Genomic DNA, 115,343 nt, shown 5'->3' on the forward strand with positions numbered 1-115,343 from the left:
ATCCAGTCCGGGACGCTGCGTCTGGCTCCGCGGTTGGTGGCGCTGGACGACCTCGTCAGCGATGAGGTGGCGGCGTTGGAAGTGGTGGCCGGTGAGCGGGGGATCAGCTTGAGCGCGAGGATGGTCGAGCCGGTCGTGGTCAACGTGGACGACCGTGCTTTCACGCGGGTGTTCAACAATCTGCTGGGGAACGCGATCCGGTATGCCCCGGAGGGTTCGACGGTGACGGTGGACATCCGCGTGCTCGCCGGCTGGGCGGCCGTCTCGGTGAGCGATGAGTGCGGGGGGATCCCGGAAGGTGACCTGGCCTCGGTGTTTGACATGGGGTGGCGGGGGGAGGACCGGAGGACCCGCGGTAGCAGCGGCGGCGGTCTCGGCCTGGCCATCGTGCAGGGCCTCGTGCAGGCGCACAACGGGGACGTGTCGGTGCGCAACGTCCCGGGTGGCTGCTGCTTCGAGGTACGCCTCCCACTACCCGCCGCCTGAGTCGTCGCCGTCAGAAGCCGAAGTTCTGCGTCCACCACGGGCCGGTGGCGTCGATGTGCAGCCCCACGCCGATGAACCGGAAGTCAGCGTTCAGGATGTTCGCGCGGTGCGGGATGCTCTGCATCCAGGCGTGCACCACCGAGGCGGGCGATTCCTGGCCGGCGGCGATGTTCTCCCCGCCGGGATCTTCGAAACCCGCGGCCAGCATCCGTTCGAACGGCGACGGGCCGCGCGTCGCCTGGTGCGCGAAGAAGCCGCGTCGTGCCATGTCGGCGCTGTGCCAGCGCGCGGCGCTGCGCAACCGCTCGTCGATGTGCAACGGGCCGAGCCGCCGCTTCGCCCGCTCCACGTTCACCAGCCGCACGACCTTGTCCTCGGTCTGGGTCCGCACCAGACCTCGGCTGGAACCTAGAGCCATTGTCCTGAGCCTCCCGAACTCCACCGACCGGCACCAGCTTCGCCCGTGCGGCGGGTGGGGACGCGCCGGCCGGGGCGCGGAGTCGGCGAACGGGCAGGAGTTCGCGACTTTCGGGCAACATTCCGGTTGCACCGTTGACCCTCGAGCGACCCTTCGCTACAGCTCTGCGGAGAGCTGATCGCCCTTCGCGCCAACAGGTTCAGCGCGTCGCACCATCGTCGGCCGACGGCCTCGCTTCCAAGGTGAGGTCTCCTCGGAGCGGCGCTGTCCTCGGCGATGGCCGTCTTCATCCCAGCACTGCCCGGAAGCGTCGCCGTGTCGATCCCGGTCGCTGCTCGGTGATGTGCACGCGCACGAACTTCCTGCCCCGCACTCGCACCTGCACGGCGGTGCCGGGTTTCAGCGTGCGCAGGTGATCGGCGACGAGGAGACCTGTCCGGCCGGTGACCTGCGCATCGAGGTCGTGGGGCGGCAGGTCCAGCCGCAGTCGCAGGTCGCCGTGCTCCGCCACCGACATCCACGCCGGTCCGAGGCCTGCGGTGAGCGTTGGCGGGTGGATGGTCGCGCCGAGCAGGCGCGCGTGTTCGACGTGCCGGCAGATGGTGTCCCGGAGTGCGTCGATGCGGGCGGAGAGCCGCGGGTCACCGGCGGTGGCGGAGATCAACCCGAGTTCGAGGGCCAGTGCCGACAGGCCCGCCGCCGGTCCGTCGTGCAGCTCGCGTTCCAGCTCGTAGCGGTACTTGACGGTGCGGCGGCCGGGCGCGCGCAGCCAGCCGGGCAGCAGCCTGCACAGCCAGGTGGACTTGCGCCCGATTCCAGTCCTCATAACGGCATCATCCCGGCGGTGATCAGGAGAAGGAATGCTGACCCCGTAGTAACGGGGATATCCCTCATCTCCCGCCGCGGCCAGGCATGCAGCACCGGTTTCGAGTTCCAGCCCGCCACCGCGAGGCGCACTGAGCCGTCCACATCGGACTCCTCGCCGGTGTCGCAGCGGGACGCCCTGGCCCGCGGGATCGACCGCGGCGGTCTCTGTGCTTCCCCGTCCCGTTCAGTATTGACTGCCCTTGTTTGGTGTGACTAAATTCCGTTTACCCGACGGAAGGGGCAGGACCCGTGGTCGACAGCGCTCATCCGGCCGAACCGGCCGATGGCCCGAACCGGCTGGTGGGGGCGGCGATCAAGCGGATCCGCACCGAGCGCGGGCTGACGCTGCGGGACCTGGCGGAGCGCTGCGGGCTGTCGCCGGGCTTCCTCTCGCTGGTCGAGCGCGGCATCAACTCGATCTCGCTGACCTCGCTCTTCGCGCTCGCCGGCGCGCTGGAGGTGGACGCGGTCGAGCTGCTGGGCGCGGCCGGTCGCCGCAGCCGGCGCGAGTACTCGATCGCCCGGCACGACGACCCGGACGCCACGCGGGTGGTGATGGGCGAGCGGGAGCACCGCGTGCTGACCGCGGACCTGCCCGACCAGCGCATCGAGGCGATGATCACCGCGGTGCACCCGACCGCCGAGCCGTCACCGGTCACCCGGCACGACGGCGAGGAGTTCTGCCACGTGCTGCGCGGCGAGCTGACGTTCCTGCTGTCGGACGAGACCGCGGTGCTCGGCGCCGGCGACTCGATCCACTTCAAGTCCAGGATTCCGCACGCCATCCACAACTGCGGCTCCGAGATCGCGGAGGTGCTCTGGACGGTCGACCGCCCGCTGCTGCGGCGACCCGACGGCACGACTCGCTGACCGCGGTTTCTCCCGCCGGTACACGCCATCCATCGAAAGGCGGCCATGAGCGAGCAGACGGAGATCCCCACCAGCGACCGAGGTTTCTTCGGCCACCCCCGCGGCTTGGCCACGTTGTTCTTCCTGGAGATGTGGGAGCGGTTCTCCTACTACGGGATGTCCGCGATCCTGCTGTACTACCTGTACGACCAGACCTCCGACGGCGGGCTCGGGCTGGACAAGCCGACCTCGTCCGCGTTGGTGTCGATCTACGGTGCCCTGGTGTTCATGTCCGGCATCGTCGGCGGCTGGATGGCCGACCGGTTGCTGGGCATGCGCCGCGCGGTCCTGCTGGGCGGCCTGCTGATCATGTGCGGTCACCTGGCGCTGGCGGTGCCCGGCGGGTTGCCCGCGCTGCTGGTGTCGATGCTGCTGATCGTGGTCGGCACCGGGCTGTTGAAGCCGAACGCGTCCAGCATGGTGGGGGAGCTGTACTCGCCGGCGGACAACCGCCGCGACGCCGGGTTCTCCCTCTTCTACATGGGCATCAACCTGGGCGCTTTCATCGCGCCGTACCTCGTGGGCACGCTCGGGCAGCAGGTCGACTACCACCTCGGCTTCGGCCTCGCGGCCGTCGGGATGGCGGCGGGCCTGGTGGTGTACGTCCGGGGGCGGGCGCGGCTGGGCCAGGCCGGAGACGCACCGACGAATCCGCTCCTCGCCGGTGAGCGGCGCCAGGTGGCGTTGCGCGCGGCCGTGGGCGTCGCGGTGTTGGCGGTGGTGGTCGCGGTTCTCGGCGCCACCGGGTTCTTGACCGTCCAGGTGCTGATCAACGCCGTGTCGGTGCTCGCGGTGCTGTTGCCGGTGGCGTACTCGATCATGATGCTGCGCAGCCCGAAGACCGACGCCGTGGAGCGGTCCCGGTTGATCGCCTACATCCCGCTGTTCATCGGCGCGGTGTGCTACTGGGTGGTCAACGAGCAGTCCGGCTCGGTGCTCGCGCAGTTCGCCGACACGCGAACCGACCTGGAGATCTTCGGGTTCGCGGTGCCGTCCTCGTGGTTCCAGTCGCTGAACCCGATCGCCACGCTCGTGCTGGCCCCGACCTTCGCCTGGCTGTGGATCAGGCTGGGGGACCGGCAGCCCACCACGCCGCGCAAGTTCGCCACCGGACTGCTGCTCGGCGGGGCGTCGTTCGTGCTGATGGCCGGGCCCGGTCTGCTGGGCGGCGTGGACGCGCTCGCCAGCCCGTGGTGGCTCGTCGCGAGCTACTTCGTGGTGATCTGCGGGTCGATGTGCCTGTCGCCGGTGGGCCTTTCGGCCACCACCAAGCTCGCCCCGCGGGCGTTCCTGGCCCAGATGATGAGCCTGTGGTTCTTGGCCTCCGCCGCGGCGGCGGGCATCAACGCGCAGCTGGTGCAGCTCTACCGCGCGGAGACCGAGGTCGCTTACTTCGCCGGGGTCGGCGCGGCGGTGATGGCCGCCGGGGTCGTCATGCACCTGATCACGCCTTGGGTGCAGCGGCGCATGGGCGGTGTGCGATGAGGAGAAGTCGGTCGAACCGGGAGGAGCGGGAAATGCGGGTGGTGGTCGTCGGAAGCGGCATCGCCGGTGCGGCAGCCGGATACGAGCTGGCCCGGGCCGGGGTGGAGGTGGTCCTGGTGGACTCCCCGGCCCCGGGCCGCGCGACCTCGGCCGGTGCGGGCATCGTCTGCCCGTGGTCGTCCAAAGTGGATGATCCAGACTGGTACCGGATCTCGGTCGCCGGGGCGGAGCACTACCCGGAGCTGCTGTCGGCGTTGGCCGCCGACGGAGAGACCGAGCTCGGCTACCGGCGGGTCGGCTCGCTGCGGCTGATCTCCGAAGACGAATCGGACGAGGCGTTTCAGCGGGTGGCGGAGCGTGCCGCGGAGTCCCCGATGGCCGGCGAAGTGGAGTTGATCAGCGGTCGCCGGGCCCGCGAGCTGTTCCCGCCGCTCGAACACGACGGCAAGGCGATCCACATCCCCGGCGCAGCGCGCCTGGACGGCCGCTTGGTCCGCGACGCGATGCGCCGCGCCGCCACCCGGCGCGGCGCTCGGATCATCAACGGCACGGCCGCGATCGTCGCCGACAGCGCGGTCCGCGGGGTGCAGGTCGACGACGTGTTCATCGGGGCGGACGCCGTGATCGCGGCGGCCGGTGCTTGGTCGCCGCGGCTGCTCGGACCGATCGGCGTCCAGGTGCGGGTCACGCCGCAGCGCGGCCAGATCATGCACCTGCGGCTGCCGGGCGTGGAAACCGCGAACTGGCCGGTCGTGCTGCCGCAGTCGCGGCACTACATCCTGGCCTTCGACGACTCGCGGGTCGTGGTCGGCGCGACCCGTGAGGACGACGCGGGCTTCGACCACCGGGTGACCGCGGCCGGGATGGCGGAGGTACTCGGCGAGGCGCTGTCGGTGGCCCCCGGGCTGGCCGATGCGACGCACGTGGAGACCCGCATCGGGTTCCGTCCGATGGGGCCCGACATCCGGCCGCTGCTCGGCGCGGTTCCGCAGGTCGCCGGGCTGGTCGTGGTCAACGGCCTGGGAGCCTCGGGCCTGACGATCGGCCCGTACACGGGTTCGGTCGCGGCGCGGCTGGCCCGCCAGGTCGACCCGGGGATCGACCTGGCGCCGTACGACCCGCTGCGTTGAGGTTCCGGCCGGGCGCCGGGTCGGCCGACCCGGCGCCCGGTGCCTGACGCCGCCCTGGAGGAAGCGCAACAGGCATCGAGTCGACCTGCGGCCGGTGGTGACCTCGTTCCGCGCCACCGTCCTCCGCACGAGCGGCGCCGAATAGCCCGCAGCTGCGCGGAAAGGTCGCACGGGCGGGGAAGATCCGCCCGTGCGACCTGTGCGGATGGTCAGTTGAGGGTGTCGGGGTCCGGCCCGGTGCGCAGGCCGCGGTCGAGCGCGGCGATCGCGGTCATCTCGTCCTCGGACAGCGCGAAGTCGAAGACGTCGATGTTCTCGCGGATGCGGGACGGGGTGACGGACTTCGGGATCACGACGTTGCCCAGCTGCAGGTGCCAGCGGATGACGACCTGGGCGGGCGATTTGCCGTGCCGAGCGGCGATTTCGGTCAGCGTGCTCTCGCGGAGCATCGCGCCCTGAGCCAGGGGGCTCCAGGCCTCGGTGGCGATTCCGTGCTCGGCGTGCAGGGCGCGCAGCTCGCGCTGCTGGAGCCCGGGGTGCAGTTCGATCTGGTTCACCGCCGGGACGAGTGCACTGCTGTCGAGCAGGCGGCGCAGGTGCGCGGGCTGGAAGTTCGAGACACCGGCGGCGCGGACCCGCCCGTCCGCGACCAGCTTCTCGATGGCCTTCCAGGTCTCCGGGTACAGGTCGCGAGCCGGGGTGGGCCAGTGGATGAGGTACATGTCCACGTGGTCCAGCCCGAGCGCGTCCAGGCTGCGGTCGAACGCCTCGAGAGTCGTGTCGTAGCCCTGATCGGCGTTCCACAGCTTCGTGGTGATGAACAGTTCGTCGCGGGCGATTCCGGACTCGGCGATGGCGCGGCCGACCCCGGCCTCGTTCCCGTAGATCGTGGCGGTGTCGATGGAGCGGTAACCGGCCTGCAGGGCGGCCGCGACCGCGGCCGTGGTCTCCGCGTCCGGCACCTGGAAGACGCCGAAGCCGAGCTGCGGGATTTCGATGCCGTTGTTGAGGGTGGTGGTGGGAACCATGATGTGCGGAACTCCTTGTGGGTGTTGCGGATTTGCGTCCCCGTCAGGATCAGTGCTGGGCGGCCACCGGCTCGGGCGCCGCGATGGGACCGGTCGCCCGGCTGCGGCGATCGAGGAAAGCTGCGAGGAAGGACAGCAGCAGCGCCGTGCCGGCGAGCATCGCTCCGATCCAGTTGGACGAGGTGTAGCCGAATCCGGCGGCGATCACGACACCACCCAGCCAGGCGGCGAGGGCGTTGCCGAGGTTGAAGGCGCCGATGTTTGCTGCGGAGGCCAGGGTCGGGGCGGCGGATGCCTGGTCGAGGATCCACTTCTGCAGCGGGGGCACGGTGGCGAAGCCCAGGGCGCCGATGGTGGGCAGGGTGATCGCGGCGAGGACCTGGCTGTGCGCCGTCACGGTGAACAGCAGCAGGGCGACCGCGAGGGCGGCGAGCGTGACGAAGAGCATGGGCATCAGGGCCTTGTCGGCGAACTTGCCGCCCAGCAGGTTGCCCAGGAACATGCCGATGCCGAACAGCACGAGCAGCCAGGTCACGCCGCCCTCGGAGTAGCCCGCGACATCGGTCATCATCGGCGCGATGTAGGTGATCGCGGCGAACACGCCGCCGTATCCCAGGACGGTCATCGCCATCGCGAGCCAGACCTGCACGTTGCGGAACGCCGCGAACTCGGTGCGGATCCTCGCGGCCTCGGGCTTGCCCTGCTCCGGGACGAGCATGGCGACGCCGAGGAACCCGATCACGCCGAGCAGGGCGACGATGGCGAAGGTGACCCGCCAGCCGGCGGCCTGCCCGACGTAGGTGCCGCCGGGGACGCCGATGATGTTGGCGATGGTCAGCCCCATGAACATCAGCGAGATGGCCGAGGCCTTCTTCTCTGGGGCGACCAGGCTGGCGGCGACCACGGAACCGATGCCGAAGAACGCGCCGTGGGCGAACGAGGCGACGACCCGGCCGATGAGCATGACGCCGAAGGTCGGAGCGGCGGCGGAGAGCGCGTTGCCCACGATGAAGACGCCCATCAGGAACAGGAGCATCTTCTTGCGGGAGACCTTGGTGCCCAGGACGGTGAGGATCGGGGCGCCGATGACGACGCCGAGCGCGTAGCCGGACACCAGCCAGCCCGCGGCGGGAATGCTGACGTCGAACTCGCCGGCGACCTGCGGAAGCACACCCATGATCACGAATTCGGTGGTGCCGATTCCGAAGGCGCCGATGGCGAGGGCCAGAAGCGCGAGAGGCATGTGCACGGCCTTCCTTTATGACTGCGTCTGAACCTTACGAGCGTCGACAATAATTGCAGACGCGTACTAGTTCAATGTGCAGGCATTGTGATGCAGGAGATAGTTGCAGGCGCCTCATAAGGGTGCAAGCTTGGTGTTGCAGGTCAACCGACAGGAGGTGCTCGTGGGAATCGCCGACGATGCCGTCGAAGTGCGCGCCCACGGCTGGCGCACGCTTGCCGCGTTGCACGGGATGCTCGACGCCGCGCTGGAGAAGGCGCTCCAGGCCGAACACGGCCTGTCGGTCGTCGAGTACACGGTCCTCGACGCCCTCGGTCGCCAGGACGGCTGGCACATGCGCATGCAGCAGCTCGCCCGCGCCACGGCGCTCAGCGGCAGTGCGACGACACGACTGGTCAGTCGGCTGGAGGACCGCGAGCTGCTGACCCGCGTGCTCTGCAAGGAGGACCGACGGGGGATCTACACCGAGCTCACCGACGCGGGCCGAGCCCTGCTGGAGCAGGCGCGTCCGACCCACGACGCGGCGCTGGAAGCGGCACTCGCCGCGGCGGGGCGAACCCCGGAGCTCGCCCCGCTGGTCGAGGCACTGCACGGGCTGACACACCGCCCGCCGGCCCTGCAACGCTGATCAGCGCCGACGCACCGAACCTCGAATCTCGGCTCAGCGCTCGTTTCAGGCCGGTGCGTAGGCCCGTGTGCGTCGGCCCGTCCAGGGCGGAGGGCGTCGATTTCGCGCGAAATCGACGCTCCACGTGGGGGCATGGCGGCGATTTCGCGCGAAATCGCCCACCGACGTCGGGTGCCGGGGGCCTTGGGGACGAGCCGGGCGTTCTGAAACGGCCTCTCCGGCCGGTGCGTCCGGACGAGACCGGTCAGGGCAGGATCGAATCGACGTAGCCACCGTCCACGCGCACCGCGCCGCCTGTCGTGGCCGATGCGAGCGGTGAGGCCAGGTAGACGACCATGTTGGCGATCTCCTCGGGCTCGATGAGCCTCTGCAGGAGCGACTGCGGTCGGTTGGTGCGCATGAACTCGCGCTGCGCTTCCTCCCAGGGGAGGGCCCGGTCGACGAGCTGGTAGACGAAGTCCTCCACGCCGCCGGTGTGGGTCGGGCCGGCGATGACCGAGTTGACGGTGACCCCGGTGCCCGCGGCGGCCTTCGCGAATCCGCGGGAAGCGGCGAGCAACGCCGTCTTGCTCGTGCCGTAGTGGATCATCTCCTCGGGGATGACCACGGCGGAGTCGCTGGCGATGTTGAGCACGCGTCCCCAGCCGCGTTCCATCATCGCAGGCAGCAGCAGGCGGGTCAGCCGCGCCGATGCGAGGACGTTGACCTCGAAGTAGCGCCGCCAATCGTCATCGGTGATCTCGAGCGCCGGGATGGCGCCGAAGATTCCGAGGTTGTTGACCAGGATGTCGACGTCGCCCGCCAGGTCCACGACTCGGTTCGCACCGTCGTCGGTGGCGACATCGGCGACGGCCGGGCGCACGGCCGCGTCCGGGACCTCCTGCCGAATCTTGTCGACGGCGGCGGTGACGGTCTTCTCCGAACGGCCGTTGACGACGACATCGGCGCCCGCGCCGGCGAGGCCGCGTGCGATCGAGAAACCGATCCCCGCGGAGGAACCGGTGACGAGTGCGGTCTTCTCGCTGAGATCGATGCGCATTTTTCGCCTCTCTGGCCGGAAAAGTCGGCCGGTCGTCTCGTGGGGACGGTGATCGTGGCGCGTCGTGGAGGGGGCAAGCTGTTCGGGGATGCGGTACGAAGCGCCGGCATCAGCGCCCTCTGGCGCGGCGCCGGGACGTTCTTGGGATTCTCCCCCACGAGCCCCTCCGCCGCTGACGAACCTGGTGCTTCAGGACCCGGATGTCCGCAGTTTCAATTGAAACTGCGGACCACCGGAACGTAGATCACTGAACGTAGGTCACCGTTGTACCGGTCTGCGCAGTGCCCCGGTGGCCGGACGCGCGCCTGGGCACTGCGGGTTTTGCTACTGCTGGCCGGCGAAGCGGGCCGGTTGGAGGGTGGGGAGGTCCGTTTGGCCGATGAGCCGCTGGGGGCGGAAGTCCGCGAGGATCTCCGCGGTGTTCCCGGTGAGGAGTTCCTGCGCGGCGAGACGCCCGAGAAGGGGGCCGAGCGTGACGCCGCTGTGCGTGCACAGGGTGTAGATCCTGCCCCGGTCACCGAGGAACCCGGCGACGGTCAGGCCGTCGGCGGGCATGGCGCGCTGGCCGATGCGCAGGGACTCCAAGCGGGCGCCTTCGGTGCCGTCGAGCAGGTCGTTGAGGCGGCTGCACAACTGTCCGGCGTGGTAGCCGTCGAGCGCCGGTGGGTTGGCCGGGTCGGCGTCGACGTCGAGGTCGAGGCCTTGCACGATCAGGCGACCGCCGCCGTCCGGGCGGACGTTGAGCCGCGGCGTGGTGAGGACGCGGTCCAGCCTCGTGGGCAGGGGGTTGGTGTAGCCGAGCATCCCGACGGTCGCGGATCCCGCGGCGTCGGGATCGGCCACGGGGACGCGGTGGCCCGCCGACGTGGTGAGCGCCTCGGTCCAGCGGCCGACCGCGAGGACGACGGCGTCGGCCTCGGCGACGCCGTCGGCCAGCTCGATCCGCACCCCGTCGTCGGTCTCGGACAGGCCGGTCACCGTCTCGGGGCAGCGCAGGCGCGCGCCGTGGTCGCGTGCTTCTCCCCACAGCCGCGATACGAGCAGCGCCGGGAAGACGTGACCTTCGGTGGGGTAGTGGGCGATGTCCGCGACGTGGTCGGGGACGCGCAGGTCGGGCACGAGTTCGCGGGCCCGTTGCGGGGTGATCCATTCGACGGGGTAGCCGCGGTCGGCGAGTTCCGCGACCGAGGCGGCGAGCCGGTCCGCGCCGGTGGGGTCTTCGGCCCACTCGAGATTTCCGTTGCGCACCAGCCATGTCTGCGTGGTGTCGGAGGCGAGCGCGTCGTGTTCGGCGAGGCCGGCGACGTTGAGGTCGTGGTAGGAGCGCGGGTTCTTGCTGTGCGAGTTGGTCCAGGCGAACGACGTGCCCGACGTCCCGGCCAGCGCCGCGGACCGTTCGAACACGGTCACCTCGGCGCCCTGCAGAGTCAGCGATCGTGCGACGCTGGCGCCCAGCACGCCGAGGCCGACGACGGCGATCCTCTTACTCATCGTTCCCTCACAATCTCACTTCGAACGGTCGACGCGGGTGCGTCGGCCCTCTTGCTGGACGTCGCGGCGGCCATCAGCAGTAGCACCACGGCCGAAGTGGCGATGCCGTACACCGCGTAGGGCACGGTGGTGTCCAGCACCTGCGCGACACCGCAACCGACGATGCCCGCCACCATGCTCGCGATCGCGGTCGCCGGGGTGAGGTGGCGGCGGCGGTGCAGCACGTAGCCGAGGAAGATCGGCGCGGCCAGCGCCGCCGCAGAGTAGGCGTAGGTGGCCACGAGCCACGGCAGGGCTTGCGGGAACACGACCGCCAGCACGGCCGCGACGATCGACACCGCGATGGTCAGCAACCGCGACAGCGCGACGGTTCGGCGCTCGCTCGCCGCCTTGCCGGCGATGTTCTGGTAGACGTCGCGGGTCAGGTTGGCGGTGACCGACTGCAGGGCGGCGCCGCTGGTGGCGACGATCGTCGAGACGAGGAACGCCGCGAAGACGATGAGCATCCAGGACGGCAGCTGGGTGAGCAGCCAGCCGGCGGCGTCCTCCTGGGAGGCCAGGTTCGGGTTCATCGCGTGCACCGCGAGCCCGATGCAGCCGGCGTAGACGCCGCTGATGAGCATCGTCAGGCCCGAGAGCCCGAGGCCGCGACGCGCGTCGCTGATCCGCTTGGTCGCGAACACGCGCTGGTAGTAGAGCTGGTTGGTCTGCGTGCCCGGGATGATCGCGGCCGCCCACAGCCAGATCTGCTGCCAGCCCACGGCCGTGACGCCCTCGAAGCCCCACAGCCGCTGCGGCACGACCTGGGTGACGTGCGTCCAGCCGCCGGCCAGTTGGATGCCGTAGATCGCGACGACGAGCGCCATGGTGATCTTGAAGAGGCCGAACACGAAGTCGGCCCACGCCACCGAGGTCAGCCCGCCGGGCAGCACGAACGCCAGCGAAGCGACGGCGATGACCGCGACGAGCACGGGGAGCGGGATTCCGGTCAGCTGGCCGAAGAGCCGGGCGAAGGCGACGAACTGCGTCGCGATCCAGCCGAACGGGACCACGAGCGCGGCGACCGCGGCGATGGCGGTGAGCAGCCGGTTCTGGCCGAACAGGCGGGTGACGACGTCGGGCACGGTGGTGAACCGCTGCTCGCGCAGCCAGCGCGCGATCAGCATGAGCAGCAGGAAGCCGACCAGCACGCAGCCTTCGTAGATGAACACCGACCACCCGGAGCTGTAGCCGATCCCGACGTGGGCGATGAGCACGCCACCGCCCGAGGCGGCGGCGAACTGGGTGATGACGACGACGAACAGCGGCAGCGACTCGTTGGCCGCGAGCCAATCCTGGGACGTCTTCGCGCGGCGTCCGAAGTAGACGGACATGGCGGCGCCGGCGCCGATCACCAGCAGGCTGGTGAGGACGATCCCGGCCAGTTGTCCGGTCGAACCTGTGGGCATGGTGTGCCTCCAGTGATCACGCGTTGGTGAAGCGGCTGGGGTCGAGGTGGTCGATGTCGTGCGCGGTGCCGCCGGTCAGGACCAGGTCGGCGCCGATCTCGCCGAAGACCGGTGCGAGCTTGAAACCGTGGCCGGAGAAGCCGGTCATGACCGTGGCGTTGCGCAGGCCGGGCAGGGCGCCGAGCAGCGCGTGCTCGTCCGGGGTGAACCCCTCGGCGTAGGTGCCGATCCGGATCGGGTGCGGCACGACGCCGGGCAGCAGCCGGGCCGCAGCGGCCGACGCCGCGCGGGTGAACTCGGGGGAAGCGTTGCGGGGCAAGGAATCCGGGTCGCCCAGCACCGGGAACCCGAGGTGGTGCGGCACGGTCTTGATGGATGCGCCGTCCAGCGACGGGAAGCAGGAGAACCCGGCTTCGCGGTGCCGGCGGATGGTGATCGGCAACCGGTCCGGCAGGTGGGCGGCGTGGTCGCGGGCCGCCCACCAGCACGCGGTGATCAACCTGACCTCGACCGGAAGTCCTCGCAGCGGCTCCAGTCGCGACGCCCACGGGCCGGGGGCGAAGACGACGTGATCGGCGTCGAAGTCCTTGCCGTTGCTGGTGATTCGCCATCCACGTGCGGTCTTGGCGACCTTCCGGACGGGATGGTGGGGCAGCAGCGTCGCACCGGATGCCTCGGCGGCGTGCAGGGCCGCCTGCACCGCGAGCTCGGGGCGGAGGACGCCCGCGGCCGGATCGAACACCGCTACTTCGTCGTCGTCGACCGCGTGCTGGGGAAAGCGCTCCCGAGTCCGGTTCGCATCGAGGACCTCGTGGTCGAGCCCGTGCCCTTCGGCGCAGCGCCGGACGGCCTGGACGTCCGGGTGGTCGGCGCGACCGATCGTCAGCCCGCCGCACATCGTCAGCAGATCGGACCCGGTCGTGCGTTCCAGGTCGCGCCACAGGCCGCTGGACCGCTGCAGCAGCGGAACGTAGCCCGGTCCTTCCTTGTAGATGGTCCGGAAAATCCGCGATTCACCGGCGGATGCGCCGCGGTCGTGCCCCGGCGAGTGGGCGTCGAAGGTCAGTACCTCGGCCCCTCGACGGGTGAGCTGCCAGGCGGTCATCGCACCGATCACGCCGGTGCCGATGATCGCGATGCGCGAAGTTGCCAATGGTCACACTCCTTTGTGTCCCGATGACGATGTTCACGAGGGATGGGAGGTCCGTGAAAATGCGCACGGCGCATCGACCGGTCCACTGGGGATCGGCGGCTGAGGGGGATTCCTCGTTACTGGGGAATTGTTTGTTCGAGGAAGTACTCGACGAGGTCGGGTCGCATGATCCACCACGCCACTTCGGCGAGATCGCCGTCGGTCAGCCAGGTCATGCGCCGCAACCGGATCACGGCCTTGCCCTCGGGCAGCTGCAGCCGTTCCGCGGTCGCCTCGTCGAGGTTGATCGGGTCGATGTAGACGCGGGACTTCGCCGCGGGAACGCCGATGCGGGTGAAGTAGTCGTGCACGGTCAGGTGGACGAGGTCCTCGTCCTGCAGTCGTGGTGCCAGTGAGAACGGGATGACGGACAGCTCGACGGCGATCGGGTTGTCGTCGACGTCGAACTTCAGCCGTCGCAGCTGGTGCACCGGCACGTCGTCGGCCACGCCGGGCAGTTCGACGTCGGCGTCCCCGGCCGGGAGCACCGTGATCGAGTCCACCGCGTGCCGCCCCGGGATCTCCGGGCCCTGCAGCACCGGGTTGGCGATGCGCAGCAGGTTCTCCTGCCGTGCACTCGATGCGACGAACGTTCCCCGGCGGCGGTGGCGCTCCACCAAGCCCGCCTGCGCCAGCTCGGTCAGCACTCGCTGCGCGGTCGCGCGGCCGATCGAGTGCTCCCGCTGGAGCTCGGACTCGGTCGGTAGCCGGCTTCCAGGCGGAAGCGCGCCGGAGCGGATCTGCCGCTCCAGCTCGTTGCGGATCCGCAAGTACGCCGGGACTGCCATGGGACGAGAATCTAGCGGGCGACCAATTGACCGGTCAATACTGGATTTGCACGGTCAATACCGCCGCGGGTGCGGGTGCCCGATATGAGCTGCCTTACAGGCGCGCGGGGATATTTGGATTTTGAGATTCCAGTTATCTAGGGTCGTGCTTGTGCGGCTGACCAAACGAACCGATCTCGCGCTGCGGATAGCGATGCGCCTCGCGGTCCTGGACGACGAAGTCGCGCCGACCACGCGCGAGGTCGCGGACCAGGTCGCCGTTCCCTACAGCCATGCCGCGAAGGTCGTCACGCTGCTGCAGCGCCTCGGTGTCGTCGAGGCTCGCCGGGGTCGCGGCGGCGGGCTCGCTCTGACCCAGTCGGGGCGCACCGGATCTCTCGGCCGACTCGTCCGCGAGCTCGAAGGCGTGGGCGATGTGGTGGGCTGCGAGGACGATCCGCCCTGTCCGCTGCGGTCGGCATGCCGACTGCGCACGGCGCTGCGCAACGCTCAGGAAGCCTTCTTCGCCGCGCTCGACCCGATCACCATCGAGGACCTGGTGGCCGCCCCCACCGGACCGATCCTGCTGAGCCTGTCGTCGAGGCCGCCGGCGAGCTGACTCCGGAAATCGCCACGCCTGGCGATCCGGTGCGGCCAAAAATACGAATATTGGATACCAGTTTGGAGTTGGCCGATGTTGTCCGAGAAATCGATCGAAGCGGTGCGTGCCACCCTGCCGGCGGTGCGCAGCGCCATGGGCCAGATCGCGTCGGTGTTCTACGACAAGCTCTTCACCGCCCACCCCGAGTTGCTGCGCGACCTGTTCAACCGGGGCAACCAGGCGAGCGGCGAGCAGCAACAGGCCCTGGCGGGATCGATCGCGGCGTTCGCCTCGGCGCTCCTGGAAAATCCCGGTACTCCGCCCGAGACGATGCTGAGCCGCATCGCGCACAAGCACGCGTCCCTGGGGATCACGCCCGACCAGTACGCGATCGTGCACACCAACCTGTTCGCCGCCATCGCCGAGGTGTTGGGCGAGGCCGTCACGGACGAAGTCGCCGCGGCGTGGAACGAGGTCTACTGGTCGATGGCGGACGCGCTCATCGCGATCGAAACCCGCCTGTACGCCGAGGCGGGCACTCCCGACGGCGAGGTCTGGCGCGACTACTGCGTCGTGGGCCGCCTGCCCGGCAACGACGTCGTCACCTTCCTCGCCCGCCCGGTCGACGGCTCCCCGCCTCCCGCGTCGCGACCCGGCCAGTACGTGTCCGTGCAGGTCGAACTGCCGGACGGGGCGCGCCAGATCCGCCAGTACAGCCTTTCCGGCGCGCCCGCCGACGCGTTGCAGTTCACGGTGAAGAAGGTCGTCGGCCGACCGGACGGCGAGGTCTCCAACCACCTGCACGAGCGCGTCGCCGAAGGCGACGTCCTGCGGATCGGGGCGCCCTTCGGCGATGTCACGCTCGGCGACGGCGACGGCCCGGTCCTGCTCGCCTCGGCCGGCATCGGCTGCACGCCGATGATCGGCATGCTCAACCACCTGGCGGGCACCGGCTCGCCGCGCCGGGTCATCGCCGTGCACGCCGACCGCGCCCAAGGCACCCACGCATTCCGCGCCGATCTCGAGCAACTCGTCGCGAAGCTGCCCAACGCCACCGCCCACGTCTGGTACGAGGACCCCGGAAGCCCTTGGCCCGCCGACCGCACGGGACTGGTCGACCTGACCGCGATCGGCATCCCGGAGGGCATCACGGCCTACCTGTGCGGTCCGCTGCCGTTCCTGCGCGCGGTCCGCACCCAGCTCCGCGAACTCGGCGTCCCGGCGACCGACATCCACTACGAGGTCTTCGGCCCCGACCTCTGGCTCGGCCAGGACTGACGGGACCCGGACCGGACCGCCTGCATCGCTGAACCACGTCCCGACCACCAGGGGCTCGCGGGATGCGTCATTCGCATATCAGGCAAGCAGTTCGCGCGCGTCCGTCCACATGCGAGTGACGATTTCTCCTGCCGGTGCCGTGGTGGCCAGGGCCGCGCTCTGGCCGGCCCAGTGGTTGACCCGGTCGAGCCCGGCCGCACCGCCTCGGCGCCACTGACCCAACAGCCGCCGCTGGACGGGATATGGGGCGGGCAAAGGAGCTTCGTCGCTGGTCCACGCCGTCACGAACGGCGTCGGCGCCGCCCGTCCGAGCCGGCCGGTGTACGCGCGGGTGGTGACCGTCCGCTCCGGCGACAGCCCGTCCATTGAGGCCGACCAGCCGTCGTCGATGCCCGCCTCGGGGGAGCGCAGCAACGCGGTCCCCACCTGGACCGCGCTCGCGCCGAGGGCCAGCGCGGCGGCCACGCCACGTCCGTCCGCGATTCCGCCAGCGGCGATGACCGGGATCCGCAGCCGGTCGGCCAGGTGCGGGATCAGGGCGAACAGGCCGACGTCGGTCTGCTCGGCTGTCTGCGGGTCGAAGCTGCCCCGGTGCCCGCCCGCTTCCATCCCCTGGGCGACGACGGCGTCGGCACCTGCTTCCTGGGCCGCCAGGGCGTCGGCGAGGTTGGTCGCGCAGGCGAACCAAGCGATGCCCGCCCGGTGCAGCCGCTCGACGTAGTCTTCGGCGAAGAGCCCCATGATCGACGAGATGACCGTCGGCCGGGCCGCCAGCATGGCCTCGCACTGCTCGGCGAAGTCCGGGCTCGCGGGTCCGGCCTCGCCCGCTTCGCCGAATCGCGCCAGGAACTGCTCCGCCGCCTGCTGCCGCCCGGGGTCGTCGACCGGCGCGTCCGGAATCCAGGTGTTCAGCTGGAACGGGCCGGTCGTTCCCGCGCGGAACCGCTCGACCCAGTCGCCGATGAGTTCGGGCCGGTCGAGCACCACCCCGTTCGCGCCCATCCCGCCGGCTTCGGCCACCGCGATCGCCAGCCGGGGCGGGCAGGCACCGGCCGTCGGTGCCTGCACGATCGGCACCCGCAGACCGAAGCGCGCGCAGAAATCCCGGACTCGTTGCTGCATGTGCAGTTCCTCCCAAGGGTGTTGCGTGGTGGACGAGCAGATCAGGTCTGCGGGTGCGGCGCGCTGTCGACGAGCTCAGGTCGAGACGAGGATGGACGAGGCTTCCCGCACGACGCGGTCGATGATCGCTTCGACGGGCTCGAGTTCGTCGATGAGGCCGATCGCTTCGCCGACGATGACGTTCCCGATGCTGTAGTCGTCGTTGTCCTTGGCGTTCTTGAAGACCTCTTGCAGACGGGGCAGGTCTTCGCGCAGCTTCTGCTCGTGCCCGTGCCACTGCCGGACGAAGTCGTTGCGCAGCACTCGTCCGGTGTAGTGGGAGGGCCAGTCCGCCGCCCGGACGATGTCGTACACGCTCTGCCGCACGGTGTCGTCGCCGCTGGAGGCGAGTGCGCGGCGCTGCGCGGCGGCGGACACGGCCGCCTCCGTGCTCGCCCAGAACCGGCTCCCCATCACCACGCCGTCGGCCCCCAAGCACAAGGCGGCGGCCAGTCCGCGGCCGTCCGCCACCCCGCCCGAGGCCACGAGCAGTGTGTCAGGGGAACGCGCGGCGAGCAGGTCGGCCAGTTCGGGGACCAGGGTGAGGGTCGAACGGGTTCCGGTGCCATGCCCGCCGGCCTCTCCTCCCTGGGCCACCAGAACGCGCGCTCCGGCAGCCAGGGCGCGTCGCGCTTCTTCGACCGTGCAGACCTGGCACAGCAGCGGCACGCCCGCCTCGTGGATCCGGTCGGCGAACGGCATCGGGTCGCCGAACGACAGGAACACCGCTGCCGGGTCGTGATCGAGCGCGACGTCGAGCAGCTCGGGATTCCGGGCCAGGCACCACGTGATGAACCCGCATCCGACCCGCCTGCTCACCGACGCCAGCTGCTCGTCCAGCCATTCGCGATCGCAGTAGCCGCCACCGAGCAAGCCCAGCCCACCCGCCGCGGACACCGCCGAAGCGAGTCGGGCATCGGCGACCTTGTCCATCGGCGCGAGCAAGACCGGCCGCTCGATGCCCAGCGCCGCCGTCAGTCTGGTTGGGATCACCGCGTTCTCCCCGCTGTCGACCTGCTTCTCAGGTGCAGGAAGGACGCTAGGCTCTGCTAGGAATCGTGTCCAACGATGAGTGGCGAACGCTGCCATCGTCGACGACGAACTCTCAAGGTCAGGAGCGAGCCCGTGGAGTTGTCGGACCTGCAGGTGTTCGTCGTCGTGGCACGCACCGGTGGCATCACGCGCGCGGCCGCGGAACTGCACACCGTGCAGTCCAGCATCAGCGCGCGAATGGCAGGGCTGGAACGAGAACTCGGCGCGATCCTCCTCCGCCGTCACGCCCGGGGAGTGGCCTTGACCGCGGCCGGGGAGCAGTTCTTCGGTTACGCCCAGCGGATCACCTCGCTCGCGGACGAGGCCCGCCGTGCGGTTCGGGACGACAGGCCCTGCGGGCCGTTGCGGATCGGAGCGATGGAGACGACGGCGGGCATTCGGTTGCCGCCCGTCCTCGAGTCCTACACCGCGGCCTGGCCGGATGTCGACCTCTCCGTGCTCACCGGCCCCACCGAGTCGTTGGTGGCGTTGGTCAAGGACCACGCCCTCGACGGAGTGCTCGTCGCCGGCCCCGTCAACGACGAGGACCTGCACGAAGAAGAGGTCTTCACCGAGGAAATGGTCGTCATCACCGCGCTGAGGCACCGCGACCTCGATGACGCATTGCGCGGACCCAACGGCCCCCGGCTGCTCGTGTTCCGCGCGGGGTGCTCGTACCGGCGCAGGCTCGAAGCCGTCGTCCGAGCGCGCGGCGTGGAACCGAAGGTCCTCGACTACGGCACGATCGAAGGCATCCTCGGCTGCGTCGCCGCAGGCCTCGGCATCACGATGCTGCCCCGGGCGCTGGCCGAGCATTCTGGACTGCGCCACCGACTGCGCCTGCACCGGATGGCGCCTGCCGATGCAACGGTGACGACCGTGTTCGTTCGTCGTCGCGACGCACACGTCACCATGGCGCTGAAGGAGTTCCGCCGGCACCTCCACGCCGCGGCCGACCACAGTGCGCTGGAGTCGTCACAGGTCGCTCTATAGCTGTGACGCGGTGGCCTGGGGCTTGACCACAACACACGAGCATTCCGTTCTTGCAGCTCGGCGCTACGGCGTGTCGCTTCAGGCCAGGTATTCGGCACTGGAGATCACGACGACCTCGACCAAGCTGGCGGCGTTGTTCGCGATGCGGGCGGAACCCGGTGGTCCGTCATGCTTCGATGTGGTCATGTTCGACGTTGTTGGCGACTCCCTCGATGCGCTGGTCGAGTCCTGGGAAGAAATCCGCCTGTGCTATCAGGATTCCGCGAACGCCGAGTACGACCTGGCCGTGCTCGACTGCGTCGCCAAGCTCGCCGAGGAGCCCGGTGGCGAGCAGGCGTGGCTGTGGGTACTCGGATCGGTGATCACCGCTCCCTATCTCACCTGGCTCCCGGGCGACGGTGTCGCGGATGCGGCGGTCAAGGCCCTCCGAGCCGCCGACGCGGCCTTGCGAGCTCAGCCGTGCACCCATGTCTCCCACCCGTACGAGACCCACACGGACGAGGACGACGAAATCCTCCTCGACGTGTTCTCGCCGCTCGCGAACGAGGGGGAGGAGTGGGAGGGGTGGGAGGAGCCGCGGCCGCGGGAGGAGTGGCTCTGCCCGCGGAATGTGGCCGGATTCGCGCGCATCGCCTTGGACATCCTCGACCCTGGTTCGGTGGCCGACGTCCCGGCACGCCTGCCGGCCGAGGCAGTGGAGCAGATCGACGTGCTGTCGTGCCTTCTGGAGGGGTATCCGAAGTGGTCGACCGACGTCGAGGACGAGATCGCTTCGCAGGGCTGGGCCCTGTCCACCGCGGATCCGGAGGAGCTGGCCGGGCGGGTCCTGGTCGTCAGGGCGGTGAGCTGGCACGCGATCTGGGACACCGAGCGGAAGTCGGTCCTCGACGACCTGATCGAGGGTCTGGAGAAGGCGCTCGCGCGCTACGACCGCGTTTCCTGCGAGCATGATCCCGATGATCACCCCAGGCTTCCCAACAGCGGACCGATTGCGGCGGAGCAGGGCATCTTGCTGAGCTACGCCGCGGGCAGGGCCCGCTACGAACGTTCCCCCCGGGGCCGTGAGGAGCCGCTGGAAGCCCTGTTGTGCCCGGCGTTCATCGCCGCCGTCGCGCAGGAGTCGCTCGACTCGTTGATCAAGTGCCGGGATCAGCGCTTCGGAGCCGGTGACGCATCTCAGTCCAATGTGGATAGTTGAGCTGCGCGACTGTCCGGACTCGGCGGGTGGGGGCCGAACCGTCCACGCGTTCGGCGAGCATCGCGGTGGATGATGTTCTGGCGCACTGCCGCGAACAACTCGCGTCAGCGACCGCGCGACGATCGCCAGGTCGCCGGGTGAGCCTGCGATCCGCTTACCTCCGCGGCGCTCTCTGAGTTCCGTGTTCGGCCTGTGGTTTCGGTTCGGGCTGAGCGGGTACCCGGCGCCATGTTCCTCTGGTCGGCAGAACCACAGGTCCGGCGCGACGCGTCGGTCCGTTCCGCCGGCCCTGCTGCCGAGGTTTGCGGTATGTCGCGTGTCGTGACCGTGGTGCTGGGGGTGGTGTCGGCGGCGTGGGCGACATAGAGTGGATTGCGCGAAACTGATCGATATATGCTTCTAGCAATCATATTGGAGCAAAAGTGCGCAGTCTTGCCGGTGCGCGCACGTGGCCGTGGTGCGGGAAGGTGACCCATGGACGTAAGGACAGGTGTGCTCGGGTGCGGGCTACGGGTGGGGATCGCCGATCACGCCCACCGGCCCGGTGAGGGCTCGCGGATCGTCGCGGTGTGCGATCCGGATCCGGCGCGCGCCGCTGCCGCCGCGCAGCGCTACGGCGACGACGTCCGGCAGACGCACACGCTCGATGAGCTGCTGGAAAGCGAGCTGGACGCGGTGTTCGTCGTCAGTCCCGACCACCTGCACGAAGAGCACGCCATCCGCTGCCTGGAAGCCGGGCTCGCCGTCTACCTCGAGAAGCCGCTGGCGGTCACCACGGCCGGCTGCGACCGCGTCCTCGCCGCGGCGCGGCAGTCCGGTGGGAAGCTCTACGTCGGGCACAACATGCGGCACATGCCGGTGATCCGCACGATGCGCGATCTCATCACCTCGGGCGCGATCGGGGAGGTCGCGTCGATCTGGTGCCGCCACTTCGTCGGGCACGGCGGCGACTTCTACTTCAAGGACTGGCACGCCGACCGGAGCAAGAGCACGAGCCTGCTGCTGCAGAAGGGCGCGCACGACATCGACGTGCTGCACTGGCTGGCCGGCGGGTACAGCAGGCGCGTCAACGCGATGGGCGCGCTGACCGTCTACGGCGACATCACCGACCGCAACGCGCAGGAGACCTACAAGACCGGCCACGACTGGGCCGAGTACGAGCAGAACTGGCCGCCGCGCAGCCAGACCGGCCTCAACCCGGTGGTGGACGTCGAAGACCTGAGCCTGGTCAACCTGGAGCTGGACAACGGCGTGCTGGCGAGCTACCAGCAGTGCCACTACACGCCGGATTACTGGCGCAACTACACCGTCATCGGCACCGAGGGCAGGCTGGAGAACTTCGGCGACGACACGGACTCGGTGGTCAAGGTGTGGAACCGCAGGCACCGCGGTTACGCGCCCGACGCCGACCGGGTCGTGGAGGTCGAGCGCGCCAGCGGCGGCCACGGCGGCGCGGACCCGCGCATCGTGGCCGAGTTCCTGGCGTTCGCGAGCGCCGACGTGCCGACCGTCACCTCGCCGATCGCGGCGCGGGAAGCGGTCGCGACCGGTTGCGCGGCAACGGAATCGTTGCGCGGCGGCGGAAAGCCGGTCGAGGTGACCCCGCCGGACACCGCCCTGATCGACTACTTCGAGCGGTCCCGCGCCAGCTCGTCCTGACCACGGCTCCGCTGCGCCCGCCGAATCGGCGGGCGCAGCGAACGCTCCGCGCCCTTCTGACGCGACAAGCCATCACACCTTCCCAGAGATCGTTCCAAGATGGTGCGCGGCCGCGCGCGGGACGTGGCCACCTGGGGCGCATCGGGGGCGACGGTGCGTCGCAGCGCCCAGGGAATACTGCGGAACTGACTCCTGCCACCGCTAGGAGTGCGTACGCGCCCGACGGTGTGCTGTCAGGGGTGGAGGACGACCTTGATGGCTCCGGAAGCACGGTCGCTGGCCACGCGGAAGGCTTCTGCGGCGTCGTCGAGGGGGAAGCGGTGGGTGATCACCGTCTGCGCGATCTCGGGGTTGCCGGCGAGCATCGCCGCGGCCTGTTCGGTGTCGCGGACGCCGTCGTGCCGGCCGTAGGCGATGGAGTGGATGTAGATGAGTTCCTTGATCAGGCTGACGATGCCCGGGATGGGCGCGGTGTGCTGGTATACGCCCAGCAGCACGACGCGCCCGCCGGCGCGGGCCAGTTCGGCGCACCGGGCCAGGCCGGCCTCGCTGCCCGCAGCGTCGATCACGACGTCGTAGACGCCGTCCGCCGAGCCGAGTCCGAGGCGTTCCGCCGCGATCCTCTGGTGCTTGTGGCGCACCTCGACATCGACGTCGAAGCCGCGCTGCCGGGCTGCCGCCGCAGCCAGCAGCCCGATGCTGCCGCCGCCGACGACCGCCACCCGCTCCCCGGGCTCGAGTGCCGCGCTGCGCACACCGTGCCAGGCCACCGACGCCGGCTCCACGAGGCAGGCGTCGCGCACATCCAGGCCGGACGGGAGTCGGACGAGCATGTTCTCGGCGACGGTGACGGCGTCGCACATCCCGCCGTCCCTGAATATCCCTAGCGTTCCGTGCTCCGGCGCGTTGCACCGCTGGACGTGGCCGGCGCGGCACTGGTCGCACTCTCCGCAGTAGACGGTGGGTTCGACGGCGTAACACGCGCCGTCGGAGGCGGTGCCGGCGAACTCGTGACCATAGGTGTAGCCCAGTACACCACTGGTCGCGAAGCTCACGTCGGTCCCGCAGATACCCGCCGAGGCGATGGTGAGGCGAACCCCGGGTGCTCCCAGTTCTTCGACCTCGGCCACGCGGATGCCCGAATCGGTGTTTCGTACGGCGCGCATGGTGATTCCTCTCCGCTTGCGTTATGCGAACGTTGTTAGCTTAGATTAAGTGATAGATGTTCGCATAGCGCGTTACCCTTGCCTGGTGCGCGAACCGATGACGACAGCCGGGACAGGCGATCCGCCGCCAGAGAGCGGGCCGGGAACGAGGCCGGGCTCGGCGGCCTGGTGGCTCGCCCGGGAGCGGGAACCCGCGCGGCAGCGGCGGCGCCGGTCGTTGACCCTCGAGGCCATCCTCGACGCGTCCATGGCCCTACTCGACACCCGCGGGGCAGCCGCGCTGACGATGCGCAACCTCGCCGAGGCACTCGACTGCACGCAGGCGTCGCTCTACCGCCACGTGCGCAACCGTGAGGAACTGGTGACCCTGCTCGTCGACCGGACCCTCGGCGTGGCGAGTTCGGTTCCGCCCGACGGCGCGGACTGGGCCGAGAAGGCGGCGTGGTCCGCACGCCTGTTCCGCGAGCACCTGCTCCGGCACCCTGGCGTGGCCTCGCTGCTTCGCGGGACCGAGCGGCTCGGTCCTAACTCGCTGGCCGGGAGGGAGTACTCCCTCGAACTGTTCATCGGCGCCGGTCTCAGCCCCCGGCTCGCGGCCGCCGTCGCGTCGTCGCTGGCCACCTTCGTGATCGGCTCGGTGCACTTCAACCTCGGCCTGGACGCGTCGGATTCCGAGGAGATCAGTCACCGGCGCCTGCTGTACCGCTCACGAGACGCTGCGGCCTTTCCGCTGCTCGTCCAGCACGCCGATGTCCTTGCGGAGGTCGGTAGCGACGACGAGTTCGAAGTCGGCCTCAACGCATTGTTGACCGGATTCCGGATCCTGATCGAGCGCGAGGACACCACACGCGACTGATGTGAAACAGGTGCGAGGAGGGCGGCCGCGCCGCGATGGGGTCTGCTCCCTCCCGGACTGGTGGGCCAGGATGCGGATCAGGTCGTTCTCGGCGAACCGCCCGGCGATCGCCGCTGTCCCGAGTGCCCGATCGACCTCGGCGACGGGATGCAGCTCGGCCAGCGCGACTGCCTCGGCCATCTTCGGCCGGATCCGCCGCGCCCCGGTCGCGGCGGCCTCGACCAGCCAGGCCGCGGCGCCGGGCCCGAGCGCGAGGAACGCGGCCTCCTCGACCGAGGTCGCCTTCGGCGTGCGTTCACCTTCCTTGTTCTCCTGCGGCGGGTAGTGCTCCTGCTGGATCGACGGGGTTCCCGGCATGGACCGCGCGTGCCGTGCGACCTCGGCCGGGCCGTGCTCACCGACCGCGGTGGCGATCAGTTCGTCGCCGAGCCCGTTGTTCACGTCAGACATGCACCAACTCTTCCGTCGCGGATGATCGCTCATCCTTGATCAACACGAGTTGGTGCAGTCGGTTACCGCGATCCGTCGACCGCGGCCCGCGGATCGGTGTCGGCGACCTCGGTGGCGAAGTGGCAGTGCGAGACGTGCCCCTCGCCCAGGTCGTGCCCGGCCGGAACGGTGTGCGCGCAGTCCGGGCGGGCCATCCAGCACCGGGTGTGGAACGGGCAGCCGGGCGGCGGTGCGATCGGCGACGGCGGGTCGCCTTCGAGCACGATCCGCTCCAGCTCCGGTTCGTCGTCGAAGCCGGGGCGCGGGATCGCGGACAGCAGGGCCCGGGTGTAGGGGTGTGCCGGGTGGTCGTAGACCGCGTCGCAGTCGCCTTCCTCGACCACCCTGCCCAGGTACATCGTCGCGATCCGGTCGCAGAAGTGCCGCACCACGTCCAGATCGTGCGCGATGAACACGACGGTCAGCGACAGTTCGCGCTGCAGCTCCGCGAGCAGGTTGAGGACCTGCGCGCGCACCGAGACGTCGAGCGCGGAGACCGGTTCGTCGCAGATCAGCACCTCGGGGTTCAGCGCGATGCCGCGGGCGATGCCGATGCGCTGGCGCTGTCCGCCGGAGAACTCGTGCGGGTACCGGTCGAGGTGGTCCGGCCGCAGGCCGACCTGTTCCAGGAGCTGCTCCAGCCGCGGGCGCAGGCCCGGCTCGGGCAGCGCGTCGCGATGGATCCGGAACGGCTCGGCCAGGATCGAGCCGACGGTCTTGCGCGGGTTGAGCGAGGCGTACGGGTCTTGGAAGACCATCTGGATGTTGCGCCGCATCTGGGTTCGCGCAGCGCCTTTCGCGCTGTGGACGTCGACGCCCCGGTAGCGGATCTGCCCGCTGGTGGGCTTCTCCAGCGCGGTGAGCAGCCGGGTCAACGTGGACTTGCCGCACCCGGACTCGCCGACGATGCCCAGCGCTTCGCCCTTGCGCAGCTGCAGGCTCACGCCGTCGACCGCCTTGACGGTGTCGGATCCGAGCCCGAACCGCCCGCCGCCGCGCTTGCGGTAGTGCTTGGTGACGTCGTGCACTTCGAGGATGTGCTGATCGGTCACGATGCGACCTCCGTCCAGAAGTGGCACCGGGTCTGCCTGCCGTCGTCCAGCTGCAGCAGTTCCGGTTCGACCGACTCGCAGTGCTCTCGCGCGATGCTGCAGCGGGGGTGGAAGCGGCAGCCCGCGGGGCGGTCGGTGAGGCTCGGTGGCAGGCCGCTGATCGCGGGCAGCGGGCCGCCGCGGTGCGACCGCCGCGGGATCGAGGCGACCAAGCCCTGGCTGTACGGGTGGATCGGCGCGGTGAACAGCCGGCGGATCGGCCCGTGCTCGACGACGCGCCCGGAGTACATCACCAGCGCGCGGTCGGCCATCCGGGACGCGACACCGAGGTCGTGGGTGATCAGCACCAGCGCCAGGCCGCGCTCGGCCTGCTGCTCGGCGAGCAGGTCGAGGATCTGGGCCTGCACGGTCACATCGAGCGCCGTGGTGGGCTCGTCGGCGATCACGACCTCCGGGTCCAGCGCCAGCGCCATCGCGATGAGGATGCGCTGGCGCATGCCGCCGGAGAACTGATGCGGGTAGTCGCCGGCGCGGCTGGCCGCAGCGGGAATCCGCACCCGGTCCATCATCTCCACCGCCTGCCGCCACGCCTGCTTCCGCGACGCGCCGCGGTGCAGCCGGTACAGCTCGCCGATCTGCTTGGCCACCGGTTGCACCGGGTTCAGCGCGGTGAGCGCGTCCTGGAAGATCAGCGACACGCGCGATCCCGTTGCCGCGCGGCGTTGCCGCTCGGGCAGGGTGAGCAGGTCCTGGCCGCCGAGCTCGACGGTGCCGCCGACGATCTCGGCCGGCGGCGTGTCGAGGATGCCCATGATCGCCTGCGCGGTGACGCTCTTGCCCGAACCGGATTCGCCGAGCACGGCTAGTGTTTCGCCCGCGCCCACGCTGAAGCTGACGTCCTGGACGGCGTGCAACCGGCCGGCGGGCGTGTGGAAGTCGACGCTGAGACCGCGCACGTCGAGAACCGTGCGCCGGTCGTCCCCGGCCTGGTGTGGCGCGGATCGCGCCTTCGTGTTCACGACTGCTTTCCCTTCGGGTCGAGGGTTTCCCGCAGGCTGTCGCCGAGGACGACGAACGCCAGCACGGCGCCGGTCAGGAACAGGGCGGGGTAGACCAGCAGGTGCGGGCTGGCCTGCCACTGCGCTTGGGCGGTGGAGAGCTGGAGCCCCCACGAGATCGAGGGTGGCTGCAGCCCGATGCCGAGGAAGGTCAGCGCCGCCTCGGCGGCGATGACACCGCCGATCTCGAGGGTTTTGAGCACGATCAGCGAGGTCAGCGCGTTCGGCGCGATGTGCGTGCCCATGATGCGCAGGTGGCTGCCGCCCAGCACGCGCGCGGCCTGCACGTATTCGAGGTTGCGGATCTTGAGCACCGAGCCGCGCATGTAGCGCATGCCGCCGGGCCAGCCGAAGACGATCAGGACCAGGCTCACCGTCCAGATCGTGCGTTCCTCGAACAGGTTGAGCACCACGATCGCGGCGATGATCATCGGCAGGCCGAACACCACGTCGGCGATCCGCGACACCACCCCGTCGACGATGCCGCCGAAGTAGCCGGCCAGCGCGCCGAGCACGGCGCCCAGCACGAAGGTCACCGCGGTGACGAGCAGGCCGATCGCGATCGACGGCCGGGCGCCGTGCACGACGTTGGCGAAGTAGTCGCAGCCCTGCATGTCGAAGCCGAACGGATGGCCCGGTGCCGGGCCCGCGCCGCTGAGCCGCAGCTCGCAGTGCATCGGATCGGCGGAGGTGAACAGGCTCGGCCAGACGGCCATCAGCACGTAGCCGGCGGCGATCAGCGCCGCCACCACGAACAGTGGCGCGCGCAGCGGCCTCGGCAGCCGCCCGACCAGGGTGAGCCTCCGGCGGGGCGCGGCCTGGGTGGGAGTGGGCGAGTAGTCGGTCCGGTCAGCCATTGCGCACCCTCGGGTCGATGATTCCGTAGCTGATGTCCACCAGCAGGTTCACCAGCAGGTAGATCAGGATGATGAAGGTGGCCACGCCCACCACGATGGTGCCCTGCTGGGTCTGCACCGCCTGCACCAGCAGGCCGCCGATGCCGGGCAGGTTGAACACGCTCTCGACGATCACGGCGCCGCCGAGCATCGCCGCCAGGCTGAGCCCGAGGTAGGTGACCACCGGGATCATCGAGTTGCGCAGCGCGTGCCCCCACACGACGCGGCCGTCCGACGCGCCCTTGGCCCGCGCGGTGCGGATGAACTCGGCGCCCATCACATCGACCAGGCTCGACCTGGTCAGCCGCGCCAGCGGCGCCGCGGCCTCCAGCGCCACCACCAGGGCCGGGAGGATGAAGCTCATCGGCCAGCCGTTGGCCACGCCCGCGATCGGGAACAGCTGCAGCTTCAGGCCGAACACCAGCTGCGCCATGAACGCGATGACGAACCCGGGCAGCGCCACGAACAGCACCGTGAAGGCCAGGGTCAGGTGGTCGCCGAAGCGGCCGCGGTGCAGCGCGCCGAAGATCCCGACGACGAGGCCGATCACCAGCTTGAAGACCCAGGCGGTTAGCGCCAGTTGCAGCGTCGTCGGCCACCGCTCGGCGATCATCTCGAGCACCGGTCGGCCGAAGAAGTCGGTGCCGAAGTCGCCCTGGAACAGCCCGCTCATGTACAGCAGGTACTGGGTGATCAGCGGCTCGTCCAGGTGGTACTGCTCGCGCAGTGCGGCCACGGTGGACGGCGGCATCGGCCGGTTGCCGGCGAGCGCGGCGATCGGGTCGCCGGGCATCGCGTAGACCAGCGCGAAGATCAGGAACGTGACGCCGAACAACACCGGCAGCATCGCCGCGAAGCGGCGGACGACGTATCCGAGCATGTCGGCATCACCCCTCGCGGCCGGGGCCGCACTCGAACTCGGTCAGGTAGTACTGGAGGTCGCCGCCGAGCGTGACCGGCGTGGCGCACGGCGCGTGCGCGGCGTAGATGGCCGGGTAGTAGAGCGGAATCGCGGGCATGTCGTCGAGGATCAGGTCCTCGGCGCGCTGCCAGAGCCGCGCCGCTTCCAGCTCGTCGCCGGTGCCCAGCGCCTGGTTGATCAGCTCGCTGGCGGCCGGGTTGTCGTAGCGGGTGTACTCGTAGCCGTCGCCGCCCTTGCGGAACATGCCCAGGTACTGGTCGGGGCTGGGGTAGATGTCACCCCAGAGGCTCAGCGCCGGCCCGGTCAGCTCGCCGCTGATCTCCGCCTGCGTGAGCTGGGCGGGCAGCACCGGCTTCAGCTTGACCTCGGCGCCCAGCTCCTGCCGCAGCGCGTTGGAGATGGCCAGCGCGATCTGCGACATCTCGGTGCCGCCGCCGCCCCCGGTGTTGGCGTACCAGATGACCACCGGTTCCCGGAACCCGCCGGCTTCCGCGACGAGGCGGCGAGCCTCGTCCGGGTCGTACCGGCAGGCCGTGCAGGCGTCCGCCTGGTAGGGCGCGCCGACCGCCTCGACCAGCAGGGAACGGGCCGGGGTCGCCGAGCCGCGCAGCAGCGCGCCGGCCATCGCGTCGCGGTCGATCGACAGCGAGATCGCCTTGCGCAGCCGGGGATCGCGCAGCGACTCGACGTACTGGGGCATCAGCATCTGGGTGATCTGCCGCTGCTGCGGGATCGCGAACAGGCCGGAGTCGCCGAGCTGGTTGCGAGCATCGTTGAGCAGGCCGCCGGGCAGGTTGCGCAGCACGTCGAGCTGCCCGGCCTGCACGTCGCGGTAGGCGGTGTCCTGCGACTGGTAGATCTTGAAATGGATCTCCTCGGCCGCCCCGGGCGGCACCTCGCCCTGGTAGTCGTGCCAGCGCTGCAGCACGATCTTCTCGTTGCGGTCCCAGCGGACGAAGCGGTACGGGCCGTTGCCGATCGGCGCCTGCGAGTAGGCGGTCTGGTCGGCCAGGCCTTCCTTCGGGATCGGGCACGCGCTGTAGGAGGCGATGATCTTCGGGAAGTCGTAGTTGGGCTGCCGGAGCGTGACCTGCAAGGTCAGCGGCCCGAGCACTGCCAGCCCGCGCAGCGTGTCGCGCTCCGGCTGGTCAGCGTTGACCTCGTCGAAGCCGTCGATGACGCTGAAGGTGGAACTCGCCTTGTACGCGTTGGGCCCGTAGGAGACCGCGTTCCAGGTGTCCGCGTAGGTCTGCGCCGTGATCGGTTCGCCGTTGTGGAACGTGCGGCCGGGGCGCAGCTCGATCGTCCACACCAGACCGTCGGTGGTGCGCACGCTTTCCGCGCCGCGCATCCGGAGGTCGCCGGCCCTGGCGAAACCGAGGCCGGTCAGCGGCTCGCACAGTCCCATGTAGACCTGGCTGCCCGTTTGCTGCTGCGAGTTGAGCTCCGGCGGATCCGGGTACTGTGCGACCCGCAGCACTCGCCCGGCGTCGGTGTCGGTGTCGGGCATGCCGCAGCTCGTCAGCAGTGCCAGGCACATCCCAGCGGCGAGCACCAGCCGTCTCCGGAGCTTCTGGGGCATGTGTTGCTCTCCCTAACGCAGATAACCAGCTTGCGCATGTGTGCTCGTAAGTGAGAGTTATCGAGCAACTTCATGCAAGTTCGGTCATTATTAACGCGCTCGGTGGCGCCTGTCACTACCTCGGCCCGCATTGATTGGAACACGCTGGTCGGCATGCTCAGCTCGGTGACGTCGCGTGATTGAGCCGCTACGCAAGGCTTCTTTCCGGTGGTCGTCATCGGAAGTCGACGTCTTCTGTGGCGGCGATGACCGGGGCGCTAGGATGATTGATACTGATTGGTTTGATCCTTGTTCGATCAAATTCGGGCATCTAGGCTGGCGGCGTGGCGCGCTGCGACGGACTCCGCGTGGCGGTGCAGCAGTGCTCGGCCTCCTGCTGCGCCGTCGTCCGGCGGCGCACCGGAGGACGAACTCGCCGCGGAAACGACAGGTTTTGGAGGACTTGATGGCGTCTGGCGGATACCTCGTGGACGGCGAGATCGACAGCCAGCCGGAATGCTGGCTGCGCGCCGCTGAGCTGGCCCGGGAGGTGGCCGGCGTGCTGCCGACCCGCGGTGAGCGGGTGGCCGTGGCCGGGTGCGGCACCTCCTGGTTCATGGCCATGGCGTACGCGACGCTGCGGGAGGCCGCCGGCGAGGGCGTGACGGACGCGTTCCCCGCATCCGAGATGCCCGTCGGCCGGGTCTACGACCGCGTGGTCGTGATCAGCCGCTCGGGAACCACCACGGAGGTGCTCGAACTCCTGCGGCGGCTCAAGGGAACGGTGCCCACGGTGGGGATCACCGCCGTCCCCGCCGCACCCATCGCGGAGGTCTGCGACGAGCTGGTCGTGCTGGAGTTCGCCGACGAGCAGTCCGTGGTGCAGACGCGGTTCGCGACCACTGCGCTGGCCCTGCTCCGCGCTTCGCTCGGAGCGGATCTCGCCGGGGCCGTCGCGGACGCCCGCGCCATGCTGCACGCCGACCTCGGCGCGCTCCCGGCCAGTGAGCAGATCACCTTCCTCGGCAAGGGCTGGACGGTGGGCCTGGCGCACGAGGCGGCGCTGAAGGTGCGGGAAGCCGCGGGCCTGTGGTCGGAGGCGTACCCGGCCATGGAGTACCGGCACGGTCCGATCAGCATCGCCGAACCAGGCCGGGCGACCTGGATGTTCGGCGAAACCCCGACCGGGCTCGCCGCCGAGGTCGCCGCGGCCGGAGCCGACTTCCTCGACAGCGGGCAGCACGACCCGATGGCGCACCTGGTGCTCGCCCAGCGAGTCGCGGTGGCCGCGGCGGTGAAGCGCGAGCTGGACCCGGACAACCCGCGCAACCTGACCCGGTCGATCGTCCTGGACGACGTGTGATGGACAACGCCGGCGGCCCGGTGGTCGGTGTCGACGTGGGCGGCACCGAGACGAAAGCGGTGCTGGTCGACGCGTCGGGGACGGTGCTGGCGCAGCGGCGCAGCGCTACGCCGCCGCCGTCGTCCGACACGGCCCAGCGGGTGCTGGACGTGACGTGCTCGCTCGTCGCCGACCTCTCCGAGCACACCGCACCGGCGGCCGTGGGCCTCGTCGTGCCGGGGATCGTTGACGAATCCCGTGGCGTCGCGGTGTTTTCGGAGAACCTGGGGTGGTCGGACGTGCCGTTCGCCTCGTTGCTCGGGGAGCGGATCGGGCTGCCGGTCGGCTTCGGCCACGACGTCCGGGCCGGGGCGCTGGCGGAACACCGGCTCGGTGCCGCCCGGGAGGCGAGCGACGCCGTGTTCCTCCCGGTCGGCACCGGCATCTCGGCGGCGCACGTGCATTCCGGTCGGGTGCTCGCCGCGGGCGGATACGCGGGGGAGATCGGGCAGGTCCCGATCGAGGCCGGCGAACGCCGGCGGATTCGCCTGGAGGCGGTCGCGTCCGCGGGCGCGATCAGCCGCCGCTACCAGGATCGGACCGGGACTCCGGTGGCGGGAGCGGCGGACGTGGCGCGGCGGGTCGCCGAAGGTGACCCGGTCGCCACCGCCGTCTGGGACGAGGCGGTCGACGCGCTGGGCGGCGCGCTGATCTGGCTCACCGCCTTGCTGGCGCCGGAGGTCGTGGTGGTGGGCGGTGGCCTGTCGCACGCCGGACCGCTGTTGTTCGACCCGCTCACCCGTCGCGTGGAAGAGGACTGGAACCTCCAGCGCAAGCCGCGGATCGTGCCCGCCGCGCTCGGTGATCGCGCGGGCAGCCTGGGCGCGGCGCTGCTCGCCGCCGATCTGGTGGGGGCGACATGATTCTCGGCGGCGGCAAGGTCGTCGCGGCAGACTCCGCCGTCCTCGATCCCGGCTGGGTGGAGGTGCGCGACGGGCGGATCGCCTCCACCGGGGCCGGGCGGGCGCCGCAGCCCGTCGACGTCGACCTGCGAAATCGTTGGCTGGTACCGGGTTTCGTCGACATGCACGTGCACGGTGGCGGCGGCGCCGCATTCCAGGACGGGGCCGGGGAACGGGTGCGGCGGGCGGCCGAATTCCACCGCTCCCACGGCACGACCACGCTGGTGGCCGGGCTGGTCACCGCTCCGCTGCGGGTGATGGAGCGGAAGGTCGCCGAGCTCGCCGAGTCGGTCCAGGACGGGCTCATCGCCGGGGTGCACCTGGAAGGCCCGTTCCTGGCCGCCGCGCACTGCGGTGCCCACCCGCCGTCGCTGCTGCGCGCACCGGCCGCGGCAGATCTGCGCCGATTGCTCGACGCCGGTGCCGGCGCGGTCCGCATGGTCACCCTCGCGCCGGAACTGCCCGGCGGCCTGGACGCGGTGCGCCAGGTCGTCGACAGCGGCGCCACCGCCGCGATCGGGCACACCGACGCCGATTACGAGCTCACGCGCGCGGCCGTGGGCGCGGGGGTCACCGTCGCCACCCACCTGTGGAACGGGATGCGGCCGCAGCACCACCGCCGTCCCGGACCGGTGCCCGCCCTGCTGGAAGCGGCCGGGGTCACGATCGAGCTCGTCGTCGACGGGCTCCATCTGCACCCGGCGATCGCGTATGCGGCGGCGAGAGCGGCGGGGCCAGGGCGCACCGCGCTGGTCACCGACGCGATTGCCGCGGCCGGTCTGGGCGACGGAACTTACCCCCTCGGCGAGGCGACCGTCCGGGTGCGCGGCGGCGAAGCCCGCCTGGCAGAAGGCGATTCGCTCGCCGGCAGCACGCTCACTCTCGACCGCGCGTTGCGCAACGCGGTCGCCATCGGAATCCCGTTCCTCGACGCGCTCGCGGCGATCACGAGCGTTCCCGCCCGCGCCGTCGGGCTCGGCGGCGAAGCCGGCTCGCTGGCTCCCGGCCGCCCGGCCGACCTCGTCGTGCTCACGGACGACCTCGTCGTCGATGCCGTGTTCGCGCGCGGAAATCCGGTCATCAACCACACTGAAGAGAGGTAGCAGCCATGCCTTTGGTCGGCACCGGCAGCGTCGTCGACGCCGCCGTCCGCACCGGTCTCGGGGTCGGTGCGTTCAACGTCATCGGGCTCGAACACGCGGATGCCCTGGTGGCCGGCGCCGAGCGCGCGGGTGCCCCAGTGGTGTTGCAGATCAGCGAGAACTGCGCGCGCTACCACGGTGCGCTGGAGCCGATCGCGTGCGCGACGCTCGCCCGCGCCCGCCGGGCCGAGGTGCCGGTGGCCGTGCACCTGGACCACGCCGAGTCCGAAGATCTGGTCGCCGAGGCCATCGAGCTCGGGTTCGGCTCCGTGATGTTCGACGCCTCGAAGCAGAGCTACGAGGAGAACGTGGCCCGCACGCGCGCCGTCGTGGCCAGGTGTCACGACGCCGGGCTTTGGGCCGAAGCCGAGCTGGGCGAGGTCGGCGGCAAGGACGGCGTCCACGCGCCGGGAGCCCGCACCGATCCGCGTGAGGCCGTCGACTACGTCGCCGCCACCGGCGTGGACGCGCTGGCCGTCGCGGTCGGCACCTCTCACACCATGGTGACGCGCGACGCCTCGCTCGACTTCGAGCTCATCAAGCGGCTCGACGACGCGCTGAGCGTTCCCCTTGTGCTGCACGGTTCTTCGGGCGTGTCCGACGAGGACCTCGGCTCCGCCATCCGCAGCGGCATGACCAAGATCAACATTTCCACGCACCTGAACAAGACGTTCACGGAGTCAGTGCGGCAGGTCCTGGCGGGCAGCCCGAGCCTGGTCGACCCGCGCAAGTACCTCACCGCGGGCAAGGAGGCCCTCGCGGCGGAAACCGCGCGCCTGCTCGGGGTCTTGCGGTCGCCCCAGGATGCGACCGCATGATCATCACCGTCACCCCTAACCCGGCGCTGGACGTCAGCTACCGGGTGGAGCACGTCCACCCCGGAGAATCGCACCGCGTCCGCAGCGTCCACGAACGCGCCGGGGGCAAAGGTCTCAACGTCAGCAGGGTGCTGCACGGCCAAGGCGTCCCGACGCTCGTCGCCGCCCCGGTCGGGGGCGTCCTCGGCGATGTGATCCGCGACGACCTCACCGCTGCCGGGATCGAGCACGCGCTGCTGCCGGTGTCCGCTCCCACCCGCAAGACCATCGCGGTGATCGCCGAAGCGGACGCGGACGAGGCGACGCTGTTCAACGAACCCGGCAGCAAGCTGGGCGGCGAGGACTGGCAGCGGCTCAGGGGCCTCGTCGCCGACCGGCTGACCGCCGCGTCGGTTCTCGTGTGCTCGGGAAGCCTGCCGCCCGGGTGCGCAGCGAACAGCTACGCCGAGCTGGTCCGGGACGCCCATGCCCGCTCGGTGCCCGCCGTGGTCGACGCCACGGGCCCCGCGCTGCTGGCCGCGGCTGAGGCCGGAGCGGACCTCGTCAAGCCCAATGCCGCCGAACTCCGCGAAACGACGGGACATGATGACCCGCTCAGCGGAGCTCAGCAGCTGCGCGACCGCGGCGCGGCAGCCGTGATCGTCTCCCTCGGCCCGGACGGATTGCTCGCGGCCACCGATGAGGGGTTATGGCGCGCCGCGCCGCCCTTCGCGGTGAGCGGCAATCCGACGGGCGCCGGCGACGCGGCGGTGGCGGCGTTCGCCGCAGGCATCATGCGCCGGGAGACCTGGCCCGAGCGTCTGCGCAATGCCGTTGCGTGGTCCGCGGCCGCAGCCGCGGCGCCGGTCGCGGGAACGCTCGACCACCGCGTGCTCCGCGACATCGCCGACAACATCACGATCGAACCGCTGGCCGCCGACGGACGCGCCGGTGAGTGATTCGACGGGGAGTCGTTTTCCGAGGTGACCGGCCCGCACGACCTGCTGGATGCCGGCTCGGCGGGCCGTGCGCACCGGATCTGCGTGGAACACCTGTCACCGGGTGAGCGTTTATGCGCGATACTGACTCCAGAGTGATCGATTCTGCGTTCGGCCGAAGGATGTGGGACACCGGTGGACCGGCATGCGCGACTGTCCGCGTTGCTCGACCTGCTCGGGGAACGGGGCAAGGTCACCGTGGACGAGATCGCCGAGGAGCTACACGCTTCTGCGGCCACGGTTCGTCGCGACCTCGATCACCTCGCGGAGCAGCAGCTGCTGACCCGCACGCGCGGCGGAGCCGTGGCCCAGAACATCTCCTACGACTTGCCGCTGCGCTACAAGGCAGCCCGCAACGCCCGGGAGAAGGGGCGCATCGCCCGCGCGGCCGCGGCGATGGTCTCGCCGGGTGCGGTGGTCGGGGTCAACGGAGGTACGACCACCACCGAAATCGCGCGCAGCCTCGTGTCGCGCGCGGACATCGGCGACGCCGGCGAGCGCACTTCGCTGACCATCGTCACCAATGCCCTGAACATCGCCAACGAGCTCGTCGTCCGGCCCCAGGTGAAGATCGTGGTGACGGGAGGCGTGGCGCGGCCGCAGTCGTTCGAGCTCACCGGGCCGCTCGGCACCCACCTCCTCGAGGAGATCACCCTCGACATCGTGTTCCTCGGCGTGGACGCCGTCGACCCGTCCCGCGGCGCGTTCGCGCACAACGAGGCCGAAGCCAGCATCAACCGCCTCATGACCGAACGCGCCAACCGCGTGGTCGTCGTCGCCGACAGCTCCAAGCTCGACCGCAGCGCCTTCGCCCACATCTGCCCGGTGGAGTCGATCGACATGCTGCTGACCGACTCGAACGCGCCCGCCGAACTCATCCAGCGCTTCGGCGCCGCAGGAGTACCGGTCAAAGCGGTGTGAGCGGGAGGGGCGACGTCGGGCGTCCGGCTTTTTCGTTAGTGTGGTCGAAGGGCATCCGATCTTCGCAGGGGAGTGCGAGCATGGGACTTTTCGACGGGATAATGGGCAACGCTTCGCGGGTCGATCCCCGTGCGGCGACGAAGGAGTTCGGGCGCTTGCTGGCGCAGGGCGAGGAGGTCCACGCCGCGTACCAGTTGATCCGGGACTCGTTCCTGTTCACGGACCGGCGCCTGGTCCTCGTCGACAAGCAGGGCATGACCGGCCGCAAGGTCGAGTACCACTCGATCCCGTACCGCAGCATCACCCACTTCTCCGTCGAGACCGCAGGCACCTTCGACCTCGACGCGGAGCTGAAGATCTGGCTCTCCGGCACCGCCGAGCCGATCACGAAGCAGTTCGGCAAGGGCGTCGACGTCTACGAGGTCCAGGCCCTCATGAGCGCCTACGTTTCGCGCTGATCAGGCTGCGAGGCGGGCGCCGATCGCCGACGAGTTGAGATTCTCCTCCAGCTCGGCGATGTGATGCATGTGGCTCGCGCCAGGTTGCAGGATGGTTCGCTGAAGCAAGGGGAACTCAGTTCGCTTCAGTCGGTGGCTGAACGCGCGAATTCCGCGGACGGATCTGAAGTGTCGCTCGAAAATTCGGCGGCCTGGCGCGAATTGCGTTCTGCTGCCAGGTCGGCCAGGTCCGAGCTGGGGCGCTCGTGGGGGACGAGTCAGCGATCGTTCCAGCGTGGTGCGCGGGCACCTGTGGACGTGTGCGAGGCGGCGATTTCGCGCGAAATCGCCGCCGGTGTGTCCGGCGCCGGGCGCCCTCGGGGGAGCCGGGCGGAGCCGTTCTGAAACGACCTCATGGTGAGGGCGTTCGGAAAAGGGGGACGGCCCGGATCGGGCCTGGACGACTGCATCGGATCGGCCTCTTCGGGGCATGCAGCTTGGCAATCACTCCATGAGAGCGGCGTCGCTTCGAAGTGAGCTTCTTGGTCCACATCGGACGCAGAAATGGGGGCAGTATTTCCTCCCCACTTCAACATATAGCGCACCGGGGGGCTTGCGGCAAGACCCGGGTCGTGCCGCAGAATCTCCGGCCGGAGCCAGTACCTGCGGAATTGTGCTGAGCAGCTGGCCGAATGCAACCTTGCTGAATCGGGGATTCATGTTCGACGTGATCATTGCCGGTGGCGGACCGACCGGCTTGATGCTGGCCGGTGAGCTGCGGCTGCACAGTGTGCGAGTGCTCGTGCTGGAAAAGGAGGCGGAGCCGGCCAAGTACATCCGCGCGCTCGGCATTCACGTGCGCAGCATCGAGATCATGGACCAGCGCGGGCTGCTGGACCGGTTTCTCGCGCACGGACAGCAGTATCCGCTCGGTGGTTTCTTCGCCGGTATCGCCAAGCCGGCGCCTGCCCGGCTGGACACCGCGCATTCGTACGTCCTCGGCATTCCGCAGAACGTCACCGAGCGCCTGCTGGCCGAGCACGCCATCGAGGTCGGCACCGAGATCCGGCGCGGCTGCGAGCTGGCCGGGCTGAGCCAGGACGACGACGGGGTGACCGCCGAGCTGGCCGACGGCACACAGCTGCGTGCGCGCTACCTCGTCGGCTGTGACGGTGGCCGCAGCACGGTGCGCAAGTTGCTCGGCGTCGCCTTCCCCGGCGAGCCCTCCACGACCGACATGCTGCTGGGTGAGATGGAGGTGACCGCGCCGCCGGAGACGGTGGCCGAAGTGGTGGCCGAGATCCGCAAGACCAATCGGCTGGTCGGCGCCGGGCCCGCCGGCGACGGCTTTTACCGCGTCGTCGTGCCTGCCGCGGCGGTGGCCGAAGATCGCTCGGTTCCGCCGACCTTTGAGGAGCTCAGGCAGCAGCTGCGGGTGTTCGTCGGAACCGACTTCGGCGCGCACTCGCCGCGGTGGCTGTCCCGCTTCGGCAACGCCACCCGGCTGGCCGAGCGATACCGGGTCGGCCGGGTGCTGCTGGCCGGCGATGCGGCGCACATCCACCCGCCGATGGGCGGGCAGGGGCTCAACCTCGGTGTCCAGGACGCGTTCAACCTCGGCTGGAAACTGGCCGCCGAGATCGCCGGCTGGGCACCGGAGGGACTGCTGGACAGCTACCAGGCAGAACGGCACCCGGTGGCCGCCGCAGTGCTGGACAACACCCGCGCCCAGATGGAGCTGATGTCCACCGAGCCGGGCCCGCAGGCGGTGCGCAGGCTGGTGTCGGAGCTGATGGATTTCGAGGAGGTGAACCGGTACCTGATCGAGAAGATCACCGCGTTCGGCGTCCGCTACGACTTCGGCGAGGGCCATGACCTGCTCGGCAAGCGGATCCGGGACGTGCCGCTGAAGCAGGGGCGCCTCTACGAGCTGATGCGTGGTGGCCGTGGCCTGCTGCTCGACCAGACCGGCCTGCTCTCGGCGGCGGGCTGGGCGGACCGGGTCGACCACGTCGTCGACGTCAGCGAGGAACTGGACGTGCCCGCCGTGCTGCTGCGGCCGGACGGCCACGTGGCCTGGGTCGGTGACGATCAGCAGGACCTGCTCGGACGACTGCCACGCTGGTTCGGTGCCGCCGTCGGCTGACCTCTCAGGTGTGATCGGCATCCGTTGAAGACCACCCCGCATCGACGAGCGAGCGTCTCTTGTGGACGATGTGCGGACTTGCTTCAGGAAAGCCGTTGTCAAGCCGCCGTGTGCGCCGGCCGGTGATGGACCAGGTCGCAGTCTCCGCTGATCGTGACCTGGTCGACCGGCACCCGCTGCTACTGGCACCTCGCCGGCGAACCCGCGCCGGTCTGCGTCGCTGAATGCGCGCTCTCGGGCCGGTACGTGCTGTGATGAAGGTCGAGGAATCAGCCGGTGGGTCGGGGCGTTGGAACGGTTATGAAGCGCATCGGATTCCTGTCGTTCGGGCACTGGTCCGACACTCCGCATTCGCAGACCAGGTCCGCCTCCGACTCGTTGCTGCAGGCCATCGACCTCGCCGTGGCGGCCGAGGAGCTCGGTGCCGACGGTGCTTTCTTCCGGGTGCACCACTTCGCCCAGCAGCAGGGCTCCCCGTTCCCGCTACTGGCCGCGATCGGCGCCAAGACCTCGCGCATCGAGATCGGCACCGGCGTGATCGACATGCGGTACGAGAACCCGATGTACATGGCGGAGGACGCCGGGGCGGCGGACCTGATCTCCGAGGGCAGGCTCCAGCTCGGCATCAGCCGCGGATCGCCGGAGCAGGTGATCGACGGGTGGCGGTACTTCGGCTACCGGCCGAACGAGGGCGAGACCGAAGCCGAGATGGCCCGCAGCCACACCGAGGTGCTGCTGAAGGTGCTGGAAGGCGAGGGGTTCGCCGAGCCGAACCCGCGCCCGATGTTCGCCAACCCGCCCGGGCTGCTGCGCATCGAGCCGCACTCCGAGGGCCTGCGGGAGCGGATCTGGTGGGGCGCCGCCTCGAACAGCACCGCGGTGTGGGCGGCCGAGCTCGGCATGAACCTGATGAGCTCGACCCTCAAGGACGACGAGGGCGGGGCGCCGTTCCACGTGCAGCAGGCCGAGCAGATCCGCGCGTTCCGCAAGGCGTGGGCCGACGCCGGGTGGCAGCGCGAACCGCGCGTGTCGGTGTCGCGCAGCATCTTCGCGCTCACCAACGATCTGGACCGCGCGTACTTCGGCCGCGACAGCGCCAGCGCGGACCACGTCGGCTACATCGAGGCGGAAACGAGGTCCATCTTCGGCCGCACCTACGCCGCCGAGCCCGACGTGCTGGTGCAGCAGCTGGCCGAGGACGAGGCGATCGCGGAGGCCGACACGCTGCTGCTGACCGTGCCCAACCAGCTGGGGGTGGACTACAACAGCCACGTGCTGGACAGCATCCTCACCCACGTCGCGCCCGCCCTCGGCTGGCGCTGACAGCCACCCGTCAGAAAGTCGACGACGGCTTCGGCCCCGTGCCGAAGCCGTCTTCCGGCCCCGCACGTCCCCTCTCGACGGGGCCGGTCAACGGCCAGTTCTGCCGGATTTTGAATGCGGTGCTTGTCGCCCAATTGAGGTAACTGTGGCGCTCTAACGGGTGATCGAAACGGGACGTTCACCCCGAATTTGAGCGTGACACACATTCATTTCTGCTGGCCAGGCACTTGATGGTCCGCCGCCGGTCATGTCGACCCGCTTGCGTGGCGACCGCCGGAAGCCCGGGATAGCTTCCACGAGCACTTGATCCCTGATCAAGCGTTCGCACAGGCGCTTTCCGGCTGCGGTTCGCCGGAACCCGCCGCGAACGGGACGCCAAATGTGGCCGGGAGCCGAGCATGAGCCTTCGTCGCATCGCCATTAGCGGCACCGCACGCGCGGTGCGGCCGCTGATCGCCGCCGCGCCGGGCTTGGCGTCCCCGGCGCTCATCGCCTGCGCGGGCACCGCGTCGGCCGAGCGTCCCGTCCACGCGATGGCCCCGGGCATGGAGGTCGACGCCACGACCGCCGCCGAATTCCCCGCCGCGCCAACCGATCCAGAGCAAGGTTCGGCGGCCAGGGGAGTCGTTCCGCCCGGCCTCGCGTTGCTCCGGCCGGCGACATAGCCGCTGGGCAAGTAGGTCCACCTGCGGTGATCCGGCCGCAGCTGGGAATTTCCGCATGGAAAAGGAAAAGAGGGGAACCGATGCGATCTGTGCGCAAGACGGCCTGCAGGGCCGTCGTTCTCGCAGCCGGGGCGGGAATGCTCGTCGGCGGAACGCCCGCGTTGGCCGACAGCGCCGACAACGACGGCATCAACATCGGCAACGACAACAACCTGAGCGTGCTGCCGGTCCAGCTGTGTGGCAACAACGTCGGAGTTCTCGGCGCGGTGGTGCCCATTGGCTCCCCGCAGAGCTCCGAGTGCACGAACGCTCCCATCGCGGATCACCCCGGCGCGGATGAGCCGCCCGCAGCCGAGCCGCCCGCAGCCGAGCCGCCTGCTGCCGAGCCGCCCGCGGCCGGGCCTCCCGTGGGTGAGCCGCCCGCGGCCGGACGACCGGCAGATGAGCCGCCGGTAGGTCAGCCGCCGGCGGAGCAGCCTCCCGCGTCCGGGCCGCCCGCAGGCAAGCCGCCGGTGGTGAAGCCGCCGTCGTCGGGTACGACTCCGTCGACCGGGTCGCAGGGCGGGGCGGCCGACCTGCCGGTCGCGCCGACCCCGGTCGCCGTCGAGGGGCACCACGCGGTCACCGGCTGAAGCACCCCGGACACGCCGCCGGCCACCTGCACGTGGGCAGGTGGCCGGCGGTCTCGCGTTCGCGGCGCGATGAAGCGCGCACGCTGGGGTTTCGCCGCATCGGCGGGAATTCCGATCTGCGGCTAGCGCATCGCAGCTCCAAGCCCGCGAAGCGGTCTCCGGCGGCTACCTCAGCACGAAGCCGAACGTCCCGGCGGCCGACATCCACTACGAGGTCTTCGGCGCCGACCATCGGCCGAGGCTGACGGGGTTCCGGTCGGTGCCGTCGAGATCGGGCCCGGGGAGTTGAGCGCTTTCCGGAGCTCGATGTCTGCTCGCGGCGAGGGTGGCGGGTGAGGAAATTCCCTGGGCGAGCGACGGATCGGTTTCCGCGGCCGCCGCGGGGCGGTGGGGTTGGCCAGAATCGCGGTGGCATCCACCAACCATGTCGGCAGGCGTCCTGGAGCCCGCTGCTGCAGGGAAACCGAGGCTCATGTCCATACCTGGTCCATCTCCGAGGCCGTGGGCCGCGGCTCCGCCTGCCGCGGTCGAGAACGCCGAAGGCGGCCGTCTGGTGTTCCGGTGGCGGGGATCGATCGGCTTGGCCGACCAGCGCGACGCTGCTGCCGACACCCGGGAAAGCCGCGTGTTCGACCTGCTGCCGCGAATACCGGGCGTGGCCGCACTGGTGGTTTCCGGCGCGGTGGTGAGCGATCCGGCGCTGCCGGCGGCGTTGTGGCAGGTGTGCGGGAGGCTGTTCGCCGGTCCCGCGCCGCATCGGGTGCTGTGGCTGATCATGCCCGGGAGCGGCCGCCCCGACGCGTTCGGGAACGTCTGCGCGCAGGCGCTGGCGGACTCCTTCGGCGTGGAGGTGATCGCGCCCGCCGGTGAGCTCGCCGTGGTGCCGGGCGGATCGGTTTTCGCGGTCGGGAATTCCGGTGGCGCGGGCTGGAACAGGTTCCGCCGAGGCGCGCAGAGCGCCCCCGCCGGGTATCGGCTGCCGCGGCCGGGTTGGGAGGCGATGTTTCCCGCCGCTTCCCACTCGGAGGACGACCTCGTGTTCGAGCACGTTCCGGCCGGGCTGCTGGTGCGGAACGTGCGGTCGCGCCACACGGGCTTGGACGACCCCGCGTGGGGCGTTCCGGTCGACGCGCGGCACCCGCTCGTGCTGTTGGGGCGTCCCGGAGAAGACGATCTCCCGCAGGAGCCGCTCGTGGCCGGGCTGCGTCGACTGCCTCCGCACTTGCTCGACATGGCTCGGTTCGTGCCAGGTGCGGCCGGGAGCTCCGGCGCCGCTTGGTCGCAGCGGCTCACCGAGTTGTTGGGGCGCAGTGTTGTCGTTGGCGCGCCGGTGGCCGATGGCTCGGGCGGCGCGCGGGCGTGGTCGCCGGACCTGCGGCATTCGCATGGGGCGCCTCCCGAAGGCATGGCTGCCGCACCACGTCCTTCCGCCGGGCCGGTCGCCGTGGAATCGGCGCGTGGGGCGGAGGCGGCCAAGTCGGCCGAAGAGTCCACAGTGGTCATCCAGGTCGGGGCGCAGGCGCGTCCCGCCACGTCGAGCTCCGGGCCATCGGCGCATCCGGCGCTCGCCGAGCCGCCGACCGTGCGGTTGGCCGCGCCGATCAACAGCATCCGCGCCGCCACGCACGAGCCTCCGCCGGTTCCCAGCGGCCACGTGAGCACCGGAGAGGAACGCGCCGCGTTCCAGGCTTGGGCAGCCGAGGCGTTCAACGACGCGGTGGGCGTTGTCAATGCGGCGCTCGCGTTGCTCCCCGCGCTGCGGGGCAACGACGAGGACGCCGCGCGTGTCGACCTCGTCGCGGTACGTCTCTACCTCGGTGCAGGCGCTCGCGGAGGCGCGGAGCTCAACGAGGCTCTCAGGGACGAAGACTCCCTGCCGTGCTCCGCGTACCTGGCCTGTCTGAGCTCCGGGCTCAGGCGGCTTCCGGTGCAGCGCGGTCCGGTGTTCCGGCAGAGCGGTTGGTCCTGGCAGCAGGACGTGCGGGAGGCCTACCCGCTCGGCGCAGTGCTGTCCGAACCAGGACTGCTCAGCGCCGTTCCCAGGGGCGGCTCCGTCGTCCCGGACCTGCCCGTCGACATCGGAATCTGGTCGCGGGCCGCGCACCGCACATCCGCCCTAGCCGTCGGTGACGAGGCCGAGGAAGTCGTGTTCTGCCAGCGCAGCCGGTTCAAGGTGCTCGCCGTCGATGATGGCGACGCTCGTCCGGCCGTGCTGCTGGGGGAGCTGGCCACTGGCGCCGCAGGCGGTTCCGGCGACCTGACGGACCAAGATCTCGCCGTGGCAGCGAAGCTGCGCGAGGCGCTGCACGTCCGCCGCACCGTCGAGCTGTCGGCGATGGGTGAGGTGCAAGCGCTCCGCTTCCGGAGCCCCGTGGGGCTCGTCGCCCGGGCAGCGGAGCAGACCGCCTCCGCAACGACCTCCTGAGCACCGCAGAATCCCATCGCCTCTTCCGGAGTGGATCGATGAACGCTTTCGCCCGTACGGCTGCCGTGGTGTGCATGGCGTGCGCGATGTCGGGGGGTGTGGCGAACGCGAGCCCGCCCGACCGGTCGTCGATCCAGGGCTGTGCCCCGCCGCCGACCGTCACCGACGGGGCCATCCCGTGGGCGCAGTTGCAACTCGCCCCGCAGCGGGTTTGGAAGGTCACGCGCGGGCAGGGGGTCGTCGTCGCCGTCGTCGACTCGGGCGTCGACCCCAATTCGCCCCAATTGGCCGGTTCCGTGCTGGCGGGCAAGGCCGTTTCGGGTGCCGCCGACTCCGATTGCTCGGGGCAGGGCACGTTCGTCGCCGGGATCATCGCCGCGAAGCAGGTGCACGGCATCGGCTTCGCCGGGATCGCGCCGGAGGCGCGCATCCTGCCGGTGCGAGTCCTCGACGGCCAGGGGAACGGGGATCCCGCCGCGCTGGCGAAGGGGATCCGCATCGCGGCGGATTCGGGAGCCCGTGTCATCAACGTCTCCACGACCACCTCCCAGCCCAGTGCCGACCTCGAATCCGCGGTCGCTTACGCGCGATCCCGCGACGCGCTGGTCGTCGCCGCGGCCAAGGGCGGCGAGGACGGCTCGGTCACCTACCCGGCGGCTTACCCGGGGGTGCTCGCGGTGGGAGCCGTCAACGAAACCGGGCAGCCCGGCGCTTACGCGGAGACCGGTGCGTCGGTCGAACTCGTCGCGCCCGGCGAGGGCGTCGTCAGCATCGGTCCTGGCGGGGCGGGGCATTGGCAGGGCTCGGGCACCGCCTACGCGACTCCTTTCGTCTCCGCCACGGCGGCGCTCGTCCGCGCGTACCGCCCGGAGCTGACCGCCGATCAGGTCGCGCAACGCCTGCTGGCGACCGCGAATCCGTCGGGAGGAGCCGTTCCGGACCCGAACACCGGTTGGGGCATGGTGAATCCGTACGCGGCGGTGACCGCCGCCGTCGCCGCGGGCGGTGCCGAGGCGCGGCCCGGCGGTGGGGCCGCCGAACGGGTCGAGCACCCGGTCGTGCTCGCGCCCGACCCGATGCCCGGACGCATCGTCGTGGTCACCGCCGGCTCGGCCATCGTGATCGGCGTCGTCACGTGGCTGGTCTCGGTGCTCGTCCCGGCCGGGCGTCGCCGGGGCTGGCGCCCCGCCCGCGAGGTCGTCGCGGACGGGGACACCGACCCCCGCTGATCAGCTGCTCCGCGTCGAGCTCCGATGTCGTGGCCTTGCGGGAGCGATGAGGTCGCTCTCAGTCGAGGTTGGGGTAGTCGAGGTAGCCGGTGTCACCGCCGCCGTAGAGACCTTCGGGGTGTGGGCGATGCCCAGTGGCGCCAGGGCGGCCAGCAGCGCCGAGTAGCGCTCCCAGCTCTTCCGGAAGGCGCCGGAACTCGGGGTCGGTACGGCTTGCCGAAAAGGGCTTTGGCGCCAGATCACACGGCCTTGAGCCTCGTGACCGGGCCGGCGTTCGTGGTGTTGGCGCGCGTGGTCCCATCGGTCGACTTGATCAGGAAGATGTGCGGTTTCCCAACGCCCTCGGTTCGCCACAGCGTGGCCGTGTGGTTGCGCCGGTGCTTGGCCTTCGGTGTCGGCTTCCGCAGCTGAAACCGGTTGGACGCCAGCCCTGCGATGCGGAGTGCAAACTGGAGCGACGGGACTCCCGCCGCGAGAATTCGGTTGAACTTGAACGTTGGAGAACATCTTGTGCTGCTAGATATTTCGTGTTGATCGCCAAGCGTCTGGGTGAGTAGCAGCGCTGTCTCGATGGCTTGGCGGAGGAGAAGCCTGCGCGGCGATCTCATATCTGGCTCGGCCGTAGCCGGAACAGAAGCGAAGGGGGGCGTGGTGGGTTCTCGCCGCCGGCGAGAACCCACCACGTGCTAACGCTCGATGGTCAACGAATCGTGCTCACCGAACGATGTGCAGGTCGTGACCGATCAGGCCGTGGTCCAGGAAGCACAGCTTGTCCTGGTGCTTGTGGTAGTGACCCCGGACCCAGTGGCCGTTTACCCACCGGTATTCCCAGCGGACGTCGCGCTGTTCCCAGCTGACGTTGCGGTGGTTCAAACGGCCGTCGCGGTCCGCCACCCGCACCGACGCGTGGCTGTTGGCCTCGGCGGAGCCGCGGCCGTGAGCCTGGGCCGACGCGTGGCTGTTGGCCTCGACGGAGCCGCGGCCCTGGACCTGAGCGGATGCCTGGCTGTTGGCCTCGGCCGAGCCGCGGCCCTGAACCTGGGCCGACGCCTGGCTCTCGACACGGATGTTGGTGTCCTGGCCCTCGGCGGAGGCCACCCCGGCGATTCCTAGCGCGAGCGGGAGCGTCAACGCTCCAGCAGCCAGCACCCGATTGATCTTGCGCATCAGCAATGCACCTCGTTGTGTTCGATCATTCGAATCTTGCTGCCGGGCTTCCGGTATGGGTAGCTGATCCACATCGTCGGCCCGGGTGGCTACGAGATCCGCATGCTGATCTCGTACTCGCCTCAACCGCCGAGATCCAACGGGTAATCCACGATGATCTGTGTTGAATGAGACGGGACTTTTCCTTGCGGGATGGGGAACATCCGATCAAAATCTTGCGCCCGCATAGAAGCTATATGCGTGTGCATTGAGTCGCGGTGGGCGCATTGGGGACCGTGTGACTGGAGTGCGGCCCATGGTCACGGCAGGTGTTCGGGAGGTAGCGGAAAACGGAGCACTCGAATTCGTGGTTCGCCGAAGTGCAACATCGGCTCGATCGCGGACTATTACCGACCGATTGCGCTGTGACGCCCGCGATCGGGATGCTCACGATGGGCATCGGCATGGCGCTGACGGTGATCGCGTTGCAGGCTGCGACCTTCGCGCAGGTGAGTCCGGCAGCGATGACCCGTGCGTCGTCGGTGTTCGCGACCACACGTCAGGTAGCCGCGGCCGTGGGAGTTGCGCTGGCCGCCACCATCCTGACCGTCCGAACCGAGCAGCGACTCGGTGGGCTGGAACCGATGGTGACCGAGGCCGCCCGGCTGGACGCGATGCTCAGCGCCTTCTGCGACACGTTCGTCGCCGCCCTCGTAGTCGCCGAGCTGGGCCTGCTGATCGCGCTGCGGGTCCGCGACGCGGATGCGGCTGCGTCCATTCGATCGACGAAAACGGTTGCCGAGGCGGCAGAAACCGGGGTTGGAGGTGGGCCGGAACAACCTCGGGCGGGCCGCCACGGTCGCGCTGACGAAGAGCACCAGCACGACACCAGAACTGACCCAACCGTTCGTACGGGATCCTGGTGGTGCTGGGCTTCTCAGGAGGAACCGGCCGTCCCGGTAACGGTGTCGATGTCGGGACGGGACGGCCGGTTCTGGTGGTCAGGTGTGTGTTGCGCCCGTCATCGTGGCTGGTTGGCTGGGGCGGTCGAGCAGCGGCGTCTGCACCAGCCGGACCACGCGCCGGCGGTTGACGAACTGGGCACGCCCGGGCGGAAGCTGCCGGGGCCGCAGGTTGCCCACGAAATTGCCTTCGTCCTTGGGGCACGAGAACAGCAGCACCGGCGTGCCGAGCTCCCACAACCGACGCATCACCGGGTCCATCATCGCCCGGCCGCCGCCGGAGGTGCTGCGCGCGACGATCAGGTGCAATCCGATGTCGTGGCCCTGCGGGAGCAGGGAGATCAGCGGTTGCAGCGGGTTGGTGAACCCGCTTTCCACCAGCTCGGCGTCGTCGACGACGATGAACAGGCGGCCACCGGTCCACCAGTCCCGCTTCGACAGGCGATCCGGGCTGATCTCCGGGCCCGGCACCCGCGAGGCCAGCATCTCCGCGGCCTCCGAGACCTGCTTCGCGAGGCTGTCGCCGGTCACCGAATACCCGACCTGGTACTCGGCCGGCAACGCGTCGTGCAGTTCCCGCCTGGGGTCGGCGAACAGCACCCGGGCCTGCTCCGGCGAGTACCGCCGGGTGACCGCTTCGGCGAGGTAGCGGAGCATGTTCGTCTTCCCGCTCTCGGTGTCGCCGAACATGACCAGGTGCGGGGTCTGGTCGAAGTCGTGCCACAGCGGTTCGAGCTCGACGTCGTCGAGGCCGAGCGGCACCTGGAACACCGCGTTCTCGTGCGCCACGCGGATTTCGGGCATTCGTTGCGCCGGGACCTCTGGCGGCAGCAGCCGGACCGGGGGCGCGGGCACCGCACCGGGCCCGCCGACGGACTGCACCAGTTCGGACACGGCATCGGCGAGGTCCTCGGTCGAAGCCTGGCCGTCGATCCGCGGGAGGGCAGCGAGGAAGTGCTGCCTGGCCGCGGTGATGCCCCTGCCGGGTGCAGCCGGAACGGTGGCCGCCAGTCTGCCGTTGACCTCCGACTCGACCGGGTCGCCGAGGCGCAGCTCGAACCGCGTGCCCAGCACGTCCCGCAGCCACGGGCGCATGTCGGACCACCGCCCGGAGCACACCACCAGGTGGATGCCGAAGCTGAGCCCCCGCGCGGCGATGTCCTGGAAGCGGGTCTCCAGCTCGTCGAACTCGCTGCGCACCGTGTACCAGCCGTCGACGACCAGGAAGACGTCCCCGTAGGGGTCCTCGTCGACGAACCGGCCCTGGGCGCGGGCACGCCGGTACGCGGCCATCGAATCGAGGTTGTGCGCCGCGAACAGCTGCTCCCGGCGTTGCAGCAGGTTGGTGATCTCCTGCACGGTGCGGGTGATGCGGTCTCGGTCCAGCCGGTTCGCGACGCTGCCGACGTGCGGCAGGCCGGCCAGCGCGGCCAGCGATCCGCCGCCGAAGTCCAGGCAGTAGAACTGCACCTCGGCGGAGGTGTGGGTCAGTGCGGCGGCGCAGATCAGGGTGCGCAGCAGCGTGGATTTGCCGCTCTGCGGCGCACCGACGATCGCCACGTGCCCCTCCGCGCCGGAGAGGTCGGCGGTGAGCAGCTCGCGGCGTTGCTGAGCGGGGAGGTCGACCAGACCCACCGGGACGACCAGCGTGCGCGCCGGATCCCGGTCCGGCGCATGCAGACCCAGTTCCGGGTCCTCCTGCAGCGCAGGCAGCAGGTTGTCCAGCGCCGCGGGTTCCCGCAGCGGCGGCAGCCACACCTGGCGCGCCGCCGCGCCGTGGCCCGCGAGCCGGTTGATGATCACGTCCATCGTGGACAGCCGCTCCTCTTCGGTCTGCGGTCGTGCCACGACGGGTTCTTCGACGTCGAGCTGGCGCTGGACCACGTGCTCGCCGGTGAATTCGACCAGCTGCTCCGCGACGGCCTGCTGGCTGGCCCGCCTGCGCGGGGCGCGGTAGGGGCCGGAGACGTAGGCCGCCTTGAACCGGTTGAGGGTCTGGGTGTCCGAGCGGAGGTAGCCGTTGCCCGGGCTGGACGGCAATTCGTAGGCGTCGGGTACGCCGATGACGCTGCGGCTTTCCATCGCGGAGAAGGTGCGCAGGCCGATGCGGTAGGACAGGTGGGTCTCGACCTTGCTGATGCGGCCCTCGTCCAGGCGCTGTGAGGCCAGCAGCAGGTGAACGCCGAGGCTGCGGCCGAGGCGGCCGATCATCGCGAACACGTCGATGAACTCCGGCTTGCTGACGAGCATCTCGCTGAACTCGTCGACGACGACGAACAGCGCGGGCATCGGCTCCAACGGGGCGCCGCCGCGGCGGGCCTTCTCGTACTCGCGCCGCGACGCGTAGTTGCCCGCCGAGCGCAGCAGTTCCTGCCGGCGGTTCATCTCACCGGTCAGGGCGTCCTGCATGCGGTCGACGAGTTCGATCTCGTCGACCAGGTTGGTGATCACGGCGGAGGTGTGCGGCAGGCGGTCGAAGCCCAGGAACGCCGCGCCGCCCTTGAAGTCCACGAGCACGAAGTTGAGCTCTTCGGAGGAGTGCGTCACAGCCAACCCGAGTACGAGGGTGCGCAGCAGTTCGCTCTTGCCGGAGCCCGTGGCTCCGATGAGCATGCCGTGCGGGCCCATGCCGTCCTCGGCGGACTCCTTGATGTCCAGTTCGATCGGGACACCCGAGGTGTCGATGCCGATCGGCACCCGCAGCCGCTGCCGGGCCGGTCGTTCCCGCCGCAGCTCGTCACGGTCGAAGCCGTGCGCGTCACCGATGCCCAGCAGCGTGGTCAGCTCGTAGTCGGTCGCCAGCGGTTCGCTGGTATCGGTGGCCGCCCCGATGCGGAACGGGGAAAGCGTGCGCGCCAGCGCCGCCGCTGCTTCGACGCCCAGCGTGTCGGGGATGCCGAGCCGGTTGGCGGACTCCTTGCCCGCGCGGTTGAACGTGACGGTGCTCAGCTCGTCCGCCGCGACGTCCAGGTGCAGGGTGTCGCGTTCCGGTCGCCACGGCAGCCCGTCGCCGATGTCGATGACCACGGTGTTGCGGTAGCCCTCGCCGGCGAACCGGTGTCCGGAGGGGACGGTGACGCCGTCGAGCACGACGACGACGAGCGGCTCGCGGGCGGTGACGGGGCTGGCGCCCTCGAACTTCGGCCGTTCGGTGAAGTCCTCGCCGAGCAGGTCCTCGATTTCGGTCACGTTGTCGGCCATCAGCCGGACCGGCCCGGCGCCGTCGCGGCGCTGCGCGTCCTGGGCGTGCGGCAACCACTTGACCCAGTCCCAAGTCGGGCGCTCCCGGTCACCGGCGCAGACCGCGACCACCACGTCGTCGGGGGAGTGGAAGGTGGCCAGCTGGGCGACCATCGCGCGGGTCATGGCGCGCGTCGCATCGGCGTGGCCGCGCAGCTGGATCCGTGCCAACCCGCGCACGTAGACCGGCACCGGTGCGGCCGGCAGGCTGCTGTAGGCGCGCAGGAAACGGCGGAGTCCGTGCGCCGACAGCGGTTCCAGGTCCTCGACCGGCTTGGTCTCCGGGGGAGCCAGCTTCAGCGCGGCGTGCTGCGGGCCGACACCGATGCGCACCTCGCCGAAGTCCTCGTGGCTGCCGCGTCGTTCCCAGAGCCGGTAGCTCAGCGCCAGCGACCACAACGACCCCGGATGCGGGTGCGTCCAAGCCGCCGAGGCCTGCTGCTCACCCAACGATCGGCGCACCTTCTGCCGCTGCTGCGAGAGGTAGCGCAGGTAGTCCCGGCGGTCGCCGCCCATCTTGTGCTTGCGCTCGCTGGCCGCCCGGATGAGCTGGCTGACGACCATGCCCACCATGCCGACCACCATGACGCCGCCCGCCACGTAGGTCATCGGCCCGGGGCGTTGCAGGAACGTCAGCGTCATGCTGCCGGACATGAGCACCATGGGCAGGTAGGTCAGGATCGTGCTCAGGCTGTTGCTCTTCGATTCCGGTACCGGCGGCGGCTCCTGGAGGGCGAGTTCGCCCTCCGGCATCTTCGGTCCCACGCGGCGCGCGGGCCGGTTGAACAACGTCGTGGTCAACGTGATCGCCCTTCTGGTGAAACGTTCCCCTACGGATTCCCCGCGCGCCCGGCAAACGGGTTCACGAGCGGTTCGACGCGGCTACTTTTCGCCGTGTCGCGGTTGCGGCCAGCCAGCCAGAGAGGAACCGGACACCGAAATGAAAGGCACTGCCAAGGATGTCACAAGCCGACTCGTCAGGCTACGTCTGGCGGTCGGATCCCGGTCGGTCGAATTAGCGGTGCCCACCGAGATCCCGCTGGCCGACCTGCTGCCGGCGATCCTGCGCCACGCGGGTCAGGACCTGGCCGATCAGGGCGTGGAACACGAGGGGTGGGTGCTGCAACGCCTGGGGCAGCCCCCGCTGGACGAGAACCGCACGACCGCCGAACTCGGTCTCGCCGACGGCGAGACCGTCCACCTCAGGCCGAGGTCGGCGGCCTTGCCGGAAGTGGACTTCGACGATCTCGTGGACGGGATTGCGAGCCAGATGCGTTCGCGACGCGACCGCTGGAACGACCGGTTGACGCGATGGATGTTGTTGGCGTTCGCGGGTTTCGCGCTGGCACTGGGCTGGATGACGCTCGCCGTCGCCGAGAACCCGCTGCTGTCCACTGTGCTCGCCGGTGCCAGCGCCGCCGGGCTGCTGGTGGCCGGGGGAACGCTTGCCCGGGCGAAGTCCGCAACTGTCACGGGATCGGTTCTCGGCGTCTTCGGGGTCGCCTACGCCATGCAGTGCGGGTGGTTCCTGCCGGCCGCGATCTATCCCGCGGCGCCACCCGCGATGGGTTTGGTGTGCGCGGCGGTGCTCGGCATGCTGCTGGCGGTCCTCGCGCTGCTCAGCATCTCCGACGCCGCACTGCTGTTCGTGGGAATCCTGTTGCCGGGTTCGCTGATCACCGTGGTGCTGCTGGTGAGCGCCGCCCTGTCGTGGCGTGTCGACCAAGCCGCGGCGTTCGGGCTTGCGCTGTGCGTGGTCGCCATGAGCTTCGTGCCGACCATGTCGTTCCGGCTCGCGGGGCTTTCCCTGCCAGCGCTGCCCAGCAGCGCCGACGAACTGGACGAGGACGTCGAACCGGTTCCGCACCAGACCGTGGTCGAGCGTTCGGCGGTGGCGACGCAGTACCTCGTCACCTTCAACATCGCGCTCGCGGTGACCGAGGTCGTCATGTTCACCGCGGTCGTCTCCGCGTGGCAGCTGTGGCAAGCGGTGCTGGCACTGGTCACCGCCGGGTTGTTGCTGCTGCGCGCGCGTTCGCTGGAAGGTGCCTGGTCGCGGTGGCCGGTGCTGATCGCCGGTGGTTACGGGGCCGCGGTCTTCTGGGCGTGGCTGCTGGTCGGCGCGGATCCGGTATTGCGGCTGGCCGTGCTGTTCCCGGTCTCGCTCGTGCTCGTGCTGGTGCTCCTGCTGTGCGCGCGGGCCATGCCCGGACGGCGGCCCAAGCCGTACTGGGGACGCGCGATCGACATCGTGGAGGGCTTGGTGGCGGTGGCGTTGATCCCGCTGCTGCTGGCGGTCCTCGACGTCTACCTGCTCGTGCGCGGGCTCGCCGGCTGAGGAATGTTCCCGGGCTCGCTTCGCGTAGCGGAGCGAGCCGAGTCCAACACCGCTAGCGGCTACCGCCGCTCGTGAAGCAGACCCAAGCGGTCAATGCACTTGTCCTATCCGAACCGGTTCTGAGGCGAGCGTTCATGCGATCCCGACGTGACCAGGTCCAGGCCTACTTCTTCGTCGTGGGCAGACTGATCTCCGCGCTGCTCTCGGGGCGGCCGGACGATCCGAACCCACCCACCCGGCGATTCACGGTGAACGCGATCATCGGCTGCCTCGTCGCGGCGCTGGTGGTCGTCGTCTTCGGCATCGCCGGGGTCATCTCCCCGGGCGCGAACAACGCGTGGCGTTCGCCCGGGAGCATCATCGTGGAGAAGGAGACCGGTGCGAAGTACCTATACCTGGCCGGAAGTCTGCGGCCGGTGCTCAACTTCGCGTCGGCTCGGCTGATCGTCAACAGCCCGCAGGCGAACGTGGTGTCGGTGTCCAGCAATTCGCTGCGGGGCGTGCCGCGCGGACTTCCGCTGGGCATCCCGAACGCACCCGACTCGCTGCCCGGACCCGACGCGCTGACGCGCGCGCCGTGGTTCGTCTGCGCCGACACCAGCTACGACAAGTCGAACACGCCGTCGCCGGTGACCGAGGTGCAGGTCCGCGAGATCGCGGGTGTCCCGCTGGGTCCGGATTCGGGCCTGCTGGTGTCCACACCGGACGGTTCGAAGTACTTGGTGTGGCGGGGAAGCCGGTTCCGGATTCCGCAGCAAGCAGTGATCGACGCGCTCGGCTACGGTGCCGTGCGTCCGCTCCCGGTGGCCTCGTCGTGGGTGCAGGCGCTGCCCAGCGGGCCGGACCTCGCCGCGCCCGACGTGCCGGGGCTGGGCCAGCCGGCGTTCTCCGTGAAGGGCGCGACCGGGCGGGTCGGGCAGGTCTACGAGGTGCACGACCCGGTCCTCGGCGACGACCGGTTCTACGTGCTGCTGCAGGACGGATTGGCGCCGCTGAGCCGCACCGGGGCGGGGCTGCTGCTGGCGGACCCCGATCTCGCCGCCGCCTATCCGGGCTCGAAGCCGGGCGCGGTGGAGATCGACGCGGCGGCGGTGGGCTCGGTGCCGCGGTCCGCGCTGGCGGCGGTGCCGCCGGAACTGCCGGTGGACCCGCCGAAGATCACCCCGGTGGACCGCAACGACCGCGACGTTCCGTGCGCGCGGTTCGCCGTCGGATCCGGCGGCGAGGTCCCGGTGGAGGTGGTCATGGTGCGGCGCGACGATGCACGCTTCTCCGGCGTGATCCGGTCGCCGCAGCCGGCGGGCGCGCTGGCCTTCCTGGTCTCGGTCCCGCCGACCTTCGGCGTGCTGGCCCGCGATCTGCCTGCTCCGGGTGCCCCGGCCGGCGCGCGCTACTTGATCACCGATCTCGGGATCAAGTACCCGTTGCCCGGGCCCGATTCGCTCGGGGCGCTCGGCTATGCGGGCGTCGACCCGCTGCCGGTGCCCAGCGAGTTGCTCGCGTTGCTGCCCGACGGCGTAGCGCTGGCGCCGGGCACCGCGACAGAGGTGCGGCCCGGGGACTGATGAGGAATCCCCCTACTGAAAGGGCGAAGTGTCCGCAACAGCACCACCGGTGCCGTGGGGGTGCTGTCCTGAACAGGGTGGTGGAGCGCCCGAATCGACGTGAAACCCATTGATGAGGCCGGAAGAACAGGAGACCGGACGAATGGCGGACCAGACCCGGTTGGTCGCGGAGCGGCTCAACGCGATCTCGATCCAGCACGACGACACCGGCGAGGAGGTGAAGAGCACGCGGACCTCGCTCGGCGTGGAGATCGCGACCATGGCGTCGCAGAACAAGGGGGCGATGATCCAGGCCCTCAACGACGTGCACATGGAGTGGGACCGCCAGTGCCTGACGGTGGAGAACGAGCTCCACGCGATGGCGCAGGCGATCCGCGACGCCAGCGCCAAGTACCAGACGCAGGACCAGGACATCGCGGAGAAGGTCCGCCGGGGCGGAACCGGGACGCACCGGGTGGTGCCGACCTCGCCCTCCGAAATGGGCGGCTTCCTCAAGTAGCGCTTCGCGAACAGGACCCGAAGCACGGAAGGACGGACACCAGTGGACGACGAGATCAAGTACCAGTACGCGGTGCTGGGGGCGGGAGTCGAGAAGATGCGCGGGGCGACCAAAGCCCTCGCGCAGAAGATCGGCGACTTGAAGAACCAGACGGGCAACCTCCTGCAGTCCTGGGACGCCCAGGCGTCGCAGACCTACAACACGAAGGCCAACAACATCAACGCCGCGTTCACCGCCATGAACGAGACGCTGGACCGGGTGACCGCCGCGGTGGACACCGGGCACCAGGACATGCGGCAGATGGACGGCAAGCTGGCCTCCAGCTTCGAGTGAGCACGCGATGACCGACAACGATGCCATGCGGGTCGACGTCGTGGAGCTGGGCAAGGCCGCGTCGGTGGTCGCAGGTATCGCCGACGAGTGCGCCGGATACGCCGAGCTGGCCGGGGTCGCGCCCAATGCGGGGGACCTTCCGGCGGGGAAGTGGTTGCAGGACCTGCTCGCTGAACGGCGGGACGAGGTCGCCGCGCACTGCCAGCGGTTGGAACGGGTTTTCCGGGAACTCTCCGAGCGGATGGCGCGGTTCGCGACCGACGTCCAGGCGCTCGACCAGCACAACGGTTCGGCGGTGAAGTCCCTGGGCGACGGGTTGGCCGACGCGTTCGACGGCGCCGTGCGGGGCTTTTCCAGCGATCCGGTAGTTCACCAAGTTTGAAATTTGTCCATTGTAGATTTTCGAAGGGAGGTGCGATGACCGGCTCGGACGACGTCCCCGGCGACGTGGACGGGGCCGTGCGGGCGCTGTCCAACGCCGATCCGCACAGCTTCTACGACGCCGCGCAGCGGTTCGACCGCACTGCCGCACGCCTGCGTTCGGCTTCCGGGCAGTTCCGCGGGCGGCTCCGGCACCTGGAGCAGGTTTGGCAGGGCCCAGGTTTCGAGGTGTTCTCCCAGTCGGCGGACCGGTTGCTGAACCGGATCGAACAGGTCGTCGGGGTGCTCGCGGAGCCGAGCTACGCCGGACTGCTCAACGAGCTCGGCGACGCGCTGGCGGAGGCCAAGCGGGAGATCGGAGACGTCCGGTCGCAACAGGCCGGTGACGGCGCGGCTGCAGCCCCAGGGGTTCGCGCCGAGCAGGACGGCAGGGCGCAGGACGTGCTCCAGCGGCTGGCCAACACCTACCAGAGCACGGGCCGCCGCTTCCGCGCGCCACCGGCACGTCAGGCCTCCGCGCCCGGAGGATCGGTGCACGCCACTGCGGCGGGTTTCCACGGCAGCGCCGGTGCGAGCGGATCGGACTCCGCGGACACCGGGCTGGCCGGTTCGGGAGGCGGAGTTTCCGCTACCGAGGCGAACCAGTCGTCGATGGAAGGAGGAGGCGACTCCGGGGTCACGTCGGGCGAGGTTTCGTCGGCGGACGGGCTTTCGGCCGTCGGGGAACAGGGTGAAAGCTCGGCCGGCTCCATCTGGAGTTCGGTGCTGCCGACCGCGGCACTGCCCGCCGCGGCGGTGCTCGGGCGGAACATGCGGAAGCGGGACGAGAAGAAGGATGGCCGGCGGAAAAGCAGCGGTGACGGGTCCGAGGAGAGCCGCAAGAGCACCGAGGAAGGTGACGACCAGAACCGCCCTTCCAGCTACCGCGCGGAGGAATCGGAGCCGGATGGGGCGGAGCAGTCCGGTAATGAAGACCGCGACGCGCGCAGCAGTGCATCGGATCGCCGGGTGCAAACCGAGAAGTCCACATCGGGCAACTATGCGGAACCTCGAGAACAGCGGGAATCGGCGCACGACGGCATCGATCGAAGGGTCGGGACGGTACCGCCAGACCGTACCGACGCCACCACGGCTCAGCCCCCGGCAGTGCAACCCGCGAATGCGCATTCCCCAGCGGCGTCTGGGGCCGCTGCGGCGGCTTTGGGAACATCGCGCTTCCTGTCCGGCTCGGCGACGGCCCCGCCGCCACCGCCGCCGACCGGTCTACGCAGTGACGGGGGTTCACTGACCGCTCCGGTGGAAACCGGCTCGGGGCCCACCGGGCAACCGAGCACCGGATCCGCACTGCAGGGGGCGGGCGGTCCGCAGAGCGGGATGCCGCCGATGAACCCGCGCACGATGGGTGGCGCGGGCCAGAAGGAACAGCAGGAATCCGGCCACCAGGAACGCGAACGCAACGTCGCGGAGCACGAGGATCCAAGCACCTGGCAGGTCGGCGCCGGATCGGCGGGTGCACTCGGCCGAGCGCACCCGGAACGAGGTAAGGAGGACCCCCGATGAGCTCCGATGCGCCGCGCTCGCCGCTGGACATGAGTTCGGCGTTGCAGGCATTGGAAGAGCAGCAGGCGAAGCTGGCCGAGTTCCAGCGCAAGTTGGCCGAGACCACCACGCGGGTCGAGTCGCCGAACCGCATGGTCGCGGTCGTGCTCGACGGTCAGGCGGAACTGCGCGAGATCAAGTTCCTCAACACCGACTACCGCACGATGGCCCCTGCCGAACTCGGCGGGATCCTGCTGCGCACCATCCAGCAGGGCCGGGCGAAGGCGGCCGAGAAGGTGCAGGAACTGATGCCCGCCGAAGCCTTCGGTGACGTCGACCTGCACGGCCTCGCCAGCGGCGAGGCGGACCTGGGCGAGATGCTCGGGCAGATCATGCGTCCAGCGCTGGAGGACCCCTTGGGTGGTTTCCCCGGGCAGCGGCGAACGCAAGGCGAGGCCGACGACGGTTGGGATCGCGGCAGAACTGGGTGATCCGGGTCGGCCTTTCGGGCCACCGCGGGTGAGGAGCACGTCATGGCAGATGAGACCTACGTCAACGTACCCGGCGTCAACGCCGACGCCCAGAAGCTCGCCGGGGCGGTGCGGAACTTCCAGGGATCGCTGGCTGAGCTGAAGGCCGCGCTCCAGGCGGACGACAAGTGCTGGAGTGACGACGAGATCGGCAAGGAATTCGAGAAGAACTACAAGCCGGCGGCGGACAAGCTGACCGAGGGGCTGGAGAAGACCGGCACGAACATGCTCCAGGTGGCCGAGAAGGTGCTGCCTGACTCCGCCCGGATGTTGCAGGAGCAGGACGACTACAACGCCCAGAACGTTCGCGCCGCCGCAGCCGATCTCTACCAGGAGTCTCCTCCGGAGACCAAGTCCTGATCGGTACTTCCCCAGGTCGGCCGGGAAGAACTGGCGTGGTTCCGGTCGGACCGTGGGCAGCTGCTTTCGACCGAGCCCGATCCCCTTGCACTTCCTGAGCCTGAAGGACCGCGATCATGCCCACAAAACTCCCTGACTGGCTGCAGGAAGCCTTCCGCATCGTCGGTGGACAGGCTTGGCCCGAAGGCGATGAGGACGGGCTCAACCGGATCGCCGATGCCTGGAAGAAGATGGCTTCGGACATCGAAGTCCTCGAAGATGCCGTGCGGGCGTCGGCCGCCGATGTCTCGCGGGACATGCGCGGGGACTTCGCGAACGCCTACCGCAACTACGCCGAAACGAAGGGCGCGGAAAGCCTCGCCGAGCTGAAGAAGAACGCGCAGGAGCGGTCGGACCAGGCGCGCAACACGGCTGCGGATATCCAGGCGGCGAAGGTCGCCATCATTGTCCAGCTGGGCTTCGTCGCGGCGGCCCTCGTGACCGCGTTCATCCCGATCGTCGGTGGGGCGATCTCGGGCGGGATCGTGGCGACGGTGCGCATCGCGATCAGCCAGATCATCAAGAACGTCCTGCTGAACATCGCCAAGAACGTCGCGACGAACGTCGTGATCGGTGAGGCCATCGCGATGGCGACCGAGGTCGGGACGCAGGGCGTCCAGCTGGCGACCGGACAGCGCACCGAGTGGAACGAAGATCGGATCAAGGGCGCGGCCATCAGCGGGGCTTTCGGTGGTGTCGGCGGCGGGCTGGCAACGTCGGCGGCGGAGGGCCTGGGGCGGGCCATCGCCCGCGGCGCGCTCGGGGAGGCGGCGAAGAAGGGCCTGCAGACCGCGGCCGGCCAGGCGGCCGGCGCGGTGGCCAACGCCGGTTTGCAAGGCGCCGCCGGCTATGCGGGCGAAAAAGCGGCGGGCGCGGCGCAGGGCCACGACGAGACCAACAGCTACTCCTTCACCTCGGCCATGGCAGGCGGCTTCGGCCGTCTCGGCGGCGGCAAGTCCACGGCGCACACGACGGCGGCGGACGCCGCCGCCTCGGCGGCTGCGGTGGACAAGGCCGCCGACTCCACCTCAGTCGGCACCCCCAAGACGGAGTCCCTCGGTCCGGTGACGACGGCGGCGGGGAATGGCGTGCAGACCGAGTCTCTGGGATCGACGGACAAGAGCGGCGTCGGCAGTGGTTCGTCGGAAACCGTTACCGCAGAAGGACCTCCCGCCTACGGGCACGACGCGACGCCGCCCGGGTACTCAGAAACCGGCGGCGAGAGCGGCACCGCGAGCAACACCGGGACTGCGGCTGCGGCGACCATCGCGGCGGGTCATGCGGCGACGACGTCCCAGCAGTCCGGTGCTTCGGGCACGACGGGACAGCACTCGGCCACCAGTTCCGGGAACGCCGCAGCCGAGCAAGCAGCGGCCAAGCAGGAACAGGGCACGACCACCGGGCAGCAGCAGGGGCCGACCACTTCGTCGGGCACGGCGACGGACAAGGCACCTTCGATGTCCACCGTCAGCGACGGCACTTCGCAGGCGACCAGCACCGGCACGGAAGAACAGACCGAAGGCCTCCAGACCACGTCGACGGGCCAGGACCACCAAACCACCTCCGAACACCCGCAAACCCACCAAGAGCAGCCGACCACCCAGCACAAGGGGGCTGGTCAGCAGCAGGAAGTTGCAGCGCATCATGGCGCTGGCCAATCTCAGGGGGTCGGTCAGCACGAGGTTGCTCCGTCGCACCAGGAGGCTGCTCAGGTCGGCGAGCAGCAAGAAGCTGTGCTGCATCAGGGAGCCGGTCAGGACCAGGGGGCTGGACAGCACCAGCAAGTGGCCACGCACCACGAGGCCGACCAGCACCAGGAGGCTTCTGCCAAGAATCAGGCGGAGTCCCAGCACGGGGTCGGCGCTGAGCACCGGGACGGTTCGCCGCAGCATCAGACCACCAATCCGGTCGAGCAGCACAGCGGGGCTGCGAAGGACGACAACTCGTACACCACCGAACACGAGGTGGAATCGCCAGTAGCCCACGGCGAATCCGATAAGTCCCAGCACGGGACACCGGTCCACTCGACGGAAACGACGGGTGAGAACCAGGAAACGGCCGCAACACCGCACACCGGCGAAACCACGACGAAGCAGGCGCCCCACACGGGCACCAGCACTTCATCCGCTGTCAATACGAACGCCGATTCCGCGGCGGCCACGGCGTCGTCGCAGCACGCCACGCACACGCCGGTCTCCACCAGTGAGAGCACGGGCACGACTTCGTTCGCCGGGCAGTACGAGGCGATCGACCCGAACCCGCAGCCGAAGCCGGACCCGCAGCGGGAGCCCGAGGCGGCTCCGTCGGAGCACTCCGACGAGCATGCGAACACCACGCAGCAGGTGACGCCGCCGGTGATGCTGCCGCAGGCCCAGCAGCCCGCCGCGCACCACAGCTCCGTCGAGCAGTCCACCGGTCAGTCGGCCGGACAGCGAGGCCCGGCGCCGTCAGCCTCGCCGACTCCAGTGGTGCAGCAGAGGCCCGCGACGGCCTCGCGCAATGTTTCCCAGACGTCGACCCAAGGCGGCTCCCATACCCCCGCCACCGAATCGCGGCCGACCACGCCCAGCAACCCGGGACAGAAAACCGCGGCCGCTGCGTCCGCCGCAGCGGGCGATGGCCGTCCGCCGCAGCTCAAGGGCAAGCAGCCGCTGCGGTCGGCGCATGCTTCTGGCAGCGACATCGCCGCGGGGAAGCCGGGCCAGGCGGCCAAGGTCTCTGCATCGGAGAATGCCGGGAAGAGTTTGCCTGCGCAGATGGCTGACGTTGGTACGGGCAACGAGCACTACGACCCGCTCGGGTCGGCCGCGCCGCCGGCCGACGACACGCCAACCTGGCAGCCCCATGATCTCTCGGTCGGGTACGAAGGCCCCGCCAAGCAGCGGGCTTCGGCAGTGGACGAGGCGTGGTCGCAGTACCTGCGGGCACGAGCTGACGTGGAGCACTGGACGCAGGCCCCGGCGTGGCATGAGGTCGGGGAGTCGAGCTCGGGCTCTGTGGCGAAGCAGCGTGCGCAGCAGAACCTGGAGGCGGCGCGGGCGGCCCTCCACGAGTCGGAGCAGGGTCTGCGGTCGTTGGGCATTGACAATCCGGATGCGGTGTTCGCTGAGCAGCGGGCTTTGCAGGCGGAGGAGCGGGCTGGTCGGGATGCGGCGGGGCATCCGGGTGGTGGTGCGGAGTGGGTGCCGCAGGATCAGCGTTTCCGCGTGCAGACGGATCCGAATACCGGGATGACGTTGACGACGACGTTGCACGGTCGTCAGGCGGGCGAGTTCGCACTGCGTGATGCCGGTGGTGTGGTGGTCCAACAGCGGATGAACCTGCTGGGGGCCGGTCAGGAGTCGATGGGGCATGTGATTCTGGACCGGCATTCCGGCATGAACGCGGCGGTGCACTACCCGCGGGATGGCACGATGCGGTCGATGCGGTGGGAGCAGGTTTCGCAGACCGAGTTCCGGTTGGTCGACCATGAATCCGGTGATTACCTGCGGTTCGACGCACCGACGCGGACGTTGGTGGAGCAGCGGTCGGGCATCTTCCACGAACCGGAGCCGGGTTCGGTGCTTTCGGGTGATTCGGGGCCTCAGCCGGAACGCTTCGGGGCGTTGCGGCGTGATTTCCGCACCGGTCAGGCGGTGCTCACCGATGGCACGGGCGCGGCGTTCCGGGGCCCCTGGTCGATGACGGAGGACGGCGAGGTCCAGGTCGAATTCTCCGGCGGCCAGGTAGTGTTGGACTCCGAATCTGGCGTGCTGGTGGACGAGACCACCGGTGTCGTACGGGTAGGGGAGCCCGTGCCGGAGGATCCGCCCAACCTCCGGTACGACGACATGCCATACCAGTACCCGGTGCGCTGGGGTGAGTCGATGACGTTGCCCACCGGTGATCTGGGACAGTTCAGCGTGGACGACCGGTGGTTCCGCAAGGTGTCCCTGGACGGCACGGTGCAGATCCTCGACGCCAGTGGGGATCCGCAAGGATCGTCCTTGATGGGCGTGCTACGTCCACATGGGACTGGTGGCGACGGCACCCCGGTCTTCCAGTGGTACCGAACGGATCTGGCCAGTCCGGACCGGCCTGACGGGATGTTTGTCGGTGCGACCGAGGTGCACGCCGGGCATCCGATCGAGCAGCATCCGGCCAGCCCGCACCCGGTGACCGATCCGCTGCTGGCCGCGGTGGACCGGACCGTCGACCTGGGACGGATCGTGCCGGCGCCGATGTGGCGGGCGGATGGCGATCCGCTGTTCCGGGTCGATGAGCGCCCACTGTGGAAGATCGCCGAATCGGGCGGGTTCGTGCCGTGGAGTTCGGGCAACCAGGGGTCGATCGACCACCGCAATGAGGGACCTACGACGAACGTGGACCTCGCGTGGTACGCGAACGAGGGCACGCACTCGATGTTCGTCGGCACGAGCCGGTCGCCGGTGATGGACAAGACGGGCAACACCGTTCACGACGATCACGTTGGGTTCCGCTATGTGATCCGGGCGCCTGGTGGCATCGACGTGAACCGGACGCTGGGGCCGATGGTGGCCGGGGCCGACGAACGCGAGATCGCGTTCCCCGGCGGAATCCAGCTGCGCTTCATCGAGGGAGCGTACCCGCTGGACGACCCGACCAGGTTCATCCCGAACCCCTACTACAACCCCGCCCCGGGCGGCGCCATCACCTTCCGTCCGCCGGAGGGCGATACCTCCTGGCAGGCATGGGTTCCTCAGCAGGACCCGTCGGCGATGACCGATGGTCGAGGCCCGGACGCCGCGGACTCGCCCGCGTCGAACGAGGGTTCGTCGGGCTCGTGGCTCGAGAAGGGGAAGTGGCCTGCGGGTGATGAGCCGCCGGTGGTTCGGCGTGCGCGGGAGATCGCGAATGAGATGAACCTGCATTACGGGGGGCTCGATCCAGATCTTCATGCGCGGCACCAGCAGAATTTGCTGGGGGTTGCCGCCGCGCTGGACAGTGACGGGGAGCAGGCTGCTCGGGATTTCGTTCGGGGGTTGCGAGCGAACGATTCGTTGTACGAGGGCTGGGAGTCGCGACCGCGTGGCTTCGGCGGTGAGCGCTCGTTGGAGAACACGGTTTCCGATGCGAACCAGGCCGGTCCGTCGACCTCCGCAACGCAGTCCAATTCGGACAGACTCCGACCGACTGGCCGGCAGGATCACGTCACCATCGACATGTCACAGGGCCAGTTGGGCGACATCGAGCTGCAGGAGTTGCACCACGACGCCCCGCCCCCCGCCAGCCCAGAGACGCAGTACAAGCAGGATCTGGTGGCGACCAACCTGGTCAAGGCCACTGATGTGGACGGGACGAAGCTGCGCGGCGATCTGACCAGCGCGATGACCGAGCTCGGTGTCGACGAGCAGGCGCAGGGTGCGTTCCGGGCGGCTTTCTCGGATGTGCAGCTGAAGGACGACTTCACCACGCTGTCCGAGGAAGGCCTGACCAAGTCGATCGGGCACGGTGCGGGCTCCATCGAGGTAACCGTGCGGACCCGCCTGGTCGGCGATGAGTCGCCTGTGGTCGGGCCGGTGATCGACGAGCCGAAGCACGAGGTGGATAACGCCTCCGGTGACTACGGCAAGACCTCCGACGAGAACGCCTCCACGGTGCGGCGCGAGAAGGGCGCCGACCTCACCGGCATGTTCGGGCTCGGCACCACGATCCCGATGGGCGCGATGGAGGCGAATGCAAGCGTCAAGGCGTCCGCAGTGCCGGGGTGGAAGTTCGGCACCGACTCGACCCTCCAGCACTCCTCGAAGGTCGAACTCCCCGGCGGCACCCGTTCGACCCGGCACGACCTGTGGCACGAGATCACCGTCACCCGCCACGACGGCGCTTCCGCCACGAGGAACGGCACGCAGGAGTCCGGGATCGAAGTGACGATTCCCGAATCGCTGCGGCCGGAAACGGACACCACTCCGGTCATCGACACGCAGGTCCCGCACCCGAAGCAAATGCACTCCGCACACCTGCGCGGCGACAACGGCCTCTTCGACAAGATCACCAAGACGCTGCCCGCCAACCACCCGCTGCGGCGTGAGCTCGATGCTGTCGGCTCGACGGCTCGCGGGCAGCTCCGCGAGACGGTGAGCGGCTCCGGCCTGTCGTTGCGGGCGGGCGACCTGCTCGGCGGTCGCGAGATCACCAAGACGCTGGAGTACCAGCACCACGGCCGGACGCACACCGCCACCGTCCACATCGGAACCTCGGTGCATGCGCCAACGCTCATCCACGAGCAGGACGCGACCGTTACCGGCACCGGCGGTGCGAAGACCGAGCACGCCGCATCGGAGCTGACCAAGCAGAGCACCGACGTCAGGTTCGGCGGTGGTGGCCTGATCGCAATACCCCGTACCGAGGACGCGAGCTTCGCGGCCGGTGCCCGCGGCGACGTGAACGTCCAGGCCAAGCTCGGCGGCGCCGGCAGCGACGAGCACACCATGAAGAACACCACCGGCGCGGCTCTGGAGTCCGAGCACACCAGCACCGGACAGTTGCGGGCCTACCGGACGACGCTGGACTACGCAGTCCGCATCACCTTCGACGACGGCAACAGCCTCGACGTCGGTTCGCACCACGTCGAAGCGGGCGCGACCGTGTGGATGAGCCCCGAGGCCGCTGTCAGCAACGGCTGGGATTCCGCGTCGCAGCAATTCGAATCATCCGGCAGCACACCCGTGCACTCCGACACGGCCACCCCGCTGAGCGGCATTTCCCCGTTGAGCGTGCTCGGCGGCAAGGTCGAGTTCGGCGGCGTCGACCGGGTCGCCACCGAACTCCACCAGATCCTCGACGGTGACGTGCTGCCGCCGCACCACGGGGCGGGCCACCAGGCCCCGCACGTCAGCAAGAACGTCGACCGGATCAACGCGCTGATCACGCCGGATGCGTTCGCCGCGCACGCTGCCGAGCTCGTAGGCGACGGGTGGTCCTTCCTGATGCCGCGCGATACCCACGTCGGCACCTCCACCGGCACTGAACACGTGTGGGTCAAGATCCGCGCCACTCCCGGGCGCTACGAGGCGACACCGGTGGAGGTGCCGGGGGGCAGTGAGCTGAAGGGCACGCTGACGGCGTCCTCGCACGACGAGCACACCACCAAGACCAAGGGCAACTGGATCGGCACCGGTGGTTTCGGCGGCGTGATCCCCATCAACCCGAACTTCCCGCTGCGCACCGCGCAGTTCTCCGGCAGCTACACCAGGAAGATCGGCGACTTCGAGCGGACCGTGACGGTGACCGCCGGGCACGAGAGCGCCTCCTCGTGGAAGACCGGCACGCACTACCGGAACACCCAGCGGATCCACTACACCATCGAGGTGTTCGGGCCGAACGGGAGCATCGGCGAGCGCTCCTTCTCGGCCGACGCCACCGCCGAAGTCCCCGTCGGATCGCACCCGCTGGGTGGGCAGGCCGGGGAGACCCCGACCGCGCCGACAGCGGAGTTCCGCAACCATCACAGCTCCACCCCGACCCGGCCCGGCGGCTGGAAGCAAGCCAAGCTGCCCGATGACTACGCCGTGCACAGCCTCAACCTGCCGCACGGCATGGGCGAGAAGCTCATGCTGGAGATCAAGGCGTACGACGGCCTCGGTGACGACGCGGCGGCCAGCAACCCGCTCGGGCACCTGGGCAAGGACGGCGTGATCGCGGCCAACCGGGTGCACAACTTCGCCGGTCCGACCGAGATCGGGGCGAACCTCGACCGCGCTGTCACCGGCACCTACCACGCGCAGGTCGAGCGATACCGCCAGGGCGAGCTGCTCACCGGGTACTCCGACAGCCTCGGCGAAGCCGCGATGCACCTGTCCCTGAGCAACCCCAAGGTGATCGACCACGCCGAATCCCTCGGTCTCGAACTCACCACGAAGAGCAAGGACTCCACCGGGCGCGGCGAGATCACCAAGGCATCGTCGGACACGTCGCTCGACGGCCGGACCAACGCGCGCCTCAACCAGCAGGGCACGATGGTGCCGCAGGGCACGCACACCACGACCGACGAGTCCGGGTCGGGAACCACGCACACCCATGAACACGAGAACACCCAGAAGCGTGCCTACAAGGGGCCGGGTTACCTCGTCTCCTTCGACGCCAGCCTCGTCCTCAGCGGACGAAACACCGAACACTTCGTCGGCCCCATCGGAGACAGCTACGGCAAGTCGCAGTGGACGCACTCCCAGACGGACACCCACGACGCCGTCCTGCTGTGGATTCCGGCGGACCAGATCCACCAGATCGCCGGACCCGAGGACATCGAGTGGCACGTCGACCACCCGCACGACGACGCGACCATGCACTACGAGGGCGGGCAGTTCGACGAGCCGAAGCTGGGCGATGGCTGGGTGAACGTGCGTCCCGAGGTCACCCGCAACCTCGTGTCGAACCTGGAAGACGCGCTCGGCGCGCTCACCCATGATCAGCTCCCCGAAAGCGCCCGGGCGAGCTTCATCGGACACCTCTACCACTCGCTCACCCACGCGGCCTCGTCGGCCTACTCCTGGCTGATGGACCCGAGCGCGGGCCGGCTCGACGCGATGGTGCACTCGCGGCTGTTCCCAGCGCTCTCACCTTCCGGGCTGGGCGCCCTGTACTCCGACATAGTCGGCGGAGGGATCCGGACCGTCTACCACTACGACGGGCCGCTCGGCCGCACCGACATCACGATCACGGTCAAGGGCACCGAGAAGCCCGGCCGGTTCGAAGCGGTCTCGGACAAGTGGACGCTGAGCGAGGAGTCCAAGACCACCAGCAAGCTCACCGAGCAGCACATGACCGCCACGACGCACACCGTGCAGGGGCAGGCCGTCTTCAGCATCTTCCCGGAAGGTCAGATCCAGCACAATCCAGGCACCGCCGGGGCGGGTGAAGGCAGCTACAAGTCGCAGAGCACCGTCGAAGACACGAAGAGCATCGAGACCACCTACAAGAGCGAGCACACCGGGCGCACGCTGGCGTTCGTGCACGACCTGGACCTGACGATCACGATCGAGAAGACGTCGGGCTGGGGGCGGCTGCCGCAGAGCCTGTCGTTCGGCGTGCTGGACAGGTTTTTCCCGGCCACCACCTCCGAACCGATCAACGTGCACGCCAGCGTCAAGGACGCGGTTCGCCGCCACGTCCCGGAGGTAGACGCCCACCTCCTCGAACAGCTCCAGAACGCCGCCAACGAGTCCGAAGTGGACTGGTCTGCCCCGAAGCACGAACTTCCGGTGGGCAGTCGCGGAACCGTGCAGGCCGACCGCGTTCGCGCGGAAATCGACGCGTTGCTCGATGGCGTTCTGCACGCGGCAACGGAGGGCACGCCCGCGCCATCTCTGCCGGCCGGGGCGACGGGAACGCGGCATCTGATCTCGGCGATGACCACCCAGAGCGCCCTGTCGTCGCAGCTCAAGTCGGCGATGACCGAACACGGCTACCGGATCGGGGGCCTCGACGAGGACCGCTACTTCGAGGCCGGCGCGCTCAACCACGGGCCGATCAAGTCGTTGACCCTGCATGCGGAACTACGCAATCAGCGAGTTACTGCCGTCTCCGCGGAGGGCACCTCGTTCGAGGGCAAGCAGACCGGCAGCGAGACGCTGAAGGTCACGCACGAGAAGACGCTCGCGGGCGGCACGTCCGCCCGCGCCGGCTTTGGCGGGCTGCTGTGGAACTCCAACCCGAGCGGTCCCGGACCCGGCCAGATCGGGCGCCTGGCCGGCGAGGTCTCGATCAAGGGCCCGGCGGCGGAGAAGGTGGTCACCGACACCAGCGAGGTCGGCGGCAAGACCTTCGAGCAGGAGCACTCCTCGTCCGGCAAGACCTACCTGGTCCGCAGCGACGTGACCTGGCTGCTCACCCCCGAGTACCGCGGTGCCAACGTGCCCGGGCACTGGAACGAGCCGCGGGTGGTGCGCGAACCCGGGGGATCGGTGTTCTGGACCGACGAAGCGGGCCTGCGCTCGCTGGGCCTCGAACCGCCGGAAGACCATGCCCCGGCGCACGAGCAAACGACACCCGAAGAGCACATCGACACCGAGCAGGAGTCGGTGGTGCTGGACGATGAGCACACCGTCCAGCACCAGCAGACCGTCGCGGAATCCTCTGGCGCAGCGGCGAAGTCGCAGTCGTTGAGCGACTTCCTCGCGTCGAAGCAGGAGGACGCCGGATCGACCAGTGAGCATGGCCCGCACCAGAAGCTGTCGGAGACGCAGCAGGGGAAGCTGCCGTGGAACCAGGTGCACGGGGCCGGCGGGCACGGGCTCGGCGATGACGCGGCCAGCGGATCCGCAGGGCACGAAAGCGAGCTGTCGCAGCAATCGAACCACGAACAAACGGCGCACTCCACGGACTCCGACCTCAAGTCGCTCGACGACGATGACACGTCCGCCCAGTTCGGGACCGTGGTCGACGCGGAAGCGCGGACGATTGTCGATGCTGAGGTCCGGGCGTACATCGACGAGCGTCGTCTTGCGGGTGCCGTCTACATGGTCGACCAGTCCCAGCTACCGCAGTGGGTGAGCCGCCTCTCCGACGCCCTGGCGCGTGGTGACCACGCCACGGCCGCCGGAATCCGGGGCGAACTCCGCGATGTGTTGCGCGGTCGCCGCCAGCAGCAGGAGAGCACACTCGGACCGAACGTCAAGCCGGACCTTCGCAGCAAGACTTCGCATGACGTGCCGGTGCAGGATCAACCTAACGCATTGGACACGGCAAAGCCGCAGAATTCCAATGCACAGTCCGCTGTGGACGCCGGGTCGGTCGTGGAAAGTTTGGAGGTGCCGGGTGAGGAGTCGGATCCGGCCGGGCGGTTGCTCGCCGAGTTGAACGCGGCGACGCTGTCGGACTCGTCGCCGGTTGGTGTGCTGCCGGAGCCGGACCTGTTCGGGCTGCACAAGCCTGCCGAGCCGCCGGAGTTCCTGCGCGGTCACGATTATTCGGATATCACTGCTGGTCAGGGCCTGGACTTGTTGCAGCGGCTGGATCTGAAGCGGCCGGCGCCGGACTGGTCAGATCTCGCGCCGCACAACCTGCAGGATCTCGACGATTTCGTGCTGACCAGGGAGTTGTCCGAGCAGGAGCGGGGTGGCTGGTCGGAGGACCAGCCGCCGCTGCCCGCCAAGCTGCAACTGGTGCGTGGTCGTACCTCGATCTGGTTGGGTGGCCCGCTGGATGGCAGCAGCGCGGGCAAGAGCGAGATGCGCGCGAACATCGCTGACTCGCATGAGCAGGTGCGGGGTTGGGCGCCGACGGTGGTGTTCACCGATGTGCCGCGTGCGTTGTTCGAGCAGGCCGCGCAGTTCCCGGTCGGTGATGAGCCGGGCGTGCTCTCCGGTGTGCGCGAGATGCTGGGGTGGGCCGAGGACAACAACGTCACGCTGGTCAACGTCCACGAGGTCTTCCACAGCTCGTGGCCGATGCCGCACCAGGAGGCGTTTCTGGCCGAGCTGGCCAAGCAGACCAAACCCGGATATACGGCGGCCAGCGACCTTCTGCGGGTGGCGGTCGGGCAGCGTTTCGGCCTGCTGTACAGCGACGGTGAATACCCGACGACCTGGAACCTGCTGGATGAGATGCAGCAGGTGCTGGACTCGCGTGAAGCGTATGGGGTGCACAAGCGTGGCGGGGCGGTCAACAACGACCTGCTCGTGCTGCCCAAGGGGCATCCGTTCGCCGACAAATTCTTCGAGCGGATGCGCGACAATTACGGCAAGACGCAGGCTGAGATCCACAAGGCACCGGATTTCCTCCCCGCCGAGAGCTTCGTCACCAACTCGCAGCTGAGGCCGCAGCGCTATTCGGTCATCTCCCGCACCGGCCCGCTCAACATCGCGAGACTCGGCGATGAGCTCGGGCATGCGGGAGGGGATCGAGGAGCCATCGCCGGAGCGGCGATGGACACCGGGGGCCAGTGGGTCTCCCGCCCGCGCCCGACGCCGTCGATCTCGCTGCAAGATCGCGCGGCGACCTTCGAGTTGACCAAGAAGGTCGTGCAGACCCTGGTCCGGGAGTTGCACAACCGCGACGGTGATCTGCACCTGACCCTGGTGGCTGATGCTGTGCACCAGCACGAGGCACCGGATGTGATCTGGACCGCCGCGCTGGGTTACCTCGCGCAGCGGCCGGAACTCGCCGGGCTGGTGCGGACCGTCACCGACCGCGAACTGGTCAGCATCACCGTCGACCGGCACGAGGACCGCCGCGTCGAGCTGCCGGAACAGGCGCAGCGCTACCTGCGGCCGCAGCCGGGGGAGGAGATCCACCTGCTGGGCGAGTTCTCGCGGCCCGCCACGATGGAGCAGGCGCCGGCCGAACCGCACAATGCCGCGAACCAGGAGTCGCAGTTCCCGGCTCAGGCGAAACTGCGTGGCGGCTCGCGGGAGACGTCGCAGTCGCCGGCGAACCACAAGCCTGCGCTCGGGAACCTCCGAGTGGGCTCGGCTGAGGAAGCGATGACCATCGCCAAACAGGTGGCGGAGATGGAGGTCCGGGCGTACAAGGCTGAGCGGCGGGCCACGCAGTCGGTGTACATGATGGACGAGTCGCTGCCGCCGAAGTACCACGAGAGCCTCGCCGACGCCATCCTGCGCGGTGATGGGGAAAAAGTCGATCAACTCCGAAAGGAGCTGCGCGACGCGCTGTACGGAAAACGCACCATCGCCGCGGAGTCGTCGCAAGGCGTAGGCAAACGGGCACGCCTTCCTGGCGCAGGACAGGAGGCGCCGAGCTGGGGGTACCTGCCCACGGCAAATGCGCCCGCGACTCCGGCCGCGGCGTGGGAGGCGTATTACATCGCGCTGGTCCAGGAGAACATCGCGGCGCACGACCCGGCGTTGAGCGGTGTGGGCGGTTCGAACAGCGTGCCCGATGCAATGCAGCGTGCCCAGGACGCGCTACAGCAGGCCCGGGCTGATCTTGCGGCTGCGGAGCGAGGGCTGCGGGCCTGGGGACTGGATCCGACGGTGCAGACCGAGCCTGTGCTTGGCACCGATCACATGATGGCCACCACTTCCCATGATGAAGTGATGGTCGAGCCCGGTGGCGCAGTGCCTTCAGCTCATGGCCTGCATTCGTTGTTGCAGGATGATCTGTCGGAGCTGCTGGATGTTGCGATGGACGAGGCGGCCGCGCTGCAGGTGGACGCTGGTGGAATTTCGCCGGGGTCGTCGTTCGGCCAGGTTTCCTGGCAGGACCCGTTGCCGTTGCCGGACGGGCAGACGGTGGTGCGCTTCAGCGCAGACGGGTCGCTGACCCAGCTGCTGCACCGGGATGGCACGTACGAGGTGGTGGACTCGGAATCCGGTGTGGCGTTGGACAGGGGGGTGCACGATGGGGCGCTGACCGGTCAGCTGTTGGAGCAGGTCGAGAGCTCGTTGCCGAATGCCCCGGACGTCGTTTGGCAGCAAAATGTGGTGCCGTTGCCGGATGGGCGCGTAGCCCGGTACAGCGAGGACGGGTCGCTCGCGGAGTTGGTGAACCGCGACGGATCCTTCGAGCTGATGGATCCGGACACCGGGCTTGTGCTGGTAGCGGGGCGGCATGATGAGAGTCTGACCGGGTGGCTGTTCGCGCAGGCGGAGCCCCTGTTGGCCGAGACGGAGCAGGTCGGTGCACCTCCTGTCCACGGCGGGACGGTTGCAGCACCGGGGCCGGTAGCTGGTGGTCTGGTCGGCAGGGTGGGCACGGCGACCTGGCAGGAGTTCAAGAATGCAACACCCCAAGAGCGGCGAGCAGTGTTGGGCGATCCGCAGAGCCGAGCTGTTCTTGCGCGCAGGCTGAAGCTGGCGCATGACAGCGATCCGAGGATGACGCCGTACCGGCTGTCCAAGGAGACGGGCTTTACCGAATCTTCGGTGATTTCCCTGGTTGACGAGGCCGGATTCGGCGTTGAGGCTCCTCAGTTGGAAGGCCGGGTGGGGACGGCTTCCTGGGGTGAGTTCGGGGCCGCTGGGCCTGAGGAGCGGCAGCGCGTGCTGGATCGCCCGGATGATCGAGCGGTTCTTGGGCGCAGGTTCAAGCAGGCGCAGGACGACGACCCGGCGGTGACGCCGTACCGTCTGGCCAAGCTGACCCGTTTCGATGAGGAGACGGTGGAGGCGCTGACCCAGGAGGCGCTGAACGCTGTTCCAGTACAGGGTTTGGAAGGCCGGGTGGGCACGGCTTCCTGGGACGATTTCAAGGCCGTGTTCGGGGCATTTCCCGAGGAACGGCGGCGTATTCTGGCTAGTGAGGACGAACGGGCGATCCTCGGCCGCAGGCTCATGGACGCTATTGACAGCGACCCGTCGATGACCTCGTTGCGATTGTCCAAGTTGATCCGTATCGGCCGGGATCTGGTCGACCGGTTGGTCGCTGAGGCAAGGTACGCGACGCGCCGTCGGTTCGTGCCTGGGACTGGCGGATTCCGATTGGACGCGGCGCCGCCACGAGAAGCCGTGATCCCGGCCCGGAACGAGGACGCGGGTTCCTCGGCGGGCCAGGGCAGTCCGTCCACTGGTAGCGGTTCAGGGCAGGGGACGTCGTCGTGGGCGAACAAGGGAAAGTGGCGTGCGGATGATGTGCCGCCGGTAATTCGGCGTGCGCAGGAGATCGCGCGTGAGATGAATCTGCACTACGGGGGTACTGATCCGAACCTGGTGGCAGAGCATCAGCGGAATCTGACCGAGTTGGCGGCTCGGCTGGAGCAAGGCGGTGAGGACGCTGCCCGGGCGTTCGTGCGGGAGTTGCGCGGGACGCAGGAGAACCCGAATCCGCTGTACGCGGATTGGGCGACGCGGGGGCGCGGGTTCGGTGGCGCGCGATCGGACGAGGCTCCGGTGTTCCGGTCCGGTGAGGCCGGACCGTCGAATTCCCAGGACACCGCGATGGCCGAAGGCGGCGGCTCTCCCCGGTCGACCGGGGACGCAGACCCGATGGACGTCGAGCCGACCCTGGAGGCGCAGGAGCGGGGCGGGGACGCCGACGATCTGGAGCTGCAGGACGAAGTCGTGCGGCGGCTCGGCGTCGACCGCGAGGACCTCTCGGTCTTCGAAGGCGACGTGGAGTTGGCGCGGGCGGCCCAGGACGAGGGGCTGCGGAACACTTTTGCCTCGCCAGCAGAGGCTTGGGAGCGTGCGGTGCGCGGTCGGTTGGAGCCGTTCGCCCTGCGGCCCGAAGACCTGCCGTGGTTCACCGGTCTCGTCGACGAGCTGGGCGGTCGCGAGCTGTCGGACTTCGCCCGCTGGCTCCGGCACGAGGGCATCGATCCGCAGGAGTTGCGCGACGGTGGCCCCCGGGCAGGACGCGACGCCGTGCTGAGGTGGAGGTTGCGCGCCCCTGCCGAAGATTTCCGGGAACTGGTGGGCCTCCACCAGAACGTCGAGTCCCTGTTGACTCTCTCGACTCGGCTCGGCCTGGGCGCTGCCGATGAAGCGTTGCTGGCCGATTACTTCAAGAGCCGAGAACCGGTCGACGTCGTCGAGGCGAACCTGCATGCGACCGCGGAGCACACCGGTCTCCCGGAAGCACACCTGTTCCAGGTCGCGTTGCGGCTCAACGTCGACCCCTCTGCCCTCGGTGCAGCGCGAAGCGTGATCGAACGGATCGGGCACGGGCTGTCGTCCGACGTCGCCACCCACCAGGTGCGGACCAGGCTCGCCCACCTCGAACTGGAACCGGCCGACTTGGCTTTGCTTGACAGGCACTGGTTCGACGCACTGAGTCCGGATCTGCTCGACCTGCTCTCGGACGCCGATCTCGGGGTCCAGGACATCCACTGGATGTCGCAGGCCGGGCTGCGGCCGGCCGACCTGAACGCGGATCCGGACCTGGGGCAGCGGGTGATCGACCGGCTGAACCAGGGGTGGCGGGATGCCCGCGGTGCCGTGCTGAACATCGGCCCGGGCCGCAGAGCGCTGCTCAGGGAACCGTGGTTCGACGCGGATGCGCTGATGGATCTGGCCCGCCGGGTCGACGCTGGGTTCGCGACGTCCGAGATCACGGAACTGGTCGTCTACTGCGAGCACCTCGGACGTGTCCCGACCGAGCTGCCGAGGCTCGCCGAGGAGTGGAGGGTGCCGATCCAGGACCTCTACTCGCTCGCCCAATACCTCCGGCTGGACCCGGGCGGGCTCCGCGAGCATGTCAGGACCGAGAACTTCCTCGCCCAGCTGACGGACCAGTTCGAACGGTTCGGGCTTTCGGTCGGTGAGGACGGCATTGCCTTCTTCGCGCGGATGCACCAACTTTCGGTCGGACCGCAGGAATGGGAGGACCTCGGTTGGTTCCTCCAACGCCGCGATCGAATCGATCTGTCCGAGGACACTGAACTGCCCGCGCTGCGCCAGGTCGGCGACTTCTCCGACGAGGAGCTGGCAGGGCTGGTTCGGGAGTGGCGGGACTCCACCGGCGGAGTCCGGGAAGCGTGGGCCGATCCGGCATTCCGCAACGACGTGGCGAACGTGCTGTACGTCCGCCCCGACGTCCTGGAGCTGCTGGACCCGCATGCGTGGACCGAATACGGCGGGCCGTGGGCGGGGACTGCCGCGGATCTCAGGGCGATAGCCAACACCGTGAGCGAGGGGCTCGCCGACTACGGTTTGGAACCGGGGGATCTGCCTTGGTTCCAGGGCATCTTGCCCCATCTGGATCCCGACGACGTGGTGGCCTTCCACGAGTACCTTCGGCGCGAGCGCGCCGATGTGTCGGGGCTGCGCGTGCAGGGAGTCCAGGTGGGACGAGACGCGGTCGCCCGCTGGCGGCTCGGGGCGGGCCTGGACGAGTCGTTCCCGGACGGGGTCAATCCCGTCGCACTGGCGCAGTTCGCGAGGTCGGCGGAGCTGAATGTCCAGCAGAGGCTGGACTTCGTCCGGGAGGCCCGGAACTACGGCGGGTTTCCGCCTATCGTGCAGGGCCTTTCGGCGTCGTGGCAGGTCGGTCCCGGACTGGTCTACCGAGTTGCCGCAGCGCTTGACGTCTCCCCGAGGCAACTTCGGGTGGACCTGCCGTGGTTGGGCCAGTCGGCATCGCCGCACCCGGAGCAGGTCGCAGCGCACGCGGTTCGGTCCTGGATGCGGCAGTTCGGTTTCCAGCCCGAGGATCTGGCGCTGTTCGGGGCGCTGGGCCGGGTCGGACCGGGAGAACTGGCGAACTTCCGGGACTTCCTCGAACGGGGCGGGTTTTCCCCTACCGACCTGCGTGCCGACGAGGCGCGGGCCCGACAGTTGGTCGAGGAGTGGCGGAATTCGCTGGCGGAGCCCGATGCTCGGCTCGACGGGACCGGGACCGTGGAGGGGACGTGGTGGCGCGAACTGGCGGACCTCGACTGGTTCGGGCGCCGCGAGGCGGCTCGGCTGGAATCGCTCGTGACGCGGCCGGAGTTGACAGTGCTCCGCGGCAAGTCCTACGACCCCAGGCCGGATCTCGTTTCCCTGACCCGGAAGTTGGGCCGGGTCCCCGATGAGATTCCACGCTTGGCGCGCAACACTCTTGGCGAAGCCCCGATCCTGCTGCGCCCCGGGGATCCGCAGTCCGCCCGCGGCTCCGAGGTGAAGGCGGCGACCCTGCTGCGAGCTGCGGCGGCACTCGGCGTCGAGCCGGTGCACCTGACGACGCTGTTCCGGCACGACCTGATCGGCTTCGAGAACCCGCGAGGCGGGCATCAGGTCTGGATCGACGCGATGGCGGCTCGGCTGCAGCGGCTCGGACTGACCAGTCCCGCGAGGTGGGCCGACTTCGCTCACGTTGTTGACGGCTTGGACCACAACGGCTGGCGGGATCACCAGTTCCTGCAAAGCTTCCTGGCAGAAGTCGACACGTCCTTGCCGGACCTGTACGCGGCGACGGACGAAGTGCGCGCCGCTGTGCTGATGGAATACCGGGAGCTGTTGGAGGCATCGCTGCCGCACTCCGGACGTTCGGCCGCGGGCGATGGCGGCCAGGTGTTGACCGAGGGTTTTGAGAGCATGCTGCTCGACAATCCGGAGAACGACAACGGTTCGATGCCGCCGCAGGAATCCGCGAGCACGTTGGTCGAAGGGGACGCACCCCACCCACCGGATTCCCAGCCAGAACCTGGTGACGGAGAAGAACCGCCAACCTACACCGAGCATGACCCGGAGCTGCCCCGATACGCCGGATTCGACCGCGACCTCCCGGATTTCGGGCAGGACGTGGTGCACCCGGTGCTGCGCGAAATGATCCTGGCGGAGCTGGGCGGCGCGCCGCACCCGGCGCACGAGGCCATCGCGGCCGAGGCGGCGATGGCCGTCGCGGCCGACGCGTTGGCCGTGAACCCGCTGCACCTGCGGCCGTTCCTGCGCGGCTTCCTCGGGCTCGACGTGCCCGGCCAGCTCGACGGGTTCGTGCGCAGCTTGCGCGACGCCGCTGCCGTGCTTGGTGCTGAGTCCGACGCCGACCGCGCGTGGCTGTTCCAGTTCGTCGACAACCCCGCGGTGACCGGCCACGGACCGGCGCGGCTGGGGCCGCTGCAGGTGCTCAACGGGCTGGTGATGGCGGAGAACAGGTTCGGCATCACGCTGCGCGAGCTGCGGAGCATGGACGAGGTCGCCCAACTCGAACGGTGGGACGACATGGTCGGTGTGCTGGAACACGAAGGCGGAGATCTCCGGGCGTTCGACGCGACACCGCCGGGCGGCCAGGAATTGCGCGACCACGTCCACCAGTGGGTGTCCAGCGCCCTGTCCATCGAGTCGAGGGACTACCGCCAGGTGTTCGGCGACGGCGGCGCCGAGGCGCTGGCGAGGCTCGGTTCCAGGATCGGCATGGGCCCGCGCTCGATCGAGCTGATCTCCTACGCCGCATCGATCGGCCGAGTCCCGAAGGAGATCCCGGAGCTGACCCGGCGGCTCGGTCTGCCGGAAGCCGACGGAGCCACGCTGGTCCGTGCGGCACGTCTGCTGGGCCTGCGCAACCCGGAACACCTGCTCGTGTTCGGCACCGATCTGGCGAACCAGGCCCGCGCGGGCAACCCGCTGAACGTAGACGAGTGGGTTCAGGGCCTGCACGAGAGCTTGGCGCGGTCGGGGTTGCCCACCACTCCGGACGGGAGCCGCGTGCTCGTTCCGGTCGTGGCCGAGCGCGCCCACTCGTTGGACGTGCGGATGGAGGAGTTCGGCGAGCTCGACCAGACCCTGCGGGCCCGCCGTTCGTCCCTGGGGCAATGGGTCAACCTGCTTCCTCAGCACGCGGCGCGTGACGTGCAGCGGTGGCGGGCGGAGCGGCTGGGGATCCATCCAGCGCGGTTCGCACAGCTATCCGGCACCGCCGGATTCGATCACCGTGCGCTGGTGGACGTCGCGGATCGGCTCGGGCTCGGCAGCGATCGGGCACTGCTGGTCGAGCACAGTGCGAGAACCGGCATGCCGCCGGGAGAATTCGCTGATCTCGCGCGGCGGCAGAGGCTGGACCCGCGCACGGTCCTGCGCAGCTGGGCAGCCGACCGGCTGGGGATCACCTCGGGGCTGCAGGATTCCCCGGGTGTCGACCTGGGCGCACTGGTGGGGTTCGCGAACCTCGCCGACCTGCCGCGCGTCGGTGCGGACAGCGATGTGTTCACCGCCGCCGACCTGGTGGAGATGAGCACCCTGCTCGGCCGTGTTCCGCACGAGCTGATCTACCGGATCGCGCAGCCGGGCGCGGATCCCCAGGCCGGGCTCCAGGAAGCCAAGCAGTGGCTAGCCGGCTGGCGGGGCGAGGAAGATCCGCGCGGTCGGGTGCTGGCCGGATACCAGCCGATCTCGTTCGACCGCATGCAGTACCAGAACCTGTGGCCTGAGGGGGAATGGAAAGCCCACCTCCAGCGCGGCAGCGCACTGGTCTCGGCTGCGCTCCGCTGGGGGCCGACCGCCGATATCAGTCCGATGCACCTCCTGGAGCAGGTCACCGAACTCGCGGCTCTCGACGATGCGGTTCAAGGCCGGCTCAACGAGGTGTGGCCGAACTTCGAGGAGGAGCTGACCGAAGGGCGCCCCCGAGCTGCTGCTGTCGCCGCGGTCATCAACACCGCGCTGCACCGGCTCCCGCTCTACGCGGGAGGGGAAGTCCACCAGGCGATTCCGGAGATGCACGACGGGCTCGTGCCGGGAAAGGTGATCGAACACCAGGGGTTCGCCTTCGCGACGGCACCCGGCCAGCCCGCGGGCGGGGTCCACATCGCCTACCGCCCGGCACCTGCCAGCTCATGGCGGTCTGCGCGGGCGATCCCCGGACAACGGGAACTGACCGTCGGGTTCCCGCTGGGCACCCGGTTCCGCGTGGTGTCGGTGGACCACGTCCCAGACCCCGGCGGCAACGCGCCGTCCACCCGCATCGTCATGGAGGAATACCACGGGGACGGACCGGGGGACACGCCCCCGAGCGGGCCGCCGAAGCGGTCCGCCGATGACGAGCCCGATCCAGCGCCGAAGCGCCCCAAGCACGACGACGAGTCGGTCGGGGCGACGGACCGCCGGCAGGCCTCCGATGCCGATGATCCGGTCGAGAGTGGGAACAGCCTTCCGGCGCAGGCCTCGCGCGTGGAGATCGATGGGTTCGACGCCCAGTGGCGGCTGACCCTCCAAGGGGTGTTCGGCCGCGAGGTGATGCCCGAGGAATACCGGGCGTGGCAGGAATACGCGGGAACTCGCGCGGAGCGCGATTGGCGAGAGGCAACGCTGGACCGGTCCGCGGCGAGTGGATCGCGGAGTGCGCCGGAGGTGCTTCGGCATGTCGAGGCGGCCGAGGCACAGCTGGCGGATGCGCAGGCGCGGTTGGGCAACGCCGAGGCCAGGCTCAGGGAGTCCGGGGCCGATCCGAACGCGTTGTACGACCGGTACCAGCGGGATCGTGCCGAGTACTACGCCAGGCGGGGCCGTGCTCCGGGCGGCAGCCCCGCATGGATGGGGCACTCGCCGAAGGGCTGGGTGAGCCAGGCGTGGACGGGATCCACGTTGTTCCCGTCCGGTCCGGCTCTGCACGTTGATGCTCCGCAGGGCGAGACTGATCCGCACATCAAGGCGGGCAGCGATGCCGGTGCACCGTTTGGTGGTGGTGTGCACGAGGCAGCCCTGAACTCGCTCGTCGATCTCGGTTTGGATGCGCAGCGGGTCGCTGAGGTTCGGGCGGAGTTCGAGGGACTGGCCGCCACCGGTCACCTGGAGGACCATTCGCTGGACATCGCCGCGAATCCGGGTGTGCGGGAGGCGCTGCAGGTCATCCACGCCAACCTGGACCGGATCCCGGAAGCGAGTCGTGGCCGGTTGCGGGCCTGGGTGGCGGATGCGGTGCTGGCCACGTCGCTGGTGCCGGTCCGGGAGTCGGCCCCGGATTCCCTGGCCGGGCTCGATCACGCGGCGGTCCAGCGCAGGTCGGCGGTGCGGGTGCTGACCCCGAACCGCCTGGAGGTGGTGCTGACGGGGGTCGCCAAGAACCTCAGGAGCTGGACGGACCCGTTCGACGCGGCGTGGTCCGCGCTGGAGCACTCCGGCTACCAGCCGGACGACGGGCTGCCGCAGCGGCTGGTCCGGCTGTCCCTGGTCAACCTGACTCCGCAGGCGCGGCTGCAGCTGGGCGAAGATGCACTGTTCCAGCGTCTGCTGAGCCGCGAGGACGCCTTGGTCGAGTCCATGTTCGCCTCCGGCGGGCACGACGAACAGCGCTTCCTGGCCACTTGCCTCGCGTCGGCGGCCAACACGGAGGTGCTGGGCAAGGTGCCGACGACAGCGGGACTGCTGTTGGTCGGTCGGAACCTCGCCGACGAGGTGCGGGCGTTGATCGACAACCCCCCGGCCCAGTGGGCGCAAGTGCTCGACGAACGCGACCAGATCTTCGGGCGGACCATCCGCGAGCTGGTGTCCGACCGCCTCGACGAGGCGGCGGCGGTGTTCGACGACATCGAGCGCCGCGCCTCAGAGCTGATCGACGGCGACAGCCGGAACCCCGATGCGTGGGCCGAGTTCAGCCAGCGGTGGGGGCGCACCATGCAGAAGCTGTCGGTCGTCGTCGATCCGTCGCAGGGACCGGATTCCGTCCCCGTGCTGACCAACAAGCTCATCGACGGCCGTTGGGGCTGGAGCGCGGGGGTTTCGGCACTGCTCATGGTGCTCGACCGCCCGTTCCGGCGATTCGCGTCGGTGAACAGCATTGCTTTCGGCAAGGCGTTGCATACCACCCTCGTCGACGAGGGGCTGCCGCGACGGGAAGTGGAGTTCACACGGTGGAGCGATGAGTTCGGCGTAGCCGAATGCTGGCAGCGGGTGCACCGCAACGGCGGTACGGTGCTGACCACAGCCACTCACGCGGTCTGGTTGGAAGCGGTCCAACGCGACGGGCAGCAGGCCTTCCTGGTGCACGATCCGAAGAAGTCCCACCCCGACCACTACAGCCCGGCCGGAATGCTGGAGTGGGCTCGCCGGAACAAGTTCACGATGGACCTGGTCGATCTGCCGGATCGGCCTTTCCAGGACGAGGTCCCGCCAAAGGAGACGCAGCGATCACCGGAACCATCGGCGTCCACATCGGATAGCTGGTCCGCTGCCGACGAATCGGTGGAATCGACCACGGCGTCGTGGGAATCTTCGCAGCACGCAACGGAATCGTCAGAGCCGTCCGAGCTTCCCGGCGACCGGCCGGAGCCGGAGGTGTCGGTTGCCGAGGAGCTTGCCGCGTTCGGCCTGGATGAACAGCGGTTCGCGCAGGCGCGTGCCGAGCTGGGCGAGTGGGCGGGTGACGGCCGGGTCGAGGACTACACGGCGGAGATCCTGTCGCGGCCGGAGCTGGGACGCGCGCTGCGGGAGATCCGCGCGAACCTGGATTTGGTGCCCGGCCTTGATGTTGCGCGGCTGAAGTCGCTGGTCGCCGATGCGGTGCTGTCGGCGGCGCTGGTGCCGGTGCGGGATGCGGTGGTCTCGGGTTCGATGCACCACAACGCCAGCACCCAGCACGAGCGACTGGCCGCGCAGCCGCTTTCCCCGCATGGCCTGCAGGAGCTGTTGGACAACATCGCCGACCTCACCGGCCAGGGCAAGGACCCCTTCCGGGCGCGCGAATCGCTGCTGCGCCACTCCGGTTACGAGCCGGAACAGGGCCCGTCCCGCCGGCTGACGCAGCTGTCGCTGGTGAACCTGAACCCGCACCTCCGCCAGCAGCTGGTTCACGATGGACTTTTCCAGCGGCTGCTGGACAACGACGAGGCCCTCGGCAACGCTTTGTTCGGCACCGACGGCCACGACTGGCGCGACCTGCTCGCCGCGCACGGCCTGCAGGCGGGCACGATGCCGACGATCGGCGGGCTGCTGCAGGTCGGACGCCACGTCGTGCGGCACCTGGACGAGCAGTTGACCGCGTTGACCATGGAGGCCAGCCGTACCGGGGCGGGGCAGCGGCGGGGCGGGGATGCCGTCGACGAGTTCGTTCGGCAGCACCTCACCCGGGCGCAGGAGGCGTTCGACGAGATCGAGCAGATGGCGCAGGACTCCTTCGACAGCATTGAGCGGACGGCTTTGGCGTTCATCCAGGCCGAATCCGATGGCAGCCCGGTCCACCACGAGCAGTGGGCCGAGTTGACCAGGGCGTGGAGCACCACGATGCGCGCGATGCTGATGTGGGACGGGCCCGCGCTCGACGGCCTGCGCGCCGCGTTGTCGGACGTGATGAGCACCAACGGGGTCCGGGAGCAGGTGCGGGTCACCGGCGAGACCGAGCCGGGGCCGCTGTGGGAGCGCGTTCGCGGCGGTGGCGGCGCGGTGCGGGCCACGATCGGGGTGCATGCGCAGCCGGTCTTGGTCCAGGCGGTCCGCCAGGACGGTACGCGGCTGTTCTCGGTCGCTGATCCGGAGGTGGACCACGTCCAGATGCTCGACTTCGAAGGGTTCGTGCGTTGGGCGGACAACGCCGAGGCAGTCCTCGCGCTGCCCGTCGACCATCCCCAGGCCGCGAACAGCCCCGAACCACCAGATCGGGAAGCTTCGCTCGGCGAGCAGACTTCGGACGACTCGGACTACTGGGCCGACGACAGCGCCGAGTCGACATCCGAACCGGACAGCGAGGGAAGCCTCACCCGCGCGGACGACTCCGCCCCGACGCACTCCAACACCGGTGACGGAACGGGGGCGCATTCGGAGCAGACCGGAGGCGAAGACCAGCATCCGCGCTCGATGCCGGACCGAAACGCCGCGCCGGCTTCGTGGAAAACCACCGAATACCGGACGTTCGGGTCTGCTTCGGACACTGGTGGGGCGGCGCAGAAGCTTGCTCGCGGGCCGTTCGCCCACCGGGCCAACGAGCAGATCATCGATGCGTCCTTCCCCCGGTTCCTCGGGGCGCGGCCGGTGCTGGTCGATGAGCATCCGCCGGTGCGGATCTCCGGCGACGGCACGCTGGCCATCGCCGCGCACGGTCACGGGGCCAAGGAGGTCTTCGCGACGCTGGATGTGGTGCGGAGGGCGCAGGCCGACCTCGACCGCGTCGGCGGGGGCGCGAAGTTGCAGGTGGACGACAGCACCGGCATCGAGTTCAACGCCGGCGGGAAGATGCAGCGGCTCTACCGGGTGGTGCCGGGCTTCGGGGATGGCGGTGTCTCGGACATCTCCAAGGAGTTCACCCGCGACGTGCTCGGCGCCTCGCCCACGCACGCCGTCCTCTACGACACGCGCCCGCCTGGCGCGGGCGGGACCGGCAAGTTCGCCACGGCGAAGATCAACACCACCAGCGACAAGGAGATATCCGGCACCCACCAGCTGGCCGACGCGCTGGTCTCGACCACGCCGGAGCTGACCGACACCGAATGGGCCGCCGGACAGGTGCGCCGGGGCTGGGACGAGCAGGAGTACGACTCCCCGACGCCGGGGGAGGGCTACGGCCGGGCATTCTCCCGCACCGGTGGGGGAGGCTCGGTGGCCGCGAAGCTGGGCATCAACGAGCACGCTCGTCCGCGGGTCGGCGAGGGCTATCTCATCCAGCCGATCTCACACGGCACCAACGATGACGGCAGCCGCCGGTTCTCGCTGGACTTCTCCTCCGGTTCCGACGAGGGGCGCCGGGTCGAGCGGATGCGGTTCTACCGCTTCGCGCCGGTCGTGCTGGAAAGCTCCGACGGCCAGCACCACATCGTGCTGGAGAACACCAGGCGGCGGGAGAAGGACAACAAGTTCCTGCGCACCGTGCTGGACGAGAACATCACCCACTACGCAACGCGGGTGCACGAACTCGAGCAGGTCCTCGCCGAGGAGAAGGCGAAGGAGAAGACGAAGGCGAACGAGGGCACCGGATCCCGCGAGTTGTTCGTCGAAAGCCTGCTGAAGGTGATCGAGAACCAGCAGAAGCTGGCCGAGCTCGGTGACCAAGATCCTGGGCAGATCAAGGGTGAACTCGCCGCGGCCAAGGGCAACGCGGTGCGTGCGCTGATGGCGCTCAGCGGCGAGGAGCTCGGCACCAGCGGGGACCAGTGGTGGTTCGAGATGTTCGGCCGCGCGCCCGGCGAGTCGCTGTTCGAAAGCGAATCGCACCTCGGGGACAAGCCCAACGCCCTGGTGCTGACCGTCATCCCGGACCACGACGACAAGCGGGTGCAGGTCGAGTTCGGTGTCGGCAGCACGCAACTGGACGAGTTGGCGACCGTGCAGACGAAGCGGTTCATCAGCAAGCTCGCGGGCAACGCGGCGTGGCTGGCCAAGCAAGGCGCGCCACTGCCGCCGGTCCACATCACGGTGGAATCGCTGCCCGACGAACTGGGCGCGCGCGAGCAGCGCAGCGCGGCCGTCGTCCAGGAGTTGCGCAAGCACGCCGCAGCGTTGGGCTTGGACGTGGGCACGATGCCGGTCGTGATCGACCACCGCGTCCGCGACGTGGCGGCCCTGCACGCACAACGCGGGGAGTTCGGCTTCGACGACGATGAGCCGATCCGCACGGTCGTGAAGGTGCACGCGCAGCTCGCGGAACCAGGCCCGGGCAAACCCGATCCGACACCGCAGGAACTCGCCGAGCTGGCGCGCACCACGGGACTGCACCGGGCCCCGACCCCGCTGGGCAAACACCTCGGCGTGTACACCGAGGTCACCGCCGAGGAGATCGGCCGGATGCGCGAGATCGTCCGCACCGCACGGCAGCTCGACCCGGACCGCGGTGACGATCCGGAGTGGTTGACTTCGGTCCGCCGCATCGCAGAACTCCAGCAGCGCAGCGGCGTGACAGACCTCGATGCACTGGTTCGGCAGATCTTCGGCCGCTCCGACGACGCCGAGGTCCGCCCGTGGGAACGGCGCCAACTGATCGACCTCGTCCCGCACGCCAAGCGGAGCGGCCGCCCGGTGACGCTGTCGGACCTGATCGACGCTCGCGAGGCGCAGCAGTGGCCGACCCCCGCGCCACCACCCGAACCGGTCCCGAACGAGATCGCGCTGGCGTCCATCCAGGCCGAGTCCGACGGCACCCCGGTCCACCACGAACAGTGGACCGAGGCAGTGCCAGATACGGCGCCGACCTCGAACCTCGATGAGGCCCAGGAATCGGCTGCCACGCAGCAGGAATCGACGCCCAACGCCCAGGCAGAATCGACGCCGGGGCCGTCGATGGTCACCTTCAGCTCCGCTCCCGCCGGCCAGGCGTCGGCGGCAAAGGCGGTTGCGGATCCGTCGATCCAGGCCCCGGCAGACCTGTCCACTCAGGTGCGGGTACCAGATACGGAGCCGACCTCGAACCTCGGTGCGAACCAGGAATCGGCTGTCACGCAGCAGGAATCGGCGCCCAACCATGGTTCGGAGGAACCGTCCACCAGCGCTGCCTCCGAGACCGGGTGGGTCGTCGGGCGGAACGTGGACACCGGGGATGAGGTCCGCTTCGACCCGGGCGAGGTCCAGTCGTGGGAGTTGAAGGACAGCAACGGCGACCTGATCGGGATCACCTTCGTCAGCGATGCGGACGACCGCGAGGGCATACAGACGTGGACGGAGATCGGCGGCACCGCGGACAAGGTGAACTACTCAAGTCCGCTCAGCGAGGATGCGATGCAGGGCATGTCGGAGGAGGAGTGGGAGGCGTCCGACAAGAAGCCGGTGCTGCTGCCCTGGTACTCCCCGTTCGGGCCCGGTCAGAACCCGATTCCCATCAACGCGCACGCCGACGAGACATCCGTGGAGGTCACCCGGACCGACGGCACGAAGGTGGAGGTCGGCGGCGCGGCCTTCGCCAAGATCGTCGCGAAGCCGGCTATCTTCAAAACTCTGTGCGAGCAGCAGTCCGGCGCCGTTTCCTACCAGCTGCTGGCCTGCAAGTCCGGCAAGCTCAACGAGCCGGGTGGATCCGCCTTCGACTTCCAGCAGGCCCTTAGCAAGCTGGGGCACGGCGGCACCGTCTTCGCGCCCACCGACGTAGTCAACGTCGGGTGGCAGTCGGAGCCCAGTAACCCCTACACGAACCCCTACACAGTGGTCTTGTCCGACGGTGGTTGGGCCGAATTCGACGGGCAGGCGCCGGGCGGCACGAGGGTGGACGAGCCCACCGGTTTCGTCCTGGACGAAACCAACGGCGCTGGTTGGGAAGTGGAGGAATCCGGCACCACGTGGGCGTTCGAGCCGGCAGAGGAGGACAACGCCTGGGACGCGGAGGAATCCGGACCCACGTGGACGTTCGATTCAACGAACGAGGAGGACAACGCCCGCGAAGTGGATTCGGTGGAGTCGGCCCAGGAAGCGACCTCGGAGGAGCTCCCCGACGTCCCCGGCGAAACGGTTCTCGGCGGCGGTGGCGACGATGAGGACGAGCGGTAGGAGGTTTTGGCGATGAGTGGTGGTTCGGCCCTGCCGGCGGAGAACCAGTGGGTGTTCCTGATCGACCCGGCCTGGCAGGAGCAGGGCGGTGATCCGCGGCAGCCGCCCCGCCAGGCGGTAGTGGGTGGCTGGCATGTCGAGGCTGACGGAACGACCGGGCGCTTCCACACCAACCCCGACTACGTGCCATCCGGCCCCGGCTCGCCGACCGATCCGGTCGACGCCACGTTGCGGCTGGTGAACAAGGGTGAGGCGGATGCCGAAGCGCTGTTGGCGACGTTGCGCGAGGCGGTGTTCGGGATCGCCGTCGACGAGGAGCGCAACCCGGTGGTCGCGCCGGCGCCGGATGGGGTGGCGTCGATGCTGGTGACCACGGCACCCGCGCACCGGCGCCGGGTGCGGGTCGCGGGTTGGCGGGAGGCCACAGCCGCGGAGCTGGCCGGGATGCTGCCGGCAGAAGGCGTTGACGTGTTGATCAACCCTGGCGCGCCTGCGTCCATGCGCATCCTCGCGGCTGCGCTCCGGAAAGCCGCGGCCTGAGGCGTCCCAATATTGGTTACTTGAGCACACCGAGGTCACCGCCGCGGAGATTGACCGGATGCGCGAAATCGTCCGTACCGCAAGGCAGCTCGCGTCGGGCCGTGGCGGTGATCTGGGGTGACAGACCTCGATGCACCGGTTCGGCAGGTCTTCGGCCTCGCCGACGACACCGACGTCCACCCGTGGGAACGGCGCCAACTGACCGACCTCGTCCCGCACGGCAAGCGGAGCGGCCACTCGGTGACGCTGTCGGACCTGATCAAGGCCCGCGAGGCGCAGCAGTGGCCGACCCCCGCGCCACCCCGACCGGTCCCGAACGAGATCGCGTTCTGATGGCTCGCCCCGGACTCGACTGGCCGGCCCTCAGTGGTGACGACCGTCCAATGGAGCAGTCACCGAACGCGCTACGGGAAGAGGGTGTGGGGAGCCGCCCCGGGAGGAGGGGTGTGTCGGGGCGGCTCGACCCTTGCGGAGCATGTGCTGCGGGTGGGTGACGCGCGCACGCTCGACGTTCAGCGGTTTGATCGCATTGGTTAGCCAGGGCGGCGAATGGCTCGGTTCGCCGCGGTGATCACGGTTGCCCATGGTGGGAGGGAGCCGTCGGGTTCCGGAGCGCGGCGCCAGCGGGGTGTGTCTTGTGGGTGGGCAACGATGGCTTGTCCTCCGCGTGGGACGGCGTGGACTCGCCGGCTGCGCAATTCCGGGGCGATGTCGGCGTGTGCTCGGGTGCAGGGTTCGGTGAGGACGGTCCACCAGGTTTTGGTGGTGTCGATGCATACCGGGCCTGCTTGCAGGTTCCGTTCGAGATCTTGGACGACCGTGCCGGCCAGCTCGTTCGGCAGTGTTATGGCGTCGAGCGCGTCGCCGGTGTGCAGGATCAAGCGGCGGTGGGCTGCGTCGAAGTTCACCGGCCAGCCCAATGTCAGCCGGTACCAGTTCGCGGCGGCGACCAGATCAAGCCGCCGGGCATCGGCGGCTTCCCTCGGCGACATGCCCGGAGTCCTTCTGCGCTGGGGTGGCATGAGGGTTTTCCTGCTCCTCGCTTGACGATGATCGGTTCGCAGCCTGAGTGGGTATGGGCTGCTGGTCTGTTCCGAACTCGAAGAACGCCCCGAACAGCGGTGTTCCGTTGCTGCGATGGCGAGTTCGGACTCCTTGCTGTGCCAGCGGTGCGTGTGTGGAGACGGCTTCGCGGACGGCGGCCCGCAACCGCCCGGCTTCCATGGGCGTCAACGTGATCGGCCCGGGCTGGGTGGCCGTCAGCGTCACCCCGTCCGGAGCGAGTCCCACGTACAGCCGGGCCCGCCTTCCCTGTGTGTCGTGGCAGGAGATCGTCCACGCGTAGCGGTGGTGTGGACGTCCGAGGCGGGAGAGGACTGCCAGTACTGAAAGCCGCTGTTTTCGGTGCCACATCGGCCTTTCTCCTTTTGCTGGTGGAAGGCAGGTGATCGTTGAGGTAGTCGACGCCAGGAAGTCCTGGGAGAGGTGAACGGAGATCATGCGTGCTCCTCGCGATGAGGGTCCGGCCGGCGACACGTCGCCGTGGTCATGGCTGCTCGGGGGGACAGCCCGACGACGCGTCGCCAGCCGGCGGCTCGGCTCCCGGGCCGGGCGAGTGCTGGGAGCCGAGCCAGATCATGGGGGTCGGCGCAGCGCATGACGAGGCTCGTCGGCCTCGTCGAACAGGGCCCGCCGTGCCGAGAGGTAGACCTTGCACGGTGCTCTCGGTCGTCGCCACGGTTTCCGCCACCGGCGTAGGGTTCGAGAGCATGCTGGGCACTCGCCGAGCTCGTTCGGCTCGTGTTCGGCCATCAGGGTCCGCACGGCTTCGATGAGGTCGGTACCTCGGAGCGAGCAACCGCGGTCACGGCCCGGTCATCACCAGCGCTCACCACCCGCGCCATGACGTCGAGGCGCTGCTGCACCGATTCGTAGAGCTCGGTCAGAAACACGTGCCACCCACAATGATCGTGCGAGGCGTGGGGTCGTAGTTCACGTGTGACTCCCGGATCGCCTCCCGCGCCGCGGCAAGCAAGTCACGAAGCTGCTCGGCATTCATCTCGAACCACTCACCAGGCGGCGGCTGCACACGCACACGGCCGTGAGCAAGCGGGAAAATGCGCAATACCTGACTGTGGCCCATCGTGTCCGTGCATCGAACTTCCCTGCATGACTGCGCATCCACCGTGAGCTCCTCTGTGGACATCGGGTCGCCTAAACACCACGGCTATGTCGGCCTGGAAGCCGAGGCCGCAGAGCTGTCGAACTTCGAGCCGCAGCTCATACCGGGACTGCTGCAAACCGAGGCTTACACCCGGGCGCTTGCCAAGGTTCTGCCCGGCGCCAAAGAGGAAGACGTCGAGCGCCAGGTCAGAGTTCGCATGTTGCGGCAAGAGCGCCTTCGGCACGAGCATCCGCTCAAGATGTGGGCGATCGTAGATGAGGCTGTACTTCGCCGTGCTTGGGGTGGACGAGCCGTCATGGAGGAACAGCTGGAGCACCTCCTTGAGGCGTCAGCGTGGCCCAACGTCGTTCTTCAGGTGCTCCCGTTCGACATCGATGGCCATCCGGCAATCGCTGGCAGCTTTGCGGTTCTGAGCTTCCCGGAAGCAACCGATCTCGGCGTGGCATACCTCGACGCGCGCGGCGGCCTGTTCCTCGATGAGGCGGCAGACGTAGCCTGGTATCGAGAACTGTTCGATCATCTACGTGCGAGAGCGGCTGCCCCCGAACGGACCCAAACTCTGATCAGGAAGGCCGCGAAGGAGCTGACTTGACGCAGCGAAGCGGACATACCCGGGCCTCGGCCGACTTAGCCGACGCGACGTGGCGTAAGAGCTCACGCAGCACGCCAAATGGCCAATGCGTCGAGGTAGCTTTCATCGGTGGCCATGTGGCGGCCCGTGACAGCAAGAATCCGCAGGGGCGGGCGCTGGTCTTCGCACCGGCCCAATGGCACGGGTTTCTTCGATCGATCAAGTCCGACAGTTTCCCGCAGCTCTGAGTAGAAGCCGGGTCTGGACGGGCCTTGGGTTCACCGAGCGCCAGTTCCATGCTTTCCTGGCGGGTGTCAAGGCCGACGCGTTCGGCGGGCGCCGGTAGCGAGGTACATATCGAAGGTGCGCCCCGCGTAGGCACCTCGTCTGCCTGCGTGGGGCGACTGCCTCGCCGGAGGCGATGATCAGTGCTAGTTGGGTGCAGCATGTGCAGGCGCAACCTGCACGTCCGCATCCTCCGGGACCGACGACCCCCGCGGCCGCCGACGTCGACTTCTCCGACACGATGATCCTCTCCGCCGAGGCATCGGCGCCTCAGCTTGTCGGATCACCACCGCGCCCACAAGATCGCTGACAGGCCCTCCTGGGGGACGCCGAAGTACTTGTCCTGTGGCATGAGAACGCGTGCTACGCCGCCAGATCGCACAGGTTCGCTACACCCCCACCGACCGGGTATGGCTCTCAGCGCGCGGATTAGCAGGTCGCCGCCGTCGCGGCACGACAATGTTTAGCGCAGGGTCCGGTAGAGGTCGATGTGGCGTTCGGCTGCTTCGCGCCAGGTGTGGCGGGCGGCGAGCTCGCACCCGCGAGCCCGTTTCCCCGGGTTGTCGGTGGTTAGGGCGGCATTGAGTTCGGTGGCCAAGGAGTGCGGGTTGTCGCCGAAATGCGCTGCGGTGTCGAAGACTTCGCGCAGGACTGGTAGGTCGCGGACGACCAGGGGGACGCCGGCGGCGAGGGCTTCCATCGCGGCGAGCCCGAATCCTTCTTTGGTGGAGGGGAATGCGAACGCTTCGGCTGCGGCGACCAGGGGTGGGAGGTCGTGGTCAGGGAGGGTGCCGAGCAGGATCGGTTCGACGCCCAGTTCCGCGGCCCGGGTCTCCCAGCGGGTGCGGTAGTCGCGGTAGTCGAAGAGGGTTTCGCCGCCGGCGATGACGAGGTTGACGTCAGGGTGCTGGTGGCGCAGTAGTGCGTATGCCTCCAGCAGATCGATCGAGCCCTTGCGGGGTTCGATGCCGCCGACGGTGAGGATGTAGCGGCCGAGCTGATCCTTCCAGCGTGCTCGGGCTTCGGGGTCGGTCGTCGCGAACCGTTGGTAGGCGACCCCGTTGGGGATGACGGTGGCTTTGATGCCCCAGCCGTCGGCGAGTTCGTCGGCGACCGACCGCGAGACGCAGATGTGGGTGTGCGGGGTGACGATGGCCCGCTCGTGGCAGGCGGCCAGTTCCGGGGTGGTGAAGTGGTCGATGTGGTGGACGGTGCGCACGCACCGCCCGACGGCGTTGGCGCTGATGCAGTCCTGGGCGTGCACGACGTCGTACTCGGTCGGCTGGAAGGCCGCGCGCAGCGCGTCGATGGATCGCAGGACGCGGTCGCCGACGGTTTCCTGCGGGGGGCCGTCGGGGAACGGCACGATTTGCAGCTTCACCGCAGGGTCGACGGGGCGGTAGAAACCCGTGTCGCCGCCGCGGGCCAGCGTCCACACCGTCACGTCCTCGCCGGCAGCGGCCAGTGCTTCGGCCAGAGCCAGCGTGTGCACGACGCCGCCGCGCGGTTTGGTCGAGTAGCTCAGGAGGGCGATCTTCACGCGTTCCCCTATCGATAGGCGGACGGTCGGCGTTGAACGGTGCTCATGCGTTGATCGCTCCTGCGGTGTGCAGGTAGGCATCCGGGCGCCGGTCGCGGAGGTGTCCCATGAACCGCCGGGCGGTCTCCAGAGAACCGGCCACGTCTAGTTCGGCGACGGCCATGCCTGGCGAGACCCCGGTATCGGCGAGAACCTCGCCGCCGGGCTCGACGACCTTGGCGCTGCCCACGAAGCGCAGCGAGCCGAATGAGCCCGCCTGGTTGGCGGAGACCCACACGATTTGGTTCTCCAGGGCCCGGGCCCGGTCGAAGAGGTCGAAGCGGCGCTTCCAGCGGTCCTGCGCCAGATCGGCCGCAGCGTTCGTGCGCGACCCGGGCCAGGCCGAGATGCAGACGCCGATCTCGGCACCGTCCAGGGCCAGCGTCCGCGCCGCTTCGGGGAAGGCCTTGTCGTAGCAGATGAGCATGCCGATCCGGCCTACCGGCGTGTCGAAGGCGTGGAAGCCATCGCCGGACGAGTAGCTGGCGTCCTCGCTCAACGGCTGGTGCACCTTGCGATGGTTTCCCAGCACGCCGTCACCGTTGACGCACACCGCGCTGTTGTAGCGGCGCCCGTCCGCACCGGCCTCGCAGTAGCCCGTGATCACGGTCATCTCTCCCGCGAGGCCCGCGAGGCGCCGGATCTCGGGTCCGTCCACGTCGAGCGGGGGAGGCCCCGGGTCCTCCGCAGCTCCGGTGCCATCGAGACTGAGCAAGTAGCCGCCCAGGCATGCCTCGGGCAGCGCTAGGAGTTGTACGCCGTCGGCGTCCGCTTGCTTGATCAACTGCTCGATGTGGCGGAAGTCCTCCTCCAGGTCGCGCCCGAATCGGGCCGAGACGGCGGCCATTCGTAGCGTGCTCACGCGTTCCCCAATCCCGTCACCGGGCCGGTGACCACTTGTGTGATCTCCCCGTCGGGCCAGCGCAGCCCGACGCCTGCTCCTACCGTCAGCTCGCCGCATACCGCACCGACCGCCGGGCCTGCGGGCAGGCCCGGCGCGCCCGGTCGATCGGTGGTGAGCATCGCGAAGCCGGGGAAGCAGGTCAGCCAGTCGCCGGCGGATGCCTCGCACGGGCGCGGGACGGCCGCGACGTCCAGCACTGCGCCGCAGCCGCTTGCCTCCGCGAGCATGCCGAGCGTGCCGACGATCCCGGCCATCGAGACGTCCTTGGCCGCAGCGGGTCGGGCGGCGCCGATGGCACCGAGCATCGCAGTCAGCTCGGCGGGACTGCGCCGGGTGGTCGAGTCCCACTGCTTTCCGAGGTAGCCCGGTCGCCAGGCTCCGCCGAGGTCGGCGGTGAGCCGCACCTCGTGGCCGGGGCGCCCGCCACCGCCGGGCACCGGGTGGGCGGTGCGGCCGAGTGCGGTCACCGACAGCGAGGCGGGCACGCCGATCTGCGTGTGTCCACCGAGGACCGGTATCCGCCCGTACGCTTGCGCGGCATTCCTGAGCCCGGTGAGGACCCGATCCGCGTGCGAGCTGTCCCGGGCTGCGAGTGCATCCAGCAGCCCGACGGGTGCGGCACCCATCGCGGCGAGGTCGTTGAGGTTGACCAGCACCGAGCACCAACCGGCCCATTCCGGGTCGCGTTCCACCATGGACGGCACGATGGCATCGCTGGCGGCGACGAGGTCGCTGCCGGGCACCGGTGCGCCGTCGTCGCCGGTGAACCCCGGCCCGCCGAGCGCGCCGGTCCCGGCGCCGACTGCCAGTCCCGCCAGCAGCGGGCCTAGCGGTGCCTTGGTCGCTGATGTCTGGGCCCCGATCCGGTCGACCGGCCACCGCATCAGCACGTGGGGTGCGCCGGCCTCGACGACGTCGCGGACCGGTCGCCAGCCGAGGCGGGCGAACAGCGGCTTGTTGCGCGGCTGCACCGTCGCCTCGAAGCGGAGTGCGCCTTCGGCCTCGGCCCGGGCACAGGCCGCCCGCACCAGCGCCGGGCCGACCCCACCGAGCCGGCGAGAATTCCGCGCCACGACCAGCCGACCGCCGCGCCACCAGCCGATGTCCGGGCCGTCGTTGACCGGGCCGAGTCGCACGCCGCCGACCACCGCGCCGGTGCGGTCCCTGGCCACGAGCACCACGGTGCGAGCATCAGCATCCCGATCGTCGAAGTCGCTGGTCGCGAAAAGCCGTTGTTCTCCGACGAAAACATCGGTGCGCAGCGCGCGGTACGCCGCCACCGCCGCCGGGCCGTCAGCCTGCTCGATGCGGAACGGCACCTGCCGAGCCAGGGTCGCGCGATCACCGAGCAGCGAGAGGATGTCCGGAGCCGGTGGTGGGGACCCCGTCCCCGTCAGAGCGAGTACGTCGTCGAACGCCATCCGGGATCACCCGCCCGCCGAGCGCAGCACCGAGCAGGCCCCGCAGGCAGCGCAACCCGCTTTCTGATCTGCGCCGGACATGCCGGCGCGCCGCAACCGCTCCGCGACCGCTTCGGTGACGTAGCGCAGCACCTCCGAGCTCGGCGCGCCGATGCCGTCTCGGGCCGCGAGGGTGCCGCGCATGGGCCGGAAGGGCACCACGAACGGGTACACGCCGCGCTCGATCAGCGCCGCCGCACCGTCGATCAGTTCATCGGGGTTCTCGCCCAGCCCGACCAGTAGGTAGGTGGAGACGCGGTTGCGGCCGAAGACTCGCACCGCCTCGTCCCACGCAGCCTCGTACTCGGCCAGGGGGACGGTCGATTTGCCGGGCATCCAGCGGCGTCGCACGTCCTCGTCGAGCGCCTCGACGTGGATGCCGATGGAGGTTGCTCCCGCGTCATGCAGGTCGCGGATCCAGCGCAGGTCGCCCGGCGGCTCGCACTGCACCTGGATCGGCAGTCCGGGGACCGCTTCGAGCACGGCGCGCACGGAGCGCACCAAGTTGCGGGCGCCGCGGTCGGGCCCGGCGGTCGTGCCAGTGGTCATCACCATCTGCCGCACCCCGTCGAGCCGCACGGCTGCTTCGGCGACTTCGGCCAGCTGGGCCGGTGTCTTGGCCGCGACGGTGGCGCCGGAGCGCAGGGATTCCTCGATGGTGCAGAAGCGGCACCGGTCGGATTCGCCGTAGCGGATGCACGTCTGGACCACCGTGGTGGCCAGCACGTCGGCGCCGTGCAGCCGGGCTATCTGCTCGTACGAAACACCGTCCTCAGTAGACAGACGGTAGAACTGCGGGCGCTGCACGGGTGAAATTGCCAGGCCGGTGTCCTGCTCACCGAGCCAGACCTTCCCGTCGCGAACGGTGTAGGGGCTGGCGGGGTTGGTGGGCAGCGCGGCGTTGGCACCGTCGACGAGGACGTGCCCGTCGTCACTGGGGCCGGCGCCGTCCGGCCGCCGGACCTCGGCGTCCACCCGAATCCCGTGCAGGGCGAGTTCGGCTCGGGTGGTGATCCGCACGTCCACCGCCGTGCTTGTCGTACGCGTCTTGTCGGTGCCAACGCTCACGGTGCACCTCTCAGAGCTGGTAGGTGGAGTTGATGATCGCGCCCTTGCGCGCGTAGTGGATGATCGCGTCCTGCACGTCCAGCGGATGCGCGGGGATGACGCCTTCGATGAGGTCTTCCTCACGCGCACCGTGCAACGACAGGCCGAAGCGGCAGCAGTAGACCTTGCCGCCTTCGGCGATGAAGGTCTTGAGCTGGTTGTTGATGTTGTGCTCGCCGGGGAAGGCGGAGTTGCCGGTGGTCGGGAAGCCGCGGGTGGCCAAGCAGTTGAGAGCGCCGGGGCCGTAGAAGTAGATCGCGGTCTCGAAGCCCTTGCGCAGGGCGCGGGTCGCCTGCAGCACGGCCACGAAGCTCACCGAGGATTCGTGGGCGATGCCGTGCACGAGGGTGAAGTACGCTTCCCCGTTCTCCGCCTGGTAGTCGGGGAAGACCTTGGTGGATCCGTAGATGCTGGATCCTTCCGGCAGCGATGGGTGCGGGATCTCGCCCAGCGACTTCTGCTCCAAGTCGGTGAGTTCGACGTTGTCGGACATGGATGTCCTCCTCATGATGGGGATGTGGAATGGGATTCGCTCAGTCGTAGAGCGCGGCGAACGTGTCGAGGAAGACCCGGTCGCCGAGTTCGCCGTCGCCCGCCGCGGCGTGCAGTCGGGCGAACTCGCCCGCGAAGTCACCCCACGGCTGGTCGCTGGCGAAGAGCACGCGGTCGTGTCCGATGCCGCGGTGCTCGATCTCCCGGGCCAGCCAGTGCGGAGCGAACCCGATGGCCCAGGAGAGGTCGGTGTAGACGCGCTTGCCAGCGCTGATCCAGTCGAAGAAGCGGGAACCGGCGAGCTTGATGTGCCCGCTCATCCCGCCACCGAAGTGCACCAGGTGCACACGCACGCGGTCGGCGTACCACTCCACCAGCTTCCCGACCTCGTCGATGTCCGAAGTGGACCCTGGGGAGGTGTGGACGTGCACCACGAGGTCGTGCTGCTCGGCCGTGGCGAAGATGCGGTCCAGGTGTGGTCGGCAGGCAGGGTCGCTGGGGGAGCCGCCCAACAGGAAACTCAGCTTCAGCGCCCGGACCCCGCTCTCGCCCGCCAGAGCGAGGGCTCCGGCGGTGCGCTGCTCGTCGTCGGACCGAGGTGAAACCCAGAGCCCGGCCCGGACGCGATCGTCGGTCTGGGCAGCCTCGAGCACCAGGTGGTTGAGCGAAAAAGCCACAGCCGGGTCGGGCACCCCGTAGTTGGGGAGCACCAGGGCCCGTTCCGTTCCCTCCGCATCGAGGTCGGCCAGCAACTCTTTGATCGTCGCACGGGCGGTGGAGTCCGGGTTCACCGGCGGACCGCCGTAGAACGGGTGCGCGGGCAGCGCGCCGAGGTGGCGGTGAGCGTCGTGGACGCGGCGAGTGGTCATCCGGCGGCCCTCCTCAGCACGCCAGCGAGGCGGTGGTCGCGGAGCCGGTGAGCGCGCCGCATATGTCGTTGCTGCTGTGCACCGGCCGCGCCCCAGGCCGCAGCGGGCTGTAGGACACGATCCGTTCGGCGAGGTGCTCCGCGTCCTTGCCCACGGCTTCCATCCGCCCAGATCCCCAGGTGTGCTGCCACGGCAGACCGAGGAAGTACAGGCCCGGCGCGCTGGTCACACCACGCCAATGCGTCGGGTAGCCGCGGCCGTCGAAGACGGGCACCTCGATCCAGCGGTAGTCGGAGCGGAACCCGGTCGCCCAGATCACCGAAGTCACCCCGGCCGCGGACAGGTCCAACCGCCCACCCTGCGCTGGATCTGGACGCCACACCGGCACGTACCGTTCCTCCCGCGGGGCGTCAATCCCGCGTTCCTCGATGTAGGTGTCGATCGAGTCCTTGATGGACTCCGCGACGGCATCGGCGGAATCCAGGTTGCGCTCCAGGTCGTCGGCGAACACGGCGTTCGCACCGTCGATGTCGAGCAGTCGTCCGTGCAGCCGCATCCCGTCGCGGGCGAACGAGCGCAGGTCGATGTCCCGACCGCCGTCCCGGCCGGTCACGTAGTGGTTGACGCGTTTGCGGACCAGTTCGGGGTCGTGGAACTCGTCGATGGTCTTGGCGTAGTACCCCATGTCCGCCAGCCAGGCCACGCAGTCGCGCCCCCGGTAGAAACGGGCGACCCGCGGCGCGTCCCCGACAGCTAGGTGCACTTGACGGCCCGCCAAGTGAAGGTCCTCCGCGATTTGCGCACCGGACTGCCCGCTGCCGACCACGAGCACGGCCCCCACGGGCAGGGCGTCCGCGTTGCGGTAGTCGGCCGAATGCAGCTGGCGGACGGTGCCGGGCAGCCGTTCGGCGATCCGGGGCATGCTCGGTTCGTGATATGCGCCGGTAGCGACGACCACCTGGTCCGCGGTCAGTTCGCCGGCAGTGGTGTCAAGGTGGAACAGACCCTTGTCGGTGCGGCGCAGCCGCGTAACTTGGACACCTTCGGCCAGCGGAGGATCGGACGCTGTCTTGTAGTCCTCCAGGTAAGCCACGATCTCGTCGCGCACCATGAACCCGTGCGGATCCGCTCCACGGTAGGGAAAACCGGGCAGCGAGCACTGCCAGTTCGGGGTCACAAGGCAGAAGGAGTCCCACCGGCGGGACCGCCAGTCGTGTGCCACTTGGTGCGATTCGAGTACCACGTGTTCGATCGCCCGCTCCCGCAGGCAGTAACTGGCGGACAGCCCGGCCTGGCCCCCGCCCACCACAACGACCGGGTAATGCCCGCCAACAGCACACGCGCGGCTCATCGTGCGCGCCCGGCGGTGGGAAGCAGCGCCTCGACGGTCACATGTGCCGACGGTGAGGTGAATGCGGCTGCGGAGTCTTCGATCCGGGCGAATTGCGCGAGTTCGACCGATCGGGATCCGATCGTCAGCCGTAGCCTGGCGAGCCGGCTTGTGACATCCTTGGCAGTGCCTTTCATTTCGGTGTCCGGTTCCTCTCTGGCTGGCTGGCCGCAACCGCGACACGGCGAAAAGTAGCCGCGTCGAACCGCTCGTGAACCCGTTGACCGGGCGCGCGGGGAATCCGTAGGGGAACGTTTCACCAGAAGGGCGATCACGTTGACCACGACGTTGTTCAACCGGCCCGCGCGCCGCGTGGGACCGAAGATGCCGGAGGGCGAACTCGTCCTCCAGGAGCCGCCGCCGGTACCGGAATCGAAGAGCATGGCACCCCGAACGCGCCCGACTCACTGCCCGGGCTGTTCGTGGGAATCCTGTTACCGGGTGTGCTGGTTATGTGCGGTTTCTGATCACCATCCTTCGGGTGCTGCTTCTTGCAGGAGGTCGATTGTCGGGTTTCCTTCGCGGGGTGCCGAGAGAATGTGCGACAGTTGTTGCGACCACTGCGTTTTCTCGGTTCCCAACCCAACGAGAATTCGACAGCCGTAGTCGCTGCACGTCATCGGTGCCGGCGGGAGCGACGGTGTGGTAGGCGTCGCGTAGGTAACGCTCGATCCGGTTGTGAGCGAGCAGGCCGTATGCGTCGTGTGCTTCCATCGCGACCCGGGCGGAATCCAGGACGGTGCGGGAGTTGACGAAGAGAAGAGCGAGCGACCTTGACGGTGCAGACCGCAGCTGGTCCCGCCCAGCACGCTTATGCCAGCTGGGGCTGGCGTAAGGTCGCGCAAAAGCGGAACCCGTTGCCCGAGGCCCAATCTTCGATGTGCTGATGAAAGATCTCCAGCAGTGATCAACTCGATCTCGGGTTTTGGGATCCATCGGCTGCCGACGATGCCACCTGCACCTCCGACACCACCCGCAGCTGCGGCCGCCAACCTCTGCCCAAGCCCTACAGCAGGCCCAGGCCGCGGGCTTTGGCGATGGCCTCGATCCTGTTGCGGGCGTCCAGCTTCCGCAGCGTGTTCTGCATGTACCCCTTGACCGTGTTCGGCGAGAGGTACATCGCCGCGGCGATCTCGGTGGTGCTCTGGCCCAGCGCCGCTCTGCGCAGAACGTCGTACTCCCGCGTGGTGATCGGCCCGCGAACCTTCCGGCGGCGCGGCGAGTTGGGTTGCCGATCCCCGTGAGCTACCGCCAGCAGGGTGTGCATGATCTCGCCGCGACCCGCGTCTTTCGACAACACCTCGCGTGCCCCGGCGTTCACCGCCGCTTTCGCGATGGCGTGTTCCGGTGAGGAGGTGAAGACGACGGTGCGGACGTGCGGATCCTTGCGCCGCAGCTCGGTGATGATCTCGGGCGCCAGCAGGTCGCTGAAACGCAGGTCGAGCAGCACGACGTCCGGATGCGTGCGGGCGCTCGCTTCGATCGTTTCGCCGCCTGTCCCCGCCGTGCCCACCAGTTTGAACGCTCGACCGCCCCCCAGCAGCAGGCTCACGCCGTACCGCACGACCGGAAGGCGGTCCGCGACGAGCACGCGGACCTGCGAAGAGTTCCTCTGTTCCCTGACGTGACGCTCCGTTTCCATGGCCGCTCCGTTCCTTCGAACGGTCCGGGCGAGGATTCCCCGGGACCGGGTGTGGTGGACGGTCGGGCGGGGCCCGGCCGCCTGGACAGCGATCGAGAAGCGATCAGCGGACCGGGGTCCGCGGGACATCGGTCACCCGGACCCCGGCATGCGCCCGGTACCGGCGGTTGATCGAGATCAGGTTGGCGGTGAGTGCCTCCACCTGGCGGGAGTTGCGCAACCTTCCGGCGTAGATCCCGCGCATCCCGGGGATGGTGTCCGCCAGCTCGATGACGGCATCGGTCGCAGCCCGGTCGTCGCCGACCACCATGACGTCGGTCTCCACCCGCGGTACCGAAGGATCCAGCAGCAGTGCCGCGGAAACGTGGTGGAAGGCACCGACCACGCGGCTCTCGGGGCAGATCCGCTGGGCCTGCAAGCAGGCGCTGCCCTCCGGCACGTCGAGCGTGTGAGCACCGTGCCGGTCGAATCCCATCGGGACCGCGCAGTCGACGATGATCTTCCCGATCAGCTCATCGGCCACTTTGGACAGGATCGGCGCGTGGCTGTCCCACGGAACCGCCACAACGACCAGGTCCGCGCGTGCTGCGCACTCCGTGTTGTCCATGCCGGTCGCGATGGGGAGGTCTCGCGCGATCGAACGCGCCCGATCGGCCGATCGGGAGCCGATCAGGACTTCGCGCCCGGCCAGGCCGAGCCGGCGGGCCAAGCCGCGACCTTGGTCGCCGGTGCCGCCCAGCACACCGACCACCATGTCGGCCGGGCCCAGCGGGTCGTTCTCAGCGGCGTGCGGGGCAGGCACCTTGACGTTCTCCTTCATCATCGGAGTTCCTAGTCGCGTAGTCGGGGTAGAACTTCTGGCTGTTCGCCGGCCTCCGATGAACGGTTCGGCTACTGGCGGGAGGCGAGGATCCGCCAACACGCCATGCAGGTGTCCTCACGCACCCAGGCGATCTCCGGCGCGATCCGCTGCAATTCGTCAGTACTGACATCGACGCCGCACAACGCCTTGGCGACCAACCCGGGTTCGGCGTTTCGTGCGGCCCGATCGAAGGCGTGCCGACCACAGCTGACCGGCTGCCACCGCCCGATCTTCGTACCATCAGGCAACATTTCGACTCCTTCCGCTGATCGGCACTTGTCCGCTGACAGGCCATCTGGGAATTTGCTGCGACTGCCCCGCTCGCCCGTGGCCGTGAGGCCCGCGCCGATGACTGCCGGCCACCGCGAGACGCCTTGCGCTCTGGTCAGGTGCCCGCCGTCAGCGCGCGAGTGTGGTGGGCAGGTCGAGGAGGTGTCCGAGCCGGTCCCGCTTCGCCGTGAGGTAGCCGATGTTGTGCTGCGTGGGCTGCGCTTGCAGGGGTACCCGCTCGACCACCGGGATGCGGTGCCGCAGTAAGGCGTCCTGCTTGTCCGGGTTGTTGGTCAGCAGTCGAACGCCTCGCACGCCCAGCTCGGCGAGGATCTCCGCGGCGACCCCGTAGTCGCGGGAGTCGACCGGGAGTCCCAGGTGGGTGTTGGCGTCGACGGTGTCCAGTCCGAGCGACTGCTGGGCGTCGTAGGCCTGGAGCTTGCGCCCGATGCCGATCCCGCGTCCCTCCTGCCCGCGCAGGTACACCACGACCCCCCGGCCTTCCTGGGCGATGGTGGCCAGCGCGGCGCGCAGCTGCGGGCCGCAGTCGCAGCGCAGGGAGTCGAACAGGTCGCCGGTCAGGCATTCGCTGTGGATGCGGACCAGCACCGGCCTGCCATCGCGCACCTCGCCGCGGACCAGCGCGACGTGCTCGACACCGTCGGGCGCGCGGAAGGCGATCGCCTGGAAAACGCCGTGCGGGGTGGGAATCGCCGCTCGGCCCGAACACGCGGTTGCAGTGTTGTCCACCGCGGGATGGGACATCGTGCCGCCTCCCTGACTGGGGACCGGGACGTGGCGCCCGGTGAGTGACCTTGCCGTGGATCACGGTAGGGACCGGCGGCGGTGAGATCGTCCGGACAATGAAATGTTGAGAATTACTTGATGCCGGTCTGATCTGGCCGGGCAACGCTGTTGCCGTGCTCACAACAACGCTGACCGCCGGTGACGGGCGGACGCTGCACGGCCTGCTGGCCTGGCACGCTACCTATGCACCGCGTCGCACGTTCCTGGCTTTCGAGCCGGAACCGGGGTGTGTGCGCACCACCAGCTACGGCGAGGTCTTCCTGCGGGCCCGGCAGGTCGCCGGACTGCTCCGCGACGCCGGAGTCCGCCCCGGCGACCGGGTCAACGTGCACCTGACCAACCAGCCGGAGTTCTACGAGAGCTGGTTCGGCACCGCGCTGGCGGGTGCGGTCCTCGTGCCGACGAACCCGTTGGCCAGCGCGGACGAACTCGGCTTCGTGCTGCGGCACGCGAACTGCCGGGCGGTGATCACCGAGCGGAGCCTGCACGGGGTGGTGGCCGAAGCGGCGGCCGGAGCACCGGTCCTCGTGGTCGGTTCCGGCGGTGCGGACGACTTCGACGCATGCGTCCGCGCCAGCTCCCCGCACGCGGTCGAAGACACCACGTCGGAGCAGACCGCGAGCGTCCTCTACACATCGGGAACCACCAGCCGCCCCAAGGGAGTTCTGGTCTCGCACGCCGCCTATGCCGCGGCCGGGGAGACGGTGGCCGGTCAGCTGCGGCTCGGGCCGGACGACCGCCAACTCGTGGTGCTGCCGCTGTTCCACGGCAACGCCCAGTACTACTCGACGATGTCCGCGCTGGTGACGGGCGCGTCGATCGGGTTGGCGCCCAAGTTCAGCGCCAGCCGGTGGTCGGCGCAGGCGGCCGCGCTGGAAGCCACGGTCACGAGTCTGTTCGCGGCCCCGATGCGCATGATCCTGGCGGCGGAGCAGTCGGAGCACGACCGCGGGCACCGGCTGCGAGCGGGGATGTTCGCGCAGAACGTCTCCGAAGCGGCGCTACGGGAGTTCGAAGGCCGGTTCGGCGTTCCGATGGTGCAGCTGTACGGGATGACCGAGACCGTCACGCCGCCCACCATGGGGTCGCTGCACGGGGATCGCCGCCCGCACAGCATCGGCCGGCCGGTCCCGGGAGCCGTGCTGCGGATCGTCGACGTCGAGGGGAAGGACGTCGAACCGGGCGAACCGGGTGAGCTGCTGGTCGGCGGCGTGCCGGGCCGGACGCTCATGACCGGTTACCTCGACGACCCGGACTCGACCGCGAAAGCGCTGCGGGACGGGTGGCTGCATACCGGGGACACCGTGCGCGCCGACCGGGACGGCTACCTGCACTTCGTGGACCGCGCCAAGGACGTCATCAAGCGCTCCGGGGAGAACGTGGCGTCCGCCGAGGTCGAACGCGTGCTCAACGAGCATCCCGCGGTCTTCGAATCCGCGGTCGTGGCCGTTCCCGACCAGATGCGGGACGAGGCGGTCAAGGCCTTCGCGGTCCTGCACGCCGGCGCCGAAGCCACCGCCGAGGACCTGCGGCAGTGGTGCGCGCAGCGGCTCGCGAAGTTCAAGGTCCCCGAGTTCGTCCAGTTCGTCGACCAGTTGCCGCGCACCTCGGTGGGGAAGATCCAGAAACACCTGCTGCGCAACGAGTTTTCCGGCGATTCGCTGGAAAGGTGAAGGGAGAACCATGGAGTTCAAGAAGGTCGTCGGCACCCGGCGGTCGATCCGCTACTACCAGCCGTGGCGCCCGGTGGAACCGGCGAAGATCCAGAAGGTGCTGGAAGTGGCCCGCCTGCAGTCCAACCACGGCAACGCCCAGCTGATCCGCAAGGCCGTCGTCGTGGTGCGGGAGGAGACGCCCAAGGAGATCTGGGACGGGCTCTGCGAGGCGCTGTACAACCAGCCGGCCGCGGCGCAGGCCCCGGTGCACATCTACTGGACCATCGACATGAGCGGCTGGGAGAGCATGCGTCCCGAACTGCTCAAGCTGATCGAAGTCGGCGCCCTGACCTCCAGCTACGGCTGGAGCGAGCAGTTCGTCGACGAAGTCCCGATGAAGACGCCGGACTTCAACGTGATGGCCGGTGACATGCGTTTCGCCGAATGGCTGAGCGCGATCGAGATGGGCCTGGCCATCGGGGCCACCCTGCTCGCAGCTGTCGACGAAGGGCTGGGCACGGGCTTGTTGACCGGCAAGCGCGACCGCATCCGCGAGCTGCTGGGCATGCCGGAGCACGCCACCCCGGCGCAGATCCAGCTGCTGGGCTACCCGGCCGAGGACGCCGAGGCGGGCGGTCAGCGGCCGCGCCCGGACTTCGAGCAGCTGTACTTCCGCGGCAAGTGGGGCGAGACCTTCGAGCGCGACCCGGAGGTCGTGCAGGAGCTGGTCGAGGCGGGCGAGATCCAGGCGGCTGCCCCGCAGCCGTGGCGGAAGGCGGAGATCCGTGCTCTGGCTGGGCTTTTCGGCCTGCCGGAGTGACGCGTCGGCGGCGATGTCGGGCCGTCGACATCGCCGCCACCCACCGCCGCAGTTCCACTTCGGGAGAGCCAATGTCACAGGATCTGTTCACCGACTTCGAAACCGTTCGGCGCTACGCCGACCAACTCGACTCCGACCTGACCGAGGACGAGCGCGCGGACCGCCTCGACACGCTGCGCAAGTTCGCGGAATTCGTCGAGCGCACCCCGGACGAGATGGTCGCCGAGATCTTCAACACGCAGACCCGGAAGTACCGCAAGCGCGGCTTCTACGCGACGAAGATCAAGGAGTTCTCCGAGCAGCTCGACGTGCCCAGGGGACAGCAGGTCGCCAAGGGCAACGTCATCCGCGCGTTCTTCATCGCCAACGGGCGGCGCGTGCCGCCGGAGATGCCGGAGTGGTTGATTTGATCACGCTGCTAGGAGGCGGGATCGGGGCCGCCCGGCTGTGGTGCGGCATCGCCGAGATCGCCGAGGAACCCCTGACGTTCGTCGTCAACACCGCCGACGACCTGTGGTTGCACGGCCTGCGCATCTGCCCTGACCTCGACACCGTCCTGTACGCGTTGTCCGGTCGCCAGGACACCGAACGCGGGTGGGGGGTGGCGGACGAGACCTTCCGGTGCATGTCGGAACTCGGCGGGCTGGGCGAGCAGACCTGGTTCCAGCTGGGCGATCGAGACCTGGCCACCCACCTGCTGCGCACCGGGATGCTCAAGTCCGGTCGCACGCTCTCGGAGGCCACCAGCCGGCTGGCCGCGGGCATGGGCGTCCACCACCGGGTGCTGCCGATGACGGACGAAGAGGTCACCACGTTCGTCCGGGTGGCCACCGGCGAAACGATGCACTACCAGGAGTTCCTGGTGCGCCGCGGCGCGCGGGACGAGGTCGCGGCCGCGAGCTACCGCGGGATCGCCGATGCGCGCCCGGCCGCCGGCGTGCTGGAAGCCATCGAGCGGTCCAGGCTGGCGATCTTGGGGCCGAGCAACCCGGTGGCCAGCGTCGGCCCGGTGCTCGCCCTGCCGGGCGTGCGCGATGCGCTGCGCACGACCGCGGCCCAGGTCATCGCGGTGACCCCGGTGGTGTCCGGTGTCCCGATCGCGGATCCGGGTGAGGCCGGCCGGGCGCGCAGCCGGGCGGCGCTGCTGGCCCAGCGCGGCCTGCGCCACAGCGCGGCCGGTGTCGCGTCGATGTACCGGGACGTCTGCGATCTCTTCGTGGTCGACGAGGCGGACGCCGGGGAAACCGTGGAGATCGCCGAGATGGGCATTCGAACCGCCACGATGCCGACCTTGGTGAACACGCCGCAGGACGGCGTGTCGCTCGCCAGGCGGGTGCTGGAGGTCTCGGCCGGCGCTGAGGTGCTGGCAGTGACGTAGCAACCTGCGACTCGCCCGAACCAGGTCCTCGACGCAGAGCCCGTGCGGCATGGGTGGTCTTGCAGAACCGAACCGCGCAATAAGGAGTATGGAATGGAAGGAACGGCGCACGACCTGCTGCGGCTGCCGCTGGCGGAGTTGCAAGCGATGGCGCGGGAGCGGCGGGATCGCACCCGCGGAACCACGGTGACCTACTCGCCGAAGGTCTTCATCCCCCTGACGAAGCTGTGCCGGGATCGCTGCGGGTACTGCACTTTCGCCACGGGACCGCGGAGCCTGCGCGCCCCCTACCTCACCCGGGACGAGGTCCTGCGGATCGCGGTCCAGGGCTCCGAGGCGGGATGCCACGAGGCGCTGTTCACCCTGGGGGAGCGGCCCGAGCTCCGGTATCCGGGAGCGCAGCGGTGGCTGGCAGAGAACGGCTACGGATCCACTGTGGACTACCTGGCCGCGATGTGCGCGGCGGTCCTCGCCGAGACGGGTCTGCTGCCGCACGTCAACGCCGGGGCGCTGACCGGTCCGGAGATGGCCGCGCTGCGGCCGGTGTCCGCGAGCCAGGGCATGATGGTGGAGTCCCTGGTCGAGGACCTGCCCGCGCATCGCGGTGCCCCCGACAAGGACCCGGCGCGGCGGCTCGCGACGTTGCGCGCCGCCGGAGAACTCGGAATCCCGTTCACCACCGGCATCCTCGTCGGCATCGGGGAGCGCGATGAGGACTGGATCCCGGCGCTGCAGGCGATCGCCGAGATCCACCAGGAGCACGGCCACATCCAGGAAGTGATCGTGCAGAACTTCCTGCCGAAGGCCGACACCGCCATGCGCGACGCGCCGCCGTGCTCCCCCGAGCGGCACCAGCGCGCGATCGCGCTGGCGCGCGTCCTGCTGCCGGACGACGTGCACCTGCAGGCACCGCCGAACCTCAGCGACGACCCGGGCGCGCTGCTCGACTGCGGCATCGACGACTGGGGCGGCGTCTCGCCGATCACCTCCGACCACGTCAACCCCGAGCGTCCGTGGCCGCACCTCGACCGGCTGGCCGGCGTGACCGAGGAACGCGGCCACCGCTTGGTGCCCCGGCTGCCCGTCTACCCCGAGTTCGCGGCGAACCCCGAGCGCTGGTTGCACGAGGAAGTACGGTTCCCGGTGCTGGACCGGTCCGATGCCGCCGGGCTGGGCCGCGACGACCCGGGGCCGATTTTCCCGGAACGGGTGGCCGCCGCCAAGAACGTCGGTGACGGGGCGGAGGTCGTGCTCATCGGGCGCCGCTCGGGCACCTGGGTCAGCGGCGGCACCGTCGATCCGCCGGTGCTGGTCCCGGGGCCGCGGGGTGCCGGCCCGTCCGCGGCGGTGCGGGAGGTCCTCGACGGCCACGCCGAGGGGCACGAGCTGGGAATCGGCGAGCTCGTCACCCTGCTCACCGCCCGCGGGCCGGACGTCGCCGCCGTCGCGGAGTACGCCGACCACCTCCGCGCCGAAGCGGTCGGGGACGACGTGACCTACGTGCGCAACCGGAACATCAACTATACCAACGTGTGCACGTTCCGCTGCCGCTTCTGCGGATTCGCCAAGGGCCAGTCGTCGCTGAACCTGCGCGGGAAGCCCTACCTGCTCGGCCTGGACGACATCGCCGAGCGCACCGAGGAGGCGTGGCAGGCCGGGGCCACCGAGGTCTGCCTGCAGGGCGGCATCCACCCCAAGTTCGACGGCGACTACTACATCGACGTCGCCCGCGCGGTGAAGGACGCGGTGCCGGGCATCCACGTGCACGGGTTCACCGCGCTGGAGGTCGTCGAAGGCGCCCGCCGGCTCGACGAACCGCTGCGCGACTACCTGCGCAGGCTGGCGGACGCCGGATTGCGCTCGCTGCCCGGAACCGCGGCCGAGATCCTCGACGAGCCGGTCCGCCGACTGCTCTGCCCGGACAAGATCTCCACCGACAAGTGGCTGGAATGCCACGAGACGGCGCACGAGGTGGGCCTGCGGTCCAACGTCACCATGATGTTCGGCGCGATCGAGCAGCCGGTCTCGTGGGCCCGGCACTTCATCGCGACCCGGGACCTCCAGCGCCGGACCGGCGGGTTCACCGAGTTCGTCGGGCTCCCGTTCGTCCACATGGCGGCGCCCATGTACCTGCGCCGCCAGGCCCGGCGCGGGCCGACCTGGCGGGAGGTGCTGCTGGTGCACGCCGTGGCCCGGATCGCCTACCGCGGACTGATCGACAACGTGCAGGCGTCCTGGGTGAAGCTGGGCGCACCGGCGCTGCGCCAACTGCTGCAGGCGGGCGTCAACGACCTCGGCGGCACGTTGATGGACGAGAACATCAGCCGCGCGGCGGGCGCTGCGCACGGGCAGATGATGACCGAAGCCGACTTCGCGGAATTGCTCGCACCGCTGGGCCGCGGACTGGTGCAGCGCACGACGCTCTACCAGCGGGTTCCCGACAGCCTCGCGGTCGGTGCCTGAGGCGGCCCGCTGAACGACTCCGGACCGGCCGCGGCCAGGGATGATCCGCGGCCGGTCGGGAGCCTGGCATCACGGTTCGAAGCGGTATCCGACGCCGCGAACGGTCCGGACGCGCCGGGGCCGGGCCGGGTTCTCCTCGATCTTGTGCCGCAACCGGTGGATGTGCTCGGTGACCGTCGACTCGGCCTGCCAGCCCGGTGCGGCGTGCCACACCGCCTGCAGCAGTTGCCGCCGGGAGAACACCTGCCGGGGCGCGGATGCGAGGTGGGCCAGCAGGTCGAACTCCCTGGCCGTGAGCTCCACGACCGCACCCCGCACGATGACCTCGCGGGTTCCGCCGTCGATGACCAGGCCGTCGAACTCCAGCCGCGATCGACCGTGCTGGTCGCGGGTGCTCCGGCGGAGGACGGTCCGGACCCGGGCGACCAGTTCGCGCGAGGAGAACGGCTTGGTCATGTAGTCGTCCGCGCCGAGCTCCAGGCCCAGCACCCGGTCGGTCTCGCCGCGCCGCGCGGTGAGCAGGATGATCGGGATCTCCCGCTCATCGCGGAGCTGTCGCAGCAGGTCCAGGCCGTCGATGCCGGGCAGCCCGATGTCGAGCACCACCAGGTCCGTCCGGTTCCGCCGCACGTGGTCGAAAGCCGTCCTGCCGTCCCCGGCCTCGCTCACGTCGAACCCGCTTTCGCGGAGGGCTTCGACGGTCACCCGCCGGATGCGTTCGTCGTCTTCCACGACCAGCACGGCGTGACCGGACGCGCTTACGGGGAACATGGATCGTGCGGCTCCTTCCATCGGTCGGCGTGCGTCGCACGCCGGTCGTCTTTCCAGCGGGGTGAGTGCGAGCGGCGGCGGTCTTGTCAGTCCCGCGGCAGAGCGCGGTCGAGTTCGCGCGCCAAGTCCCGCAGCCTGAACGGTTTGCGCAGCAGGCCGGTGAAACCGGCTTCGCGGGCTCGCTCTTCGAGGTCCGGATGTGCGTCGCCCGTGCTGGCGACCATCGGTATTCGGGTGTGCCGCAACAGATCGGCCAGCGCGAATCCGTCCATTTCGGGCAGTCCGATGTCGATGACGACGACGTCGGGCCGGTGCGCGTCGACGGCCCGCAGGGCGCTCGACGGCGTGCCCACGGCGAAAGCTTCGCAACTCAGCGCGGAGAGCTGTCGGACCAGGAGGTCGCGCATCCGGTGGTCGTCCTCGATCACGAGCACGCGCTTCATCAGGTGGTGTTCGCTTCCCCTGCCACCGGCAGCTCCCGGTCGAAGATCTCCAGCAGTTCGGAAAGCTCCACGGGGTTGCGGAGGAAGTGCGGTGCTCCGAGGTCGTCGGCGAGCGCCGCGGCAGGGGTGTCGGTGAGGCACACCACGGGTTTGTCCGCGGTCAACGGATGCCGGCGGACCAGGTGCGGCAGGCTCCGGGACCACTCGGAGTCGTCGAGGTCGATCACCACCAGATCGGGGCGCTCGAAGCCGATCAGCTCCTCGACCTCACCGTAGAACTGGTAGACGCACCGCAACCGGATGCGCGGGCGCACCCGCTGGGCCTCCACGACGGCGTCGATGCTGTGCAGATCGCCGTGCAGGTACAGCACCACGGAGTGGTCGCCGCGGCGCTGCGCCGGGATCCGCGGCGGGCGCCCCGCGCCGGGGGCCTTAGCGCGCGCGTCGTCGTGGCGCGGCAAGTCGACCCAGAACCGGGACCCGGAGCCGAGTTCGCTGTCGGCGTCCATGCGGCCGCGCATCGCGGTGACGAGCTTCTTCGCGACGGCCAGGCCGAGCCCGTGGCCGGGCGGGTCGCCGGGCTGCACGCCTGCGCGCTGGAACGGCGTGAAGATGTGGGGGAGGTCGGCGGGTGCGATGCCGCGCCCGGTGTCTTCGACGGTGAGCCGGACGAACTCGCCGGCCGGCTCGGTGCGCACCGTCACCAGGCCGCCCGGCCGGTTGTACTTGATCGCGTTGGTCAGCAGGTTCACCAGCACCTGGCGCGAGCGCTGGCGATCGCCGGTGACCAGGCACTCGCCGCCAGGAGCGACGCGCAACGCGACGTCGTTGGCCCCGGCCAACGAGCGCGTGAGCGTCAAGCTGTCCTCGACGACCTCCAGCAGGTCGACCGCCTCGGACCGGATGGGCAGCCGCCCCGCATCCGCGTGGGTCATGCACAACGTGTCGTCGATCAACCGCTCCAGGTACTCCGCCGCGTCCACGATGTGCTGCGCGCAGTCCGTGGCGTCGTCCGCGGGCAGCCCGCCATGCGTGAGCAGTTCGGCGAAACCGAGCACCGCGGTGATCGGGGTGCGCATCTCGTGGCTCAGCTGGGAGACGAACTCGCTCTTGACGAGGTTGGCGCGTTCGGCCGCTTCACGAGCCCGCATCTCCCGTTCGATGCGCAACCGGTCGGTGATGTCGCGGAGTTGGAGGCACACGAACCGGGTGTGGCCTTCGGAGTCCTTCACCGGGGAGATCACCACGGTCGCGCACCGCAGCGTGCCGTCGGCGTGCCGGTACTCGTGCACCTTCAGGTAGCTGCTCGACGTCCCGACGACCAGCCTCCGCACGGCGGCGCGAACGTCCGCGGCGCCGTCACCGCTGATCAGGTCGGACACGTGGGTGCTGTGGAGGTCGTCCACGTCGTAGCCGGTATCGGTGCAGAGCGCGGCGTTGACGTGGATCAGCCGTCCGTCCCGGTCGGCCAGCGCCATGCCGATGGCCGCGTGGGTGAAGGCGCTGCGGAACCGCTCCTCGCTCTCGTGCAGCTCGCTGAACAGGCGGTGGTGCTCGATCGCGACCGCCGCCAGGTGGGTGAAGCGCTCGACCACGACCCGCTCTTCGACGCTCGGGCTGTGCGGTGTGCTGTGGTACACCGCGAAGGTGCCGAGGACGTCCGAACTCCGCGGGCTGATCACCGGCGACGACCAGCAGGCCCGCAGGCCGTGGCGCATCCCGACGTCCCGGAAGGCGTTCCACCGCTCGTCCACGAGGATGTCGCTGACGATGACCGGTTTGCCCGCGTATGCGGCGGTTCCGCACGACCCGGCCACCGGGCCGATGGCCATGCCGTCGATCTCGGAGGTGTAGCTGTCGGGCAGCGTCGGCGCCGCTCCGTGGTAGAGGCGGCAGGTGTCGGAGTTCAGCAGGAGGATCGAGCAGTGCGTGCCGGGCAGGTGCTGCTCCATCCCGCTCGCGAGCCTGGCCAGCGTCGCGGACAGTGGTGCTTTCCTGGCGATCAGTTCGAGGACGGCCGACTGGCAGGTAAGCAGGTTGGCGGTATCCACCAAGTTCGTGTTGCGGAGCGTGACCGAACTCCGCAGTTCGTCCGCGCGGTAGATCGCCTCCATGATCGTGTGCAGACCCTGCCGCGCGGCGGCGGGAAGTTCGTTCGATTCGGACAGCAGTTCTGCCACGCCGAGCGCCACGCCCAGTTCGTTGCCCATGTCGTGAAGCAACTTGCGATGCTCGCCGCCGCCATCCGCCGGGATGTCGGAGTAACGTGGATGCCGCTGCGAGGATTTCCTCGTCTCCATCTTCGTTGCTCCCTGCCCATTCACACAACGTGACAAGAATGTACCGGCGCGCGGATTGTTGTTACAACAGGGATCCGATTCGTTACCGCACGTGTCCTGGAATGTGGAAGGTGAGCCATGTCGAATTCCGTCCGCAGGTGGCAAGAAGCGTTGGAGCGCAGGGTCGGGATGGGTGCGGCCGAGCGGCGCAAGTGGTCGGAGGCGCTGCTGGCGTTCTGCGCCGAGCATCGGGTCGAACCGGACGAATTGATCGAAAAATGGTTGAAATTTCCCGAACTCACGGTGCGCCGCAGGTTGACAGCGGAGGAAGCGAGGTCGGCCGCCAACGTCCCGGTGGAGAGTTTCCTGATCCACAACGGCGTGAACGTCTTCGGCGATCTCGTTTGCCTGCCCGGCAAACCGGAAGATCTGCGCGATCAGGGCGCCCGGTTCGTCGGCTGACGCTCGTCCGTCCAGTTCGGACCGGCAGCCGCTGGTGAGTATTACCCCTTGGCGCACCAGACCTCCCGTGCGCCGCACGCGACCCCGAGGGGTGACGGCGGACACTCGGCGTGGAGCGCGATGCCGCCGCCCGCAGCTACCTCGTCGGGACGGGGAACCGGCCGCGCCGCCACCGGTTTCGAGAGGGAGGTGACGATGCGCACCTGGAAGTCCTATCGGCCGACGAAATTCCGGAAGGGACAATTGCCCGATACCGGCCTCGTCGTGGGGCGGCGCGAGTCGATCTCGCGCATTCGGTGCCCCGAAGAGCCCGAAGAGGCCGTGCACGGGGGATACGACGCGTTGGTGATGTACCCGGGTGCGGTCGTCGTGACGGCCACCGAAGCGGCGCTGTCCGCGCCGGCCATCGCCCTCGCGGTGCGCCAGGCGGTCGAGGCCGCGATGGACGGCGAAAGCGCGGTCCGGCACGTGTGCCTCGCCCTGCCCGCGGCAGCCGCCCCGTCCGCGGCGGACGGGCAGATCTTCGCCCAGCAGCTGGCCGATGAGCTCGGCGTCGAGGTGGTGGCCACCACCACCGGCATCGCGACCGCGCTCCACGGCACGTTGTTCTCGGGAAGCGATCAACCCGGGTGTGGCTGGTACCGGTTCCAGCGAGGCCGGGCCGCGGAGTGGATCGGGCACCGCTACCCGGCGCCGGGGTGGGAGCAGCTGCTGCCGCGCACCGACGCCGCCAGCGGCGAGCTGAGCCTGGTGCCCATCCCGGCCGGCCTGGCGGTTCGCAGGTCCGACGCATCGATGCCGGGAGCGGTCGAGGAGGCGCGCCGTGTTCCCGTGCATCCCGGTCGGCCCCGGCTGGTCCTCGGGCATCCCGCGGATGGCGAGCTCAGCCCGCTGGCGGTCGCCGAGCTCCTGCGCAAGGCTTCGCCGCAGTTCCGCGAGCGCGTGCAGTTGGTGCCGACCGACCTGCAGACCTCCTCGGCGCGGTGGAACCAGCGCCTCGCCGACCAGCTCGGCCACCCGGTGGTCGCGAGCACCGGCATGATCAGCGGCGACGGTGCCGAGGTCGCCATCACCACGGTGCGCGACGTGAGCGGCGAGCCGACCTGGGAACCGCCCGCGCTCGCCCTGCGGTATTCGCCGGGCGGCCCGGCCGAGGTCGTGGAGGTTGCGCCGCCGCCACGCGGCTGGTTGGTCTTCGACGCGTCGCAGTACCGCCAGGCCCCACCGCCAGGTGGGGGCGTGGCGGCCTCCGGAGGCTGGTTGGCGCGTGTGGTGCCGAGCGGCCTGGCGCTGCTGCCCATCGGGCACGATCCCGGAGAGGTCGGCTCGATGCCGTTCGAGCCGAACCGCCTGACCGTGGCGGTGGTCTGCACCGAGGAATGCGAGGTGTCGCCGCTGCCGGCGCTTCGGGCACTGCTCGACGCGCTGCCGCTGAGCAGCCGGCAACGCCTGCGGCTGGTCGCCGTCGATTCGGTGCCGCCGGAGCCGGCGGAGGAGATCCGCGAGCTGGCCGATGCGTACGGTGCCCAGTTCGACCGCGGCACGTCCGCGGGCACCTCGATCGGGTCGCGGACCGAGGCCCCGGGCGAGCAGAGAACTGTTGTGATGGCGCCGGTTTCGCCTCCCGCGGCCGCCGAGCCGAAGACGCGGATCCTCCCGGTCCCGAGCGGGCCCGCGCTTCGCGGCCCGGATGCCGTTCTCGTTCCGGCGCAGAAGGACGCCGTCACCCTGGCAGGAGATCCCGGTTGTTCGGCCGCGGAGCGAAGTGAATTCGCTCGCTGGTCGGGCGTCTGCCCCGACGCGGCCGCGTCCGTCGACACGACGACGGATGCCGACAGCCGCATCGACCACGCCGCGGTTCGGCTCTACCTGGGCAGCGGCGAATGGTCGGGCACCGCGCTCAACAGCGCGCTGCGCGGTTCGGACCCGGACGTCCCGCGCCACTACGTCGCATGCCTCACCGCAGGACTGAGGCGGTTGCCGAGCCATTGCGGGGTGGTCTTCCTGCGCGTGACCGACCGCATCGGACTTGACTCCGCCTATTCGGCGGGCGATGTGCTCACCGAGCCGGGGTTCCTGAGCGCGATGGGAGCTCGACCGGGCAACGCGGGGGAGGCGGGCGGCGCGGAGGTGGTGATCTGGTCGCGAACCGCGCGCCGAACGACTGCGGTGAATCCACCGGACCTGCCCGAGGAGGTCGTGTTCCCGGCCGGGAGCAGGTTCAAGGTGTTGGGCGTCGACCTGGCCACCGGCGGGAACGCGCTCGTGGTCTTCCTGGCCGAACTGCCGACCGGGTCCGAACTGCCGGCCGGGCCCGAATCGGACCGGGTGTTGCTCGACGAGCTGCGCGCGGCGCTCCGGCGTGGACGCGGCGAGTCCCCGGTGGAGCCGACCGAGGCGCAGGCCGAGCGGTGCGACGTCCCGGTCGGTCTGGTGTTGCGGCGTCGATCGGAGGTGGCACAAGCGCGCCGCTGAAGAGGCTGTTTCCGCACTGTTCTGCGTGGCGGCGCGGGTGGCGGCCCAAGCGGGAGTTGCGGCCGCCGCCCGGCTGCGGGATCCCCGATTCGCGTCTGACCAATACGCGGCATCGGGGACCCCCGAAAAAGCGGGCACAGCCTGAGAACCCGCGGCGGTGTGGGCTGCGCAGGTTCGCACCCGACAGCGCTACTCCCAAGACAGCCTCTGAAGCGATCGCCGGAACGCCTGGCTCGGTCAGGTCTGGAAGTCACCGGTGAGCATCGCGGCGGCCAACTCGACGCGGGAGCGGTAGCCGGATCTCGTGAACATGCGCGAAAGTCGTGCGGCCACGCTCTTCTCGCTGGTTCCGAACACCGCGGCCAGCTGCCGATTGCTCAGCCCTTCGGTCACCAGCACGGCGAGCAGCTGCTCGTTCTCCCGCAACGTCTCGCTGCGACCGGGCACGCTCACGTCGTAGTCCTGCATGCACCGCCGCAGGCGCGCCCGCCACAGCAGTGCCCCCAACGGCCCGAGCAAGCAGTAGGCCTCCAAGAGGAGTTCCCGCGGCCGCAGGCCGGTTTGCGCGATCCGGCTGAAAGCGATCGCGGTCTCGAACGGCGACGAACGCTCTCGCGCCAGCGAGATGGCCGCTTCGGCGCTGCTCGGGTCGCCGAGCACGGAGGCACGGGCGACGAGGAGTTCGAGCCGTGCCGCGTCGGTGCCGATCCGGCCCGCGACGCGGCCGAGCCGCCGGAGGCTGTGTTCGGCCTGCTCGTGATCGCCCTGCCTGGCCTGGTGGCGTGCCAGGTCGGCCAGCAGGGTTTCGGTGCCGATCACCAAGCCGGTCGCTTCGGCGCGGCGGAGCCCGGATAGCAGCAGGTCGTGGGCGGCGTCGTCAGCACCGAGAAGACGCAGCACGGTGGCTTCCGCGTGGTCCAGCACGTGCTCCAGCCGGCCGCACCGGGCCTCCGCGACGAGGTTGCGCGCCCGGCCCAGCCAGCCCTGGGCTGTCAGCACCTGGATCGCGCCGTGATGCATGAACAGCCTGCCGACCGGGTCCGCGCCGGGTTCGCCGCTGATGCTGCTCCGGGCGATGCGCATCGCCCGGTCCCAGTTGCCGGCCCGCCACTGCACCTGGAACCGGTCGACGGCGTGCAGCCGGTATCCGGCGGAATCGGTCGGCTCGTGGGCTTCTCGGCGGGGGTCTCCCTGCGCCAGGGCTAGCAGCAACGAGTGGTGCGGAGGCACTTCGCCACCGCGTTGTTCGACAGGCGCGGTAACGGGTTGTGCGCCGCACAGGACAGCGGCGGTGAAGTCGAAACGACGTCCCCACCACGCGGCCTGCGAGTCCAACTCGCTCCACCTAGCGCGGTACCGCCGGAGTTCGGGACCCGCTTCCGCCCATCGGTTCAGCAGGCACAGGGCGATCGCGCGAATCAACTCGCGGTGCAGTCGGTCCGGCGGAAGCCAGTGCGCGTTGAGGTCGGTGACCCGGCGCAGTTCGGCGTCCTCGCCGCACGCGGCCAAAGCGAGAACGCGGTGGAGCGCGAGCCGGCGCCATTGCCGCGGTTGGAGCAGCGGCGATCCAGTCCCGAACACCGTGCCAGTCTCGAACACCGTGCGCGCGCTGCGCTCCGCGTCGGTCATCCGCCCGTGGCGGACACAAGCCGCGGAATGCTCGGCCAGCACGGCCGCTCGCTGTCGTCGCGTCGGCGCGAGTTCGGCAGCGGCGGCCAGCCACCGCATGACGCGGGGGTCGTCGGAGGAAACATCGGCGGCGCAGCGCACGAGCTCGTCGACCGACCGCTCGGCGTCCACGAAAGTGCCCGCGTCCGCGAGGAAATCGGCGAGCACGCCATCGTCCGGCTGCGGGATGTCGCCGGACCACAGGGCTTTGACCGCAACCGATGCGAACAGGCG

The 115,343-nt window shown here is 69.5% G+C and carries 83 protein-coding genes (1 of these 83 running past the window's edge); 44 read left to right on the forward strand and 39 right to left on the reverse strand.

The window, feature by feature from the left end:
* On the forward strand, nt 1-486 hold a 486-nt coding region (locus tag BLW84_RS23910; protein ID WP_143061079.1), incomplete at its 5' end, for a sensor histidine kinase.
* A gap of 10 nt (nt 487-496) precedes the next feature.
* Here the strand turns inward: BLW84_RS23910 and BLW84_RS23915 are convergent.
* On the reverse strand, nt 497-904 hold the full coding sequence (locus BLW84_RS23915) for a CAP domain-containing protein (RefSeq protein ID WP_093269044.1): 408 nt from the start codon (nt 902-904) through the stop codon (nt 497-499).
* Between the two features lie 286 nt (nt 905-1,190).
* Entirely contained in the window at nt 1,191-1,730 is a 540-nt protein-coding gene (locus BLW84_RS23920) for a histidine kinase (RefSeq protein ID WP_093269046.1), read from the reverse strand.
* 290 nt (nt 1,731-2,020) lie between these two features.
* On the opposite strand from BLW84_RS23920, the gene BLW84_RS23925 reads away from it, so the two are divergent.
* Genes BLW84_RS23925 through BLW84_RS23935 form a run of 3 tightly spaced genes read left to right on the forward strand, consistent with a single transcriptional unit; the run spans nt 2,021 to nt 5,295 of the window.
* Entirely contained in the window at nt 2,021-2,641 is a 621-nt protein-coding gene (locus tag BLW84_RS23925; RefSeq protein WP_093269048.1) for a helix-turn-helix domain-containing protein, read from the forward strand.
* Nucleotides 2,642-2,686: 45 nt separating this feature from the next.
* Nucleotides 2,687-4,165, forward strand: coding sequence for a peptide MFS transporter (locus tag BLW84_RS23930; protein ID WP_093269051.1), 1,479 nt, complete (start codon nt 2,687-2,689; stop codon nt 4,163-4,165).
* A 32-nt stretch (nt 4,166-4,197) separates the two neighbouring features.
* Nucleotides 4,198-5,295, forward strand: a complete 1,098-nt coding sequence (locus tag BLW84_RS23935; RefSeq protein ID WP_093269053.1) for an NAD(P)/FAD-dependent oxidoreductase — start codon at nt 4,198-4,200, stop codon at nt 5,293-5,295.
* A 209-nt stretch (nt 5,296-5,504) separates the two neighbouring features.
* On the opposite strand, the gene BLW84_RS23940 is transcribed toward BLW84_RS23935, so the two are convergent.
* Both BLW84_RS23940 and BLW84_RS23945 read right to left on the reverse strand, forming a co-directional pair.
* A complete protein-coding gene (locus BLW84_RS23940; RefSeq protein WP_093269055.1) occupies nt 5,505-6,323 on the reverse strand; it encodes an aldo/keto reductase in 819 nt (272 codons plus the stop codon).
* A 49-nt stretch (nt 6,324-6,372) separates the two neighbouring features.
* Entirely contained in the window at nt 6,373-7,566 is a 1,194-nt protein-coding gene (locus BLW84_RS23945) for an MFS transporter (protein ID WP_093269058.1), read from the reverse strand.
* A gap of 163 nt (nt 7,567-7,729) precedes the next feature.
* Between BLW84_RS23945 and BLW84_RS23950 the strand changes: the two genes are divergently transcribed.
* Nucleotides 7,730-8,194 carry a MarR family winged helix-turn-helix transcriptional regulator gene (locus BLW84_RS23950; RefSeq protein WP_093269256.1) on the forward strand — a complete coding sequence of 155 codons (465 nt, stop codon included), beginning with the start codon at nt 7,730-7,732 and terminating at the stop codon, nt 8,192-8,194.
* A 244-nt stretch (nt 8,195-8,438) separates the two neighbouring features.
* Here the strand turns inward: BLW84_RS23950 and BLW84_RS23955 are convergent, their stop codons facing one another.
* The 5 genes from BLW84_RS23955 to BLW84_RS23975 all read right to left on the reverse strand — a co-directional run bounded on the left by BLW84_RS23955 (nt 8,439) and on the right by BLW84_RS23975 (nt 14,152).
* Nucleotides 8,439-9,233 (reverse strand): SDR family NAD(P)-dependent oxidoreductase, encoded by a 795-nt coding sequence (locus BLW84_RS23955; protein WP_093269061.1) that lies wholly within the window; start codon nt 9,231-9,233, stop codon nt 8,439-8,441.
* A gap of 324 nt (nt 9,234-9,557) precedes the next feature.
* Entirely contained in the window at nt 9,558-10,724 is a 1,167-nt protein-coding gene (locus BLW84_RS23960) for an NAD(P)/FAD-dependent oxidoreductase (protein ID WP_093269064.1), read from the reverse strand.
* On the reverse strand, nt 10,721-12,172 hold the full coding sequence (locus BLW84_RS23965; RefSeq protein WP_093269066.1) for a sodium:solute symporter family protein: 1,452 nt from the start codon (nt 12,170-12,172) through the stop codon (nt 10,721-10,723). Before BLW84_RS23965 ends, BLW84_RS23960 begins: the two co-directional genes overlap by 4 nt.
* A gap of 16 nt (nt 12,173-12,188) precedes the next feature.
* Nucleotides 12,189-13,325: an N-methyl-L-tryptophan oxidase gene (gene solA, locus BLW84_RS23970; protein WP_093269069.1), complete on the reverse strand. Its 1,137-nt coding sequence runs from the start codon at nt 13,323-13,325 to the stop codon at nt 12,189-12,191.
* Nucleotides 13,326-13,441: 116 nt separating this feature from the next.
* Complete coding sequence (locus tag BLW84_RS23975; RefSeq protein ID WP_093269072.1) at nt 13,442-14,152, reverse strand: GntR family transcriptional regulator; 711 nt, start codon at nt 14,150-14,152, stop codon at nt 13,442-13,444.
* A 151-nt stretch (nt 14,153-14,303) separates the two neighbouring features.
* Between BLW84_RS23975 and BLW84_RS23980 the strand changes: the two genes are divergently transcribed.
* Both BLW84_RS23980 and BLW84_RS23985 read left to right on the forward strand, forming a co-directional pair.
* Nucleotides 14,304-14,750, forward strand: a complete 447-nt coding sequence (locus BLW84_RS23980; RefSeq protein WP_093269074.1) for an RrF2 family transcriptional regulator — start codon at nt 14,304-14,306, stop codon at nt 14,748-14,750.
* A 75-nt stretch (nt 14,751-14,825) separates the two neighbouring features.
* Nucleotides 14,826-16,010: a globin domain-containing protein gene (locus tag BLW84_RS23985; protein WP_093269077.1), complete on the forward strand. Its 1,185-nt coding sequence runs from the start codon at nt 14,826-14,828 to the stop codon at nt 16,008-16,010.
* Between the two features lie 78 nt (nt 16,011-16,088).
* Here BLW84_RS23985 and BLW84_RS23990 read toward each other — a convergent pair whose 3' ends face one another.
* Nucleotides 16,089-17,132 carry an NAD(P)H-dependent flavin oxidoreductase gene (locus BLW84_RS23990; RefSeq protein ID WP_093269080.1) on the reverse strand — a complete coding sequence of 348 codons (1,044 nt, stop codon included), beginning with the start codon at nt 17,130-17,132 and terminating at the stop codon, nt 16,089-16,091.
* Between the two features lie 75 nt (nt 17,133-17,207).
* Nucleotides 17,208-18,164: an NAD(P)H-dependent flavin oxidoreductase gene (locus tag BLW84_RS23995; RefSeq protein WP_218157445.1), complete on the reverse strand. Its 957-nt coding sequence runs from the start codon at nt 18,162-18,164 to the stop codon at nt 17,208-17,210.
* Between the two features lie 132 nt (nt 18,165-18,296).
* Here BLW84_RS23995 and BLW84_RS24000 point away from each other — a divergent pair, with 132 nt between their 5' ends.
* The 3 genes from BLW84_RS24000 to BLW84_RS24010 all read left to right on the forward strand — a co-directional run bounded on the left by BLW84_RS24000 (nt 18,297) and on the right by BLW84_RS24010 (nt 22,053).
* A complete protein-coding gene (locus BLW84_RS24000; protein ID WP_093269085.1) occupies nt 18,297-19,196 on the forward strand; it encodes a LysR family transcriptional regulator in 900 nt (299 codons plus the stop codon).
* A 184-nt stretch (nt 19,197-19,380) separates the two neighbouring features.
* On the forward strand, nt 19,381-20,394 hold the full coding sequence (locus BLW84_RS24005) for a hypothetical protein (protein ID WP_143061080.1): 1,014 nt from the start codon (nt 19,381-19,383) through the stop codon (nt 20,392-20,394).
* Between the two features lie 474 nt (nt 20,395-20,868).
* Nucleotides 20,869-22,053: a Gfo/Idh/MocA family protein gene (locus BLW84_RS24010; protein WP_093269091.1), complete on the forward strand. Its 1,185-nt coding sequence runs from the start codon at nt 20,869-20,871 to the stop codon at nt 22,051-22,053.
* A gap of 233 nt (nt 22,054-22,286) precedes the next feature.
* Here the strand turns inward: BLW84_RS24010 and BLW84_RS24015 are convergent, their stop codons facing one another.
* The gene (locus tag BLW84_RS24015; protein WP_093269093.1) at nt 22,287-23,219 is read right to left on the reverse strand and encodes a zinc-dependent alcohol dehydrogenase; all 933 of its coding nucleotides are present in this window, start codon (nt 23,217-23,219) and stop codon (nt 22,287-22,289) included.
* Nucleotides 23,220-23,304: 85 nt separating this feature from the next.
* Here BLW84_RS24015 and BLW84_RS24020 point away from each other — a divergent pair, with 85 nt between their 5' ends.
* Nucleotides 23,305-24,075, forward strand: coding sequence for a TetR/AcrR family transcriptional regulator (locus BLW84_RS24020; protein WP_245761337.1), 771 nt, complete (start codon nt 23,305-23,307; stop codon nt 24,073-24,075).
* Nucleotides 24,076-24,587: 512 nt separating this feature from the next.
* Here the strand turns inward: BLW84_RS24020 and BLW84_RS24030 are convergent.
* The 5 genes from BLW84_RS24030 to BLW84_RS24050 are packed head-to-tail and all read right to left on the reverse strand — an operon-like array spanning nt 24,588 to nt 30,074.
* Entirely contained in the window at nt 24,588-25,616 is a 1,029-nt protein-coding gene (locus tag BLW84_RS24030) for an ABC transporter ATP-binding protein (RefSeq protein ID WP_093269095.1), read from the reverse strand.
* Nucleotides 25,613-26,635: an ABC transporter ATP-binding protein gene (locus BLW84_RS24035; RefSeq protein WP_093269098.1), complete on the reverse strand. Its 1,023-nt coding sequence runs from the start codon at nt 26,633-26,635 to the stop codon at nt 25,613-25,615. The genes BLW84_RS24030 and BLW84_RS24035 overlap by 4 nt, the downstream gene beginning before the upstream one ends.
* Nucleotides 26,632-27,531, reverse strand: a complete 900-nt coding sequence (locus BLW84_RS24040; RefSeq protein ID WP_093269101.1) for an ABC transporter permease — start codon at nt 27,529-27,531, stop codon at nt 26,632-26,634. The genes BLW84_RS24035 and BLW84_RS24040 overlap by 4 nt, the downstream gene beginning before the upstream one ends.
* Nucleotides 27,524-28,450 carry an ABC transporter permease gene (locus BLW84_RS24045; protein WP_093269103.1) on the reverse strand — a complete coding sequence of 309 codons (927 nt, stop codon included), beginning with the start codon at nt 28,448-28,450 and terminating at the stop codon, nt 27,524-27,526. Before BLW84_RS24045 ends, BLW84_RS24040 begins: the two co-directional genes overlap by 8 nt.
* Before the next feature lie 7 nt (nt 28,451-28,457).
* Nucleotides 28,458-30,074 carry a peptide ABC transporter substrate-binding protein gene (locus BLW84_RS24050; RefSeq protein ID WP_093269106.1) on the reverse strand — a complete coding sequence of 539 codons (1,617 nt, stop codon included), beginning with the start codon at nt 30,072-30,074 and terminating at the stop codon, nt 28,458-28,460.
* Nucleotides 30,075-30,519: 445 nt separating this feature from the next.
* Here BLW84_RS24050 and BLW84_RS24055 point away from each other — a divergent pair, with 445 nt between their 5' ends.
* The 13 genes from BLW84_RS24055 to mycP all read left to right on the forward strand — a co-directional run bounded on the left by BLW84_RS24055 (nt 30,520) and on the right by mycP (nt 45,072).
* Nucleotides 30,520-31,416 (forward strand): SIS domain-containing protein, encoded by an 897-nt coding sequence (locus BLW84_RS24055; RefSeq protein WP_093269261.1) that lies wholly within the window; start codon nt 30,520-30,522, stop codon nt 31,414-31,416.
* The gene (locus BLW84_RS24060; protein ID WP_093269108.1) at nt 31,416-32,318 is read left to right on the forward strand and encodes an ROK family protein; all 903 of its coding nucleotides are present in this window, start codon (nt 31,416-31,418) and stop codon (nt 32,316-32,318) included. Before BLW84_RS24055 ends, BLW84_RS24060 begins: the two co-directional genes overlap by 1 nt.
* The gene (nagA, locus tag BLW84_RS24065) at nt 32,315-33,460 is read left to right on the forward strand and encodes an N-acetylglucosamine-6-phosphate deacetylase (RefSeq protein WP_093269111.1); all 1,146 of its coding nucleotides are present in this window, start codon (nt 32,315-32,317) and stop codon (nt 33,458-33,460) included. Before BLW84_RS24060 ends, nagA begins: the two co-directional genes overlap by 4 nt.
* A 5-nt stretch (nt 33,461-33,465) precedes the next feature.
* On the forward strand, nt 33,466-34,317 hold the full coding sequence (locus tag BLW84_RS24070) for a class II fructose-bisphosphate aldolase (RefSeq protein WP_093269114.1): 852 nt from the start codon (nt 33,466-33,468) through the stop codon (nt 34,315-34,317).
* Complete coding sequence (locus tag BLW84_RS24075; protein ID WP_093269116.1) at nt 34,314-35,255, forward strand: 1-phosphofructokinase family hexose kinase; 942 nt, start codon at nt 34,314-34,316, stop codon at nt 35,253-35,255. Before BLW84_RS24070 ends, BLW84_RS24075 begins: the two co-directional genes overlap by 4 nt.
* A 174-nt stretch (nt 35,256-35,429) precedes the next feature.
* Nucleotides 35,430-36,215: a DeoR/GlpR family DNA-binding transcription regulator gene (locus tag BLW84_RS24080; protein ID WP_093269119.1), complete on the forward strand. Its 786-nt coding sequence runs from the start codon at nt 35,430-35,432 to the stop codon at nt 36,213-36,215.
* 80 nt (nt 36,216-36,295) lie between these two features.
* On the forward strand, nt 36,296-36,673 hold the full coding sequence (locus tag BLW84_RS24085) for a PH domain-containing protein (RefSeq protein WP_093269121.1): 378 nt from the start codon (nt 36,296-36,298) through the stop codon (nt 36,671-36,673).
* A gap of 697 nt (nt 36,674-37,370) precedes the next feature.
* On the forward strand, nt 37,371-38,798 hold the full coding sequence (gene rox / locus BLW84_RS24090; RefSeq protein ID WP_093269123.1) for a rifampin monooxygenase: 1,428 nt from the start codon (nt 37,371-37,373) through the stop codon (nt 38,796-38,798).
* A gap of 300 nt (nt 38,799-39,098) precedes the next feature.
* On the forward strand, nt 39,099-40,121 hold the full coding sequence (locus BLW84_RS24095; RefSeq protein WP_093269125.1) for an LLM class flavin-dependent oxidoreductase: 1,023 nt from the start codon (nt 39,099-39,101) through the stop codon (nt 40,119-40,121).
* A 398-nt stretch (nt 40,122-40,519) separates the two neighbouring features.
* Nucleotides 40,520-40,786, forward strand: a complete 267-nt coding sequence (locus BLW84_RS24100; RefSeq protein WP_093269128.1) for a hypothetical protein — start codon at nt 40,520-40,522, stop codon at nt 40,784-40,786.
* Nucleotides 40,787-40,866: 80 nt separating this feature from the next.
* Nucleotides 40,867-41,418 (forward strand): hypothetical protein, encoded by a 552-nt coding sequence (locus BLW84_RS50150; protein ID WP_093269130.1) that lies wholly within the window; start codon nt 40,867-40,869, stop codon nt 41,416-41,418.
* 580 nt (nt 41,419-41,998) lie between these two features.
* The gene (locus tag BLW84_RS24110) at nt 41,999-43,843 is read left to right on the forward strand and encodes a hypothetical protein (RefSeq protein ID WP_143061081.1); all 1,845 of its coding nucleotides are present in this window, start codon (nt 41,999-42,001) and stop codon (nt 43,841-43,843) included.
* A gap of 38 nt (nt 43,844-43,881) precedes the next feature.
* The gene (gene mycP, locus BLW84_RS24115) at nt 43,882-45,072 is read left to right on the forward strand and encodes a type VII secretion-associated serine protease mycosin (RefSeq protein WP_245761338.1); all 1,191 of its coding nucleotides are present in this window, start codon (nt 43,882-43,884) and stop codon (nt 45,070-45,072) included.
* Between the two features lie 714 nt (nt 45,073-45,786).
* Here the strand turns inward: mycP and BLW84_RS24125 are convergent.
* From BLW84_RS24125 to eccCa, 3 genes are all read right to left on the reverse strand, one after another.
* Nucleotides 45,787-46,239, reverse strand: a complete 453-nt coding sequence (locus tag BLW84_RS24125) for a hypothetical protein (protein ID WP_143061082.1) — start codon at nt 46,237-46,239, stop codon at nt 45,787-45,789.
* Nucleotides 46,240-46,625: 386 nt separating this feature from the next.
* Nucleotides 46,626-47,102 carry a hypothetical protein gene (locus BLW84_RS46455; protein ID WP_143061083.1) on the reverse strand — a complete coding sequence of 159 codons (477 nt, stop codon included), beginning with the start codon at nt 47,100-47,102 and terminating at the stop codon, nt 46,626-46,628.
* A gap of 117 nt (nt 47,103-47,219) precedes the next feature.
* Nucleotides 47,220-51,221, reverse strand: a complete 4,002-nt coding sequence (gene eccCa / locus BLW84_RS24130; protein WP_177226660.1) for a type VII secretion protein EccCa — start codon at nt 51,219-51,221, stop codon at nt 47,220-47,222.
* Nucleotides 51,222-51,360: 139 nt separating this feature from the next.
* Here eccCa and eccD point away from each other — a divergent pair, with 139 nt between their 5' ends.
* The 11 genes from eccD to BLW84_RS24185 all read left to right on the forward strand — a co-directional run bounded on the left by eccD (nt 51,361) and on the right by BLW84_RS24185 (nt 86,605).
* Nucleotides 51,361-52,758 (forward strand): type VII secretion integral membrane protein EccD, encoded by a 1,398-nt coding sequence (eccD, locus tag BLW84_RS24135; RefSeq protein WP_093269141.1) that lies wholly within the window; start codon nt 51,361-51,363, stop codon nt 52,756-52,758.
* Between the two features lie 134 nt (nt 52,759-52,892).
* Complete coding sequence (gene eccB, locus BLW84_RS24140; protein WP_093269143.1) at nt 52,893-54,323, forward strand: type VII secretion protein EccB; 1,431 nt, start codon at nt 52,893-52,895, stop codon at nt 54,321-54,323.
* Nucleotides 54,324-54,465: 142 nt separating this feature from the next.
* On the forward strand, nt 54,466-54,822 hold the full coding sequence (locus tag BLW84_RS24145; protein WP_093269146.1) for a WXG100 family type VII secretion target: 357 nt from the start codon (nt 54,466-54,468) through the stop codon (nt 54,820-54,822).
* Nucleotides 54,823-54,864: 42 nt separating this feature from the next.
* Entirely contained in the window at nt 54,865-55,155 is a 291-nt protein-coding gene (locus BLW84_RS24150; protein ID WP_093269149.1) for a WXG100 family type VII secretion target, read from the forward strand.
* 7 nt (nt 55,156-55,162) lie between these two features.
* Entirely contained in the window at nt 55,163-55,537 is a 375-nt protein-coding gene (locus tag BLW84_RS24155) for a hypothetical protein (protein ID WP_093269151.1), read from the forward strand.
* A 35-nt stretch (nt 55,538-55,572) separates the two neighbouring features.
* On the forward strand, nt 55,573-57,096 hold the full coding sequence (locus BLW84_RS24160; RefSeq protein WP_093269154.1) for a hypothetical protein: 1,524 nt from the start codon (nt 55,573-55,575) through the stop codon (nt 57,094-57,096).
* Nucleotides 57,093-57,566: a YbaB/EbfC family nucleoid-associated protein gene (locus BLW84_RS24165; protein WP_093269156.1), complete on the forward strand. Its 474-nt coding sequence runs from the start codon at nt 57,093-57,095 to the stop codon at nt 57,564-57,566. The genes BLW84_RS24160 and BLW84_RS24165 overlap by 4 nt, the downstream gene beginning before the upstream one ends.
* Before the next feature lie 42 nt (nt 57,567-57,608).
* Complete coding sequence (locus BLW84_RS24170; RefSeq protein WP_093269159.1) at nt 57,609-57,965, forward strand: hypothetical protein; 357 nt, start codon at nt 57,609-57,611, stop codon at nt 57,963-57,965.
* 116 nt (nt 57,966-58,081) lie between these two features.
* Nucleotides 58,082-85,732, forward strand: coding sequence for a scabin-related ADP-ribosyltransferase (locus BLW84_RS24175; RefSeq protein ID WP_093269161.1), 27,651 nt, complete (start codon nt 58,082-58,084; stop codon nt 85,730-85,732).
* A gap of 12 nt (nt 85,733-85,744) precedes the next feature.
* On the forward strand, nt 85,745-86,272 hold the full coding sequence (locus BLW84_RS24180; RefSeq protein ID WP_093269164.1) for a type VII secretion system-associated protein: 528 nt from the start codon (nt 85,745-85,747) through the stop codon (nt 86,270-86,272).
* Nucleotides 86,273-86,389: 117 nt separating this feature from the next.
* A complete protein-coding gene (locus BLW84_RS24185; RefSeq protein WP_093269167.1) occupies nt 86,390-86,605 on the forward strand; it encodes a hypothetical protein in 216 nt (71 codons plus the stop codon).
* Nucleotides 86,606-86,805: 200 nt separating this feature from the next.
* Here BLW84_RS24185 and BLW84_RS24190 read toward each other — a convergent pair whose 3' ends face one another.
* Together BLW84_RS24190 and BLW84_RS24200 are read right to left on the reverse strand one after the other, a co-directional pair.
* Nucleotides 86,806-87,264, reverse strand: a complete 459-nt coding sequence (locus tag BLW84_RS24190; protein ID WP_093269169.1) for a hypothetical protein — start codon at nt 87,262-87,264, stop codon at nt 86,806-86,808.
* Between the two features lie 950 nt (nt 87,265-88,214).
* Nucleotides 88,215-88,478, reverse strand: coding sequence for a hypothetical protein (locus BLW84_RS24200; RefSeq protein ID WP_143061084.1), 264 nt, complete (start codon nt 88,476-88,478; stop codon nt 88,215-88,217).
* On the opposite strand from BLW84_RS24200, the gene BLW84_RS24205 reads away from it, so the two are divergent.
* Entirely contained in the window at nt 88,471-89,049 is a 579-nt protein-coding gene (locus tag BLW84_RS24205) for a DUF5753 domain-containing protein (RefSeq protein ID WP_143061085.1), read from the forward strand. The genes BLW84_RS24200 and BLW84_RS24205 overlap by 8 nt on opposite strands.
* Nucleotides 89,046-89,276, forward strand: a complete 231-nt coding sequence (locus BLW84_RS24210) for a DUF397 domain-containing protein (RefSeq protein ID WP_093269178.1) — start codon at nt 89,046-89,048, stop codon at nt 89,274-89,276. Before BLW84_RS24205 ends, BLW84_RS24210 begins: the two co-directional genes overlap by 4 nt.
* Before the next feature lie 500 nt (nt 89,277-89,776).
* Here BLW84_RS24210 and BLW84_RS24215 read toward each other — a convergent pair whose 3' ends face one another.
* The 13 genes from BLW84_RS24215 to ribA all read right to left on the reverse strand — a co-directional run bounded on the left by BLW84_RS24215 (nt 89,777) and on the right by ribA (nt 100,638).
* Nucleotides 89,777-90,853, reverse strand: coding sequence for an MSMEG_0565 family glycosyltransferase (locus BLW84_RS24215; protein ID WP_093269181.1), 1,077 nt, complete (start codon nt 90,851-90,853; stop codon nt 89,777-89,779).
* A gap of 43 nt (nt 90,854-90,896) precedes the next feature.
* Complete coding sequence (locus tag BLW84_RS24220; RefSeq protein WP_093269184.1) at nt 90,897-91,754, reverse strand: carbon-nitrogen hydrolase family protein; 858 nt, start codon at nt 91,752-91,754, stop codon at nt 90,897-90,899.
* Nucleotides 91,751-93,217: an MSMEG_0567/sll0787 family protein gene (locus BLW84_RS24225; protein ID WP_093269186.1), complete on the reverse strand. Its 1,467-nt coding sequence runs from the start codon at nt 93,215-93,217 to the stop codon at nt 91,751-91,753. Before BLW84_RS24225 ends, BLW84_RS24220 begins: the two co-directional genes overlap by 4 nt.
* 6 nt (nt 93,218-93,223) lie before the next feature.
* The gene (locus BLW84_RS24230) at nt 93,224-94,324 is read right to left on the reverse strand and encodes an MSMEG_0568 family radical SAM protein (RefSeq protein ID WP_245761339.1); all 1,101 of its coding nucleotides are present in this window, start codon (nt 94,322-94,324) and stop codon (nt 93,224-93,226) included.
* 10 nt (nt 94,325-94,334) lie between these two features.
* On the reverse strand, nt 94,335-94,856 hold the full coding sequence (locus BLW84_RS24235) for an MSMEG_0572/Sll0783 family nitrogen starvation response protein (protein ID WP_093269192.1): 522 nt from the start codon (nt 94,854-94,856) through the stop codon (nt 94,335-94,337).
* A gap of 40 nt (nt 94,857-94,896) precedes the next feature.
* Complete coding sequence (locus BLW84_RS24240) at nt 94,897-95,724, reverse strand: amidohydrolase family protein (RefSeq protein ID WP_093269194.1); 828 nt, start codon at nt 95,722-95,724, stop codon at nt 94,897-94,899.
* 13 nt (nt 95,725-95,737) lie between these two features.
* Nucleotides 95,738-97,075 (reverse strand): MSMEG_0569 family flavin-dependent oxidoreductase, encoded by a 1,338-nt coding sequence (locus BLW84_RS24245; protein WP_093269197.1) that lies wholly within the window; start codon nt 97,073-97,075, stop codon nt 95,738-95,740.
* Nucleotides 97,072-97,497: a hypothetical protein gene (locus tag BLW84_RS46465; protein ID WP_143061086.1), complete on the reverse strand. Its 426-nt coding sequence runs from the start codon at nt 97,495-97,497 to the stop codon at nt 97,072-97,074. Before BLW84_RS46465 ends, BLW84_RS24245 begins: the two co-directional genes overlap by 4 nt.
* A gap of 67 nt (nt 97,498-97,564) precedes the next feature.
* Nucleotides 97,565-98,050, reverse strand: a complete 486-nt coding sequence (locus tag BLW84_RS50155) for an acyl-CoA dehydrogenase family protein (RefSeq protein ID WP_218157446.1) — start codon at nt 98,048-98,050, stop codon at nt 97,565-97,567.
* Between the two features lie 70 nt (nt 98,051-98,120).
* Nucleotides 98,121-98,756, reverse strand: coding sequence for a response regulator transcription factor (locus BLW84_RS24260; protein WP_143061087.1), 636 nt, complete (start codon nt 98,754-98,756; stop codon nt 98,121-98,123).
* Between the two features lie 103 nt (nt 98,757-98,859).
* Nucleotides 98,860-99,579: an NADPH-dependent F420 reductase gene (gene npdG / locus BLW84_RS24265; protein ID WP_093269205.1), complete on the reverse strand. Its 720-nt coding sequence runs from the start codon at nt 99,577-99,579 to the stop codon at nt 98,860-98,862.
* 68 nt (nt 99,580-99,647) lie between these two features.
* Nucleotides 99,648-99,869, reverse strand: coding sequence for an HC3 family zinc finger protein (locus tag BLW84_RS24270; protein ID WP_093269208.1), 222 nt, complete (start codon nt 99,867-99,869; stop codon nt 99,648-99,650).
* A gap of 148 nt (nt 99,870-100,017) precedes the next feature.
* Entirely contained in the window at nt 100,018-100,638 is a 621-nt protein-coding gene (gene ribA / locus BLW84_RS24275) for a GTP cyclohydrolase II (protein ID WP_342743174.1), read from the reverse strand.
* Between the two features lie 170 nt (nt 100,639-100,808).
* Between ribA and BLW84_RS24280 the strand changes: the two genes are divergently transcribed.
* The 5 genes from BLW84_RS24280 (at nt 100,809) to cofH (ending at nt 107,011) form a co-directional block, all read left to right on the forward strand.
* Entirely contained in the window at nt 100,809-102,368 is a 1,560-nt protein-coding gene (locus BLW84_RS24280) for an AMP-binding protein (protein WP_093269212.1), read from the forward strand.
* 10 nt (nt 102,369-102,378) lie between these two features.
* Nucleotides 102,379-103,170: a nitroreductase family protein gene (locus BLW84_RS24285; protein WP_093269215.1), complete on the forward strand. Its 792-nt coding sequence runs from the start codon at nt 102,379-102,381 to the stop codon at nt 103,168-103,170.
* Nucleotides 103,171-103,241: 71 nt separating this feature from the next.
* The gene (locus tag BLW84_RS49275) at nt 103,242-103,580 is read left to right on the forward strand and encodes a hypothetical protein (protein ID WP_235883898.1); all 339 of its coding nucleotides are present in this window, start codon (nt 103,242-103,244) and stop codon (nt 103,578-103,580) included.
* A complete protein-coding gene (gene cofD, locus BLW84_RS24290; protein WP_245761342.1) occupies nt 103,568-104,548 on the forward strand; it encodes a 2-phospho-L-lactate transferase in 981 nt (326 codons plus the stop codon). The genes BLW84_RS49275 and cofD overlap by 13 nt, the downstream gene beginning before the upstream one ends.
* Nucleotides 104,549-104,641: 93 nt before the next feature.
* Nucleotides 104,642-107,011 (forward strand): 5-amino-6-(D-ribitylamino)uracil--L-tyrosine 4-hydroxyphenyl transferase CofH, encoded by a 2,370-nt coding sequence (cofH, locus tag BLW84_RS24295; protein ID WP_093269221.1) that lies wholly within the window; start codon nt 104,642-104,644, stop codon nt 107,009-107,011.
* A 69-nt stretch (nt 107,012-107,080) separates the two neighbouring features.
* On the opposite strand, the gene BLW84_RS24300 is transcribed toward cofH, so the two are convergent.
* The 3 genes from BLW84_RS24300 to BLW84_RS47630 all read right to left on the reverse strand — a co-directional run bounded on the left by BLW84_RS24300 (nt 107,081) and on the right by BLW84_RS47630 (nt 110,525).
* Complete coding sequence (locus BLW84_RS24300; protein WP_093269224.1) at nt 107,081-107,782, reverse strand: response regulator transcription factor; 702 nt, start codon at nt 107,780-107,782, stop codon at nt 107,081-107,083.
* Nucleotides 107,783-107,868: 86 nt separating this feature from the next.
* Entirely contained in the window at nt 107,869-108,225 is a 357-nt protein-coding gene (locus BLW84_RS24305; RefSeq protein WP_093269227.1) for a response regulator, read from the reverse strand.
* A complete protein-coding gene (locus BLW84_RS47630) occupies nt 108,225-110,525 on the reverse strand; it encodes a GAF domain-containing sensor histidine kinase (RefSeq protein ID WP_177226662.1) in 2,301 nt (766 codons plus the stop codon). The genes BLW84_RS24305 and BLW84_RS47630 overlap by 1 nt, the downstream gene beginning before the upstream one ends.
* 168 nt (nt 110,526-110,693) lie before the next feature.
* Here BLW84_RS47630 and BLW84_RS47635 point away from each other — a divergent pair, with 168 nt between their 5' ends.
* Nucleotides 110,694-110,966: a hypothetical protein gene (locus BLW84_RS47635; RefSeq protein WP_177226663.1), complete on the forward strand. Its 273-nt coding sequence runs from the start codon at nt 110,694-110,696 to the stop codon at nt 110,964-110,966.
* Between the two features lie 195 nt (nt 110,967-111,161).
* Nucleotides 111,162-113,441 (forward strand): hypothetical protein, encoded by a 2,280-nt coding sequence (locus BLW84_RS46470; RefSeq protein WP_177226664.1) that lies wholly within the window; start codon nt 111,162-111,164, stop codon nt 113,439-113,441.
* A 237-nt stretch (nt 113,442-113,678) separates the two neighbouring features.
* Here BLW84_RS46470 and BLW84_RS24320 read toward each other — a convergent pair whose 3' ends face one another.
* Nucleotides 113,679-115,343, reverse strand: partial view of an AAA family ATPase gene (locus BLW84_RS24320; RefSeq protein ID WP_093269235.1) — the 3' portion only. It continues 1,122 nt past the right edge of the window; the window shows 1,665 of its 2,787 coding nt (coding positions 1,123-2,787); its start codon lies off the right edge, out of view — the gene reads right to left on this strand; the stop codon is at nt 113,679-113,681.

Source organism: Saccharopolyspora shandongensis (assembly GCF_900106995.1).
Lineage (GTDB): Bacteria > Actinomycetota > Actinomycetes > Mycobacteriales > Pseudonocardiaceae > Saccharopolyspora > Saccharopolyspora shandongensis.

Excerpts from the sequence above, each read along its gene's own strand:
- BLW84_RS24160 (WP_093269154.1), top strand. The coding sequence starts at position 55,573 with ATGACCGGCTCGGACGACGTCCCCGGCGACGTGGACGGGGCCGTGCGG.
- BLW84_RS24190 (WP_093269169.1), bottom strand. The coding sequence starts at position 87,264 with ATGTCGCCGAGGGAAGCCGCCGATGCCCGGCGGCTTGATCTGGTCGCC.
- BLW84_RS24005 (WP_143061080.1), top strand. The coding sequence starts at position 19,381 with ATGTTCGACGTTGTTGGCGACTCCCTCGATGCGCTGGTCGAGTCCTGG.
- BLW84_RS24170 (WP_093269159.1), top strand. The coding sequence starts at position 57,609 with ATGGCAGATGAGACCTACGTCAACGTACCCGGCGTCAACGCCGACGCC.
- BLW84_RS24040 (WP_093269101.1), bottom strand. The coding sequence starts at position 27,531 with ATGGCTGACCGGACCGACTACTCGCCCACTCCCACCCAGGCCGCGCCC.
- npdG (WP_093269205.1), bottom strand. The coding sequence starts at position 99,579 with ATGATGAAGGAGAACGTCAAGGTGCCTGCCCCGCACGCCGCTGAGAAC.
- BLW84_RS47630 (WP_177226662.1), bottom strand. The coding sequence starts at position 110,525 with ATGGAGACGAGGAAATCCTCGCAGCGGCATCCACGTTACTCCGACATC.
- BLW84_RS23965 (WP_093269066.1), bottom strand. The coding sequence starts at position 12,172 with ATGCCCACAGGTTCGACCGGACAACTGGCCGGGATCGTCCTCACCAGC.
- BLW84_RS24155 (WP_093269151.1), top strand. The coding sequence starts at position 55,163 with ATGACCGACAACGATGCCATGCGGGTCGACGTCGTGGAGCTGGGCAAG.
- BLW84_RS47635 (WP_177226663.1), top strand. The coding sequence starts at position 110,694 with ATGGGTGCGGCCGAGCGGCGCAAGTGGTCGGAGGCGCTGCTGGCGTTC.
- BLW84_RS24200 (WP_143061084.1), bottom strand. The coding sequence starts at position 88,478 with ATGTCCACAGAGGAGCTCACGGTGGATGCGCAGTCATGCAGGGAAGTT.
- BLW84_RS24010 (WP_093269091.1), top strand. The coding sequence starts at position 20,869 with ATGGACGTAAGGACAGGTGTGCTCGGGTGCGGGCTACGGGTGGGGATC.
- BLW84_RS23955 (WP_093269061.1), bottom strand. The coding sequence starts at position 9,233 with ATGCGCATCGATCTCAGCGAGAAGACCGCACTCGTCACCGGTTCCTCC.
- BLW84_RS24305 (WP_093269227.1), bottom strand. The coding sequence starts at position 108,225 with ATGAAGCGCGTGCTCGTGATCGAGGACGACCACCGGATGCGCGACCTC.
- BLW84_RS24285 (WP_093269215.1), top strand. The coding sequence starts at position 102,379 with ATGGAGTTCAAGAAGGTCGTCGGCACCCGGCGGTCGATCCGCTACTAC.
- BLW84_RS23985 (WP_093269077.1), top strand. The coding sequence starts at position 14,826 with ATGTTGTCCGAGAAATCGATCGAAGCGGTGCGTGCCACCCTGCCGGCG.
- BLW84_RS23945 (WP_093269058.1), bottom strand. The coding sequence starts at position 7,566 with ATGCCTCTCGCGCTTCTGGCCCTCGCCATCGGCGCCTTCGGAATCGGC.
- BLW84_RS24180 (WP_093269164.1), top strand. The coding sequence starts at position 85,745 with ATGAGTGGTGGTTCGGCCCTGCCGGCGGAGAACCAGTGGGTGTTCCTG.
- eccB (WP_093269143.1), top strand. The coding sequence starts at position 52,893 with ATGCGATCCCGACGTGACCAGGTCCAGGCCTACTTCTTCGTCGTGGGC.
- BLW84_RS49275 (WP_235883898.1), top strand. The coding sequence starts at position 103,242 with ATGTCACAGGATCTGTTCACCGACTTCGAAACCGTTCGGCGCTACGCC.
- BLW84_RS24015 (WP_093269093.1), bottom strand. The coding sequence starts at position 23,219 with ATGCGCGCCGTACGAAACACCGATTCGGGCATCCGCGTGGCCGAGGTC.
- BLW84_RS24165 (WP_093269156.1), top strand. The coding sequence starts at position 57,093 with ATGAGCTCCGATGCGCCGCGCTCGCCGCTGGACATGAGTTCGGCGTTG.
- eccD (WP_093269141.1), top strand. The coding sequence starts at position 51,361 with ATGAAAGGCACTGCCAAGGATGTCACAAGCCGACTCGTCAGGCTACGT.
- BLW84_RS23960 (WP_093269064.1), bottom strand. The coding sequence starts at position 10,724 with ATGAGTAAGAGGATCGCCGTCGTCGGCCTCGGCGTGCTGGGCGCCAGC.
- BLW84_RS23915 (WP_093269044.1), bottom strand. The coding sequence starts at position 904 with ATGGCTCTAGGTTCCAGCCGAGGTCTGGTGCGGACCCAGACCGAGGAC.
- BLW84_RS23975 (WP_093269072.1), bottom strand. The coding sequence starts at position 14,152 with ATGGCAGTCCCGGCGTACTTGCGGATCCGCAACGAGCTGGAGCGGCAG.
- BLW84_RS24225 (WP_093269186.1), bottom strand. The coding sequence starts at position 93,217 with ATGGCGTTCGACGACGTACTCGCTCTGACGGGGACGGGGTCCCCACCA.
- BLW84_RS23930 (WP_093269051.1), top strand. The coding sequence starts at position 2,687 with ATGAGCGAGCAGACGGAGATCCCCACCAGCGACCGAGGTTTCTTCGGC.
- mycP (WP_245761338.1), top strand. The coding sequence starts at position 43,882 with ATGAACGCTTTCGCCCGTACGGCTGCCGTGGTGTGCATGGCGTGCGCG.
- BLW84_RS23940 (WP_093269055.1), bottom strand. The coding sequence starts at position 6,323 with ATGGTTCCCACCACCACCCTCAACAACGGCATCGAAATCCCGCAGCTC.
- BLW84_RS24060 (WP_093269108.1), top strand. The coding sequence starts at position 31,416 with ATGGACAACGCCGGCGGCCCGGTGGTCGGTGTCGACGTGGGCGGCACC.
- cofH (WP_093269221.1), top strand. The coding sequence starts at position 104,642 with ATGGAAGGAACGGCGCACGACCTGCTGCGGCTGCCGCTGGCGGAGTTG.
- BLW84_RS46465 (WP_143061086.1), bottom strand. The coding sequence starts at position 97,497 with ATGCTCTTCGATTCCGGTACCGGCGGCGGCTCCTGGAGGACGAGTTCG.
- BLW84_RS24260 (WP_143061087.1), bottom strand. The coding sequence starts at position 98,756 with ATGGAAACGGAGCGTCACGTCAGGGAACAGAGGAACTCTTCGCAGGTC.
- BLW84_RS46470 (WP_177226664.1), top strand. The coding sequence starts at position 111,162 with ATGCGCACCTGGAAGTCCTATCGGCCGACGAAATTCCGGAAGGGACAA.
- BLW84_RS24300 (WP_093269224.1), bottom strand. The coding sequence starts at position 107,782 with ATGTTCCCCGTAAGCGCGTCCGGTCACGCCGTGCTGGTCGTGGAAGAC.
- BLW84_RS24240 (WP_093269194.1), bottom strand. The coding sequence starts at position 95,724 with ATGACCACTCGCCGCGTCCACGACGCTCACCGCCACCTCGGCGCGCTG.
- BLW84_RS23935 (WP_093269053.1), top strand. The coding sequence starts at position 4,198 with ATGCGGGTGGTGGTCGTCGGAAGCGGCATCGCCGGTGCGGCAGCCGGA.
- BLW84_RS24085 (WP_093269121.1), top strand. The coding sequence starts at position 36,296 with ATGGGACTTTTCGACGGGATAATGGGCAACGCTTCGCGGGTCGATCCC.
- BLW84_RS50155 (WP_218157446.1), bottom strand. The coding sequence starts at position 98,050 with ATGGATCCCAAAACCCGAGATCGAGTTGATCACTGCTGGAGATCTTTC.
- BLW84_RS24235 (WP_093269192.1), bottom strand. The coding sequence starts at position 94,856 with ATGTCCGACAACGTCGAACTCACCGACTTGGAGCAGAAGTCGCTGGGC.
- BLW84_RS23990 (WP_093269080.1), bottom strand. The coding sequence starts at position 17,132 with ATGCAGCAACGAGTCCGGGATTTCTGCGCGCGCTTCGGTCTGCGGGTG.
- BLW84_RS24175 (WP_093269161.1), top strand. The coding sequence starts at position 58,082 with ATGCCCACAAAACTCCCTGACTGGCTGCAGGAAGCCTTCCGCATCGTC.
- BLW84_RS24270 (WP_093269208.1), bottom strand. The coding sequence starts at position 99,869 with ATGTTGCCTGATGGTACGAAGATCGGGCGGTGGCAGCCGGTCAGCTGT.
- BLW84_RS24095 (WP_093269125.1), top strand. The coding sequence starts at position 39,099 with ATGAAGCGCATCGGATTCCTGTCGTTCGGGCACTGGTCCGACACTCCG.
- BLW84_RS24075 (WP_093269116.1), top strand. The coding sequence starts at position 34,314 with ATGATCATCACCGTCACCCCTAACCCGGCGCTGGACGTCAGCTACCGG.
- BLW84_RS24055 (WP_093269261.1), top strand. The coding sequence starts at position 30,520 with ATGGCGTCTGGCGGATACCTCGTGGACGGCGAGATCGACAGCCAGCCG.
- nagA (WP_093269111.1), top strand. The coding sequence starts at position 32,315 with ATGATTCTCGGCGGCGGCAAGGTCGTCGCGGCAGACTCCGCCGTCCTC.
- BLW84_RS24070 (WP_093269114.1), top strand. The coding sequence starts at position 33,466 with ATGCCTTTGGTCGGCACCGGCAGCGTCGTCGACGCCGCCGTCCGCACC.
- BLW84_RS24145 (WP_093269146.1), top strand. The coding sequence starts at position 54,466 with ATGGCGGACCAGACCCGGTTGGTCGCGGAGCGGCTCAACGCGATCTCG.
- BLW84_RS24125 (WP_143061082.1), bottom strand. The coding sequence starts at position 46,239 with ATGCGCAAGATCAATCGGGTGCTGGCTGCTGGAGCGTTGACGCTCCCG.
- BLW84_RS24045 (WP_093269103.1), bottom strand. The coding sequence starts at position 28,450 with ATGCTCGGATACGTCGTCCGCCGCTTCGCGGCGATGCTGCCGGTGTTG.
- BLW84_RS50150 (WP_093269130.1), top strand. The coding sequence starts at position 40,867 with ATGCGATCTGTGCGCAAGACGGCCTGCAGGGCCGTCGTTCTCGCAGCC.
- BLW84_RS24245 (WP_093269197.1), bottom strand. The coding sequence starts at position 97,075 with ATGAGCCGCGCGTGTGCTGTTGGCGGGCATTACCCGGTCGTTGTGGTG.
- BLW84_RS24100 (WP_093269128.1), top strand. The coding sequence starts at position 40,520 with ATGAGCCTTCGTCGCATCGCCATTAGCGGCACCGCACGCGCGGTGCGG.
- rox (WP_093269123.1), top strand. The coding sequence starts at position 37,371 with ATGTTCGACGTGATCATTGCCGGTGGCGGACCGACCGGCTTGATGCTG.
- BLW84_RS23920 (WP_093269046.1), bottom strand. The coding sequence starts at position 1,730 with ATGAGGACTGGAATCGGGCGCAAGTCCACCTGGCTGTGCAGGCTGCTG.
- BLW84_RS24050 (WP_093269106.1), bottom strand. The coding sequence starts at position 30,074 with ATGCCCCAGAAGCTCCGGAGACGGCTGGTGCTCGCCGCTGGGATGTGC.